This is a genomic window from Clostridium sp. Marseille-Q7071, assembly GCF_965112025.1.
Window position 1 is genome coordinate 2458287 of the sequence record NZ_CBCOPR010000001.1, and the last position, 115343, is coordinate 2573629.

Sequence of the window (115343 nt, forward strand, 5' to 3'; positions counted from 1 at the left end):
AATCTATTGAAATATCAAGGTTTATGTAGAGCTTTTTATTGATTTTTTAAAAATATAAAACGGTTGGTAAAATTTTAAGAAAACTCTTTAAATTCAATGGTTTTAATGATATTATAAGAATAAATAATGGCTTAAACTCAGTGGTTGAACCATAACATAGGATGTATTTAAATTTTGTATAGTCTTTGAGATTTAGACTTTCGGCACCGTTGAACCATAACATAGGATGTATTTAAATATTATTTTCTTCATTTCTTTTCTTAATATACTACTTGTTGAACCATAACATAGGATGTATTTAAATTATGGAGTTACAGCAAGCAATGGTACTAAGCAACCTGTTGAACCATAACATAGGATGTATTTAAATATTAATAGAAAACAATTATAAAAAGGAAGGAGAAAAGTTGAACCATAACATAGGATGTATTTAAATAATGATATAGCCTTAAAAATAGATATACATAATCAGTTGAACCATAACATAGGATGTATTTAAATTCTGATTTTTTTTCTATATATTGTTTAAGAGTTAGAGTTGAACCATAACATAGGATGTATTTAAATATTACCAGTAAAAAGTGATACATTAATTAAATTTAGGTTGAACCATAACATAGGATGTATTTAAATACATAATATTAATATACTTTTAAGGAGATATGTGGTAAGTTGAACCATAACATAGGATGTATTTAAATAAGCTAGATGTAGCAACAGTTTACAAAGATAGAATGTTGAACCATAACATAGGATGTATTTAAATACATTAAGCCAACTTTGACCTAGCAAGTCAATGTCGTTGAACCATAACATAGGATGTATTTAAATCATTTAATAGTTTTAATATCAAATGTTTTTTCTTTTGTTGAACCATAACATAGGATGTATTTAAATAATGCCCAGGGCAACAAAGATTTTCAAGAGGTAAAAGTTGAACCATAACATAGGATGTATTTAAATCTAACTCTAACAGATAACTTTCCTCGCAATATATCTGTTGAGCCTTAACATAGGATGTATTTAAATGAGATTTTATTAGGGAAGCAATATCTTCCTGTAGAATTGAACCTTAACATGGGATGTATTTAAATGTATATTGCCCCAGAGTTTCTCTATCTTGGCTTTTAAGTTGAACCTTAACATAGGATGTATTTAAATATTACTCTGTCATTTCTGACTTCTTTTTTCTTAGGTTTAACCTTAACATGAGATGTATTTAAATGTATCTCCTAATGGATAAGCTTCCTTTTCTAAATAAGTTGAACCATAACATAGAATATATTTTTATATCAATATTCATATCAGTAAAAAATCACATCTAAACCTAACGCTAAAGTTCCACTTTCAAGATTAATTTTTATCTTTCCATTGAAATCTAATAATCCACAATATGGGGCTCGTCTTTGTTAAGTGTTTTTTGAAAACTAACTATAACAAAGACCAGTCTATTTTTTTATGAATAGTTTAGTTTTAGAATATTAAAAAGATATATTGTAATAATTGTTACTTTTTTACTATTAAAAAAAGTTATAGTTGTAGAGAGTATTATTTGAAAAACAAAACTTCAAATTGTGTATAAAATATTAACAAAACTATATAAAATGCTATAATAAAACATGGAACGACACCAAAATAATGCAAAAAATTACATATAATCCTAGGAGGACTTTTTATGAAAAAAACTTTATGTAAGATTTTAGCTATACTAATCACAGGATCTGTAATGATCACCGGTTGTAGTAGCAAAAATCAAGACAGTGTAAGGAAGATCAAAAACAGGAGGTTAAAAAGGGAGGGGGAGTTGTTAAACAAGCTCTTTCAATAGCACCAGAAGGTGTATTTATGCCAGCGTTTTTTACCTTTAATTATGATGGGACTATTAATACTATGATTTACGAGGGATTACTTTCTTTAAATGAGAACTTAGATATTGAACCATCACTTGCTGAATCTTATAAACTATCAGAGGATAAAAAGACTATAACTTTTAAAATAAGAGAAGGAGTAAAATGGCATGATGGAACGAATTTTACAGCTGATGATGTAAAATTTACTTTTGATTTAGCTTGTAATCCTAAGTATAATGGTCTTATACAATGTATGTTGAGAATATAAAAGGCTATGATGACTTTAAATCAGGCAAAACTCAAGAGCTTGAAGGTGTTAAAAAAATAGATGATAAAACTGTAGAAATAACAACTGATGAAGTCTATGCTTCAGCTTTAATTAATTTTGGTTATATGATAAAAATAGTACCAAAACATATTTGGGATAAGGGAGACGTAGAATCTATACAAAAAGATACTAATTTAATAAGAAATCCAATAGGAACAGGAGCCTTTAAGCTAGAAAACTTTACACCAGACCAAAGTGTTGAGCTTGCTGCTAATGATGATTATTGGAATGGAAGACCGAATATAGATAAATATATATTTAAATTAGTTAGTGAAGAAACTGCTGATGCCCAATTAGCAAATAATGAAATCGATATCACCAGTGTAGGAAGTATTGATGAGGAAGAAGCAGAAAATTATAAAAAACAAGGGTTTACTTTAGAAGAGATAACAAATAATGCATATCAATATATTGGACTAAACTTAAGAAAGCCTGAGTTTAGTGATAAGAAAGTAAGACAAGCATTTACTTATGCTATAAATCGTGAATCTATTGTAAAAGACGTTTTAAATGGTCATGGAGAAGTTGCAAACAATCCGTTTCCATCAAACAACTGGGCTCATCCAAGTGGATTAAAAGAATATAAGTATGATTCTAAGAAGGCTATAGAGCTTTTAAAAGAGTGTGGGTGGGAGTATAAAGAAGAAGAAAAGAAAATGTATTATGATGGTAAACCATTTAAATTTACTTTAAAGTATACTTCTGGAGATGAATCAAAAAATAAGTATGCATTAATATTACAGCAAAACTTTAAAGACATTGGTATAGAATTAGAACTTAAGCCTATGGAGTTTGCAACAATGACTTCTGATGTTAAAAAAGGAGAGTTCGATGGATTCTTAATGGGAACAGCTAACTTCTATGATGGAGATTTATCAGCAAATTATCTTTCAACATCAACTCCACCAAATGGTTATAACTATGCAGGATTTAAAAGTGAAAAAGTTGATGAACTTATAAAGGAATCTTCAAAACATATGACTAAAGATGACAGAAAACCTATACTTAATGAAATAGCTTTAGAGTTAAATGAGGAGTTACCAGTTATATATGTTTATCATTGGAACAGTTTAATGGTTATAAATCCTAAGATTAAAAACTTTAAAAATGCACAACCAACATATTATCAATTTGTGAAGGATTGGTATATAGAGGATGAAGATACAAAATAGTATTTTAAAATAAAAACTAAGTTGCCTTGCTAAGAGAAACTTTTCTATTAGGAAGGCAATTGTGTTTTATGATGAGAGTAAATTAAGAATTCAGAGGTTGTTTAAAGATGAAAAAATACTTTTTAAAAAGGATTCTAACAATGGTTCCAGTATTTATTGGATTGTCTATAATTATATTTATTTTAATAAATACTGCACCTGGGGATCCTTATATGAATATAGTGGAGGGCAAATTAGTATTTCAGCTTCAGATACAGAAACTGCCCTAAATGCTATAGGATACTATGATCCTATACATTTAAAGTATGTAAAGTGGATGGGAAAAATATTACAAAGGGGACATGGGTACTTCTATAAGATATAATGAACCAGTTGTAGATATAATAAAAAGAAAGAATATCAAACACATTTTTATTGTCTATTGTCACATTAATCTTAACTACATTAATAGCTTTACCTTTGGGGATAGCATCTGCAATAAAACCATATTCATTTAAAGACAAAGTCCTTACTATACTTGCTCTTATAGGTATATCAATACCAGGATTTTTTATAGCTCTTCTAATAATAAAGATTTTTGCTATTAATTTAGGATGGTTTCCAATATCAGGGCTATCAACTGTTGGGAAAAGTTAACGGGATTTAACAAATTTATTGATGTGGTAAGGCATATGATTTTACCGGTTATATCAATGACTGTATTAGAGGTTGCATCCCTTATGAGATATACTAGATCATCTATGCTGGATGTTTTTAATCAAAATTATATTAGAACAGCCAGGGCAAAAGGACTTAATGAAAAAATTATTATATATAAACATGCATTTAGAAATGCGCTAATACCAATAGTTACTTTATTAAGTATGTCTCTTGGTTATATAGTAGCTGGAACAATATTAATTGAAACTATATTTGTTTGGTAAGGGATGGGAACTTTATTTTATCAAGCCATAGCTAATAGAGATTATCCCTTAGTAATGGGATGTGCGATGATACTATCATCTTGTATATTGTTAGCAAATTTAATTTCAGATATTGTTTATTGCATTGTAGATCCAAGAATAAGATTTAAATAAATATTAAATAAGGTTAATTTAAAAATGGTGAATTTTATGAACATAAATAATAAAAAAGCTAAATTAATATTAAAGAATAAGAGTGTAGTATTTGGAGTAATTTTCTTAGGGTTTATTACGGTAATTTCTATATTTGGTCCATTGGTAATGACAAAGGATAGAGATCAAATAAATACATCTATAGCAAATAAGCCTCCAAGTTTAGAGCATGTTCTTGGAACAGATGATTTAGGAAGAGATATTTTAGTAAGATTAGTTTATGGTGGAAGGGTTTCCTTAGCAGTTGGAATAGGAGCCACTTTTATATCTTTAACAATAGGAGTTTTTTTAGGAGCCATTGCTGGGTATTTTGGTGGTAAGATAGATCTTTTAATAATGATCCTTGTAGATGTTTTTATGTGCCTTCCTTTTTTTATAATAGCTATAATATTAGCATCTTTAATAGGTCCTAGTATGTGGAATTCAGTTATAATAATAGGTTTTTAGGATGGACAACTATTGCTAAAATAGTTAGAGGACAAGTCCTTGCAATAAAAGAGCAGCAGTTTATAGAAGCTGCAAGATGTCTTGGTATGGATTCTATGGAAATAATATTTAAACATATAATTCCTAATATTATCTCTTCTATAATTGTATATGCTACTTTAGGAATTGCTGGAGCAATATTGGCAGAAGCAGGGTTAAGTTATTTGGGAATGGGAGTAAAACAACCTGTTCCTAGCTGGGGAAACATGCTTTCTACTGCTAGAAATATGAAGTCTCTTATGAGATATTGGTGGCAATGGGCACCACCAGGAATAATGGTGTTTTTAACTATACTTTCAATTAATTTTATAGGAGATGGATTAAGAAATATTATGAACCCAAGGACAAAGGAGTAAAAAATTGTTATGGAAGATAATATATTAGAGGTAATAGATTTAACCACTAGTTTTAAATGTGATGAAGGAAAAATTAAAGCAGTAGACGGAGTTAGTTTTAATTTGAAAAGAGGAAAAAGTATTAGGTATCGTTGGAGAGTCAGGCTGTGGGAAAAGTATAACAGCTATGTCTATTATGAGACTTGTTGAAAAGCAAAATGGATTAATAGAAAAGGGAGTATTCTATTTGAAGGAAAAGACTTATTAGAATTGAAAGACTCAGACATGAATAGTATTAAGGGAAATGAAATCTCAATGATATTTCAAGAACCTATGATATCTTTAAATCCAGTACTTAGAATAGGAGATCAAATTGGTGAGATATTAAAAGTACATAGAAATGTAAAGGGAATGAGAATAAAAAAGAGTTATAGAGATGTTGAAACTTGTTGGAATTAAAAGAGCAGATGAGGTTATAAATGAATACCCTCATAAGCTTAGTGGTGGGATGTGCCAAAGGGTTATGATAGCTATGGCATTATGTTGTACTCCTAAGCTTTTAATAGCAGATGAGCCTACAACAGCATTGGATGTAACAGTACAAGCTCAAGTGTTAGACTTAATTAATGATCTTAAGGATAAGTTAAATATGTCAGTAATTTTTATAACTCATGATTTAAGTCATATGTGAAGTTGCAGATGATGTAATGGTAATGTATGCAGGAAATATAGTGGAAAAGGCATCTGTAGAGGAAATATTTGATAATCCTGTTCATCCATATACAATAGGCTTAATCAATTCAAGACCAGAGAATTTTAAAAAGGGAGAACCACTTAAATGTATTAGGGGCAAAGTACCAAAACTTTCAGATGTATTAGAAGGATGTCCATTCGCTGACAGGTGTGATTACGTTATGGATAAATGCATGAAATATAAACCCCACTTAAAAACCATAAAAGATGGTCATGAAGTTAGATGCTTCAGATATGATTTGAAAGAGAAAGGTAAACTTTAATGAATAAGATAGAATCTAATAAAGAAAAACTATTAGAAGTTAAAAATTTAAAATGTTATTTTAACTATGGTAGAAATCTATTTAATAGAGAGAATAAAATAATTAAAGCAGTAGATGGAATCTCATTTCATATTAATAAAGGTGAAGTATACGGACTTGTAGGAGAGTCAGGATGTGGTAAATCCACGACTAGTAGAGCAATACTAAACTTAATACCTAAAACAGGAGGAGTTTTAAAGTTTAATAGTGAGCTTATTTATGATGTAGAAAATAAATATAGCATAAGTAAGAAGGATATGCAGAACTTAAGAAAAGATATGCAAATGATATTTCAAGATCCATGTTCATCACTAGACCCAACCATGACTATAGAAAATATAATTAAACAAGGTATAGTAAAACATGGAATTGTAGATAAAAGAAAATCAAGAGATGAAATTAAAAGGATATTGGATTTATGTGGACTGAGAGAAGAAAGCATTAATAAGTATCCACATGAGTTTAGTGGAGGAGAAAGACAAAGAATTGTTATAGCAAGAGCATTATCTCTTAAGCCAAAATTTTTAATTTGTGATGAACCTACAGCTGCATTAGATGTTTCAATACAAGCACAAATTCTTATGCTTATGGATGAGTTAAAAAAAGAAATGGATTTAACTTATTTATTCATATCTCACAACTTAAGTTTAGTTAGATATTTTTGTGACAGAATAGGGGTTATGTATCTTGGAAATATTGTAGAAGAGGCACAAGGAGAAGAATTATTTTTAAATGCTAAACATCCTTATACTAAATGTTTAGTTTCATCAATACCGAAAAGTCATCCAAAGGAAAAAAAGACTAGGATAATAATGAAGGATGAAATACCAAATGGATATAATGAAATAAGAGGATGTAAATTTAACACAAGATGTCCGTATGCAACTGAAATTTGTGAGAATCAGGTACCAATATTTAAGGAAGTTTCAAAGAATCACTTTGTTGCATGTCACAATATTAATTAGAAGTTGCAGTGATTTTAAATTTTAATCTAATATAATTTCAAAATTTCTTACTTTTTAGTTATTCCAACAATAAATATATAATTATTAATAAATTTATATAAACTTTTCCAAACCTCATATAAAATAAAACTCCTCACAATCCATTGAGAATTCAAGGTTTGTGAGAAGCTTTTTATTAATTTTTAAAAACTCAAAATAGTTGGTAAAAATTTTAATAAATCCTTTATTTTCAATAGGTTAAAAGGTATAATAAAAATAGAGAATGGCTTGACTACAGTGATTGAACCTTAACATAGGATGTATTTAAATGTTATATATTCTTTTAGTGCTTGCATCCATTCAACTGTTGAACCTTAACATGGGATGTATTTAAATAATAGTAGCACATCATAAATCAGCAATAGGTGCAGCGTTGAACCTTAACATAAGATGTATTTAAATGCAGATATGGTCCATAACATAGTAGAACTTAAAGAATTGAACCTTAACATAAGATGTATCTAATTACATAAAAAACATTAATATATAACTTTAAAATAAGAACTTACTATATAAATAGTAGGTTCATTTATTATATAATCTACACTATTTAAGTATATAAGATAATAAAAATTCAATAGATAGGATTTGGGGTTAGTAGCTATGAAAATTTTTGTAACTAGTGATATACATGGAAGGTTAAGTGTTGTACATAAAATAACTGAATTTCTTAAGGATAAAGAAGATATAGATTACATAATTTTATGTGGCGATATAACAGGAGATTATTCTTGGGAATGTTTTAGTGATCTTGAAGAAAAACAGTATGAAAATTATAGAATCATTAGAGAAAGTTTTAAAGATATAAAGGTAAAGCTTTTATTTATACAAGGTAATCATGATATTTTCAATAGATAAAGATGATAACAATTATTTACCAAACAATAACTCAGAAGAATTAAAAAAATTTATTTCCATAGAATATTTAAACTTTTTTATGTATGGGACTAAAAGAGAAGGTAATGAGGAGGATATGAAATATAGATTATCTAAGCTTGATATTGAAAATGAATCTATCATTATATCCCATATTCCGCCTTTTAAGTGTTTAGATAAAGATAATAACGGAGTTCATTATGGCAGTAAGTCTATTAGAGAAATGATAAAGAATAAAAAACCAGCCTATTTTTTCTGTGGACATGTTCATGATGGATTTGGATTCAAAATTATATAATACAAAAGTTTTTAATGTGGCATGCAATGAGAGTAATACTAGAGGGTGGATTGTAGATTTAGAAACTGAAAAATATAACAAAGTTATTTTATAAGAAATTTTACTTTGAAAAGGAAGAGAAATATGTATTCAAATGATAGAGAAGAATTAAATAATATACTAATTGGTAATGACGGAGGGGATATTTTAAATTATGGTGATAGAATTTTGCAGTTAATTCCTGAACTTATTATATGTAATCACTGTGACCATGAACATAGAGCTCATAAGCATAATGTATATTATCATATATTACATGTTGTTAGAGGCGTAAATAAAGATTTGGTAGTTAAACTTGCAGCTTTATTTCATGATATAGGTAAGCCTTATGTAAAAAGAAAGTTAAAGATAAAGTTACTTTTGTAGGACACCAAAAGTAAGTGAAGAACTAGGGAGCCTTGTATTACAAAGGTTAGGATATGATGAAGAAACCATAAGGAATGTATCTTTATTAATAAGATTACATGATACTAAAGTAAAAGGAACCATTGAAGCAATTAATGAATGTATAAATATTATGGGACAGGAAAACTTTGAAAGGCTTTTAATATTACAAACAAGTGATATAGAGGCACATTCAGAGAAATATGCCGAGCTGACTATGTCAAGGTTAAATAGAACTAAGGAGGTATATAATCTGTATAGAAACTTCCAATATAAAAGGCTAATGATACAAGATAAAATTATATAGATAAATTTACAAGATAATAGTTATATTAGTTAACAGAGTTTACTGTGTTTTTATATAAAATATAGTCATGAGGTGATATAAATGTCAAGGTTTATAGATTTGAGTCATTACTTTGAAGATGGAATGCCAGGTTTTAAAATGAAAGATGAATTTGGACAGTTAATACAATACACAGCTAAAATAAAGCCCTTTTTAACTCATGAACAATCAGCCCCTACTTTTGATGGAAAGGCATGTTTTGAAATAACGGAGATAACCTTTCAAACTTCAATAGGTACTTATTTAGATTCTCCATATCATCGTTATCATGAGGGCAGAGACATTAGTGAAATTGAAATTGATGAAGTTGTACTTGAAGGTATAGTTATAGATGCGAGAGGTAAGGGGGATTTTGAGCCTATAGGAGTTGACATTATTCCAAATGGGCTTGACTTAAGTGGCAAAGCAGTTCTATTTAATTTTGGATGGGACAAATATTGGAGAGAAGAAAAATACTATTCTTATCCTTATATATCTGAAGAACTTATAAATTTTCTTATAAGTTCACAAGTAAAGCTGGTAGGCGTAGACACTATAAATATAGATAACTCCCGAAATTCAGAAAGACCTGCTCACACACTATTTTAAAAAATGACATTCTTATAGCTGAAAACTTAACATCTCTAGAAAAATTATATGACCATAATTTTAGATTTTTTGCAGTTCCTTTAAAAGCTAAGAAAACAGCAGCTATGTCAATAAGAGCATTTGCAGAGATTAAATAAAAATATATATAAATTAGTTTATATATATATAAATTTACCAACCTCAAAGGAAATAAAACTCTTTCTAATCCATTGAAATATCAAAGATTATGAGGAGTTTTTATTAATTCTTTTAAAAGCGCAAAATGATTGGTAAAATTTTAAGAAGAGTCTTTAAATTCAATGGCTTTAATGATATGATAAAAATACAGAATGGCTTAAACACAGTAGCTGAACCATAACATGAGATGTATTTAAACATTTTATTTCTTGCCACTATAAGTTTTAGTGAATAGGCTGAACCATAACATGAGATGTATTTAAACGCAAATAAAAAAGCAGCATCTTGTATTAACCCTTCGCTGAACCATAACATGAGATGTATTTAAACAAGATAAATAAAGATGAAGATATGGACTTTGTTATGCTGAACCATAACATGAGATGTATTTAAACGATAAGAGCGATAAGAGAGTATGTTTAGCTGCTAATGCTGAACCATAACATGAGATGTATTTAAACTGTTCATGAGCAAGAGCATGAACAAAATCAAGAGAAGCTGAACCATAACATGAGATGTATTTAAACAATACATTCTTATAGTTAGTTATTGTTTTTGTATCGCTGAACCATAACATGAGATGTATTTAAACCACTAGGTAATGACTCTTTTAAATTCTCCAATAAGCTGAACCATAACATGAGAGGTGCAGGCATAGGAACCATATCAATTGTTGCTGAACCATAACATGAGATGTATTTAAACGAAAATAAAATACGTGGACTTGATGCAAGGAAGGTGCTGAACCATAACATGAGATGTATTTAAACGCTATAATTGTGGTACAGCTTCTATTTCTATCGTGCTGAACCATAACATGAGATGTATTTAAACAAGTACATTCAAGCCAATGAAGAGATTAAGAATAGCTGAACCATAACATGAGATGTATTTAAACGGAGCATATGTCGCAAAAGCTCTTGACTTCATATCGTTGAACCATAACATAGGATGTATTTAAATGGGTAAAGCAAGTAATTCGTGCCATAGTTCTAAAACATTGAACCTTAACATAAGATGTATTTAAATGATATGCTTCTGGAGCTTGTATGGGGTATTAACATTAATTGAACCTTAACATAAGATGTATTTAAATTGTGGATGTGAAGGAAAAGTAAATATAATAGGACCTATTAAACCTTGACATAAGATGTATTTAACACTCCTGCGGGAAGTATTTCCTCTGGGGTGCAGTAAATTTATCAACGTAACGCCTAAATTTTCTACTTTCAGTTTATCTTAATAGCAAATTTTATATAAAGTTTTACCAACCTGAAAGAAACTAAAATACCTCATGGTCTATTGAAAATTCAAGGTTTATGAGGAGTTTTTTATCAGTTTTTTAAAAATATAAAATGGTTGGGAAAGTTTTAATAAACCCTTTATTTTCAATGGATTAAGGGATATAATGAAAATAAAGAATGGCTTAATTACAGTGATTGAACCTTAACATAGGATGTATTTAAATGCAGTTCCATCTGCATCCCTTCCATATGCTTTTACACATTGAACCTTAACATAGGATGTATTTAAATAATCTTTTTGCATCAATTAAATTTTTTAATAAGTTATTGAACCTTAACATAGGATGTATTTAAATGTTTTAAACCAGCAAGTTTTATTTTTAATATAATATTGAACCTTAACATAGGATGTATTTAAATATAATAAATGTTCTTTTTCTTCAAATTCATTACCATATTGAACCTTAACATAGGATGTATTTAAATTTATCATTGCTTTCAAGTAACATTTCTAATTCATTAATTGAACCTTAACATAGGATGTATTTAAATATTATTTTTAGAACATCTCTTGCATACCGTGTGCTATTGAACCTTAACATAGGATGTATTTAAATATGTTGAATTAGATCCAGCCTTTGAACTTACTTCAAATTGAACCTTAACATAGGATGTATTTAAATAAGTGTGTATCTGTAAAATTTAATATGGCTAAATTTAGAAATAGAATAGTGCATATGTATTTCAATGTAGATGATGAGATGATATATGATATAGCTCAAAATAATCTTGAAGATTTAGAAAGATTTATTAAAAATATAATAAAAATAATTGAATAAAATTAAAACTAATATATGATTTGCAGATGTATTTAAATAAAAATTCTTAAGAGTTTACTTTAAATTTTTAAGAGTTTTTATTTTTATTTAAAGGAAAATATGATTTGTAAAATATTTACTTAATACGAAAGTTGTATAAAACACATAAATTTTGTAGAAAAATATATAGTTTTAGGGAAAGTATTGATTATTTACAACAATATGTATTATTATATAAAATATAACATAATGATGTATTTAAAGATAATTAATATTAAAATTTATGTATGTGAACCATAACATTTGATGTTGATAAATAAATACATCATATAATTTTATCAATAATTAATATTAAAATATATAAAATGGAGGTGAAATAATGAAAGTTTATGAAGTAACACTAAAAATATTTCTTCTTAAAGATCTACCCATGGATAATACCTATGAAGAATTGTCAGAATTAATTGATAAATCATTGTGTAAAGATGAAGAATTATTAGCTTTGCATAATGAAAACAAGTATAAATATTATACTTTTTCATTACCTTATAAATTAGAGCAAGATAAAATATATAAAGCTTGCAATTTGTATTCAGTAAAAATAAGAACTATTGATGAAAAGATCTTAAAAAATTTTAAAACCCAATTAGTAAATATGTATACACCAGTTATTAAAGCGTTAACTATAGAGGTTAAAGTAATCCCTAAAAAACATATTTCAACTATTTATTCTATAACACCAGTAGTTATAAAAACAGATAATGGATACTGGAAAGGCAATTTATCATTAGATCAATATGAAAAAAGAGTAAAAACTAACATTATAAAGAAGTGGAATCAATTTTTTAATGAAAAAGTTAGTGAAAACTTTCCATTATATGACTTTATAAAATTTGATAACAAAAAGCCAATCGGTATAAAATATAAAAATATCACCTTATTAGGGGACAAGCTGACATTAAATATATCTGATGATGAATTATCGCAGAACATACTCTATTTAGCATTAGGTGCAGGCATTGGAGAAATTTGCTCAAGAGGTATGGGGTTTGTTAACTATAAATGGATATAAGGAGGTGAGTAAATGCTTCAAGATGCAATTAATACCTTTAAAGATATATATGATAAAAAAGGAGAAGATTTTATAACGGATTCTTATGTTCCAGCTGATGGAGATTATATAATAATAGTCCCAGAAGATGATACATTTACAGAATTAGCTTCAATAACAATAAAACAAGATAAAAAAACAAAAGAAGTAGACAGAAGCAGTGAGTATTTTAAGTTTATCTGCAATGCTGACTATTTAAGCAAGCTTATAGATATGAATAAGCCTATAGATAGTAATAAGATAATACACAGTAATAATTATTTAAGTTTTTTTGTAAAAAAGGATAATGTGAATAATGGTAAGCTTAACGAAAAAATAATAGATTCTTATTATGAAATCTTAAAAAATCCTGAAATAAAATATTCTAAAGATAAAGAAAAACTTAGGCTATATAAAGAAGTAGAAAATAAATATGGAAAATCTAATGAAACACTTATAGAAAATATAAAAATATGGATTAAAGAAAATATTAAAAATTATGTTGATGAAAATAGTAATGATAAATCCTATATAAAATTCTTTTTTAAATATGATTTAGAAAAGTACAAAGAGGAAAATGAAAAATACGTAATACCTAATATATTTAACAGTGTAGATTTTAATGTAAAAATAGAGGAAAAAACTTATGGGCTACCTAATGATAATATGGGATTAAATTCTAAAAAACCATATTTAGAAAATAAATCAAGAAAGACTAAAGTTCCTCACTTAATATCATTAGAAGAAGCATTAATGCAAAAAAAATTCTTTGATTATCTTTTAAATCAAGCTTCTATTGGAAAGACAAATATTTATATAGATAATGAAAAGATATATCCTAAAAATGATAAAGAATCAATGGATAGTGATTTTAGTGGAATATATTTGAGAATAAAAAAGGGTAAAGAATTAGAAATACATGATTTTGACACAGTAAATGATTATAAAGTAAATATAAAACCTATAAAGCTAAAAAATGTAATAGATGTAGAGTTAAATAAGAGTAATCTTATTTACAATACAAATATAACAAATTTTAATACTATCAAAGATCTAATAAATCAAGTATTCTTTAGTAAATTTTTAACTTCTAATTATTTTACAGATTCCAAAGATATGAGTATAAATGATAATAATTTAAAAAGAAATATATTATTGTCTAGAAGATCACTATTTAATTGGTTTTATAAAGGAAATGATTGCACTGTATGGAAGGTACTTAAAGAAAGCAGTTTAAGTTTAATAAAAGGATCTATAGAAAATGGATATATATTTAAAGCAGGAGAACAGTTTAATTTAAGATGTGCTTTAAAAGGATATTTTGAGAGAGGGGAAAAATGTATGGCTGATATATTATTAGATGTTAAAGCATCATTAAGAAATAAAATATCTCAGAAAGACACACCATCAATAGATAATGACAGAGAATATTATTTTGCAGTAGGACAGCTTACAAATTATTTAATATCATTAAGTAAAGCTGCTAAAAAAACTCATTCTTTAGCTAATCCAATCATTAATGCTAAAAGCGACGACAGAATTAAAACAGAATTGAAAAAATTATTTAAAAAATATAATTATACAATGGATAAAAAAATGAGTAAGAGATTTGATAATCTTATGACTATGGTTTCTTCATATATGCCAGACGGTAATGTTAATGACGATTTAATAATAGCAGGATATCTTCATAGTAGTTTAATATATGAAAAATCAGGCAAGGAGGAAAGTGAAAATGAATAGTAGAGTTTATGGTGTTTTAGGTATAGTTTCAAGGATGAGCAATTGGAATGCAGATTTTACTGGATATCCAAAAACAACTTCTTCAGGTGAAATTTTTGGCAGTGATAAAGCTTTTAAATATCCAATAAAAAAAATGTGGGATGAACAGGGTGAGAAAGTTATATATATAAAATCTATGAAACTACAGGAAGGAAAAAAAGGAGAAGTGGAGTTAATTCCAAGATCTTTAAAGGAAAGATATGAATATTTATTTCAAGGAGAAGATTTAAAAGCTACTAAAGATAGTAAAAAGGTTTTAGAAAATTTATTTTCAGCAATGGATGTAAAAAATTTTGGAGCTACCTTTGCAGAAGAAGGAAATAATATATCAATAACAGGGGCAGTTCAAATTGGACAAGGATTCAACAAGTATTTAGATTCAAATGCAGAGGAACAACAAATATTATCTCCTTTTAGAGATGGAAAAAAGAAAAAAGAAGAAGATGATGATGCTAAATCTTCAACTTTAGGAACAAAAATAGTTAGTAATGAAGCGCATTATTTTTATCCATTTACAATAAATCCTCAAGCATATGATGGGTTTAAAGAGCTAGATGTTACTGAAGGATATACTAAGGAAGATTATAAAAAATTTAAAGAAGCTTCTATGATTGCGGCTACATCTTTTTCAACAAATGCAAAGATAGGTTGTGAAAATGAATTTGCTATGTTTGTAGAAACAGATAGAAATTTATATTTACCAGACTTATCTCAATATGTTCTGTTTGAAAAATGTGAGGATAAAGGAAAAATAAAAGTAGAATGCAATAAGCTATTTAAAGATTTAGAAAATAGAATAAAGTCAATAGAAATCTATTATAATCCATACACAACAATTATAGAAAAGGGTATAGAAAATGCAAAATACTTCAACATATTTACAAAAGAAGAGGTATAGAAAATGGATGTTTTAAAATTCACGTTAAAAGGAAAGACTGCATTTTTTAAAAAGCCTGATGTTAACACATATTTTTATTTTACTTATGGAAATATTCATAAAGTAGCACTATTAGGAGCTTTAGGAGCTATATTGGGATTAAAGGGATATAATAATCAAGAGAAAAATAACGAATATCCAGAATTTTATGAAAAACTTAAAGATATAAATATTGGAATAGTGCCATTAAATGATAAGGGCTATATTTCTAAGAAAATTCAAATATTTAATAATTCAGTTGGCTATGCTTCAAAAGAACAAGGTGGAAATTTAATTGTTAAAGAACAGTGGCTTGAAGATCCTAAATGGGAGATTTACATTCTTTTAAAAGGAGAAATAGAAAATCAAATAAAAGATAATATATTAAATTACAATTTTACATTCGTTCCTTACTTAGGAAAGAATGATCATATGTCCACCATAGAAAATATAGAGGTTGTAAAAGGTATAAATAATATAAATAATCCTAAAAGAATTGATAGCTTATATATTAAAGACTATTTTACTTTTAGAAATACTGAGTATAATTTTGATGAAGAAGATGAATTTGAGGATACTTGGAAATATGAAGAAATGCTTCCAGTGCTATTAGAAGAAAATACTAATAGGTATGTTCTAAAATCTTTTGTTCATACTAATTCATTGATTGAGAATTCATCTTATGAATTAATATATGAATGTAATAATAAAAATATATTTTTCTTTTAGAGGGGAAATCCCTCTATTTTTATCCAGTAATTAATAATTAGAAAATTATTTTATAGAATCAATTAAAAATGCAGGAGGTTCAGCACATGTATTTTGATAATATAGAAAAATTCCCAATAGATAAATTTATAAAAGATGATTTAAATATATATGCCCATAAAAGTAAAGACAACAGTAGATTTGAGACTTTAAAAGAGCATTTGGAACTCTCAGAAAAATATTTATATAAAATAACTAAAGCTAAAAATTTAGATAATGTACTATTGAATTTTCAAAATTATTTATTCAATGAAGAATGTGAAGAAGGAATTAATATTTTTAAAGAAATGATGTTTGATGTAATCTATATGCATGATATAGGTAAGATCAATTGTTGTTTTCAATACAAAAAGATGGGCAATGAGTTTTTTAAAAATTATGATGGAATAAATTTTAATTACTCAAACCATTCAATGTTATCTTCGCTTATTTATATTAATTATTATTTTAAAAGAATAAAAGAATTAAAGAATGTGACATCTGATATAAAGAATAAATTAAGATTTTTTATGATTACAAATTCATATACAATATCAAAACACCATGGTTCTTTAGATTCATTTGGTGATTATAAAAATAAATTTTTAGAAGAGGATGGGGAAGGAGCAAGACTATATTTAGAACAATTAAGCATATTCACATCTTCCTATAATGAAGATATAATATTTGAAAAAAATCCTAAGCTTATGAAAAAACTTTTTGAGTTAACAGATAATTATCTAAATCATGAATCAATTAGTAGTAAGGAAAAGATTTATCTGTACATATATGAAAGATTTTTAGCATCACTATTACTTAGTTGTGATTATTATTCAACATCACAATTTATGAATAATGTAGAAATTAACGATTTTGGGCAGATATCAGATATAAATAAATTTTATGATGTTCTAAAAGATACGGAAATATATAAAGGAATAAGAGAATATGAAAAAGAGAGTTATCTTAAGAAGAAAGACTTTAAAGGAATAAAAGATATTGATATTCTTAGAAATGAAATGTTTTTAGATGCGGAAAAAGAACTAGTGAAAAATATAAATAACAATATATATTATTTAGAAGCGCCAACTGGAAGTGGAAAGAGTAATGTGTCATTAAATTTGAGTTTTAAATTAATAGAAAGAGATAAGTTTTTAAATAAAATATTTAACGTTTATCCTTTTAACACATTAGTTGAGCAAAATATAGCTAGTTTAGATAAGATATTTGGCTATGATAAGGAACTATTTAATGAGATAGCTGTAATAAATTCATTAGTTCCAATAAAAGAAGTAATTAAAAATCAAGCTAAAGATGAGAAAAATGAAGAAGTAAATTATGATGAATCATTACTTAATAGGCAATTTCTAAATTATCCTATAGTTTTAACAACACATGTAAGTATATTTAACTATTTATTTGGAACAGCTAAGGAAGACTTGTTTCCACTTATACAAATTGCCAACAGTGTAGTTATTTTAGATGAAATACAAAGTTATAAAAATAATATATGGAAAGAGATAATTATGTTTTTAAATTGTTATGCAGAACTTTTAAATATAAAGATTATAATTATGTCTGCAACATTACCGGAATTAAACAAACTTATAGATTACAGTAATACTAATACAACAAATTTAATTATAAATAGAGATAAATATTTCAAAAATCCTACATTTAAAGATAGAGTATTAATAGATTTTTCTCTTTTAGAAAAAAATGATAATTCTTATGAAGCATTAAAAAATCACGTTTTAAATACTGCAAAAAATACTAAAGATAATATACTTATTGAATTTATAAACAAAAAACGTGCTTTAGAATTTTTTAATGATTTAATTTATAGTTTAGATGCTGAAAAGAAGATTATGCTTATTACTGGAGATGACAATAGCATAGAGAGAAATGAAATGATAGATAAGGTTAAAAAAGAAAAAAATATTGTATTAGTAGCTACTCAAGTAATTGAAGCTGGTGTAGATATAGATATGGATATAGGGTACAAGGATATATCTATGGTAGATAGCGATGAACAGTTTTTAGGAAGAGTAAATAGGTCATGCAAAAAGCCTAAGTGTACTGTATACTTTTTGATTTAGATTCAGCTTCTAGTATTTATAAAGGAGACTATAGAAAAGAAAAAAGTTTAACTCTTAAATCAAGCAGTATAAGAGAGCTAATTTTAGAGAAGGATTTTCAAAAATATTATGATTTGGTTCTTAAAAGAATTAATGAGGAAAGCTCAAAATTCAATGAAAACAATATAGAAGATTTTATAAATGATAAAATAGGTAAATTAAGTTTTTCAGAAGTAGAGAAAAAGATGCGACTTATAGATGATGATAAAAATGAAGTAACAGTATTTTTATGTAGAGATATAATGCTGGGAAATGGAGAAGTATTAAAAGGTAAAAAGGTATGGAATAATTATAAAAAGCTACTTAAAAATAGTGAGCTAGATTATTCTGAGAAAAAGGTAAAGCTTTCAAAAATAACAAGTGATCTAAATTATTTTATATATAAAGTTAAAAGTAGAGATTTTCCTTACAATGATAGATTAGGTGAAATTTACTGTATAGATGAGGGGGAAAATTATTTTACTAATGGTAAATTTGATCGAGAAAATTTTAATATAGGTATCATTTAATTTTATATACAGCATATTAAAAAAAGCTCATAAATAGAATTTTTAATACTTACTATGAGTTTTGTTAAGATAATTGATAAATTATATAATTTCATGCATTTACATAAGAAAAAAGTATTTATAAGTAAGTTCTTTATATTTTAAAACTCATAAAAAGGAGTATGTCATGAAAGTTAACGGTACATTAATAAATTACTATTTTCATTGTAAAAGACAGTGCTGGCTTCATGGAAATAGAATAAATTTAGAAGATAATAGTGAAGATGTGAAGATTGGAAAAGCAATACATGAAGTTAAAAGTGAAAGTTCTACTAATTCAGAGATAACAATAGAAAATATAAAAATAGATAAACTAACTAAAGATTATTTAATAGAAGTAAAAAAATCTGATGCTGATGTTGAAGCAGCTAAATGGCAATTACTTTTGTACTTAAAGATACTAAAAGAAAAGGGAATAGAGAGAACTGGGAAATTAGAATTTGTAGAGAAAAACAAAAGCAAAAATAAAACATTAATTGTAAGTTTAACAGAAGAAAATTCTAGAGAACTTGATATTATAATATCAAAAATAGAACTTCTTTTAACAGAAGAAGCAGCACCAGAGGTAATAAATGAGCCTAAATGCAAAAGATGTGCATATTATGAATATTGTTATATTTAGGAGGAGAGTATGGGGAGCACAAGATATATAACTTCTATGGGAGAATTAACTAGAAAGGATAATTCCTTATGTTTTAGAAAAGATGGAAAGAATGTATATATTCCAATTGAAAATACTAAGGAAATTTATTGCTTATCAGAAGTAAGTATAAATACTAAACTGTTAGATTTTCTATCTCAAAATAATATAATTGTACATTTCTTTAATTACCATGGTGGATATAGCGGAACGTTTTATCCAAGAGAAAGATATAATAGTGGAAGACTTTTAGTTTCACAAGTAGATGCTTATAGAAATAATAGATTAGAAATAGCTAAAGGTATAGTAAATGGAATAGGACAGAATATATCAGAAGTATTATATCATTACTATAAACATGATAAAAAAGAAGTTAAAGAAACTATAGATTGGATAAATGATGAATTTATAACTAATTTAGATAAGGCTAAAGACATAAAACAACTTATGCAGGTTGAGGGTGAAGTTTGGCAAAGATTTTATGGGGAATTCAAATATATATTACCAGAAGATTTTATACTGAATAAAAGAGTTAAAAGACCTCCAGACAATCCTATAAATGCACTAATATCTTTTGGTAATACATTATTATATGGAAAGACAATTGCAGCAATATATAATACACACTTAGATCAAAGAATCAGTTTTCTACATGAGCCATCTGAAGGAAGATTCTCACTTAGTTTAGATATAAGTGAAGTGTTTAAACCTGTTATAGTATATAAAACAATTTTTGAACTGGTAAATAGGAAAAAGCTACAGGTGTCTAAGCATTTTGATAAAAAGGTAAATTATTGTTTATTAAATGAAGAAGGAAGAAAAATATTTATTACAGCATTTGAGGAAAGAATGGAAACTGTATTTATGCATCCAAAATTAAAAAGGAAAATTTCATATAGAACAGCTATAAAATTAGATTGTTATAAGCTTATAAAATTTATATTAGAAGGAAAAGAGTTCAAGCCTTTTAATCTAAAGGAGAACATGTAATATGGGAGAAAAAATAAAATATAACTATGCATTTTTATTTTACGATGTTAATGAAAAAAGGGTGGGAAGAGTATTTAGAGTATGTAAAAAATATTTATCCCATTTCCAAAAATCAGTTTTCAGAGGAGAAATAACTCCATCAAATCTAATACTTTTAAAGAAAGACTTAAATAAAGTAATAGATAAAGAAGAAGATTTTATATGTATTATTAAGCTATTAAACGAAAAAGTATATGGTGAAGAAATACTAGGAGTTCAACAAAATAACACAGGGGAAGATCTCATAATATAATTTTACCAACCTCAAAGTAAACAGAATTCCTCATAATCCATTGAAATATCAAGGCTTATGAGGAGCTTTGTTGTTGTTTTAAAAAAAACACAAAACGGTTGGTAAAATTTTAAATAAACCCTTTATTTTCAATAGTTTAAAGGGTATAATGAAAATAGAGAATGGCTTAAGTGCAGTGTTTGAACCATAACATAGGATGTATTTAAATCCTTATATTTTTTCTCGTATGCCCCTTCTACTTCTTTTTGAACCATAACATAGGATGTATTTAAATAATGTTTAAGGTAAACAAGTTGCAAACATACGGAGGTTTGAACCATAACATAGGATGTATTTAAATACACACACACACACACACACACTTTGAACCATAACATAGGATGTATTTAAATACCAATTGCAATAGAAGAAGCATTAGAAAAACAATTTGAACCATAACATAGGATGTATTTAAATAGGAAGTTAGATATCTTCTCTAGTGGCGTTGTAATATTTTGAACCATAACATAGGATGTATTTAAATATGAAAAGAATGCAGATATTGTAAAGTGGCTTTATTTGAACCATAACATAGGATGTATTTAAATGCACTTTGAAGACCCAAAAACACCACAGGAAATTTTTGAACCATAACATAGGATGTATTTAAATAGTATTGCGGCTTCTATATTTTTGACCGCATCATGTTGAACCATAACATAGGATGTATTTAAATATTAAAAAATAATATGAATAAACATAAGTATGGCCGTTGAACCATAACATAGGATGTATTTAAATCTAAAAGAAGATTTGCTAGAATAATATATGTAAGATTTGAAGAAAGTTTGTAAATATGAAAAAACTATGATAGTATATAGGCATATAAGGGATTCCTTATATATTTTTTTGCAATTTTTAAGTTGTATTACTATTCTTATAAAATTGTAAAAAGGAAACTAAAAATAATTCTTATTTAATGATTAAGCTGTAAAAGACTAATACATATAATAAATATAAAATTTCTCTTCTATGATTTAAATAAATAAAGCTTTACATCATATCAATTTAGTTAAGTAAGTGAGTATATCAAATTAGAAAATTGGTATGACTACGTAAATAAATTAGATTTAAAAACTCTAATAATTTTCCAAGTTAAGATTCTCTAAGGCTTAAATTTGATGTTATTACAAGTTTATGAGGGTCCTATCTATCCAAAAGAAAAAATTCCAAAATATTATAGAGAAATTTCGTAATTTTAGTAGATAAGTAGTTTTTGTGAGCTAATCATAAAATAGAATTTATAATAACAAATGGGAGAAATGAAATTATGCTAGATTTACCAAATTGTCCAAAATGTAATTCAGAGTACACTTATGAGGATAGAGGTCTTTTTGTTTGCCCAGAATGTGCACATGAGTGGACTTTAGAGCCAGAAAAGGAAAATACTGAAGATAAAAAAGTTATTAAAGATACCAATGGAAATGTATTAAATGATGGTGATTCTGTAACAGTAATCAAAGATCTTAAAGTAAAAGGAAGCTCATCAGTTATAAAAATAGGTACAAAGGTAAAAAACATACGTTTAGTTGATGGAGATCACGATATTGACTGTAAAATTGATGGCTTTGGAGCTATGAAATTAAAATCTGAATTTGTTAAAAAGATATAAATTGAATTTTACATAAGTTCTGGTATAGACACTGTAAAAAATGAAAAAAGAGCAGATAGATTTATTTTTATATAAATCTATCTGCTCTTTTTTATTGGGTTCTGTTTTAAGGTTATATTAATAAATTTACATTATGGAGGATATCATGGCATGGTCAACATTAACAACAATTTAGAATATGTCCTAAACTATATAAAATTTTCCCAACCACATCCAAAATAAAACTCCTCACAATCCATTGAAATATCAGGGATTGTGAGGAGTTTTGTTGTTGTTTTTCAAAAAACACAAAACGGTTGGTAAAATTTTCAATAAACCCTTTATTTTCAATGGATTAATGGGTATAATGAAAATAGAGAATGGCTTAATTGCAGTGAATGAACCTTAACATGAGATGTATTTAAATCCTTTCTTTTTAAGTGTTACTATCTTCTGCATAAAATGAACCTTAACATGAGATGTATTTAAATTCTTTTGCTATCTTTGATATTAGTTTTTGATATTTAATGAACCTTAACATGAGATGTATTTAAATAATTGTTCTTCATTTTCAATTAAGTACTTTTTTTTAAATGAACCTTAACATGAGATGTATTTAAATACGTTAGTGTTACTATTTGTAATAGTTGCTGCCAAATGAACCTTAACATGAGATGTATTTAAATACCATGAGTAAACTTTGTGGAGTTGATAGCTCTAAATGAACCTTAACATGAGATGTATTTAAATAGAAATAGAGATAGCTAAAAGGCAGTGGAAGAACGAATGAACCTTAACATGAGATGTATTTAAATAATTCTGGAGCCATGCTCATTAATAACTCATTTGAAAATGAACCTTAACATGAGATGTATTTAAATAAAATATAATGCAATTTTACAAAGTGAAATCACAATAATGAACCTTAACATGAGATGTATTTAAATTTTGAATATGCATGGTTCCTTCTAAAAGCGTTATAAATGAACCTTAACATGAGATGTATTTAAATATTAGATCTGTAGCTAAGAATTCCCTTGCTCTTTGTAATGAACCTTAACATGAGATGTATTTAAATAATATATTGTGCAGTAATAAAGGAGGGAAAAAAATAAATGAACCTTAACATGAGATGTATTTAAATATCTAGAATAAAAACATTCTCTATGTTGCAATGTTCCAATGAACCTTAACATGAGATGTATTTAAATGATAAAAGAAATAATGCAGACATAATAGGAAAAGAAATGAACCTTAACATGAGATGTATTTAAATAGCTAGTTACTAATCTTATGTATTTTGCAAGCCTAATGAACCTTAACATGAGATGTATTTAAATACAGTTTGTGTATCGTCCTTTAATATAACTGCATACAATGAACCTTAACATGAGATGTATTTAAATAATTTTAAAATAAAGCTGAAGCTTGAAGAAGGAGAAATGAACCTTAACATGAGATGTATTTAAATCTAAAGAGTGCAACTACAGAATGAGAAAATTTATTAATGAACCTTAACATGAGATGTATTTAAATATTTATTACATGGAGTTTTTAAAAATGAAACTCAATAATGAACCTTAACATGAGATGTATTTAAATGAACTAGATGATCTAATAATAAAGAAAAGACACCCTAATGAACCTTAACATGAGATGTATTTAAATAAGCAGGTCAAAGCTGCAATGAAAAAGAGTGGTTTTAATGAACCTTAACATGAGATGTATTTAAATACAAGATATGTCGTCTAGTGATACGACTATAAGTTAAATGAACCTTAACATGAGATGTATTTAAATCCATTTTGGAAAGATGTAAGTAGTTCTAGGATAGATAAATGAACCTTAACATGAGATGTATTTAAATAATCTTTAATTAAGTGGACATCGGGATTATATTCTACAATGAACCTTAACATGAGATGTATTTAAATTAGTTTGAAACTCTATATTCATTACAAGAGTAACATTAATGAACCTTAACATGAGATGTATTTAAATCAGTCTCTTTACTTCACATCATTTTTAATGCTTAAATAATGAACCTTAACATGAGATGTATTTAAATGAAACAGTTTTAAGAGGGACTAATACAAATCTAGTAAATGAACCTTAACATGAGATGTATTTAAATCTTTATTTGTATTCTGTATTAAGCTAATTCTTTAATAATGAACCTTAACATGAGATGTATTTAAATAGGTAATTACCTAGCAATCCTTTTGCCTTATATTGTAATGAACCTTAACATGAGATGTATTTAAATGAATATGGATATTACTCAGCTGTTGGCATGAGGTTGATTGAACCTTAACATAGGATGTATTTAAATGTAAAATGAACTATCTTTTTAACTTGCTTTGTTGATTGAACCTTAACATAGGATGTATTTAAATCCCCCTATTCTACAAATACAGGCTTAAATTCATCTTTATTGAACCATAACATAAGATGTATTTAAATTCATCAAGGGAAATTACACCTTCTTCAACTGCTTTGTTGAACCTTAACATAAGATGTATTTAAATTGTATTAAGGCGTGGCTCATATTGTCGCTCACTCTCATTGAATCTTAACATAGGATATGTTTAATATTTTTAGGAAAATTTTTACTTGAGCTTGATGGTTTTATCAATTTAAATATGAATTAGTTGTCTTTAAAACAAATCGATTTAAAATTTCTCTTATAAGAGAGAAATATCAATAATTGTCCATTGTCAATAGTCAATTCTCAATTGGTGAAGTTGAACCTTAACATGAGATGTATTTAAATATGCTTATAGCTCTTAAAATGGAACATTGGAAAAGTTGAACCATAACATAAGATGTATTTAAATTAATATCTAAATCGTTGCATTAACGATTGAATGGTAGTTGAACCTTAACATGAGATGTATTTAAATCAAGATAATTTATTTTGATCTATTTGGTCTATATAATTGAACCTTAACATAGGATGTATTTAAATATTGTTGCAGAGTTTAAACTTTGCCTTTTACCACTCGTTGAACCTTAACACAAGAAATATTTAAAATTACTATAAAAATAATTTCAACCTATCTAAGCAAAAAGTTACTTAGATAGGTTATTTTTTATGAAGAATATTTTTATGAAATTTAATGAGCTATGGAGAAAAATGGAGTAATAGAGGGATAAGATTAGATAAGGTATGATTTGTTTATCCATTCTTGGGGAAAGACCTTTTATCATTGAAGAATCTATAAAGAAGAAGATGTAAGGATTTGTAAAGAATATATAGGTAGGCTAGAATTAAAGTAGTTATATACATTATTTTAATAACTAGTATAGAAAAAGGAGTTGATTTTATGAATAGGGCTATTTTAAGTGTTGATTGGGACTATTTTGTAAAAATTATACCTCAGTGGTGTGGCTCCTATATTGAAAACCAAAGAGGACTTCTTTCCGCTTGGTATAGAAGATATATAGAAGAAGGTATAAAAGGAGTTAATTTAGAGGAAGAAATAAAGGTAAGTAAAGATGCTTTGAGTTTTTGGGATGAGATAAGAAATAAGTTTAATTTTTCAGAGGATATAAAGGTTTTTGTTTCTGACTCTCATAAGTATTCTTATGACATATCAAAATATTATGATTGTGATGAAGTTTTTTTATTTGATGCTCATAGTGATTTGGGGTATGGTGGTTTAGCTTCTTTACGTTTTGAACTTAACTGTGCTAATTGGCTAGGAAAATTATTTAAAAATAATATTATTAAAAAAGCCAGTATATTTTATAGTCCCTACACTTTAGAAAAACCAGAAGATTTTGAGGAATTAAATAATAATTATGAGATAGATTACTTAGATTTTTCTAAGTTTAATGAGAAAAATAATATCGATGTAATTCACGTATGTCGTTCAGGGGGATGGACACCACCATGGCTAGATAATGACTTTTATAGATTTATTAAAGCATTAAATTTACCTTATAAAGAACTAGAAAGTTTAAAGAGAATTTGGAGACCTAAAGAGTTAACATTTTCAGAAGAAATCAATTATTTAATAAGTTAACATAAGAATCCACCGTTAAAAATGGTGGATTTTTTTATAAAATAAAATTAGACTTCCATGAAAAGGGAGAATATTGTAATTTTTAAGTGTCCATTATATAAATATATAGACTAAGCTATTCAATAAGAGATACATACTTTATATAAAAATTAATATAGATTGCTTGTTGACTAAAATTTTTATAAAATGTTAAAATTAGTCCATAGATTATAACTCAAATATAAAATATTGTATTAATACAAAAGATTAAGTCAACAACCCATCACTGAAGTGACGGGCTTGTAAAGTCATTGTTGACTAGACTAAGTATTAATTTGCTACGTTATTATAATTATTATACCTTAGAATATTTATCCTAGTTCTAAGCTCTATATAGGCTCTGTAAACATCTCTGATGGGTAGGAGAAGTCAACCTAGTTTGGAGATTTAATCTCAAAGTTATAATAACCTTGTCTAAGGATAACAACTCTGAAAGGAGGTATACTTCATGTTAGTATACGTATTAAATAATCAAGAAAAGCCATTAATGCCATGCAACCCTAGTAAGGCTAGAAGATTATTAAAGCAAGGTAAAGCAAAAGTAATTAAAAGAGAACCATTTACTATACAATTATTATATGGTTCAAGTGGATATAAACAAGAAATTAATTTAGGTGTTGATTGTGGAAGTAAAATGATAGGGTTATCAGCAACTACTAAAACACAGGAATTATTTTCAGCACAATTAGAATTAAGAAATGATATAGTAAATTTATTATCAACTAGAAGACAAAATAGAAGAACTAGAAGAAATAGACTAAGATACAGAAAAGCTAGATTTCAAAATAGACTAAGAAGTAAAAATAAAGGATGGTTAGCTCCATCTATAGAAAATAAAGTAAATACTCATTTTAATATAATAAATAAGTTATATAAAATGTTTCCAATATCAAAGATAATTGTTGAAACTGCCCAGTTTGATATTCAAAAGATTAAAAATCCAGATATACAATGGAAAGAATATCAGCAGGGTGAACAATTAGGTTTCTGGAATGTTAGAGAGTATGTATTATTTAGAGATGGACATCAATGCCAATATTGTAAAGGAAAATCAAAAGATAATATATTAAATGTACATCATATAGAGTCTAGGAAGACAGGAGGAGATAGCCCAGATAATCTCATATGTTTATGTGAAACTTGTCATAAAAAATACCATCAAGGTAAATTAGAACTTAATTTAAAAAGAGGGAAAAGTTATAAAGATGCTACATTTATGGGCATTATGAGATGGACTTTTTATAATAGATTAAAAGAAATATATCCTAATGTAAAAATAACTTATGGATATATAACTAAAAATACAAGGATAAAGAATAACCTACCTAAAGAACATAGAGTTGATGCCAGATGTATAAGTGAGAATCCTTTAGCTAAGCCTTTAGATTATTGCTATTATATAAAACAGGTAAGAAAACATAATAGACAAATTCATAAAGCCAACATACTTAAAGGTGGTAAAAAGAAATTAAATCAAGCTCCATATGAAGTAAAAGGATTTAGATTATTTGATAAAGTTAAATATGAGGAAAAAGAATGTTTTATTTTTGGAAGAAGAAGCAGTGGATATTTTGATTTAAGAAAGTTGGATGGAGAAATAATTCATAGAAATGCAAGTTATAAGAAGATAGAATTACTGGATATAAGAAAGAGTTTATTATGGGAAAGGAAGGTGAACTTGGAGTAAATTTCTCTCATGACTAAAGTCACGAGTATCCTTTACCCCAAACCCCATGAATAAGTAGTTACATTCTTACATAAGTTAAATTTATAGATTTTAAGAAGCATAAACTAATTTTAGAAGGGATGCTTAGTTTTAATGAAAGAACCTATAACAATTGAACTATTAAAGGAAAAGTTAGATTTTTTTAAAACTATATATGACAGTATAAGAATTATTGATCCTGTAAAGAAAAATGTAATGGATTATAAAGAAAGTAGTATTAAAGAAACTAACGAAGTTTGCTATAAATATTGGAGTAGTCAGAAGATTTGTGATAATTGTATTGCAATGAGAGCTTATATAGAAAATGATACCTTTATGAAACTAGAAAATACAGCTGAAAAGCTTTTTATGGTTACAGCTATACCCACAGAAATTCAGCAGCATAAAATTGTTTTGGAGTTATTTAAAGATGTTACAAACACTATGATGGTAGGCAGTGGAGAATATGAAAGTGGACGTAGCTTAAAAAACTCTTTAGTTGATATGAATAATATGGTTGTTAAAGATGACTTAACTAATATCTTTAACAGAAGATATATCAGTGAAAGATTACCAGCGGATATTATAAAAAGTGTTATTGAGGGAAAACCTTTGTCAGTATTGATAGCAGATATTGATAAGTTTAAGGAAATTAACGATACTTTTGGACATATTGTTGGTGATTTTGTAATAAAAGAAATTGCTAATATTTTATTAGGTTGTATTAGAGGCGATATAGACTGGATTGCAAGATACGGTGGAGATGAATTTTTAATATGCCTTAATAATACAAGTAATAATTCTGCCTATAGTATTGCAGAAAGAATGAGAGTGAAAATTGAGGAAAAGATAATTCAAATTGAAGATAAGAAAATAGAAATCTTTGCATCCTTTGGTATATTCACTATGTTTAAAGAGCAATTGACTAGTGAAGAAATAATTACTTTAGCAGATCGTAATTTGTATGAAGCTAAAAAAAGAGGCAGAAATAATGTGGCTAAATAAAATTTAATCATATTTTAAAGTACATATTTAAAGTATAGGCATTCAATATGAAAACTTAAAATATACTATGGAAAATAAATTTTCTATAAAAATAGTATAAACCCTTAAAATTAAGAATAGTGGATTTTTATTATGTAAATTAAAGATATTTCTTAGACAGATAAGGAGTATCTTTAATTTTATATATAAGATAATATATCATGTTTACAATTAAAAATGATAAAATAAACATATGTTTAAAAAGACAATTAAAATTATTAAGATTTTAATTTAATGTGGAGGAAATATGAATTTATTTGTTATAGGAGATGTTCATGGATGTTATTTAGAGCTTAAAAAACTTATTGAAGAATATTGGAATAGTAAGGATGAGTTACTTATTCAAGTTGGAGATTTAATTGATAGGGGAAGTTTTTCACCTAGAACTGTGGAATATTGTAGAGAATTAAAAAAACAGTTTCCTAGTAATGTGGTATTTTTAAAAGGGAATCATGAATTTGAAATTATATATCATTTCTTAAATGAACCTAATGAAAATTGGCTAAGGCAGTGCGGATATGAAACTTTAGAGCAATATAAAAGTGAGAATAAAAATCCAATTGAAGATGTAAATTGGTTTTTAACTTTACCTTTATATTGGGAAAATGAGAATATATTTATAAGTCATGCAGGATTATCTGAAATTGCTTTAAATTGTTTTGAGGAAACAGACTCACATGGGGTTCTATGGAACAGAGGGAAAGTAAAAAATATAAACAAGCTACAAATAATTGGACATACTCCCTGCGAAAATAGCGAACCTATTTATAATGAGGAAGAGAATTCTTTGAATATTGATACAGGAGCGGGGTATAAAGATGGAGTTTTAACCGGCGTTAAATTAAACGAAAAGGGAGAAATATTAAAAATTATAAAGATTAATACTTAATATTATTTAAAGAATTTTATTTTTTATTTTAGTGTATTTAAATAGCTTCAGTGAATGAATAAAAGGATTTTAGAAGAAACTATGGAACTTATTTATAACAGGAATTTAAAATATTTAATAATAGAAGGAGAATGATTATGTATTTTGAAAAAGCAGGAAGAGAGAATACTATAAAAACAATTGAGCTTGCAGTTAAAACTGCAAAGGAAAGAGGAATTAAAAATATAGTTGTAGCTTCCAATGCAGGAGACACTGCTTTACTTTTAAAAGATAGTGGATTAAATGTAGTAGTTGTTACTCATGTTAATGGTTTTAGAGAAGCTGGTATTCAAGAAATAAGTGAGGAAAGAATGGAAGAATTAAAGAGCTGTGGATTTAAGGTATATACAAGTACTCACGTATTATCTGGTGCTGAAAGAGCTCTTTCAACAAAATTTGGAGGAATTTCTCCTGTAGAGGTTATGGCTTATAGTTTACGTATGTTTGGACAAGGTGTCAAAGTGGCAGTAGAAGTAGCTATAATGGCACTAGATGGAGGTACTATACTATATGGAGAGGATATAATTTCTATAGGTGGCTCAGGAAAAGGTGCAGATACGGCAATAATATTAACTCCAGCACATGGTTCAGCTATACTAGATACAAAAATTAAAGAAATAATTTGTAAGCCATATAATTTTTAATAAATTCCTTTATTTAATAACATTTACAAAGTGTAATAAATGTTACAGAAATATTTGCCTAAAAGTAATAGAATTATGTTAAAATAAGAATTTTACTTTGGGGGTACTTTTATGGCTAATATTAATAATTTAACTAGACAACATATTGAAATCTTAGAGATGATTTATAATATAAAGGAGCTTATAAATAAAGATTTAGAAGTGGAATGCAGTGAAATTGCAAAAAATATAAATTTATTATCAGGAAAGCTAAGAATTCACTTAGAGAGTGAAGATAAATTTCTATATCCAAACTTATTAAAAAATGAAAATGAAAAAATTAAAAATATAGCTAAGTGTTATATTGATGAGATGGGAGATATACTTAACGTATTTAATAATTATAAAAATCAGTTCAATACTAGGAGTAAGATAATTAATAATAAAGATAAATTTATTATTAATACAAAAGAGGTTTTTGATAAAATAGAAAAAAGAATGGAAAGTGAAGATAGAGAGTTATATAAATTACTCTAAGATGTATAATACAGATTTAATTTATAAAAGCTAGATTTTATAAACTAAATAAATAAGTTGAATATACAGAAACAAGATGTTAATATTAAACTATAAAGAAAATATTTACACAGGGGAGCTAGTAAAACTGGCTGAGAGTAAAAGTGTGTACTTTTAGACCCTTAACCTGAACTGGATAATACCAGCGTAGGAAGTGTGTTTGGGATACTTAAATTTATCCTATATTTATGCTGTAAACATAAGCACAAATCCAAAACTGGATTTGTGCTTTTTTATTTTAAAATATTCAGTAAATTTGAGAATTATCTTAAATTACATCATTAGCTATGCACAATAAATTTAAAAGGGGGAATCTTTATGAAAACTAAAAAAATAGTATTATCTGCTATGTTTATTGCTATAGGCGTATTAGGGTCATCTATTTATATTCCTATGGGCGTTGCAAAGTGTTTTCCTGTACAACATGCTATAAATGTTGTATCTGCAATAGCGCTAGGACCTGTAAATGGAGTAGCTATAGCCTTTTGTATATCATTACTTAGGAATATTTTGGGCACAGGGACCTTACTTGCTTTTTCAGGCAGTATGGTAGGGGCAGCTTTAGCAGGTTATTTTTATAAGAAAACAAAGAAAAATTTCATGGCAGTAATAGGAGAAGTAATAGGAACAGGGATACTAGGATCATTGATGTCCTTTCCTATAGCTAAATTAATTATGGGGAAATCAGTAGGCGCCTTTGCCTTTATAATACCTTTTGGTGTAAGTACAGTAGTAGGAAGTGTAATTGCTTATCTTTTAGTTATGGTATTTGAAAAAACTAAAGTTATGAAAACTATTTAATTTTATATAAGGTTAAGTATCTATAATTGTAGGGTAAGTTTAGAGTTTAAGGATATCAATTAATAATTAAAGATTTATAATTGTTAATTTCAAATAATTGTTTAGAATAAGGGGGAATAAAGCTTGAGCGAGTATAAACATATAGAAGATGTACTTGAAAAGGGAGGTACTATTTTAGGGCTTATAAAAGATAAAAAGCCATTAATACATCAGATAACTAACTATGTAAGTTGCAATGATTGCGCAAATATAACTTTAGCCTTAGGAGCTTCTCCAATAATGAGTGAAGATGCAGAAGAAGTAGAAGAAATAGTATCTCAATCTTCAGCACTTCTTATAAATATAGGTATGTTAACAAAAGATACACTAAAATCTATGATATTGGCAGGGAAAAAGGCTAATAGTTTAAATATACCTGTAGTATTAGATCCTGTAGGGGTAGCTGCATCTAATTTTAGAAAGAGTTCTATTGAAAAACTATTAAAGGAAATCAACTTTTCTGTAATTAAAGGAAATCTTTCAGAAATCAAAACCTTATGTGGACTTAAAACCAATTCTAAAGGGGTAGATAGTGAGGAAAATGAAGAGGGCATTGATTATATAAAAGAAGGAAAAGCTTTGGCTGAAGCTTTAAGCTATAAATTAAATTCAGTAATATGCATAACTGGAAAGATAGATATTATATGCTATAAAGATATATGTTATATAGTAGAAAATGGACATAGCATTATGAGTAAAGTTACTGCCATGGGATGTATGATGGGAGCTGTAATTGCAACATTAGTTTCTGTAACTAAAGAGCATTTAATATCAACCCTAATAGCAGTAACATTACTAGGAGTTTGTGGTGAATTAGCTGAAAGAGAGGTAAAAGAAGGAATTGAAGGTAGTGGAACTTTTAAAGTAAAATTTTTAGACCAAGTATATAATTTTTCAGAGGAGAAATTATATACAAATCAAAGAGTTTATAAAGTGTAATTAACATATTTTATTAAAAAAGATACTTTAATTTATAGACTTTTGATTTTGAACATCTAATTATAATAATTAGATAAATATTATAAAAAAGAAATTAGAATTAAATTTAACATATAATTCTGTCTTATAAGTTGTATTTGCATTCAATAATATATATTATAAAGATAGATATAATTTAGTTTATACAGTAGTGTAAACTAGTAAAATTAGAAATTATTTTTATAATGGAGGATTTACTATGAACTTAAAAGAGACAGCATTAAAGTTTCATAAAGATTTTCAAGGCAAAATTGCACTTCACTGTAAGGTACCGGTAAATAATAAAGAAGATATGACACTAGCGTATACACCAGGAGTAGCAGAGCCTTGTATGGAAATAAACAAAGATTATGATAAGGTTTATGATTATACATCAAAAGGAAATTGGGTAGCTGTAGTAACTAATGGTACTGCGGTATTAGGTCTTGGAGATATAGGGGCAGCAGCAGGACTACCAGTTATGGAAGGAAAATCAGTATTATTCAAAGCTTTTGCAGGAGTAGATGCTTTTCCTATATGTCTTGACACAAAGGATAGCAAAAAGATAATAGAAACTGTTAAATTAATGGAAAGCTCATTTGGAGGAGTTAACCTAGAAGACATAAAAGCTCCAGAATGCTTTGAAATAGAAGAAGAGCTTAAAAAAATATGCAATATTCCAATATTCCATGATGATCAACATGGTACGGCAGTAGTTTCATTAGCTTGTTTATTTAATGCAGTAAAATTAGCTAATAAGAAAATGGAAGATATAAAAGTAGTTATTAATGGTGCAGGTGCAGCAGGAATAGCCATAGCAAAATTACTTATAAGATTAAATGTAAAAGATGTAATACTTTGCGATACTCAAGGAGCTATATACGAAGGCCGCACGGTAAAAATGAATAAATATAAAGAAGAGATGGCTAAAATATCTAATAAGGATAAAGAGCAAGGAACTTTAGAAGAAGTTTTAAAAGGTAAAGATGTATTTCTAGGGGTATCTGTAGCTAATTGTGTTACTAGTGAAATGGTTAAATCTATGAATAAAGATGCTATAGTTATGGCAATGGCAAATCCTAATCCAGAGATATTACCTAACATTGCAAAAGAAGCAGGAGCTAAGGTTGTTTGTACTGGTAGATCAGACTTTCCAAACCAAGTTAACAATGTACTAGCTTTCCCAGGAATATTTAGAGGAGCTTTAGATGTTAGAGCTTCAGAAATAAATGACGAAATGAAAATAGCTGCAGCTAGAGCTATAGCTGAAATTATTACTGATGAAGAGTTAAATGAAGATTATGTTATTCCAGAACCATTTGATCTAAGAATAGCACCTAAGGTGGCTGAATATGTGGCAAGAGCAGCTATAGAAACTAAAGTAAATAGAATAGATGTAAAACCAGAAGAAATTTATGAAAAAACTAAAAGAATAATAGAAAAATAAGAAAAGGGCTTCTATGAAGCCTTTTTCAAACTTTCTAGATATATAGCATATAAGCAACTTAAGTAAAATTATTTTATATTAATATGAAACAAAACAGTAAACTCTAAAACATAAATTTTATAGAATTATGAAGAATTAGTATTCAATCAAAACTTCCTTTAATAAATCTGGACAGTTTGTAATAATTCCATCTATTTTCATATCTATGAGTTTTCTCATATAGTTGACATCATTTACTGTATAAATATTAATTGCTAAGTTATTTTTATGAGCTTTTTCAATTAACTCTTTCCTTAAGCCTTTATATGGCAGATGGAGAGCATTAGGCTTAATTGGATATAAATATTCATCTACATCTTTAATTTTTTTCTCAAATAATAATCCAGTGTGAATATTGCTATTAAGTTTTTTACATTTATTCATTGAATCATGATTAAAACTAGATAGAATTACCTTATCCTCTATATTCTCTTTCATTATATGGAAAATGAGCTTTTCTTCTATATTCTTATAGAATATTATGGAGTTTTTAATTTCAAAGTTAATTTTAATGTTTTTATTTTTTGTACATTCTATAAGCTCTTCTATAGAAGGAATTTTACATTTAGAAAATGCTCTATCCTTAAAACTTCCAGCATCAAGTTTTCTAAGTTCATTATAGGTATAATTTTTTACAAGCCCTATACCATTAGTAGTTCTATCTAAATATTCATCATGTATAAGTACAAGTACACCATCTTTTGTCATCTGAACATCTGTTTCTATTCCAGTACAGCCCATTTCTATAGCTTTTTCAAAGGCAACCATTGTATTTTCAGGATAATACATACTGGCTCCTCTATGAGCAAAATTAACAATCATAATATCGACCTCTTAATAAATTATATTTTTTATAAAAAATATTTGTTTTGGATAATTTAAATATATCTTAAAGTAAAATATATTAACATAATTAGTTATAAAAATACTTATTTTAATATTTCTTTAAAATAGAGACAATATATTAAATATATTATACTTTTATGGGATATAATATAGTATATGGATATTGACATTTTTAGAACAAAGTAATAAAATCAGAATTGTTAAAAGTAAATAAATTTTGCACAATGGCGTGTAAATATAAAAAAGAGTAATGGTGCTCCTTAAGATTTTCTTAAGGAGCCTTTTTTGGTTATATATGTGCTAGGAGTATTAAAAATAACTGCTCATGGATGAATTTAGTTATTTTATTTCAAAGTCCTATATCATATATGAATAATCTAGTTAACAACTAATTGACAATTGACAAAAGATAGTTTACAGATAAGGAAAAATTTAAAGTTTCCTTAACGATTAAAACAAATTTTAAAGTTTATTTGAAGATATAGAAAACGATATATTTTTTAATAAATAAAAATCCTAGTGTCAATTATCAATTCAAAAATAAAAAGTAGGAAGTGATAAAATGAGCAATTTTAATATGGGTCCTAAGGTTCATTTTGGAGTTGGTGAATTAAAAGAACTAAGGAATATCAATTGTAAGAGAGCTTTTATAGTAACAGATCCTTTTATGGTTACTTCAGGATTTATTAACAGAGTTACTGAACATTTAGAAGCAGCTTCAATTGCATATGAAATTTTTTCTGAAATAGTCCCAGATCCACCACTTGAGGTAGTATCAAAGGGAATAAAAGCTATGGATAAATTTAATCCAGATGCTCTAATTGCTATGGGGGGAGGTTCTGCTATTGATGCTTCTAAAGCGATAAGTTACTTTAGAGCATTAGTTAAGAAAGGAATAAGCCCTGAATTAGAAGTTAAAAAACCATTATTTATAGCTATACCTACTACAAGTGGAACAGGATCAGAAGTTACTGCATTTTCAGTAATTACAGACAAAAAGTTTAATGTAAAATATCCTTTAGTAGATGAGGATATGGTACCAGATATGGCGATATTAGATGCTGAACTAGTAAAATCTGTTCCGCAAGCAATAACAGCAGATACAGGTATAGATGTTTTAACTCATGCTATTGAGGCTTATGTATCAACAAAAAATTCAGATTTTACTGATGCACTAGCAGAAAAAGCAATAAAATTAGTATTTAAATATTTACCAAAAGCTTATAAAGATGGATCAGATTTAGAAGCAAGAGAAAAGATGCATAATGCTTCTTGTATAGCAGGAATAGCCTTTACTAACTCTTCATTAGGAGTTAATCATAGTATGGCACATATACTTGGTGGTAGATTCCATATACCACATGGTAAGGCTAATGCATTAGTATTACCTTATGTAATAGAGTATAATGCAGATATTAAATCTATAGGTAGAAATGAATATACAAAAGCAGCAGAAAGATATGCTGAAATAGCAAGATTCTTAGGTCTTACAAGCTCTAATAGTGTACGTGAAGGGGTTAAGGCATTAATCAATGCAGTAAAAAATCTAATTAAGTCTTTAGGAATACCTAACAAAATTAAAGATTTAAACATTTCAAGTAGCGAATTTGATAAAAACTTAACTGATATGGCCGAGATAGCTTTAAAGGATGGATGTACACCTACTAACCCGAGAGAACCTAAGGTTGAAGAACTTAAAGAACTATTTAAAAAAGTATATAATGGAATGTAAGATATATCAATATTAATAAGTTTATTATATTTTTTACAAATTAATTGACAATTAAATTCACAACATATATAATTAAAACATAAAGATTTTGAGTTAAAGTTGTTCAATGGCGTGCAACAAATTAATTAAAGCAATGAAGCTTCTTAAAAGTACAAATAGTGTATTTTTAGGGGGCTTTTTATGCTTTTGAGATTGGAGTGAGATCTTTGGAAGAAAAACAAAGAGTCATACAAGAATATGTACCAGGAAAACAGATTACACTAGCTCACCTAATCGCTCATCCTAATAAAACGGTTTATAAAAAATTAGGACTTAGTGATGAATATAACGAAGCAATTGGAATTTTAACAATAACTCCAAGTGAAGCAGCTATAATTGCAGCAGATGTGGCTACTAAATCCGCAGGAGTTGAAATCGGTTTTGTTGATAGATTTAGTGGCTCATTAGTAATAACAGGAGATGTTTCTAGCGTAGAAGCTTCATTGAATGAAGTTTGTAATATGCTAAGTAGTGTACTTTCATTCTCCATAGCAAAAATCACAAAATCTTAGGAGGTAAGTTTTGTGAAAAAAATAATGTTTATAGGTACAACAGGATCTGGAAAGACTACTTTAACACAAGCGTTAAACAACGAAAAAATAGAATATAAAAAAACTCAGGCGGTAGATTTTAATAATTATATTATTGATACACCTGGAGAATATATAGATAGTAGAGTTTATTATAATGCACTGATTGTAACCTCATCGGATGCAGATGTAATAGCATTGATACAAGATTGTAGCAGAGAACTTAGTATCTTCCCCCCGGCTTTTGGAAATATCTTTTCTAAACCTGTTATAGGAATTTGTACGAAAACTGATTTATGCAAAAATAAAGAAGATTTAAACCGTGCAGAAGAGTTCTTAAAACAAGCAGGAGCAGAAGGAATATTCATGGTAAGCTCAATAAATAATGATGGATTAGAAAAATTAAAAAAATATTTGGAATGGAAATAGGATTTTTGTGTTAAAATAAGATTTATACAAAACTTATTAAAAATTCCAAAAGAGGTGTAGAATATGACTAAAAGAATTGTAATAGCCGATGATGAACCTATTACAAGAATGGATATTAGGGAAATGTTAGAAGAAGCAGGTTACAGTGTTGTAGCTGAAGCTTCAGATGGTTTTGATGCCATCGAAATGTGTAGAAAACATTTACCGGATCTAATAATTATGGACATAAAAATGCCTTTATTAGATGGATTAAATGCATCTAAGATAATCAATCAAGAAGGCTTAGCCAGTGGAATAGTGCTTTTAAGTGCTTATAGTGACAAAACATTTATTGAAAAGGCAAAAGAGGTAGGGGTAATAGGTTACTTAGTTAAACCTTTAGATAACAAATCTTTAATTCCTAATATAGAGGTTTGTTTATCAAAATCAAGAGAATTTAAAAAAATTAAAGATGACATAAAAAGCGTTGAGAAAAAACTACAAGCTAGAAAAATTATAGAAAAAGCCAAAGGCATATTAATGAGGCAAAATGGCATAACAGAAGATGAAGCTTATAGTAATATAAGAAATTTAAGTATGAAAAAGAGAGTAACTATGGAAGAAATTTCACAGATAATTGTAATGAGTGAAGAATAATTAGTAAGTAGGAATGAATATGAGTGAAATAAGAAGATTATGTTTAAAATATACTTGCTTAAGTGAAAGTGACATATTAATTATAGAAAATATAGCTACCACTCTTCAGCTAATTGCTGATTCAGCAAATGCAGACGTCTTCATAGATTGTCCAACAAAACATAGTGGAGAAGCAATAGTTGTAGCGGAGGCAAAACCAAGTACTAAAAGCTCATTATATAAAGAAAAGGTAGTTGGGAAATTTGCAGTAAGAGAAAATGAGCCGGCATCACTTAGAACATTAGAAATAGGAATGCCATCAAGAGATTTAAAGGCAATAACTCAAGAATACATAAAAGTTAAGCAAAGTGTAGAACCTATTAGAAATAAAGAAAATAAAACTATTGGTGTTTTAATTGTGGAAAAGGATGTAACGGAGACTTTAAATAGCAATAGAAAGCTAGAAATATTAGCAAGAACCAATGAAGAACTTACATCTCAAATAACTAATAGGACTTACAAAGAGAGTGATATAACATATCACATAAATGATGCTATACTTATTTTTGATGAAAATGGAGTACTAAGATTTAAGAACCCTGTAGCAGAACAGCTTTATAAAAAACTAGGATATAAAGAAGAATTAATAGGTATGGATTTTTCCAACTTATCTTTGTATAATTGTTCTTTTGAAGAAATTATGAATAATGACTGTATAGATGTTAAAGACATAGATATAGGGGATGTTTCACTTCAAGTCAAATATATTGTGCAAAGTAGTAAGGTATTGAATCTAGTAATGCTTATTAGTGATGTTACAGATATGAGGCAAAAGGAAAAAGAACTCATATTGAAATCTGTAGTAATAAAAGAAATTCATCATAGAGTTAAAAACAATCTTCAAACCATTGCTAGCCTTTTAAGACTTCAATCAAGAAGAATTAAAGGAGAAGAGTTTACGAATGCTATAAATGAAAGTATAAACAGAATACTAAGTATAGCAGCAACTCATGAAATATTAGCAAAACAAGGTATTGATGAAGTAAATATAAAAGAAGTTATAAATAAAATAAAAGCAAGCATAATAAGTTTTGAAAAGAGAGATAATGTAGATTTACAAGTAAGCTTAGAAGGCGATGATTTTTCAATTAACTCTGATAAGTCTACATCTATAGCTTTAGTTGTAAACGAGTTACTTCAAAATTCATTAAAACATGCTTTTAAGGATAGAGCTACTGGAAAGATAACAATAAAAATTCAGCAAGGTAATATCTATTCAACTATTTCTGTCATAGATGATGGGGTAGGGTTTGATGTTAACTCTGTAAAAGAAAGTAGCCTAGGACTTATGATAGTAAGAAGTTTAGTTAATGATAAACTAAATGGTAATTTAAATATATATTCAAATTCTCAAGGAACTAAAGCTGTTTTTGACTTTAAAAACTAAATATTAAGCACAATGTAGTGCTTATGTAGCGGCAATGAAGCCCAGAGTATTTATTATTTAATAGTTATATTATAACTATTAAATAATAAAAATTCTGGGCTTTAATATTTAGTAAATAATTTACAGTTAACATATATAAAATTCTATATTTTTAATTGTAAGCTAAAAAAGTGAGGTGAGAAAAAGTGAGAGAAGTAATTTTAAGCGTTGGTATAGATATTGGAACATCTACTACTCAGCTTGTATTTAGTAATATAACTATTGAAAACACAGCAAGTAACTTTTCTGTACCAAGAATTAAAATTGTTGATAAAAACATTATATATAGAAGTGAAATTTATTTTACTCCACTTATTACTCAAACAAAAATAGATAAAGATAAAGTAAGAGAAATAATAGAAGGCGAATATAAAAATGCCGGAGTTAAGCCAAGTGATGTAGAAACTGGTGCTGTAATAATTACTGGAGAAACTGCTAGAAAAGAAAACGCAAACGAAGTTCTTCAGAGTTTAAGTGGATTTGCCGGTGATTTTGTAGTAGCTACAGCTGGACCAGATTTAGAGTCAATTATCGCCGGAAGAGGAGCAGGTGCAGATAAGATATCCGATGAAGAAAATGCTTATGTTGTAAATATCGATATAGGTGGAGGAACATCTAATCTAGCTTTATTTAAAAATGGTGAATTAGTTGATACTGGTTGTTTAGATATAGGTGGAAGACTTATAAAAATAGATAAGGATACTAAAAAAATCTATTATATATATCCCAAAATTAAGAAGTTAGCACAATCTATTGGTGTAAATATAGAAGTTGGAGATATTGCAGAAATCGATAAAATTAGAAAAATTGCAAGAGCAATGGCTGAAATTTTAGAAGAAGCAGTTTGCATTAAGCAAAGATCATCAATGTATGATGAGATTCAAACTAACAAAGGATTAAAAGATGGCTACAACATTGAGTATATAACCTTCTCAGGAGGGGTAGCTGATTATATATATAATGAAGATTATTCAGATCCTTTTAGATTTGGTGATATGGGAGTTGTGCTAGGTGAAGAAATTAAAAAATCTAATCTAGCTAGGAAGCTTAAGGTAAGGACGGCTATTGAGACCATAAGAGCTACTGTTGTAGGTGCTGGTTCTCATACTACTGATATCAGTGGAAGTACTATAACCTATACTTCTGATGTCTTTCCAATCAAAAACCTACCAATTTTAAAATTATCTAAAGAAGATGAAGATGGTGGTTTTGAATCTATTGAAAGGGCAATAAATGAAAAACTTAAATGGTTTAATTTAGAGAATGAAAGTCAAAGGGTAGCGGTAGCGCTAAAAGGAATTAAGAATCCTTCTTTTGATGAAGTTCAAAAATTATCAAAATCGCTTATCAATGGAATGACTGAGCTTTTAGAAAAGGAATATCCAATATTTGTAATTGTCGAAAATGATATAGCTAAGGTGTTAGGTCAAACTATGTACATTCAACTAGGAAAGAAGAAAAATGTTGTTTGTATAGATAGCATTAAAGTTGAAAATGGAGACTATATAGATATTGGAAAACCATTAATAAATGGTAAGGTTGTTCCAGTAGTAATAAAAACATTAGTATTCAATTCATAATTTTTATAGAGGGGTGAAGAAAGTGATACTAAAAACAAAATTATTTGGTAAAGTGTATCAATTCAAAGACGTTAAAGAAGTTTTAGCAAAAGCTAATGAAGAAAAGTCAGGTGATAAATTAGCTGGAGTAGCTGCTGAAACTGCTCAAGAAAGAGTAGCGGCAAAGGTTGTACTTAGCAATTTAACAGTATCAGATGTAAGAAATAATCCAGTAGTTCCATATGAAATGGATGAGATTACAAGAATCATTCAAGATTCTATTAATGAAAAAATATATGGTGAAATTAAAAATTGGACTATTGCAGAATTAAGAGAATGGATCTTAAATGAGAAAACAACAGGATCTGATATTAGAAGAATAAGCAGAGGATTAACAAGTGAAGTTATCGCTGCTGTTGCAAAATTAATGTCTAACTTAGACTTAGTTTATGGTGCAAATAAGATTAAAGTTACTGCTCATTGTAATACAACAATTGGTGAAGCAGGAACTTTATCAGCAAGATTACAACCTAACCATCCAACAGATGATCCAGATGGTATATTAGCTTCAGTATTAGAAGGTTTAACTTATGGTATAGGTGATGCCTTAATAGGATTAAACCCAGTTGATGATACTGTAGGAAGTGTAACTAAAATATTAAAAAGATTTGAAGAAACAAAACAAAAATATCAAATACCAACTCAAAACTGCGTACTTGCACACGTAACTACTCAAATGGATGCAATAAAGCAAGGGGCACCAACAGACTTAATATTTCAAAGTATAGCGGGTTCTCAAAAAGGGAATGAAGCTTTCGGAATAAATGCAGCTTTAATAGGAGAAGCAAGAGATTTAGCATTAAGAGAAGGAACAGCAGCTGGTCCAAACGTAATGTATTTTGAAACTGGTCAAGGTTCAGAGTTATCAGCAGATGCTAACTTTGGCGCAGACCAAGTAACAATGGAAGCTAGATGTTATGGATTTGCTAGAAAGTATGAACCATTCCTAGTTAATACAGTTGTTGGATTTATAGGACCAGAGTATTTATATGATAATAAACAAGTTATAAGAGCAGGTCTTGAAGACCATTTCATGGGTAAATTATCAGGTATTCCAATGGGATGTGACGCTTGTTATACAAACCACATGAAAGCAGACCAAAATGATATAGAGAACTTATCAATATTACTATCTACTGCAGGATGCACATACTTTATGGGAATTCCACATGGTGATGACGTAATGCTTAACTATCAAACTACAGGATACCATGAAACAGCAGCTTTAAGAGAATTACTAGGTAAGAGACCAATAGCTGAGTTTGAAGCATGGCTTGAAAAGTGGAACTTTATAGAAAATGGAAAATTAACAGGAAAAGCAGGAGACGCTTCTGTATTTCTTAAGAAGTAGAAGGGGGTAACCAAATGTTTTCAGAAAATGATTTAAAAAAATTAGTAGAGCAAGTTTTAGTTGAAATGACAACAAAGCAAGGAGGAAACATTGTTAGTGCACCTAACAAAACTGAAGAAAATAGTACTGTTGATGCAAACGGAATGATTCCAGATATAACAGAAGTTGATTTAAAAACTAGACTTTTAGTTGATAACCCAGTGGATGCTGAAGGTTATTTAAAAATGAAACAACATACTCCTGCAAGACTAGGTATAGGAAGAACAGGAGCAAGATATAAAACTGAGACAATGTTAAGATTTAGAGCGGACCACGCATCAGCTCAAGACTCAGTTTTTACAGATGTTAATGAAGACTTATTAAAAGAGATGAATTTACCAATAATAAATACAATGTGTTCATCAAAAGATGAATATATAACAAGACCAGATTTAGGAAGAGCTATTTCAAAAGAAGAGTTATCAAAATTAAGTTCCTTTAAAAGAAACCCACAAGTTCAAATATATGTATCAGATGGGTTAAGTTCAAAAGCTGTAGAAGCCAACGTAAAAGATATATTACCAGCATTAACACAAGGATTAGAAAGCTATGGTATATCAGTAGGAACTCCATTCTTTGTTAAATTAGGAAGAGTAGGAGCAATGGATGCTATTTCTGAAGAAATCGGAGCAGATGTAACTTGTTTACTTATTGGTGAGAGACCAGGTCTTGTAACTGCTGAAAGTATGAGTGCATATATAGCATACAAAGGAACAGTTGGAATGCCAGAATCAAGAAGAACAGTTGTATCTAATATACACAAAGGTGGTACTCCATCAGTTGAAGCTGGTGCATATATAGCAGATATCATCAAGTTAATGTTAGAGAAAAAAGCAAGTGGATTAGATCTAAAATTATAATTCAGGAGGAATGTTATTATGAAAAATGATCAACTTCGTGCATCAGTATTAAGTGTTAAGCTAATAGCTAACGTTAATCCTGATATGGCAAAAGAGTTTGAGTTAAAGCCTGAACATAAAAGTATAGGAATAATTACTGCAGATAGTGATGATGTTACATACACTGCTTTAGATGAAGCAACAAAAGCTGCTGACGTTGAAGTTGTTTATGCAAGATCATTCTATGGTGGAGCTGCAAATGCAAATACTAAGCTTGCAGGTGAAGTAATAGGAATATTAGCAGGACCAAGTCCAGCAGAAGTAAGAAGTGGATTAAATGCTGCAGTAGACTTCATTGAAAGTGGAGTTGCAACATTCTACAGTGCTAATGAAGATGATAGCATTGTATACTATGCACAACCTATATCAAGAACAGGTTCATATCTTTCTAAAACAGCAGGAGTTAAAGAGGGTGAAGCAATAGCTTATTTAATAGCTCCACCAGTAGAAGCAATGTACGCATTAGATGCAGCTATGAAAGCAGCAGCAGTTGAATTAAAAGCATTCTTTGGACCACCATCTGAAACGAACTTTGGTGGAGGGCTGTTAACTGGAAGCCAATCTGCTGTAAAAGCAGCTTGTGATGCATTTGCCGAAGCAGTTAAGTTTGTAGCAGATAATCCTACAGATTATTAGAATTAGGTTATTGTTATGAAAGAATCAACATTAGGCCTTTTAGAGACATATGGATTTGTAGGGGCTGTTGAAGGATTAGATGTAGCTTTAAAATCTGCAAATGTTAAACTTGTAAGCTGTGAATTTGTTACAGGTGGTATTGTTACTATACTTATTACTGGAGATGTAGCTTCTGTAAAAGCTTCAATAGAAGCTGCTTGCTCAGCTGTAGATAGATTAGGTAGCTTAAGAAATGCTCATGTTATAGCTAGAGCAGAAGAGAATGTATGGAACATACTAGATGGTAAAAAGAAAGATAGTTCTAGAAAGACAGATGAAATATCAGTAAGCGATAAAATCTTACCTACTAAAGTGGAGAATGAAAATACTGATAATGATGTAAAAGATACAGTAGATAATATAGAAGAAGATACATTAGATACTGTAGATGAAATTCAAGAATCAGAAAATGATTCAATTGCAATAGAGGATAAGAAAGATATAAAACTTAGCTTTGAGAATCGTGAAGAGTTAGAAGCATTAAAAGTTCCTGAACTTAGAACTATTGCAAGAGAATTAAAGGAAAGACAAAAGCTTTCACTTACAAAAAAACAAATCAAATTTAGTAAGAAAGATCAGCTTATTGAAGCCATACTGAAGGAACAGTAGGAGGAAATAAAAATGGAAATGGTAGATAAAGACTTAATATCAATACAAGAAACTAGAAATCTTATCATTAACGCTAAAAAAGCTCAAGAAATATATAAAACTTTTTCTCAAGAAAAGGTTGATTCAATAGTGAAGGCTATAGCAGAAGCTGGAGAGCGTGAAGCTGTTAAATTAGCTAAAATGGCTTGGGAAGAAACTGGATTTGGAAAATGGCAAGATAAGGTTGTTAAGAATGTATTTGCTAGCAAATTAGTTTATGAAAACATGAAAGACTTAAAAACTATTGGAATTATAAATGAAGATAAGGTAAATAAAGTTTTTGATGTAGCTGTGCCAGTAGGAGTTATTGCTGGATTAATTCCATCAACAAACCCAACATCTTCAACAATATATAAAGTATTAATTGCATTAAAATCAGGAAATGCTATAGTAGTTTCACCACATCCAAATGCAAAGAACTGTATTATTGAAACTGCAAAAATATTGAATGAAGCGGCAATAAAGGCAGGAGCTCCAGAAGGATTAATTGGATGTATAACAGTTCCATCACTTGATGGTACGAATGCATTAATGACTCATAAGGATACATCATTAATACTTGCTACTGGTGGAGAGGCTATGGTTAAAGCAGCTTATAGCTCAGGAACACCAGCTATAGGAGTTGGACCAGGAAACGGACCAGCCTTTATAGATAAATCAGCAAATGTTTCCTTAGCAGTTAAGAGAATTATTGATAGTAAAACTTTCGATAATGGAGTAATTTGTGCTTCAGAGCAATCAATAGTAGTAGAGGAATCTATGAAAGAGATTGTTAAGGCAGAACTTATAAAACAAGGAATGTATTTCTTAAATGAAGAAGAATCTGCTAAACTTGGAAACTTCATATTAAGAGCTAATGGAACAATGAATCCACAAATTGTTGGTAAAAGTGTAGAAACATTAGCTGAAATGGCTAAATTAAATGTTCCTCATGGAACAAAGGTATTAATATCAGAACAAACTACAGTGGGCAAAAATAATCCTTATTCAAGAGAAAAGCTTACTACAATATTAGCATTTTACACAGTAAAAAATGTTGAAGAAGGAATAAAACTTTGCACAGAGATATTAATGAATGAAGGTAAAGGTCATACTTTAGTATTACATTGTGAAAATGATGAAATCATAAAAGAATTTGGATTAAGAATTCCAGTTTCTCGTTTATTAGTTAATACACCAGGTGCTTTAGGTGGAATCGGAGGATCAACAAATCTTACTCCAGCACTTACATTAGGCTGTGGTGCTGTAGGAGGAAGTTCAACTTCTGATAACATAGGACCAATGAACCTATTAAATATAAAGAGAGTAGCTTGTGGTGTTAGAGAACTAGAAGAACTTAGAGGAAATGGAGCTCAATGTGAAAACGCACCAACTACAATTTCTACAGAACAATTAGATTTAATTGTGAATAAAATCATGGAAAGATTAGCACAAATAAAGTAAGCAATAAAATATTAACATAAATTTAGTTAAAATTTTAAAAAATAATTTTTATGCAATTTAAGGAGGAATTTTAAAATGGCAAATATGAACGCATTAGGAATGATTGAAACTAAAGGATTAGTGGGAGCAATAGAAGCAGCAGACGCAATGGTTAAAGCTGCAAACGTAACTTTAATAGGAAAAGAGCAAATTGGTGCTGGATTAGTTACTGTTATGGTAAGAGGAGATGTTGGAGCTGTTAAAGCTGCTACAGATGCAGGAGCTGCTGCTGCTGAAAGAGTTGGAGAATTAATATCAGTTCATGTAATTCCAAGACCACATAGTGAAGTTGAAGTTATACTTCCAAAATACGAACAACAATAGTCTAAATTTAAATAATCCTAAAAATTATTAATATAACTAGGTATCTTTAAAGAAATAACTAACTAGCATTCTGGTGTATTTTATGTCATACACATGACAATAACCTATAGATAATAACACTATCTATGAAAATTTGCTCTTTGCTTGACACAAAATATCTTAGAGTCTTTGATAAATTATTTTATTTCAGATACCAAACCAAAGTCTAAAGATTGCTACAACTCATCACAAAAGCTCGTGTCAAATGGCATGAGCGTGATGAATGTAGAATGATGTAGATTATATAACTTGTAGTATTTCATGCTACAAGTATTGTGGTTTAACAAATTAATGTCCATCTTATATAAGGATGTGAGATGATGAGTGTTTTAACAGAAAGTGTTTTAAGAAGTAAACTGAGAAATGAAAATTTAACAGAATATGTTGTGGAAAAAGGAGCAATAGTAACTCCTTCAGCAAGACAATATTTACAAGACAAAAATATAAAATTAGTTTATAAAGAACAACAAACTGAAAAAAGTAATCAGAATATTCAAAGGGAAGAAAAAGTATTTAACCCTAAATATGTTCATATAAATGGTGGAGTTTTTGAAAATAAACCAGAACATATGACTCAACTAAATGGTAATAAATTAGTAGAAAAAGATCACAGAAGAATTATATTAAGAGGGAAATTAGATAGCCTTCAAGCTAAAATATTACAAACTCAAATTCAATGTAAAAACTTAAATGAAAAAAAGGTGCTAAATGATTTGGAAGAGGTTTTAGCTTATGTAAGAAAAATATTAGAAGTAGAAGTAACAGAAAAAGAATTACCAGAAGTTGCTTTGATTGGGTTAAATTCAGAAGAATTAAGAGCTACTTCTCATAACCCTAAAAAATATTTTAACATAGACCATATAATTTTCCCAAGCTATGAAATGGGAGATATAGTTGTAGCTTTAAATGCATTAAGAGCAGAAAGTAGAGAAGTTGAAATTGATGCATTAAAAGCATTTAAAAACCAAGATGGAGAACTATCTAGAAATGATATAGCACTAGCTTTGAATAGATTAAGTAGTTGTTTTTATATAATGATGTGTAAGTATGTTTCTGGAAAGTACAAATAAGAGGTGACAATTTTGAGTACAGTAGATTTAAATGTTAATTATATTATAGATGAAGTAGTTAAAAGACTACAAGGTGGAGAGGAAGATAATACAGTGCTTGTAGAAGCTTCTGGCCGTCACGTTCATCTTTCACAAAAAGATGTTGATATTCTTTTTGGAAAAGGTTATCAACTAACCAATAAAAGAGAACTATCTCAACCAGGTCAGTATTTATGTGAAGAAAAGGTTACTCTTATAGGACCTAAAGGAACATTACAAAATGTTTCTGTTTTAGGACCAGTAAGAGGGAACACTCAAGTAGAATTATCAAAAAGTGATGCTGTTTCTATAGGAATAAATGCCCCAGTTAGAATGTCAGGAGATATTAAAGGTACTCCTTCTATAATTCTTGCTACACCAAAATCAGTATTAAGAATAGAAGAAGGTGTTATTGCAGCTAAAAGACACATACACATAACACCAGAAGATGCTGCAAAGTTTGGGGTAAAAGATCAAGAGGAAATTAAAATTAAAGTTGGTGGAGAAAGAGGATTAATCTTTGAAAATGTTGCTGTTAGAGTAAGTAGTAAATTCCAAACAGCTATACATCTTGACTACGACGAAGCAAACGCTTGTGGTTTCACAAAAGGACTTCGTGCAACAATAGTTAAGTAGAAAGGATTAATTTATGGAAGGCTTAAACAAAGTAGATAATCTAATTAAAGCTGTTGAAAAGACCATTAAAAAACCAGTAAAAGTAAAAAAAGATGATGAACTTTATGTTGGTGTAGACTTAGGTACAGCTTACATTGTAATTGTTGTATTGGATAAAGAAAGAAATCCTGTTGCCTGTGAAATGGAATTTGCGCAGGTAGTTAGAGATGGTCTTGTGGTTGACTTTATTGGAGCTACTAATATAGTTAGAAAATTAAAGAAAAAAATAGAAGATAAGTTAGGAATTGAACTTACAAAAGCTGCTATAGCTGTTCCACCAGGGACTAGTGAAAGAGATATTAAAACTCATAGTTATGTAGTTGAAGGTGCTGGCATGGACGTTGTATCTGTGGAAGATGAGCCTACAGCAGCAAATGCAGTATTACAAATAGAAAATGGAGTTGTAGTTGATGTTGGTGGTGGAACAACTGGACTTTCCATATTTGAAAATGGAAAAGTTATATACACTGCTGATGAGCCTACAGGTGGAACTCAATTATCTTTAGTTATATCAGGAGCTTACAGAATCCCATTTGAGGAAGCTGAAAATAGAAAAAAGGACCCTGAAAATTATAGAGATATATTTCCAATGGTAACACCAGTAATTCAAAAGGTAGCTTCTATTGTTAGCTCTCATATAAGAGGATTTAATGTGGAGAAAATTTATTTAGTTGGTGGAACTTGCTGCTTAAAAGGATTTGAAAACATTATTCAAAAGGAAACAGGTATAGAAACAGTGAAACCAATTAATCCTTTCTTAGTTACTCCTTTGGGTATTGCAATTAACTGCGTTAAATAAGGGAGGTATGTTGATGTATAGTGAAGATTTAGTTGAACTTATAACAAAAGAAGTTATGAATAGACTAAAGATATTAATAGAAGAAAATAATAGATCAAAGAAGAAATTATTAATTCTTGAACATTCAAAAGACTTATGTCCTATATTATCTGGAGCTTTAAAGGATAATAACTTCATCATAGATTGTTTAGACAATATGGGTGATATTGAAAGTTATGAAGGAATAATATTACAAAATATCTCTAATAGTGAATTAGCTAATCTTTCTTTAACCATTCAAGGGTCAATGAAAGAAAAAGTAGCAATTGAAGCAGCTTTAAAAGGCTTAAACTTATATGCTATGGAAAAAGGGGTAGAATATAAAAAATATACTACCACTGCTAATAGAGTTTTATTCAATACATTTAAAAATCATGAAGAAAAACTTAAAAGCTATGGAGTTAATTTTGTAGGACTAAAAGAGCTTTTATCTACTTTGAAAAGTGAGAATGTCAATGTTGCTCCAAAAACTGAAAGAAATAATAAAACAGATAAAGTAGAAGTTTCAGTTCAAATTAAAGATGAAGCAAATAGATCAGTTAAGAAAAAGCTAATATCTGAAACAGATTTAAGAAATTTATATAAAGATGGAGTAAAGGAAGTAGTAATTCCTAAAAAATCTATAGTGACACCACTAGCCAAAGATTTTGCTAGAATAAATAAATTACTAATAAAATTTGAGAGTTAAGAAATTTATTAGGAGAGGAAAGGTATTTAATTATGATTATTGGAGAAGTAGTAGGAAATCTATGGGCTACGAGAAAAGATGAAAATCTTAGTGGATTTAAATTTTTAGTTGTAAGAAAATTAGACTGCAAAGGTGAAAAAACAGACAACACAATTGTGGCTGTAGATAGCGTTGGCGCAGGAATAGGTGATCAAGTGCTTATTGTTTCTGGTAGCTCTGCAAGATATGTAATTGGAGATAAGAGAGCACCAATAGATGCAACAATAGTAGGAATAGTAGATTCACTAGAATTAGTATAAACTAATTATATTAACATAAATACACATTACATGGAGTTGATTTTATGAGTAAATCTTTAGGACTAATGGAATTTAATAGTATTGCAAGAGGAATAGAAGTAGCAGATATTATGTTTAAGGCCTCTAATGTGGAGGTAGTAACATTAAGACATATATGTCCAGGAAAATTTATGATTATACTTTGTGGTGATGTAGAAGAAGTAAAAGAAGCTATTGAAACCTCAAAGGAAATAGTAAATAAAAATATCGTAGCAAGCTTTGTAATTGCTAACGCTCACGAAGAGTTAATAAATGGACTGAAGAAAAGACCCTCTATTGATAATTTTGATGCTGTAGGCGTTATGGAAACTGCTAATGTTACGTCTTCATTAATTTCCTTAGACCTTGCATTAAAATCAGCTTCCATTAAACTAGTAAAATTAGTTATTGGTAATGGTATTGGTGGAAAATCTTATTTTGTAGTTACAGGTTCGGTGAGCAGTGTGGAAGAAGCTATTAAGATAGCCGAATCTATGGTTGAACCTAAAAAAATAATTCATAAGACAATTATTCCGTCTCCTAGTAAAATTCTTTTAGAAAATCTATAAAAATTATATAAGGAAAGAGGATGGCTATATGGATATAAATGAAATCATTATGTATATTATGGTAATATTCATGGTTGTAGGAGCTGTGGACAAAATCCTAGGAAATAAATTTGGATTTGGAGAGCAGTTCGAAGAAGGACTTATGGCTATGGGAGCTTTAACTTTAGCAATGGTAGGAATTATATCATTAGCTCCAGTTTTAGCAAACGTATTAAAGCCGGTAGTTGTTCCAGTTTATAAAGCTCTTGGAGCAGATCCATCAATGTTTGCTACAACATTACTTGCTTGTGATATGGGTGGATATCAATTAGCACAGCAATTAGCAGAAGCAAAAGAAGTTGCACCTTTTGCAGGATTAATATTAGGTTCTATGATGGGACCAACAATAGTATTTACTATACCTGTTGCATTAGGAATTATAAAAAAAGAAGATCATAAATTTTTAGCTAGAGGTGTGCTTGCAGGTATAATAACAATTCCAATAGGATCTTTTGTTGGAGGATTATTAGCTGGATTATCTCCATTAGTAGTTCTTATGAACTTAACACCTATAATAATAGTTGCAATTCTTATCGCTGTAGGATTAAAATTAATGCCAGAAAAAATGATAAAAGGTTTTACATACTTCGGAAAGTTTGTAACAGCTGTTATTACTGTGGGATTAGCTGCTATAATAATTGAAACAATCACTGGTATAGTTGTAATTCCAGGAATGGCTCCACTTTCAGAAGGAATAAAAGTAGTTGGAGACATTGCAATAGTTCTTGCAGGAGCATATCCATTAGTACACTTTATAACTAAAGTGTTTAAAAAACCATTAATGAAATTAGGTTCATTATTAGGTATAGGAGAAGTAGCAGCTGCAGGTATGATAGCTTCATTAGCTAATAGTATTCCTATGTTTGGTATGATGAAAGATATGGATAATAGAGGAAAAATAATAAACGTTGCTTTTGCTGTAAGTGCTGCCTTTGTATTTGGGGATCATTTAGGCTTTGCAGCAGGTGTTAATAAAGATATGATTGCACCTATGATAGTTGCTAAATTAATAGGTGGTGCTTCAGCAGTAGCTTTAGCTTGTTTTATGACACCAAAAAATGAAGTAAGTAAATAAGATGTTTTAAAGGAGATGTTATTATGGAGAACATAAATGAACAAGCAATTGAGGAAATAGTAAGAAGAATAATAACAGAGAAACTAGGTCAAGTGGCACCTGAATTTGAGAAGCATGTAGATCCAAGTGGCATAATGTCAATAAAGACTAGTACTGTAAAGCCAGAAAAATTTGATACTGGTAAAGAAGGTGACAAGGTTTACTTAAAAGATGTAGTAACACTTGAAGAAAGTCCAAGATTAGGCTGTGGTGTTATGGAAATGGATCAAACTAGTTTTGCTTGGACATTAAAATATGATGAAGTAGATTATATAATTGATGGAACTTTAGAAATCGATATAGATGGAAGAAAAGTTGTAGGTAATAAAGGTGATTTAATCTTCATTCCTAGAAATTCTTCAATTCATTTCACAGTTCCAAATCATGCTAGGTTTGTATATGTAACTTATCCAGCAAACTGGGCAGAGCTTGAGTAAAATAAAACTTATTTTAAATAATATAAAAGTGCCTATGGACATAGTCTATAGGCATTTTTATATCTATAGGAAATTTTGAAAACTAGAATTAAAAGTAGTTAACATAAATAGAAAAAACCTGAAAATAATTTAAAACTTTTATCTTAATACTTATTCTTAACGATTATAATTTTGTTATAGTTTTTTATTAGTTGTTCTCTTATGGTTATTTTAATTAATATATTAAGATTATTTTAAGTTATCGTCGTTATCTTCTAATATTTCACTATGTTTACGAATAGGCTCACTTTGAGCTTCTGCTATATTATTTTCTAATTCTTTATTTTTAGAGATATTTTCTTCAAGTTCCTCATTATATTTTCTGCTTAAAATTTCTTCATTACAGCAACATGTAGAGTCATTGTTTGTTTTTATAGGATATTTTAAAATATTATTTTCATTATTAGGAAATTCATATTTTCTGATGTCAGGTATCATTATATGTTCTTTGGCCTTTTTAAAAACATTATTCTCAACATTAACTTTTGAATTATTACCAGAACTGCTAACATCCATCTGTTCTTGAATTTTATTATCACAGCATTGAAGAGTTTCTTCTTCGTCAAAAGATTTAATTATTATATTTTTACCATTATTAAATTTTTTATCAATGCAATCACAAAGCTTTTTATTATGCATTTCAGAAAGTTTATCTGAAACTACTTTTGCGACTGCTGCCACACCAATAACTGTAAGTGCGGCTTTTATAACCTTTCCAAATCTGTTATCCATTATTTTCGCTCCTTTAAAAGTTACTACACTATGCTATTAGTAGTTTGTATACTTTTCTATTTTTTATGTAATAAAATATTTTTATACAGCTACTTTATTTATAATTATCCTATAGACTATTATTGTTAATCTTATTTTCTTATACCTATCAATAGTATTACCAAAATATATAATCTTAATATTAAACAATTAATTTTCTATTATAGAAATAAAATATATTAAATTTTTTCTTTCTATATTATCTAAATACTCTAATGTGAGTTTTTTCCCTTTAAGAGTTCCAGCTACCATAAGATGACAAAGAGCTATACCACTATCGATTTTGTTAATATGATCAAGAGTTTTTGCCATTTTGCCTCGTTTAACTCTATACATATGAATGATATTATCCTTTTTAGAAAACCTCCAAGGTTGACTGTTAATAGCAGATGGTGCATGTCTTACTGCATTCATTATTTCTAGCCAATCTTCAGTTAAGTTGCAATCTATAATTTCATTTAGAGCTTTCCGTTTTGTACTAGAAACTAATTTTGAAGGTATGTCAGTTTCTCTATTAGGATTAAAGCCTATAGTATCAATTAAGTTATCTTCTAACTTTTTTGGTGTAACATCTTCGTAATGAAGAGGATAACCAAAGGAAATAACTATAACTGCCACATGATTATTGGGCATTTCAATTACATTAGTAAGAAGTTCTTTTTTTATAAATCCTCCAATCCAACAAGTACCTAAATTTAAAGTAGTTAATTTGAGCACTAGATGCTCCAAACTATAGCCTACGTTTTCCATATACCCTGGTTTTTCTTCAGAGGTAACAACTAAATAATGAGGAGCTTTAATCTTACCATAGCTTCCGATTATACCTTTTGATATGTTTTGAATTTTTTTGCCATCTTCTACAATATGAATTTTCATATCTATGTCTGATAGTTTGGGGACAATATGAGTATATTCTTCAACTTTTTTTAGTATAGAGGGTGGCAAAGGTTCCAGCTTATATTTTCTAATAGAGCATCTTTTATAAATTACATCAAACAAATTATTATCAATCACAGTACTACTCTCCTTTGATAAGCTTTAATTTTTTCATAATATCTTCTAAATGAAGAATATAGCTTTGAATACTGCTTATGTTATTGCTGTATTTAAAATTATTTTGAAGTATATCATTAAAGTATATAAGCTCTAGTTCATTTAGAGATTTTTTAAATTTAATCTTATTTTCTCCATCTAAAGAATTATATCTAATTAAAATTTCATCATTAAATTCACTGATATTATTATTTAATCTTTCAGCCTTTTTTATATAGTTTTTCCTTCCGAAGCAAAAGAATACTATACAAATCAAAATATAGAATATTGTTATATACATAAAAAGTTCCTTTCATTAGGTATTTATAAGAAGAAAATAAGAATTAATTATTACATAGCTCTTAATATCTTCCATTTAAATATATTTTTTATCATAATTGATTATGGTGCATATTAATAAATATACAATACTTAGAATAAATTTTATCATAATCTTTAAAAAGTATAAAGCTGTATTACTTACAAATATTACAAAGCAAATAAACATTTGTAAGTATTTTATAATGAATTTATAAAAATTAACATTAGAAAAGAAAAAGTATATTAAAATCTATTATCATAATCAAATCATTGGCTATTATATATGTAGGTATAATTGGATAAAGAAGAATAATAATTCTATAATAAAGCTTTTTAAGTAAAAGACTTTATAAATCTAGTAAAATAAGAAACCAATAATTAATAATTTATTAACAATATATTTAAAAAAAGGATATTATACTCATATATAGAAATATTTATATTAAGAGAGTACTTGGAGGTGTTTATATGAGTAAACTATATTATTGTGTTGATTGTAAGAGATTGGTTAAAAATCCAGAAAAATGTGATTATTGTAATGGCAGTTTTTTAAAAGCAATAACAAATGGAACACCAGTAAATGTAATAGGAACTAAACAAAAAGGAAAAGTATTAAAAATAGAAGATAGTACTGTAAAATTGATTGTTATAGATGAAGCTAAAAATAAACTTATAAAAGAGTATAAAGCAGAACAATTAAGAAAGGTACTATAATAAGATATTTTGCATATAATATAAAAAAGAAGTATTTGTAGCTTATATTTAACTTATGCATAGACTGTAACAGCTATGACAATTTGTTAAATTAAGAGCTATGAATACTTTTTTTATTGTGTCCTCAAGCATGGACTAATGTTTATAATTTTAAAATAAGAATTATTATAAAATTTGATAAATTGCTATTAAAGTATTAGAATGATTTAGGGGTTAGTGCAAAGGAGGGGCGATATGAAAAAAATTGATGGAATAATTTATGCCATGCTTTCTTCAGTAGGTTTTGGCCTTATGCCTATATTTACAAAGATTGCCTATAATAATGGGCTAAATCCTATAACAGTAGTTACACTTAGGTTCTTAGTAGCTAGCATTCTATTATTAGGGTATTTTATTATTTGTAAAGTGGACTTCAAGATTAATAAAAAGCAACTTATAATACTTATGATTATTGGTGTAACGGGGTATTCTACCACGGCCTTAACTTTATTTTTATCATATAATTATATCACAGTAGGTTTAGCTACTACTATGCATTTTATATATCCAGCTTTAGTCACCCTATTGTCCTTTATAATTTATAAGGAAAAGTTAAATAAACATAAAATAATATCCTTATTATTATCTTTAATAGGAATATATATTTTAGTGGGAATGGATATAGGTGGGATAAGCCTTAAAGGAAGTTTCTTAGCATTATTTTCAGGATTAAGCTATGCAGCTTGTGTTGTTAGTATGGCAAGCAAAGCTTTAGAAGACTTAGATAATAAAGTTATAACCTTCTATCTTGCGTTATTTTCAGCTATTGCAATGCTTTTATATGGAGGATTAAAGGGAGAACTTATAACAACTTTAAACATATATTCTACCTTAGCGGTATTAGGAGTAGCCGTAATCTCTACAATATTAGCTATTATATTGTTTCTTCATGGTGTTAAGATAATAGGGACTTCAAATGCAGCAATATTGAGTACTTTTGAACCTATTGTTGGAGTAATTATGGGAATTATAATATTTAAAGAAACTTTAACTATAGAACTTTTTGTTGGTGGAATATTTATAATAGCATCAGTTATAATACTTTCACGTTCAGTAAAGGATAATTCGATGAAAATAAAGGAAGAAAGCTTAGAAGAAGTGAGCATAGCAAAATCACATATTGAGAATTAGCTAAATAACTACTAATTTTTAAGTTAAAAAGAAATTAGGCATCTGAAAGAAAATAATAGACCAAAAATGTTAGTATATTTTTTATCAGACAAGGCATTAGGTTCTGCTCATAGTGGCGCTATGGCGGGTTCTTACAACGCAGTATGATGGAAAATAGGCTAATATACTAATCTATTATTTTTTTCAAGATGTCTTAAATAGATGTTTATAATAACCCAATATGAACATCTATTTTATTTTGTCATGAAATTGTCATAGTTTTTGTTTACAGTAAACTAAAGAGCATTTTTATTGCAACAGCTAAAGACATGGTTACAAATATAGGCTTTATTATTTTAGAACCTTTATTAATGGCAAGTTTTGTACCTACTTGTGCACCCAATATCATAAATATTGCTACTACTGCTCCAATCTTATAATCAATAGAATTACTTAGAGCGAAAGTAATTAGTGCAGAGATATTGCTTGCAAAGTTCAAACATTTGCTATTAGCAGAAGCATGTAAAAAATCAAATTTATAAATTTTTATTAATCCAAATACTAAAAAAGAACCTGTACCTGGACCGAAAAATCCATCATAAAAGCCAAGTAAAAATGCAAAGCATATACCAATTATTATATTTTTCTTTGTAAGGCCAGAAAAATTATCTTCACTACCTATATTTTTTGAAAACAATGTGTATATTCCTATGCCAAAAACTAAAGCTAATACTAAGGGATAAAGGAATTCTTGATCAATTAATAATACGGTTTTAACGCCTAATACAGAACCTATTAAAGTAAATGGTACAAGGAACTTTAATAGCTTAAAGTTAATAAAACCAGATTTTCCGAACTTATAAGCACTAGTAAAAGAACCGGTAGTAGAAGCAAATTTATTAGTTCCAAGGCTAAGATGTGGAGATACTCCTGCCATTAAGTAGGCTGGTAGACTTATAAGTCCTCCACCACCTGCTATAGCATCAATAAATGCAGCAGCAAAACAAGCAATAGATAAAAAAATTAATTTAGCTAACATATTAACACCCCTAACAATACATAGTCCATGTAATATTATAAAGGGTATCTATGATATTTAGAAGGGGATTTCTAAAATACTATCATATTAGCTAGTTATTTTCTTGCATATGCCTAAAATAAATATTTTTTTCATTAGTATTATACATAAAGAAGTTAAAATTATAATTAAATAAGGAGAGATAAAATGAGCAATAATAATGAACATATAATAAGCTTTAAGGAAATATTCAAAACTACAATAATAGATTTATTAGTTATGCTAGGAATTTCAGCTTTCAGTACCGTTATATTAGACTTTGTATTAAGATTATTTGGGTATTTTGTTGCAGAAAAAATTCAAACTATATTGGTATTATACTTAATTACATATATAATATATAATGTTGTAATGACATTAAAAAAGAATGGAATGACTTTTGGACAAAAAGCTTCAAAGTTAAAATTAGTAAAAAGTGAAGAAGAGAACAATAATTTACAACCAATCATTGATAATGAAGAGTAATCATTAATAAATTATAAGAGAATTTAAGAAGGTATCAACTTTAGCCAAACTAATTTTTAAATTGTCCATTGATAATTCCTAATTTCTTAAGTTGTGTATTAAAGAATAGGAGAAGATACTAGTGAGAAAAAGAAAAGAATATGAATTTTTAATAGAAACTACAGAATTTCCAGGTAAGGGTGTTGCCTTTTATGAAGGAGAAAAAGTAGCTATAAAAAATACATTACCAGGACAAAAGGTAAGAGCAAAAGTTACTAAGAGAAATTCTAATGGAGTAGAAGCTAAATTAATAGAAGTTTTAGAGGATGTAGATTATAAAATAACTCCTCATTGTGAAATATCTAATCAATGTGGTGGATGTAGCCATGCATTTTTATCTTATGAAAAACAACTAGAACTTAAAAGTGAACAGATATTAAAGCTTTTAGATAATGCAGACATAACTGGATATGAATTTTTAGGAATTGAAGGAAGTCCAAAGGAGTTAGAGTATAGAAATAAGATGGAGTTTACCTTTGGAGATATGGAAAAAGGTGGAGAACTTACTTTAGGAATGCACGTTAAAAATCGAAATTTTAGTATAATAACAGTAGATAAATGCAAAATTGTTGATGAAGATTTTAGAGCTATATTATATGCAACTCTAGAGCATTTTAGAAAAACAGATCTTCCATATTATAAAGTGTTAAAACATGAGGGATATCTAAGAAACCTAGTGATAAGAAAGGCAATAAATACAGGAGAAATTCTTGTAAATATAGTAACTACAACTCAGAGGGAATATGATTTTATATCTTACATAGAAGAGTTGAAATCTTTAAAACTCACAGGAAAAATTACAGGAATAATACATACATTAAATGATTCTCTATCTGATGTAGTTCAAGCAGATAAAGTAGAAGTACTTTATGGAAGAGAATATATAATAGAGAACTTATTAGGATTAAACTTTAAAATAAATCCTTTTGCTTTTTTCCAAACTAATACAAAAGGAGCAGAAAAACTCTATAGTATAGTAAGAGATTTCTTAGGAGATTCAGATTCAAAAGTAGTATTTGATTTATACTGTGGAACGGGCACCATAGGACAGATTGTAGCTCCAAATGCTAAAAAGGTAATAGGAATAGAGCTAATAGAAGAAGCAGTAGAAGCAGCAAAAGAAAATGCTAAATTAAATAATTTAAACAACTGTGAATTTATAGCTGGGGATGTAGCAAAGGTAATACAAAATATAACTGCAAAACCAGACATAATAATCTTAGATCCGCCAAGAGCAGGAGTACATCCAGTAGCACTAGACTATGTAATAAAGTTTAATGCAAAGGAAATAATATATGTATCCTGTAATCCAAAAACTTTAGCAACAGATTTACAAGTGTTAACAGCAAATGGCTATGTGGTAGAAAAAGTTAAGCTTAAAGATATGTTCCCACATACGCCGCATTGTGAGGCAGTTGTGAAGCTAAGCAAGTAATTATAACTAAATAATAAACCTCTGTTTTTATAAAAAAGATTTGATTTTAGAGCTCACAGGCTATGCCTGTGAGTTTTTTGCTTATTCAAAAAAGAATAGAAAAAGATTGAGAAAAGGAAGAAGAAAAGAGTTTGAATTCATTGATTATGAATGATTAAGCTTGAAAAAAGAAATAATTCTATTCAGAGGAGTTCATTGAAATGTTAAAACAAGAAATAAGTAAGGTATAAAGTCCTAATTGCTATATAAATAGTGATTAGGACTTTTTGACATACTAAATAATTTAGGCTTAACTGTTCAGCCATATTCTACGATATATTATATTGAATGGATTTTTTTATTAATATTAATTTACAATTTAATTTAATGAGCTGAAAATTTAAAATATAAAAAATACTTTGATTTTATTGGGAGTTGTGTTAAAATTTACAATAAAAAGAATTAATATAGGTTATATTGTATTTTTTACCTATCAATTAATTAATATAATTTACATGTTTTTTTATTAACTCAAGTATGAAATAGAAACAAATTAACTTTGATTATTAATTTTTTAATTAATATAAAATTTTTTATTAGCCGAATTAAGGGGGACATAGTTATGAAATCTAAGAAATTAAAATTATCGTTGTTATTGGGTGCTTATGCATTGTGTTCAATGTTATTAACAAGGCCTGTCAAGGCAGATGTTGGAGTTGTTAAGGGTGCTACACCTATTAATCAAGGTATGGCTATTCACGCAGACGATTTTACAATATACAATGATAAAATTGCTGCATCTTTTGCAGTAGGAACAAATAACTACTGGAACATGACAAATGGAAGTATCCTTGATGTTGCTATTATGAAAGATGGCAAATTTGGTGTTGATTTAGTAAATGATATTGAATTTCTAAACAATTACTGGACATCTACAGGAGCATTTAATGGTGAAAATCTACAGAAAAATCCAAAGGAAAATATTACATACAAAATAGAAGAGAATAAGGTTGTTGTTACTGCTAAAACAAGATATTGGACGGCAGGACATAAATTACCTTTAAATGTCACAATTGAGTATACATTAGAAGATGGTAAAAATTATATTGGTTTAAAAACAACTGTTGAAAATCCAAAAGGAAATGATGTTTATGAAAACATGTATGGAGGATATTCAATTAGTACTTTAGCTGCTAGCACTTTTGGGCCTTTTGGATATTATCCGGACAAAAAAATAACTGGTATCGGAATTGGTGCTGATAAAGATGTTAATGAAAGATTTGGAAATTACGTTGTAACTTATGATAAAAATTATGCTGTTTCCGTTCAATTAGATGGGGCAAATACATATAAAGGGTCAAGTGGATATAAGGATGTCTATGTAAATAATACAATTGAACCAGGAAAGAGCTGTATTTATACAGGTGAAATTTTAGTCTCAGATAAAGGTGAAACAACACCTATTATTGAACGTTTCATAGAAAAAGATCCAACAATTCAATCAGCGAATGTAAACGGTGTAGTTAAGGATTCGAAAGGAAATTCTGTAAAAGATGCATTTGTAGTAATTAGTAAAAAAGGTTCTTATAAGGAAACTGTAAAATCTCATGGTAAAGAACAACTTAAAAAAGATATTATGCAGCCATTTGCTTGGAAAATAACAGATGAAAATGGTCACTTTGAATTTGATTTACCAAAAGATGAATATGAGGTTCATGTTGAAGCTAAGGGATATACACCGTCAGATATTCAGAAGTTAAGCCTAACAGAAAATTCAACCTTAAATTTTATGGTTAAAGATGGAGCTCAAGCTTCTCTTAAAGCTGTTGATGAAAATGGAAATCCAGTTGATTTCAAGGTAACTGTATCAGGAATTACATCAACATTTAAAACACTTGGGGGAAATGTATTCTTTACAGATCCAAAAACACATGAAGCTAAATTTGAGGTATCAGCTCCTGAGAATCCTGTGACGTTTATAATTACACGTGCCAGTGATTATGAATCACTTCCAGCTACAATAACAAAAACAATAAAGCCGGGTGAAACGCTTAATGAAGAAGTTGTACTTCCTACATTAATAAAAACAAATTCAAGAAATTGGTATAGTATGGACAACCATCAACATGCAGACTTTGGTGATGGTGCAACACCAGTTAAAGAACTATATAAAGCTCAAGTTGCAGCAGGTTTAAATTATAACCTTGTTTCTGATCATGATGCAGTAGTAAATGATCCTCTTATGGCTGAATTAGCCAAAGAAGGTAACAGACCATTTATTCCAAGTATTGAAGTTTCTCCAGGTTGGGGTCATTGGGGTATTTTAGGTGCTGATTATACAAAGAATCCGATTTCTCCAGACTTAACTCCAGCAGAAATAATTAAAGCTGGACATGATATGGGTGCTCTTGTAGTTGTTAATCATCCATATACAGAATATGGTTTCTTCTATAATAGAGATAGCGTTAAAGGTGGATATGATGAAGGTACTGAAGATTTCGATTTACTTGAATTACAATCTACAATTGATTTAACTGATAGTACTAACATGGATAAAAGAGCATTAGATTCTGCAATGGGATATTGGAATAAAGGTATTAAAAAATACTTAAGTGCAGGTTCAGACCAACACGATGTAACTTCAGGATTATACCCAGGAATTATCAGATTATATGCTCATATTGAGGGGGAAAATACAACTGAAAAGTATCTTCAAACAATAAAAGATGGTCATAGTTATGTAACAATGGGACCTATATTTACACCAAAAGCAAACACAATGTTTGGTACAACACAAAAAGTCAAAGCAGGTAAAAAATACACACTAAATACAGAAATCCAAGCTGTTAATGGATTAAATCATATTGATGTTTACAGCGAAGGTAAGATTATTGCATCAAAAGACTTCGATAATACACAAGATGCTGTTAACTATAAACTAGATGTAAAACCAACAAAAAATACATGGTATAGTTTTGTTGCAACTGATGGAAAAGGTCACTATGCAGTTACAAATCCTATTTGGGTAGAGATTGCAGATGATACTAAAAAACCAGGGTCAAATGAAAGCCAGGATCAACAGGGAAATCAGAATCAACAGGGAAACCAGGGTCAGCAGAAAAACAGGGTCAAATAAAGGGACAAAAGTGACTACAGTTGGAAAAGGGGACTTCCCAATACTGCTACAAATACATACGGAATATTACTAGCAGGTTCTATATTATCATTACTAGGTGCAGGTGTATTTGTATTTAAAAAGCGTCATGAGTAAATTTAAGTTATCATTAGTAAAAGTCTTAAGTCTAGGAATTATAGTCCTAGGCTTAGGGTGTATTTTTTGGTCATTAATTAATATATGGTCACAGCCAAAAAATTCTTATGATGAAGGCACTGATAATATAGAGTATTCATTGCAAAAAACGACAAAAAAATTCTTTGAAGAGATGTATAATAAATTTTATAGGATAGTGTGAATAAATATGTAACATTTTAGTAGTTACTATAAATGCAAATGTATAATAAGAGATTTCATGAAAATTTATCTTGTATTTAAGGGACGGTTCATTTTAATTCTTATCCTTTTAGAAGAATTAAAATGGACCCTCTTTTAGGTATAATAAAAACGTAGATTTAAGAGTTAGTATAAGCGTTATATAATATAAAATAAAAATTATCTCTAGCAAAGATGCAGTAGGTATATATAATTTTTTATATATGACAATCAATATTTAACGTTTGTAAAAAGACTTATCGATGGTAGGTCTTATTTTTATACGTAAAATTAATCATAATGAAAATTATTTCATGAAATTAAAAAAGAAAAGGCTATTAATCAAGCTTTTTATCTTAGTTAGCGGCATTTTATTTAGTATTTATTTTTAACAATTATGTATTTCCTATTAATAAAGTGAATGTTAGATTTAGCAATCTTAAATTTATATAAAACCATAATAGTAAAAGAAAAAAATGCTTATTGTTATTTATGCCTAGAGGGGTTTGTAGATATGCCTATATCTATTATACAGAGAATAATGGCTTTGCTAGTTAATATATCTAAAAATTTGATATAAATATCAGTCGATAAAATGTAATTTGATTCTGCTTAATAACTAATATAAATAAAAACTCGATGAAAATTTTTATAAAAAAGTGTTGACAGATTTAGTTATTAGGAATATTATAAAAGTACACCCACACCCAGTGGGGGTATGGAGGTGAAAAGCGAACAAAGAAAAAAAGAAGCAGTAAAGGCTCTAAAAATATCTAGGGGTCAAATTGAAGCTATTATTAAAATGATAGAAGAAGAGCGATATTGTGTAGATGTGTCAAATCAAATAATCGCTTCGCAATCACTTTTAAAAAAAAGCTAATTTGATGATTTTAAGACAGCATATGGACCACTGTGTTATGGAAGCTTTTCAGCATTATAAGGCAGGTGAGAAAATAGCTGAAGTTATAGAGCTTTTATCAAAAGTACTTGGTAAATAAAATACTTTATTATTAAATTAAGGAGGGAAAATATATGGCAAATAAAGTATTAAAAATAGAAGGAATGACCTGTGCATCTTGTGCAAAGGCTGTAGAAAGGGCCACTAAAAAGCTAAAAGGTGTAACAGAATCAAATGTTAACTTTGCTACAGAAAAACTAAATATAAGCTTTGATGAAACAAAGATTTCTGTAGCAGATATTCAAGAAACTGTTAAGAAAGCGGGATATAAGGCCATTACTGATTCCACAAATAAAATTTTGAAAATAGAAGGAATGACCTGTGCATCCTGTGCAAAAGCAGTAGAACGGGCAACTAGAAAACTTAATGGAGTTACAGAAGCAAATGTTAATTATCCAACTGAGAAGTTAAGCATAAGCTATGAGCCTTCAAAGATAAAGGTTTCAGATATAAAGAAAGCAATAGAAAAAGCAGGTTATAAAGCAAGAGAAGAAGAAACAACAGTAGATACAGATAAAGAGAGAAAAGAAAAAGAAATGAAACTTTTATGGAGAAAGTTCATTATATCTACAATATTTGCAGTGCCATTACTATATGTATCTATGGGACATATGGTAGGACTTCCTCTTCCAGACTTCATTAATCCCAATATTAACCCAATAGCATTTGCTTTAACTCAATTATTACTTACATTGCCTGTAATAATTGCTGGAAATAGATTCTATACAGTTGGATTTAAGGCATTGTTTAAAAGAAGTCCTAATATGGATTCACTTATTGCAATAGGTACATCTGCAGCAGTTCTTTATGGTGTATTTGCTACAGTTAAAATTTTTGGTGGACACCATGAGTATGCTCATGACTTATACTTTGAGTCAGCAGCTGTAATTATTACTTTAATAACTCTTGGTAAATATTTAGAGGCAGTTTCCAAAGGAAAGACTTCAGAAGCTATAAAGAAGCTAATGGGACTTGCCCCTAAAACAGCTATAGTCATAAGAAGCGGAAAAGAAGTAGAAATTACTATTGAAGAAGTAGAAGTAGGCGATGTAATAGTAGTTAAACCAGGAGAAAAGATGCCAGTAGATGGAGAAGTTGTAGAGGGGACTACTTCTGTAGATGAGTCAATGCTGACAGGGGAAAGTATTCCAGTAGAAAAGAATGTTGGCGATAAGATTATTGGTGCAAGTATAAATAAAAATGGTACTATAAAATATAAGGCTACTAAAGTTGGTAAAGATACAGCTTTAGCGCAAATTATAAAGCTTGTAGAAGATGCTCAGGGTTCTAAAGCTCCAATTGCAAAACTTGCAGATGTTATTTCAGGATACTTTGTTCCAATAGTTATTACCTTAGCAGTTATTTCAGGTTTAGCATGGTATTTCATTGGTGGAGAATCAGAAATATTCTCACTTACAATATTTATCTCTGTACTAGTTATTGCGTGTCCTTGTGCTTTAGGTTTAGCAACACCAACAGCTATTATGGTTGGTACAGGTAAAGGTGCTGAACATGGTGTTTTAATAAAGAGTGGTGCTGCACTAGAAACTGCTCACAAAATAAAGACAATAGTATTTGATAAAACAGGTACTATTACAGAAGGTAAGCCAAAGGTTACAGATGTAGTTGTTACAAATGGTATAACAGAAAATGATTTATTACAATTAGCTGCATCAGCAGAAAAAGGATCAGAACATCCACTTGGTGAAGCAATTGTAAAAGGCGCTGAAGAAAAAGGATTAGAGTTTAAGAAGCTTGATTTCTTTAAAGCTATCCCAGGTCATGGAATTGAAGTTAAAATAGATGGCAAAGATATCTTACTTGGAAACAGAAAACTTATGGTGGAAAGCAAGATATCATTAGAAAATCTAGAAGCAACTTCTAATAAATTAGCAGGAGAAGGAAAAACCCCAATGTATATAGCTATAAACAATAAGATGGCTGGAATCATTGCTGTTGCTGATACTGTTAAGGAAAATAGTAAAAAAGCAATAGAAAAGCTTCATCAAATGGGAATTGAAGTAGCAATGATAACTGGTGATAATAAAAGAACTGCTGAAGCTATAGCTAAACAAGTTGGAATAGATAGAATTCTAGCAGAAGTTTTACCACAAGATAAGGCAAATGAAGTTAAAAAACTTCAAGCTGAAGGTAAAAAAGTTGCAATGGTTGGTGATGGTATAAACGATGCTCCAGCATTAGCACAAGCAGACATAGGTATAGCTATAGGTTCAGGAACAGACGTTGCTATGGAATCTGCAGATATAGTTCTTATGAGAAGTGATTTAATGGATGTTCCTACAGCTATACAGTTAAGCAAAAATACTATTAAAAATATTAAAGAAAATCTATTCTGGGCATTTGGATATAATACATTAGGAATACCAATAGCTATGGGAGTTCTTCATATCTTTGGAGGACCACTATTAAATCCTATGATAGCGGGAGCAGCAATGAGTCTTAGCTCTGTATCAGTATTAATGAATGCTTTAAGACTAAAAAGATTTAAGCCAGTTAAATAATAAGCTAAAAACGATTAACAAATAATTTATAAATATTATAATAGATTAAATAAAAAATCAAATTTGAAAGGGGAAAATAAGATGAAAAAGAAAATATTAGTTGAAGGTATGAAGTGTGAAAATTGTGCTAAACATGTAAAAGAAGCATTAACTAATGTAGAGGGCGTAACTAATGTAGATATAAATCTATCAGATAAATATGTTCTACTTGATACAGCAGCGGATGTAAGTGATGAAGCTATAAAAAATGCCATTAATACTGAAAAGTATAATGTAATTGGAATAGAAACATTATAAGCAAATAGAAGAGCTTTGATAATTAAATTTTAAAATATACCTTATAAAACGCTTAAAAAAGGTTATGTTGAATTAAGAAGATGATTTCTGTATTGTGCAGGGATCATCTTTTTTTATTATTCTATTGATATCTATAATTATTATAGCAATTCATATAAGCACTATTTCTTTAGAACATCAAAAGTTTCAGAGTGATTTATATAGATTTTATTTTTAATGGCATAGAAATAATTCCAAGAAGTTTATTGTAAGATACAATTTATTTTTTGTAAATAGATTAATAGTAATTTTATCTATTTCTGATGTCATTTTTTATTATACATAAAACGTCTTATGAATATAAACTATGTAAAAAAACAATATATTACAAAATATTACATAACATCTGTGTATAATAGTAATTATAAATAATAAAGACGTAGGTGAGAGAGTTTTATGAAAATTTATGTTGTAAAAATTTTAGATATTAGTGAGTCAGAATTAAATAACTTAACTAGATACATTGATGCAGAGAAAAAATATAAGATAAATAAGTTTATAAATAAAAAAGATAAAATCAGATCTTTAATTTCAGAGATTTTAATTAGGAATATAATTTTCGAAAACTTAAATATAAATAATAGAGATATAATATTTGAAAAAAATGAACAGGGGAAACCATATTTAAAAGGCTATTCTAACTTTAATTTCAACCTTTCTCATTCAGGTGACTTTGTAGTATGTGCAATTGATAATAAACCTATAGGGATTGATATTGAAAAAATAGAATCTATTGATCATAAGGGGATAGCTCAAAGTTTCTTTTCCAAAGACGAATGTGATTTTATATTAAAAGGAGATTTACAAGCTCAAATAGATAAATTTTATGAAATATGGACGTTGAAAGAAAGTTATATTAAAGCATATGGAAGAGGCTTAATAATACCCTTAAAATCATTTTCTATTAATATAGATGAATACGAAAATATTGAGTTGATTACAAAAAATGAACTAAAGAAATGTAATTTTAAAAAATTTAATATTGAATCAGAATATAAAATGGCAGTATGTTCATTAAACAAAGAAATTCCAAATAACATAATAACAATAAATCAAAATTATTTAATTGATAAGTATTTTAAAGATATTTAATAATTGTAAGGGACGGTTCATAATTTATTTTATAAATTATATTTTAATATCTTATAAAATTGAGATGAATCCTTCTCTAAAAAACATAAGTTAGCAGTAAATTTATTAAGGCTTTATCTAGCATTAGCAATTAACGAATAAGACATAATTATAATATTAAGTAATTTAGAATAGGCGTCTAGGATAAATCAATTATATTGATGATATGGTAATTGAAGAACTTAAAGATAATGAATATATTAGGAGTATAAATTTAAGAAAGATAATTTACACATTTAGACAAATATAAATTATTAAAGAATGTAAAGGGGATTATATTATGCTTAGTAACTCAATTTATAGCATGCTACCAAAATATAAATTTATTTATGAGGAAAGAAATGTTGAATTACCTAACTATTTGAATAGAGAAATTAAAAAAAATTGGAATGAATTGATTAATTCCGGAAAAAAATATACAAATGGAGAATTATATACTATATCAAGTATAAAATTTGAAAATGACAATTGTCTAATTTTTAGAATTTTAAAAACTGATTATGCACACTATTTATATACTGTAAAGCAAGATTTTCAAGGAGAATATATATGTAGATCCATTGCAACTAGTGCTCTTTTTATTACAAATGATAATTATTATGTTTTAGGAAAAATGTCAAGTGATACTTCTTTACCAGGTAACATTAAGTTTATTGGGGGAGCTATTAGTAAAGAGGATTTTATAGAAAATGAACTTCATCCTATAGAAGGTATAAAAAGAGAAGTTAAAGAAGAAATAGGATTAGATTTAGATGATAAATCTAAAGTTGAAAGCGTAAACTCAAGTTATTTCATAACAATAAAAAATTTATCTTTTATAAATATATGTTTCAAAATAAAACTAAATTTGTCTTCAAAAGAAATTATTAAATTATTTGATGAACATAATGAAAATTTGTACAATCAAAATATGGAGCAAGAATTGGATTCTATTGTTTTAGTAAAAAATGATAGAGAGAATCTAAATAATTTTTTTACTGATAACAAAGGCATAACTATGGATTATCTAGAAGAATTATTTTTAGTTGAGATGGGAATTAACGAAGCACGAAATTTTTCTGATGAAGATAATCTTCGATAATGTGATATGAAAGGGACGGTTCATGATTTATTTTATATTTTGAAATAATCTTTTATGTTAAAAATCACAGTATTTAAAAATACACACTAGAAATTTCTAAGAAACTAGTGTGTATTTTGATTTTTTATAATTTAGGCAATTTGCTCCCGATAATTTGTTTTACCTGAGTAGGTAGATTATCCAGTTCTTCTTTTGTTAGTTCTGCGGTTTCTATCATTGGATGAATAATTATTTTAACATCTGCCGGTTTAATTCTATTACCGTTTTGTTCCATTAGTTTATACGATCCTTGGATTGTAACTGGTACAATTGGTACCTTTGCTTTAGTAGCCAATTTAAAGCTCCCAGCTTTAAATTCTCCCATTATATCACTTTTACTTCTTGTGCCTTCTGGGAAAATAACAAGGGAATATCCTTCTTTTAATGTTTGTACACCTTCTATGATTGCTTGTGCTGACTTCCTCAAATTGCTTCTATCCATAAATACACAGTTCATGTATTTCATCCATGTACGAATCAGTGGAACTTTTTCCATCTCAACTTTGGCAATATATCCTTTAGGTTTATTAATATAACTCATAAATAGTGCAATATCAAAGTTACTTTGGTGATTACTCATAAAAACTACAGGTATATGCTTAGGTATGTTTTCTTGTCCAATTACTGTGACCTTTGCACCACTCATTTTCACATGAGACATTGCCCACTTAGATGTAACTTTGTGAACATAATCTATTTTATCATCTATTTTACCTTGCTTTTCTAAAGATTTCACCTTATACATTTGAGGAGTTTTCCCAAGTAAACTTGCTGCAAAATGCGTGTACCAAGCGATTGTTCTTAGCATAATAACCCTCCATATTTAATTTAATATATTTTTATTATAGTACAAAGTTATATATAGTGAAAGGGATCGGAATTTAGATAACAGCTTTTATATTAGGGACGGTTCATTTAAAATATCAATATTTTTAAGTTATCATATGAAAATAGTGTTTATGGTTTTTGACAATGGCAATAATTATAAAAAACTATGATAATTGGAGGGATTTTTATGGCCAGAGTAGCTAGAGTATTAAGTGAAAGTGGAATATATCATGTTATGACTAGAAGTTTTCCTGATAAACCTTTATTTTATGATGATAAAGATAAAGAAAAAATGCTTCAAATCTTAAGAAAATTGCAGATTGAAGAAAATTTTAAGGTTTATGCCTATTGCTTAATGGATACCCATACTCATTTTTTGATAGACATTAATGGCGGAGATTTAAGTAAAATGATGAAAAAATTTAACTTAAGATATGGAGGATATCTTAGAAAGTGTAAGAAGCATAACGGACCAGTATTTAGAGACAGATATAAAAGCAAGCCCATAAATAGCGATACATACTTAATAGAAGTTTCTAAATATATACATAGAAATCCAGTAGATATAAAAGAATACAAAGAAAAACCAGAAGATTATATGTATTCAAGTTTATCACTGTATTTAGGATTAGAAAAAAACAGATTTAATATTTGTAATGAAGAATATATAATGAGTTTCTTTGGGAGAAGAAAAAGAAGAGCAAGAGAGAACTACTATAAAGCTATGTTTGATATAGAGAAAGAAAAGCTTAAAGAAATGGAATTTGAAAATGATAAATCAGAATATAGAAGTGAAAAGGTTATTTTGCTTAGAAATTGTTCAGAAAAAGAAATAAGCAATTTTGTATGTGAAAAAACAGGAGTTGATGAGATAGAGTTAAAATTAAAACATAGAAGAAAAAGTAGACAGGCAAAGGCCATATATACAGTTTTTTTAACTCAGTTCAGTGGCAAAAGCCAAAAAGAAATATGCAAAACACTAAAGAACATAACACAATCTAATGTATCTATACTTTGCAAATATGGAGTAGAACTGATAATTAAAGATAAATTTTATAAAAATATGTTAGATGAATTAGTAGAAATTAATCTTAAAAGAACAGCATGCTAATATAAAAAATATCTTTATATATTAATATTATGCTTATAAAGAAAAAAGGGACAAGTTTAGAAATATTTATGATAAAAATTAAAATAACAATAGATCTACATATACTTGATTATAATAAACAATAATATTTAATCTTTATTCATTTATATTCATTTACATTTAATTTAAGGGACGGTTCATAATTATATTTAAAATGAATTATAGTATTGTATAAAAATATGAGAATAAAAATGAACCGTCCCTCAAATATAAATATGGAAAAAGCCTACTTACATTAAAAGTAAGTAGACTTTTGTATATAGATTTTGATATAAATTTTATTTTACTTTAAGATGATGAGCTAAATAAGTAGTTATTTCTTTATTGTTTGCAGAGCTAGCCGGTGTGAAAGCATAACCGATTACAGCCATTTTGTTATTCTGTGGCATGTGTATTTGAATTTGTTTATAATATACTTCATCTTTTAAAGCATCTATAGAACCAGTTTTATTAAGTATGTCTAACCATTCTTTATCAAGTTTATTGCTATCTACTAAAGCTTTAATTGTTTCAGATGAAAGCTTTATGTCTAATTCAAATAAAGCACCTTGTCCACTTGGAAGATTTATAACTTCAGAATTAGTTACATTAAAAATAAGTCCTTCTTGAGTATTTTCAAGCTCCTTCTTTAAAAGTTCAACGTATTTACTCATGTCTCCTAAGTCTTCTTTAGGCAAGTCTAATATGTTAACATTAGCATTAGAAGTAAAATTTTCAGTACTTTCGGAAACGTTTAAAAATGCTACCATAGGAGCCATTGTTGTTTCATCAACTTCCCAATTTGCAGGGATTGATGCAGTGAAATTCTTTCCATCGTAATCTTTAGTTTCAAAGCTAGCTTTCATAGGCTCTACAGGTTCTGTTTTTTCTTTAGAAGAACAACCTCCAAAAGCAAATACAGCTAAAACAGCCGTTAATAAAAGTAAATTTTTTAATTTTTTCATAAAAACAATCCTTCCTTTTTAATGTAAAATTATGTTGTAAAGCATAACAATATGTAATATTAGCATGAAATTGTAAAAATGTAAATGAGATTTTATGAAAATTATAGAAAAAAATGTATAATTAATTCAAATTAATGTATCGTATAAAATATTTATAATTATGAAATTCATTTTAAGTTGAATGTGCTAAACACTTAATTTAAGGATAAAAATTTTATATATTTATATATAGTAAAAATGATTAAATTTTTTTATATTTAAAGATATTAGCTATGAGAATATGCTTTGAAAAACTTTTAGTAATGTGAAAATGTAACAGATTCTTTTAAGAAAAGAGATAGTTTCATTAGCAAAATTATATCTAAGGGACGGTTCACAATTATATTTCAAATTACATTATATGTTTAATAAGAATGTAAGAATAAAAATGAACCGTCCCTTAAAGGAAAATGATATAATGGATATATGAGATTATAATGGAAGCAATTGATGAAAGTGATTTAATAGTAGTTATTAAAAGAAATGGAAGAATTTTTGTTATGGATGTGTTGATAATGATGATTGCAATTAGTATAATACATATTAGGTAATGTTATTTTAATAAAATAGTTTTTTTATTTATAATATAAAGCAGCTTTTAATAGCTGCATATTTTAAAAATATATAATGAAAATGATTATTATTATCATTATATTGTGTTTAATATCATATATAGTATAACAGAGATTTAAAAATATGATATATTTTTGCCGACTTTTACACTCATTAATATAAAGCAAAAGACTATGATAATAATAAAAGCATAATAACAAAAGGGAGTGAATTACTATGCTTAATAAAGGGATGAGGGAATATGACATAACAAATATAGTAGAGGGAAAATGTTCTGTTTGTAAAGATCTTACTAATATATATAATTTAGAAGCGAATGGCTATGAATTCGAGATTCCTAAAGAAATAGGGCATGGGTACTTGAAGCAAATTGTTTCTTATGAAAATATTCAAATTATAGATTTTAATATGACTTTTCATAAAAAGATGGAGGTGCAAGGTATTTCAAAGACCCCACATATAGATATGTTTTTTTGTGTAGGAGATGGAATAGAATGGGAATTTAAACGGAATAAAGATCAATTTGAACTTTCTAGCGGAGAGAGTTTTTTCGCTAAAGCTAAAAATAGAGAGAATATAAAAAGATGCACTTATTTACCTGACCGAAACTTTAACTTTATGGAGATTAAAATTCATCCTAAGAGATTTTATCAAATAACAGAGAATATTGAAAAAGAATGGAATACATTTTGTAATGGTAAAAAGGATGAAATATTCTATAGGGATAAGATTACACCATCTATACAGGTTGTTTTACAACAAATACTGAATTGTCCATATGAAAAAGGATTAAAAAATATTTATATGGAAGGTAAAATACTTGAGATTCTTGCAATATATCTCAATGAAAGAATTTATCAGCAAGAAAAGCGTAATTCAATAAAGCTTTCTAATGAGGATGTAGCAAGCCTTTATAAAGCTAAAGAGATTTTAGACAATAGTTTAGTAGATCCACCTACATTAACGCGTTTATCTAAAATGATATGTCTTAACGAATTTAAGCTGAAAAATGGATTTAAAGAGATATTTGGTGATACTGTATATGCATATGTTATCGATAAGAGATTAGAAACAGCTCGTTTATTGTTAGAAAAAAAGAATATGCAGGTTAGTGAAGTTGTAAGCCTAGTGGGATATGCAAATGCAAGCCATTTTGCTTCAGCTTTTCGTAAGAAGTTTGGAGTTAACCCAAAGGAATATTTACAAAATGTAGTTAAACAATGATATATAGAATATTAAAAAATTGCTGTGTAAAAAATGATAACAGCAATTTTTTATTTAATAATCCTTTTTTCGTCTTTTTAAATCCTTATATGAGTAGAGAGGAAGAATTAGTTCTTTTATAATAAATGATAGGGATAATCATTATCAATAATATTTTTGAAGAAAATTAAAATATCAATTTATAGAGGAGGTGTATTAAGCAAGTAAAGTATATTTACCTTCAATAATATTAAAGCAACTTCAAGAAAACAGCTAGTATATTAGCATCTTAAGCATCTTTAAATAGTTATTTTCTTTCAGATGCCTAAGATGATATGTATAAAGGAAAAGGAGAAGAATTAAATGTCAAAACTATCACTGGAAGAAGTAAAATATACAAAAAACAAATTGATGGAGAGAGGCTACAGATTAACTGTTCAAAGGAAAGCAATAGTCAATGTTATTATAGAAAATAAATTTGATCATTTATCTGTAAAAGATATCTATGATCTTGTAAAAATCACCATAGCTGATATAGGTATTGCAACGGTATATAGAACTGTACTTTTACTAAAAAAAATAGGTTTTTTGCATGAGATTGATTTAGGTGATGGTTTTACTAAATATGAGATTATTCCTATAGGTTCAAAAGGATATCATCCACATTTAATATGTTTAAATTGCAAAAAGATTATAGAGATTGAAGCTGAACTTTTAAACAAAGTAGAACGCACAATAGAAAATAATAATAAGTTTAAAATAAATAACTATAATATTATATTTTATGGTCTATGCAGTGTATGTAATGAAAATAGTAAGCTTCATACATAATAAAAAATTAAAAAAATTAAATGTACAATATTTTCAATATAAAGGAGGTAAAAATTTTGGAAAAGAAAAAAACAGGAATCCCTCGTTTATTAGAAATTGCTGGAGAAAAACGAGGGTTACTAATTATTTCAGGAATTTATCATCTATTAGTGCTATTTGTATGCTTGTACCTTATATATCTATTTATTTTATACTTGCAGAATTGTTAAAGAATGCTTTTAATCCGTCTTTAGCTGATGGAGCATTGATGATGCATTGGGGTACTATAGCATTAATAGGATTAATTGGTGGAATTATAACTATGTATTTTTCAGGGTTATGTTCCCATATGGCGGCTTATCGTATATTATATGGCTTACGTGTAAAACTTTCAACTCACATAGGAAAGCTTCCACTTGGATATTTTACTAAAAACTCTACAGGAGCAATTAAAAAAACTATGGAACAAAACGTAGAAAAAATTGAGAACTTTGTTGCTCATCAATTACCAGATTTAGTTAATGTATTAGCTACAACAGTAGTAATGATAATAGCAATGTTTTATCTGAGTTCACTGCTTGCAATTGCTTGCATTGTACCGCTATTTTTAGGTTTCTTTGTTCAATCTAGAATGAGAACTGGTGAAAAAGCTAAAGAAAACTTAAAGTTTTATCATGATTCATTAGAGAGAATTAATGGATCAACTGTACAATATGTAAGAGGTATGCCAGTTATAAAGATATTTGGACAAACTGTCCATTCTTTTAGAAAATTTTATGATGATATGATAAGTTACAGAGATTATTGTGTAAGATATACAGATCAGTTTCAAAATAGCTATGTTTTTTTCAAAGTAATGCTAGGATCCTCTTTAACCTTTATTTTACCTGTAGGTGTATATATTTTAAGTGGAAAACCTGAAAACATGGCATTTGCGTTAACGTTACTTTTCTTTCTAATTATGGCACCAGGAGTATCAGCTCCTATGTATAAGTTTGCTAATTTTGCTTCTACAATAGGAGATATTTCTGAAGGCGTTGAACGTATAGATAAAATTCTTAACGAAGAAGCTATGCCAGAAGTAAAGAATCCTAAAACACCAAAAAAATTTGATATTAAATTTCAAAATGTATCCTTTAGTTATGATTCAACTGGAAACTCAATACGTAAGGAAGCACTTTCAAATATAAATTTTAAAGCAGAGCAAGGAAAAGTAACTGCTCTTGTAGGGCCTTCTGGTTCAGGAAAATCTACAATTGCAAATTTAATTCCTAGATTTTGGGATGTAAAAAAGGGTTCCATCACTATAGGTGGAGTGGATATACGAGATATGAGTATAGAGAATTTAATGGATACAGTGTCCTTTGTTTTTCAAGATTCATTTTTATTTTATGATACTATTTATGAAAATATTTTAGTAGGAAGGCCTGATGCAACTAAAGAGGAAGTGTATGCGGCTGCAAAGGCTGCACAATGTCATGATTTTATTGAAAGATTTCCAAATGGATATGATACTCTTATAGGAGAAGGTGGAACTTATCTTTCTGGTGGCGAAGAACAGAGAGTATCTGTAGCAAGAGCTATACTTAAAAACTCCCCTATTTTAGTACTTGATGAAGCAACAGCTTTTGCCGACCCAGAAAATGAGTATCAAATGCAATTAGCACTTAAAGAACTGATGAGAAATAAAACTGTAATAGTTATTGCTCATAGACTTTCATCTATACAAGATTCAGAACAAATTATTGTTCTAAATGAAGGATGTATTGTAGAAAAAGGTACACATCAAAAATTAAAAGCCAATAATGGACTTTATAAAAAAATGTGGGATGCATATACTGATGCAGGAAAATGGAAGCTTGAAAAGGGAGGTAGTATAGCATGAAGATCCTTTATAATATAACTGCTGGAAATCCAGAAAAGTTAAAAAAACCAATTTTCTTTTCAGTTCTATCTAATGTTCTAAATATCTTACCTTTTACTTTAGCGATAACAGCAGCAAAGATAATATTTGAATCCTATTCAACTGGAACAGCTCTTGATATAGGTAAGCTGTGGTTAACCTGTGGTGCATTATTTGTATCCATGATAATAATGTTTTTAGGAGAAATACCGGCTTATAAGTCAGCGTATAGAGGAGCATTTATAGTTGCTGCCGAGGGAAGGGCAAAATTAGCTGAACATTTAAGACAATTACCACTTGGATATTTGACAAGTAGAGATCCTGGTGATCTTGGAAATATGATGATGGGTGACTTTGCTCTAATAGAACATTGTATATCTCACCTTATGCCTCAATTAGTGGGAGCATTAGTTATGCCGGTGATTGCTTTTATTGGATTGTTATTTCTGGATTGGCGTATGGCTATTGCCATGTTTGTGGCGCTACCTGTAGGAACTTTGATTATAAAAGCTACTTCTAAATTACAAAAAAGAGTAGGTAAGAGACATATGGAATCTAAAATATATGCTGCTAATAGATTACAGGAGTATTTAAACGGTATAGGAACTATTAAAGCGTATAATTTAACAGGAGAAAGATTTACTCGTCTTGAAAAGGCATTTAGACAGTTTATGATTGAAAGTATAAAAATAGAAGGATTTTTGCAACCAATAGTGTTGACGGCGTTAGCATGTATTAGAGCAGGACTTACAGTAATGGTATTTGTGGGTACACATTTACTTTTAGGTGGGAAATTGGATATTATAACCTTCGTTACATTTTTAATTGTAGGTACAAGGGTATTTGATCCTTTAACTACAGCACTTGGAGATTTCTCAGAAATTAATTATGATCAGCAGGCAGGAGAAAGAATTGTAAATTTATTAAATGAGCCTGTTTTATCAGGAGATAAAATGCCATCTGAAGGTCATGATATTGAATTTAAAAATGTTACATTCGGGTATGGAAGTAATAGTGTTCTTAAAGATATTTCTGTGAAAATGTCAGAGGGCTCATTAACTGCATTGGTGGGACCTTCCGGCAGTGGAAAGAGTACTATTTTAAAATTAATAGCTCGTTTTTATGATCCGCAGAAAGGTGAAGTTCTTATAGGGAATGAAAATATGAAAAAATTAGAGCCAGAAGCACTTCTTAAAAAAGTTTCTATGGTATTTCAAGATGTATATCTTTTTCAAGATACCATTGGAAATAACATAAGATTTGGTAAAGAGAACGCAACGCAAAGTGAAGTAGAAGAAGCGGCGAAAAGAGCATGCTGTCATGATTTTATTATGAAGCTTCCTCAAGGATACGATACGCCTGTAGGAGAAGGAGGTTCTACTCTTTCTGGTGGTGAAAAGCAACGTATTTCTATTGCTAGGGCAATACTAAAGGATGCACCAGTAGTACTATTAGATGAAGCAACTGCATCATTGGATCCAGAAAATGAAGTGGATATACAAAAAGCAATAAATGAACTTATTCAAGGAAGAACAGTTATTGTAGTTGCACATAGACTAAAAACTATTTGTGAAGCAGATAATATTATTGTTTTAGATAATGGAGAAGTTGTAGAGCAGGGCATCCACGATGAGTTAATTTCTCAAAAAGGATTATATTCTCGTCTTTGGAATTTACAACATCAATCTAGCAGATGGAGTATATCTTCATAATAATTATAAAGCAATCCTTGTAGAATAAATAAGTTCTACGGGGATTGCTTTATGGTTATGAATTTTTGATATTCAAATGCTCTAGGATAAAGATATTTGAGATAGTGTTATTTCTATGCTTTTATTATTTTATCATTACTATCCATTAATTTTAGATACTCTTCTTTAGTCATTTTAGGAGTAAAGTTATCCAATATTTCATTTGCATTCTTTGCATTATCACATAATAAATCTACTACAGTTAATGCCATTGCTTTCGCAGAAGTTATATATGCTAAATCTTCGTCTATTATTTCATATTCTCTAGAATGAAGGCTTCCCTTTATTCCACCTATCATTGGGTGAAGAGTAGGCATTAATTGTGATACATCTCCAAAATCAAAGGAGCCTGTAAAATCTCCTCCATCTATTATTTTATCTTCAGCTATTCCAATAGCAACTAAATTGTTTTTAAATAAATTATCTAATTCTCTATATCTTAATATTGGTAAATAGCCTGGAATTTCTGTAATCTCTATTTGAGCTCCTACAGCAAAAGCACCAGCCATTAGAGCACGATTAATTTTAGCATTTGCGTCTAATATTCCTTCTATAGTTCTAGCTCTAACATAAGATTCCATTCTAACATCTGCAGGAACTGAATTTACTATGTCTCCACCTTTAGTTATTATTGGATGAAATCGAACTCTTTCGCTTTCTTTAAAAGTTTCCCTTTGAGCATGTACATTATTTATAGCAAGCATAGCAGCATTTAAAGCATTGATGCCTTCATGAGGTGCTGAACCAGCATGTGCTTCTTTTCCTATAAAATTAATTTTTTTTGCTATAAATCCATTACTTTCAGTACCTACTAAGGCTTTATTTTCGTCCATATCTAAAGAGTGAAACATTATAGAAATATCTACATCATCAAAGTAACCACGATAAATAAGTTCCTGTTTTCCACCAAAGAATTTTATTTTTTTATCTTTTCTTAAATTATCTCTATATTCTAATTCAATTAATTCTTCAGCAGGAGTTGCCATAAGTTCTATTTTGCCATCTAACTTATCAGCAACACCAGATTTAACAAGCCCCACAGCGGCTCCTAGCATTCCAGCTATTTGTATATTATGACCGCATGCATGAATAGCACCTATTTCATTAGCATCTTTATGGTCTTTGCATGATATGGAATCTAACTCACCTAATAGGGCTATCTTAGGGCCAGTTTTATTAGAGTTTATTTGAGCTCTACATCCTGTAACTGCAATATTTTCTTCAACATCTAAATTTAACTCATTTTTCATAAAATCTACTACTGTATTTGTAGTTTTGAATTCTTTATATCCAAATTCGGGAGTAGAGTATATTTTTTTACCTATTTCAATAATTTTATTTCTATTTTCATCAATAGTTTTAATTATTTGTTTTTTTAATTCATCTTTATTCATTTTTATTCCCCCTATATTTTATCTTAAAATTTTAGAACAAAATGGGATATACCTCGTAAGAAAAGAAGATATTTATAAATACTATTATATATTATTACAATTTTACAAGACATTTCTTTTATTGCCTACATAAATTCCTGTAAAAGCTAAGATAGTCGTAATAATACTTAGAAAATATATATTATTAGTTTAATCCATAAAAAATTAAGATATAGAATACTAGAAGGTAGAGTTAAAAGTAGACCTATAATATGGGAAAATATCTTTAACTATCATAGTAATCATAGTAGGTAATACTAAAATCATCATACCTAGGCTTTAATAACAGAAATGTCTAAGTTTATTCATTGACTAATTAAAGACATTGCTAAGAATTAAGTAACATTTCTTTTAATATCAATTTTACTAAAGTAAATATCTTCTGTTTTTTATTTTTTTAAAATTAGGTTCTAATATTTTATGATATTAATTAGCAAATTGTAGGAAAACAAAGACTAAAGAGGTTATCATTGTGATTACTGAAAGCATATTATTTGTAGCAACATAGGCTAGAATAATTTCTGTCATTTTAGGAGGAGCTGCAGCAGTTAATGAAGAGGTAGCAGTCATGAAAAGTGTTTTATATAAATATTTTTATGTTAAATCTTTATTATGTGTAATTTTTCATTTGTAATTTAAATTACCATGAATTACATATTTAAAAGGTACTGAATTTTTTAATTTCATAAGTTATAATATTAAATGCAAAATAATTAATTTTTATAAGAATGATTACGTGATAATATTTACATTATATTGAATATTTGTAATACAATATAAATATTTAAATATTATATTTATAGAATAGTAGAATGGAGGTTAAAATGCTTGAAACTCAAACTAAAGTAAAGAATAAAACAAATTTATTTCATAAAAAAATTTATATTAAAGTACCTTATAAGTTTTTATTAAGTCATATAATTGCATTTAGTTGGATGATATTTTCTATATATGTATCTTTACCATGGATCAATGATCTAGGAATGATAGTTACAAAGCCAGTAGCAATATTAATTATTGCTGGTATAGGGTATATACCAGGTTATATTAATGCATTTATTGTTACTAGTCTTCTAATGGATAGGCAGCCAGTTTTTTTAGATACAAGCCCTAATGACGAAGTTACAATTATCATTGCATGTAAAAATGAAGAAAAAAATATTGCTAATACTTTAAGATATATAGCAAATCAAGATTACGATGGAAATATTAATGTAATTGTTGTTGATAATGGTTCTACAGATAGCACATTTCATTCTGCACAGGTAGCAGGAGAAGAATTGAGCTTAAATTTGCAAGTTCTTTATGAAGAAAAGCCAGGAAAATATAATGCTTTAAATAGTGCTTTAAATTACATAACAACAGAGTATACAGTTACTTTAGATGCAGACACTTTATTGCATAAATCTGCAATAAGGTACATTGTATCAAGAATTAAATCTGCACCAAAAGAGGTTTGCGCTGTGGCAGGAACTGTTTTGGTAAGAAATAGTAGAGAAAATTTTATTGCAAAGCTTCAGGAATGGGATTATTTTTTAGGAATTGCTAGTATTAAGAGAATGCAAGGCTTATATCAAGGAACATTGGTAGCTCAAGGAGCATATTCTTTATATAAGACAGAGGCTTTAAGATTAATGGAAGGATGGCCTGATGCCATTGGTGAAGATATTGTTTTAACTTGGAATTTTTTAAAGCATGATCTTAAAGTATATTTTGAACCATTAGCTGTAGCTTTTACAGATGTACCTAAAACATTAAAGCATTTGTCAAGGCAGAGAAGCCGATGGGCAAGAGGAATGCTTGAGGCTTTAAAAATAGTTAAACCTTGGCAGCATCCAATATTCTATGTTCGTTATCTTACAGGTATAAATCTTGTTATGCCATATCTTGATTTTGTATATACTTTTTGTTGGATGCCAGGATTAATACTAGCACTATTTGGAAAGTTTTGGGTAGTAGGGCCTTTTACATTATTTGTTATGCCTTTAGCACTATTTCAGAATTTTATACTTTATAGATATCAAAGGCATGTATTTAAAAGATTAGGATTAAGAGTAAGAAGAAATATATTAGGTTTTGTTGTATATGTACTTATGTACCAAATGATTATGAGTCCTATGTCCATAATAGGATATTCTCAAGAGATATTAAATCTTAGACGTAAGTGGAAATAATAAATAAAAGATATCTCAGAAAAATGGATGATAATTATAATAATAAAATTTAAATTGATTTATTAGATTTATATTACAGTGAACTAGTTTAAATAATAAGAAGTACTTTTTCATAGAAGAGTGCTTCTTATTGTTTAAATCTTATTTATATTAGAAGTCGGATTAAAATTTTTACCATGCCAAGTAGTAAATATAAAGTTAATGATTTTAACCACTAATGGAATATAAGAGAAATGTTGAAAGTTTAATTTATAATTTATCTAAATGAAGTTATAAAAGAGTTAAATAATGTTCTAATATCATATTGATTTGGATTAATAGAAGTAACATCCTTATTTAATTTTAAAAGAGAATAAACAGTAGTTTGTGCTGAACGAACTAAGTATTCTACTGTGAAAACAACATCATTAGGTATGTCGCAATATTGTCCAAGGAATGCAAGATTTGTTGAGCCTTTTGGTACAACTTTAGGTCTGTCGCTTTTTGTCCTTGGCATAAATTGGCTTGTAATAAATGGCATCATACATGAAATACATTTGGATGCTTCAAGAATTAATGGCAAATGCTTATTAAATTTAAGATAAGAACATAACTCAGTTAATATGTCTTCATCATTACATTCTGATTGATTGATAAAATGTGGCTGATGAGCTAAAACAATAGACATAAGACAATTTGAATCTTTAAAAGTAACCAAAGCACCTGTACCTGCCTTATTGCCAGAAAATTTCTCCATTTAATTAATATTAATTAAGAAGGCTGTTCTTTTTAGAACAGCCATAATTTTTCTATTTATATGAGTAACTTATAAGAAAAATTTTAGTTAATATTATGAGAAAAGCCACTATGGAGTGCAACTTCCTGGAATTGGTGGATTGCAATTTCCTGGAATTGATGGATTGCAATTTGGAAGAGTAAAGAAACCAGAAACAGTTATACCTTTAATCACTCCAGGGAAATTAGGGCAAGCTAATGGTGTAAGAGGATTAATAGTTGCATCAACACAAGTACAGTTAGCTAGTTTTCCACGAATAATATCACATGCAGCATTAGCTTCAGCTTCACTACATCTAGTACATATAATATTATTTACACATACAGAATCATGACAACATAAAGAAGCATCTCTAGGGAAGCCATTTCTCACTCTTGTACATGCTGTACTAGTAATAAAGGCATTTATTAAGAATGGGATACATCCTACAATTTTCACATTAAACACAGTAAGAGTTATAGGGCAGCCACAAACTGTAGCAGTAGTAGTGCAAGGTTCTACAACACACTGTAAACAATCAAGGTTATAGGTAATTCTTGCAGCATCAAATGCAGTGATTCTTAGATTACTAGGAATATCTATGATACAACAAAAATTTACTGTACGATTAGGAACTGGAGGGCAAGGAGACCCACATGGTAATACGGCTTTAACTTCTGTAGTTTCAGTTGGTAAATCAGTTAATTCTTTTGTTTCTTCTTCTAATGTTGTATTTACCAATGCTTCTTTTGTCATTGATGTTTCTAATGTTAATTCAGGAATCATTTTTTCTTCTGTTGATGTAGTTGCTGTTTGATCATTCGAATTATCTATATTAATAACTTCTTTTATATTCTTCATAATTAAATCTCCTTTTACAAACTAATTGAAAGGATTACTTTCTAATAATTATAGTATGTAGTTTGAAAAATCAGGCTACAGCTTTTTGGGATTTTAGAGTATAACTTTTAAAATTTCTAGTATATACTATGAAAAATCTAACAAATAATTTTTATAATTACAATTATGTTTTAAAAATATGGTTTTTATGTAAATTTATTAATAATAGCTTTAAAGATTTCTTCCAAATAATGTGAATATTATTTAAAAGTGTTATAATTATATAAATAACGCATCCTTTAAAAAATAACTAGATAATATTGTGGGATTTATATTATATACATTGAATTTCGTAGAAAATGTCCTCAGAAGTTTTTACCAGTTATTTTTAAAAGATGTATAAATTTATTTTTGTAAAATTTTCCTACTAAATGTTTGGAGGGAATGTTTTGAAGAGTAAGGATAAAATATTACAGACTGTTTCAGTATTGCAAAAGAAAATACCAAAAGGAGTATCTGCTTTTGATGTAAGTAAAATATTAAATTTAGATAGGGCAAATGTTAGCAGACATCTTAATAAACTTTATTTAGAGAAAAAACTTCAGAAGATTCAAGGCCGTCCTGTTCTTTATAAAACTTTAGAAGAAAATATTGTTATTTCAGAGGAAAATAAGAATAGTTTGGATAGCATTATAGGGGCTAAAAATAGTTTACAAATAGCTATCCAGCAGGCTAAGGCAGCTATACTTTATCCACCAAAGGGGCTACATACTCTTATCCTTGGAGAAACAGGAGTTGGAAAGTCACTTTTTGCAGAGCTTATGTATAAATTCTCTGTGGAGGCAGGAATGCTTTCTTTTGATGCACCTTTTATACATTTTAATTGTGCAGACTACGCAGATAATCCTCAACTTTTAATAGCTTATATCTTTGGAGTAAAAAAGGGTGCTTATACTGGAGCAGATAAGGATAGAGAAGGATTACTAAAAAAAGCTGATGGTGGGGTTATATTTCTTGATGAAGTGCATAGACTGCCACCCCATGGACAGGAAATACTTTTTACATTTATAGATAAAGGACACTTTAGACCGTTAGGAGAAACGGAAAGAATAGAAAAGGCATCAGTACAGATAATAGCTGCTACTACGGAAAATCCTCAATCTCATCTTTTAAAGACATTTACTAGAAGAATTCCAATGATAATTACTTTACCATCATTAATGAGTAGAGGAATGAAGGAAAGGTATAGGCTTATTGAGTTATTCATAAAGGATGAATCAAAAAGATTGGGAAAGAGTATATATATTAATCGTAATTCTTTGGAGTCTTTCTTATTATATGATTGCCCCAATAATATAGGACAGTTAAAAAGTGACATACAATTAGCCTGTGCAAAGGCATTTTTAAATTATAAATCACAAAGAAAAAATTATATAATAATTACTCAAGAAGATCTACCTAGTTATGTAAAAAAAGGAATTTTAAAAATAAAAGATAATAGAGAAGAAATAGATAATATTTTAAAAAATACTGGAGATATACTTAAATTTTATTATAAAGAAGAGGAATTAAAAGAAATGGAGGAGAGTCATGAAGAAAAAGGAGATTTTTATGATGATATAGAAAGAAAATTAGAAAATTTAAAAGCAACTGGTATTCAAGATAGTGAGATTAATCAAATTCTTAATATTGATATAGAAAGTCATTTTAAAAAGCATATTGGATATATAACATCTAAGGTTAAGAGAGAGGAAATAATAAATATAGTTGGAGAAGAGATAGTTAATACAGTAGATTATATATTAACTTTTGCTCAAAATAAGCTTTATAAAGAATATGATGACAATTTATATTTTGCTCTTGCATTACATTTAAATGGTAGTATAAGAAGAATTAAAAATGGAAGGAAAATATATAATCCAAAATTGAATTTTATAAGAGCCAAATATGATGAAGAATTCTTAATTGCTATGGAAATAGCAAAGGTCATTGATAATACTTTTTATATCGAAACACCTCTTGACGAAATAGGCTATATTGCTATGTTTTTAGCATCAAATTCTTTCGAACTAGAAAATGAAGAAAAAGATAAAGTGGGGATACTTGTAATATTTCATGGAGACAGTACTGCTAGCAGTATGGTACAGGTTGCTAATGATCTAGTGGGAGTAAATCATGCAGCTGCTTTAGACATGCCTCTAGCTATGAATGCAGAAGAGGCATATCAGCTAGCGAAGAAGAAGGCACAAGATATAAATAAAAGTAAGGGAGTTCTGCTTTTAGTAGATATGGGGTCACTAGTAAACTTTGGAGACATGATATATGAAGAAACTGGAATAATTGTTAAAACTATTGATAGAGCTAGTACTCCTATGGTTATTGAAGCTTTAAGAAAAGCAGTTTTAGGCAGAGACTTAATAGAAGTATACCAAAGTTGTAAAGAAAATAATTCTTTTACAAGAGGACCAATTAGAAAAACTACTATAGAAAAGAAAAATATTATTATAACTGCTTGTTTTACTGGAGATGGGGCAGCTGAGAGATTAAAGAGAATTATTTGTGAAAAGCTACTAAATTTTGAGAAGATAGAGATAATTCCAATGAACATCATAAATAGAAGAGAATTTTTAAGTTCAGTAGATTATTATAGGGAAAATTACAAAATTTTAGCTATAGTTGGAACAGTAAAAATTCATATAGATGATATACCTTTTATATCTGCAAAAGATTTATTGATTGAAGGTGGGATAAATACCCTTAAAGAAATAGTTGAAGTAAATGATACTTATAATAAAATTAGCTCATCACTTAAAGAACACTTAAATTTTGATGGCTGTGAAAGAACTGTTGAAGATGTAAAACAAACGGTTGAAGAAATAAAAATACAGTTAGAAAAAACTCTTAGTGATGAAGTAGAAGTAGGAATAATAATTCACATATGTTTTTTAATAGATAAGCTAAAAAATGGTGGTAATGAATCAATATTTAAAGATTTGGAAGGCTTTATTGATGAATATAGTAGAGAAATTGCACAAATAAAACAGTGTTTGAAAAAACTTGAAGAACAATATAATGTAAAAATTACAAATAATGAAGTAGCTTATATTTGTCGTATGTTTATGTTCAATGAATTAGATTAAATATTTAAATATCTTTGAAGAATATTTAGGTATTATACTAAGTTGTTTTATACCATATTATGTAAATAAATTTTGTTATTAGATTTATTATTAACATAACTTATTTACTTATATAAGTTTACTACCCTTAAGTAGTCATGTTATTTTATATCTATTGCATTTTAATTATAGTGTAATCTGTGTAGTCTATAAAAATAGTGTGTATATCAGTGTACACACTATTTTTGCGTATAAATATATTTATTAAAATACAAGCATTTTTATTATTAGAATGATATTAATAATCATCAAACTATTGAGATAACAGAAGTTAAGGGCTTATAGTAAAATATAAATTTTGAAAAAATTTCTTGATCTATATAAATTTTTTAAAGTTAGTTCCTTTTTAATATTAACCGTAGATAGCACTGTGAAAAATTTTTGCTTATGGTATAAAGCCTTTAGTAGAGCCATTTATTATTAAAAAAGCAAAAAATATAGAATAATTATATATAAATGAGAATTTTGGCATAGCATTTGCTTTAATTATTAGTGTAAAGGAGGTAAGTTATGAAGAAATTAAATGTAACAGTAAAAAGTAAATCAGGACTTCATGCACGGCCAGCAGCTACATTGGTTAATCTAACACAACAATTTGAATCTAATATTACCATTGAAAAGGACGGAAGATCAGCAAATGCAAAAAGCATAATAGGAATTTTGAGTATTGGGGCAGCTATGGGAGATATAGTATCTGTTTTAATAGATGGGGAAGATGAAACAGAAGCATTTAATGAACTAGAAGAATTATTCAATAAAACTTTACCTAATGAATAACAATTAATGTCCCATTACAAGAAGGAGGATTATATGGGTTATTATATTGGAATTGATGGAGGCGGCACAAAAACTATTTGCCTTTTAGGAAACCGCAATAATGAAGTTATAGACAGTTTTAAAGCTGGTCCTACAAATTATCACAGTGTAGGCGCAAAACAAACAGAAGAAGTATTCAGTTCTATGTTTACTTATTTTTGTGATAAACACAATATTGCTAAAGAAAATATTAGTGCAATATGTTTAGGTGGAGCTGGAATTGATTGTGAGGATGATGAAAACCTTTTAAAGAATATTTTTAGGACATTAGGCTATAAAAATAAGTTATTAATATTTAATGATTCCATAACTACTTTGGTTGGGGCAAATGGTCACATGAGAGATGCCATTTTAATTAGTGGTACTGGATCCATATCCTATGGCGTTGATATTCATGGCAATGCCGTTAGAGTAGGAGGATGGGGGCATATAATTGATGATGAGGGAAGTGGATTTGCTATTGGAAGAGATGCACTTAAGAAGATAATGGAAAGCTATGATGGAAGAAGTGAAAAGACTATACTATGGGAAAAGGTAAGTAAAAATCTTGGAATTTCCAACTATGAAGAACTTATACCATTTATTTATAATTCAAAAAAACAACATATTGCTGACCTTGCACCTCTTGTATTAGAAAGCTATCATTCCGACAAAATTTCTAAAGACATTGTAGATAAAGCTGTAGAAGATTTATTTAAGATGGTCAAAACTCTTTCCCTTAAGATGAAAATTCAGAATTTTCAACTAAGTTTTGGAGGTAGCATACTTTTAAAATCATCTCTTATAAATAGTTTATTAAAGAAAAAAATAAATGATGAATTCCCCAAAGTAATAATTCATGCTCCTTATAAAGACTCAGCCCATGGTGCATTAAATCTAGCCTTAAAAAGTAATGGATATTAAAAAGGAGAGAAAGTTATGAAAAAAATAATGTTGGTTTGTTGTGCAGGAATGTCTACTAGTTTACTAGTAAAAAAGATGCAGGATGCTGCAGCTAAGGAAAATTTAGAAGCAGAAATATTTGCAATAGGAGAAGCAGATGTAAAAAATCACGAAGATGTAGATGTGGTTTTACTTGGTCCTCAAGTTAGATATCTACTTGGAAAGATGGAAAAATTAATGGCACCAAAGGGAATACCAGTAAGTGTAATTGACAGTATTTTATATGGAACAATGAATGGAGAGGCAGTATTAAAACAAGCTATTAACATGATTAAGTAAAGAGAATCTCTTTTATAAATATTAGGGGGGGAAAAAATGAAAAGATTTATTAATTTTATGGAAAAACATTTTGTACCTGTAGCAGGACGAATAGGTGCTCAAAGACATCTTGTAGCAATAAGAGATGGATTTGTAACTTTAATGCCATTGATTATAGCAGGTTCATTAGGTACATTAATCAATGCATTACCAATAGAAGCATATCAAAATTTTATGACTAATGTGTTTGGCGAGTCATGGAAAAACTTTGGAGGAAACATTTGGTCAGGATCTTTTGCTATAATGTCATTTCTTGTAGTGTTTACTATAGCTTATAATCTTGCAAAGTCCTATGAAGCTGATGGACTTACAGCAGGTGTTGTAGCTTTTGCAGCACTATTATCTATAACAAAACCTACAGCAGATGGTTCAGGAATACCTTATAGTGCATCTGGAGGATTAGGATTATTCTTAGCAATAATTGTAGCACTTATATCTACAGAGATATTTGTAAGGCTAAGAAGAAATAAGTCACTTATAATTAAAATGCCAGATAATGTACCGCCAGCGGTTTCTAAATCCTTTGCAGCATTATTGCCAGTTATGATAACAATAGCTATATTTTCAGTAATTAGGATCTTATTTGCTGTAATTGGAGTAGATGATATTCATAAACTAATTTATGATGCACTACAAGCACCTTTAGGATCAGTGGCAAATACGCTTTGGTCAGCAATATTAATTGTACTTTTAAATCATTTATTCTGGTTCTTTGGATTACATGGTTCCAATATATTGGAACCGGTTATGCAAGCAGTTTATCTTCCAGCACTTGAGAAAAATGCGGCAGCTGCTGCAGCTAGTGCATCTATACCAAATATAGTTACAAAACCATTCTTCGATGCTTTTGTATATATGGGAGGTTCAGGTGCAACAATTTGTTTAATAATTGCTATTTATATAGCTTCAAAACGTAAACACCATAGAAATATGGCTAACCTTTCATTAGGACCAGGATTATTTAATATAAATGAATCTATGATATATGGTATGCCTATCGTATTAAATCCAGCATTTATAATACCATTTATTTTAACACCAGTAGTATTAACGATAATAAGCTATGTTGCTACTGCTACAGGGTTAGTTCCTCGTACTATTGCTATGATACCATGGACAACACCACCTATAATTAGTGGATGGATTGCAACTGGAGGATCAATTGCGGGATCCATAGTACAAATAGTAAATCTTGCTATCGGTGTGTTTATGTATATTCCTTTTATTGTTTTAGCAGAAAGAATTGAGGATAAAAAATCTAAAAACATTGTGAAAGAAATAGATAATAGCATAAAAAGTTAAGGTTTAAAATTATGCATGGAATCTGCAATATTTATTGTGAATTCCATGCATAATTCAACAAAAGAGATTTTCCTATTTAAATGAAAAATATTACATAATTTTACGATTGGAGGGAAAAGCATGGAAGGCATTAAAGTTGCTGTAATTGGTGGAGGAAGTAGTTATACTCCGGAACTTATTCATGGAATAATACAAAGAATTGAGGAATTTCCTGTAAGAGAAATAGCATTAGTAGATGTAGAAGAGGGACAATGGAAACTTGACATAATTAGCAAACTTTCTTTAAGGATGTTAAATAAACATAATATCAAAACAAAAATAACTTCAACTTTGAATAGAAAAGAAGCTATAAAAGATGCAGATTTTGTTGTTACTCAATTTAGAGTAGGAGGGCTAAAAGCAAGGCTAAAAGATGAGACAATACCATTAAAGTATAATCTCATTGGTCAAGAAACTACTGGAGTAGGAGGATTTATTAAAGCACTTAGAACAATACCAGTAATACTTGATATATGTAAGGATATTAGTGAATTAGCTCCAGAAGCATTTTTAATTAATTTCACAAATCCAGCAGGAATTATTACTGAAACTGTTTTAAATTATACAAAAGTTAAAGCTATTGGAGTATGCAATGTTCCAATAACAATGAGAAATAATATTGGAAAATTACTTGAGGTAGAGTCAAATAGAATAAGAGTAGATTTTATAGGGCTTAACCATATGGTATATGGGCAATCTGTTTATCTTGATGGTGAAGATATAATAAGTGAGATAATTGAGAGACTTTCTAAGGGTGCTTCTATAAATATGAATAATATTCCTGATCTAAAATGGGATAAAGAGTTTCTAAAATCTTTAAATATGATTCCTTGTCCTTATCATAGGTATTTTTATATGAAAGATGAAATTTTAAAAGAAGAATTAGAAAATATAAAAAGAGGAGAAGGAACTAGAGCAAAACAAGTAATGGAGATAGAAAATAAATTATTTAAAATATACGATGATGAAAACCTTGATGAAAAACCATCAGAGCTAGATAAAAGAGGAGGGGCATATTATTCAGAAGCTGCAGTTTCTCTTATGAGTGCTGTATATAATGATAAAAATGAAATTCATACTGTAAATATAAAAAATAATGGAGCTATATTAGAGTTATCTAATAATTCTGTTATAGAAACAAATGCAATTGTAAATAAAAGTGGAGCAACACCTATATCAGTAGGAAATTTACCAAATTCTATAAGAGGGCTTATACAACAGGTTAAAGCTTATGAAACTCTTACAATAGAAGCAGCAATAAATGGAGATTATAATCAAGCTTTTTTAGCGTTAATCAATAATCCATTAGGTGGTTCAATAAACATTACTAAAAAATTATTGAAAGATATACTTGATGAAAACAAAAAATATTTACCTCAATTTAAGTAGGGAGGAATTTATAATGGAAAATATAATATTTAAATTAATATCTTATAGCGGAGAAGCTAAAAGTTTTTCTATGGAGTCTATAGCTCACGCAAAAACAGGAAATTTTGAAGAGGCTGAAAAATGTCTTCAATTAGCAGATAAAAGTCTTGAAGAGGCCCACAAAGAACAAACAAAACTTATTCAATCAGAAGCAAGAAATGAAAAAATTGAAATTACATTGCTTATGGTTCATGCTCAAGATCATTTAATGAACGCCATAACCGTAAGGGATTTAGCTATAGAATTTGTAGATATGTATAAAAAAGTGTCAAGTAATAATTAAATTTTAAAGTGAAAATGGAGGTAGTTAAATGTGGAAATTAGGAATATCAATATATCCTCCACAAGGGGACATAGAAAAATATAAAGATTATTTAAAAATGGCTGCAAAATATGGATTTACAAGGATATTTACTTGTCTTATATCTTTGGGAAAAAATATAGAAAATAATTTAAATCAGTTTAAAGAAATAACAAATACTGCAAAAGAGTTAGGGATGGAAGTTATTGCAGATGTAGATCCCTCTATTTTTAAAAAATTAAACTTAAGTTATAAAGATCTTCAATTCTTTTCTCAAATAAATTTAAGCGGAATAAGATTAGACTTAGGATTTTCAGGAATGGAAGAAAGCATAATGAGTTTTAATCCATATGGGCTTAAAATTGAAATAAATATGAGCAATGGAACTAAATATCTTGATAACATTTTAAGTTATTGTCCTAATAAAGATAATATAATAGGGTGTCATAACTTTTATCCTCATAGATACACGGGTATATCAAGAAAACACTTCTTAAACACATCGAGAGAGTTTAAAGAAAAAGGTATAAGGACGGCTGCTTTTATTAGTTCACCTAATGGAACTTTTGGTCCATGGCCAACTTCTCATGGACTTTGTACTTTAGAAGAACATAGATTTTTACCAATTGATGTTCAAGCAAAAGATTTATTTAATACAGAATTAATTGATGATGTTATAATAGCAAATTGTTTTGCATCAGAAGAAGAATTTTATAAACTAAGCAAATTAAATAAGAATATTCTTGAACTTAAGGTCAAACTTTTAGAGGAGTTACCAGAGACAGAGAAAAAGATAGTTTTAGAAGAAAGCCATTTTAATAGAGGAGATATATCTGAATATATGATTAGATCAACGGAAAGTCGTGTAAAATATAAAAATCATAAATTTGAATTATTTAATGCAAAGCCTATAAAAAGAGGGGATGTATTAATTGAAAGTTCTCTTTATGAAAGATATAGTGGAGAGCTTCAAATTGCACTAAAGGATATGGAGAACAGTGGAAAAACTAATGTAGTAGGAAAAATTGATGAAGATGAAATTTATTTATTAGATTATATTAAGCCATGGCAAAAATTTAAGTTTGAATTATAAATTTTAAAATAAACTTAAAAAATAATATTTTTATGAAAATGTACAAGTTATTTCTAATCATTAATCTATTATTGATAATAGATAGCAGAGAATTTTAAGTTTGAATTTTTCATGTATGATCTCTAAAAATGAGATTTTATGAAAAATATAAAGGTAGGTAAATATATGGCTGTAAAATGCATTAAAAATGGTAAAGTAATCCTAAAAGATAGAATTTTACAGGGTAAATCAATTATATATGATGAAAAAATAATTCAAATTGTAGAAAATAATGTTCTTAGTAAAGATATAGAAACTATTGACGTAGAAGGCAGCTATATATCACCTGGATTTATAGACATCCATGTTCATGGATCAAAAGGTTTTGATGTTATGGATGGCAGGATTGAAGGTATAGAAGCTATTAGTAAGAGTCTTTGTAATCATGGGGTTACAGGTTTCTTACCAACAACTATGACAATGTCAATAGAGGATATTCATAAAGCTTTAGATGTGATAAAGATTTCTATGGATATGAAGTTTAATGGTTCAAAAATTCTTGGTGTTCATTTGGAAGGTCCTTTTATTAGTCCAAAGTATAAAGGAGCACAAAATGAAAAGTATATTTTAACACCAACAATAGAAATTATAAAACCTTATCTTGATATAATTAAGATAATTACAATTGCTCCTGAAATGGATGAAAATCACATTTTTATTAAATCTATGAATGTGAATAAAAATATGATATTATCAATAGGACATACAAATTCTACTTATGAAGAAGCTATGAGTGCTATAGAAGATGGTATAAAAAGTGCAACTCATTGTTTTAATGCTATGACTCCACTTCATCATAGAAATCCTGGGGTAATTGGAGCAATTTTAAATAGTGATATTTATTGTGAGCTTATTGCGGATACAATTCATGTACATCCTGCATTATTTAATATTTTAGAAAAAGCTAAAGGTGAAGATAAGATAATTTTAATAAGTGATGCTATGAGAGCAGCTTGTATGAAATTAGGAAATTACGATTTAGGTGGACAAAAAGTACTTGTATCCAATGGAAGAGCAACACTTGAAGATGGTACATTAGCTGGAAGTCTCCTCACTTTAGATAAAGCAGTAAAAAACATGAGAGACCATACTAAATTAAAACTTGAAAAAATAATTAAGATGGTTACAATAAATCCTGCCAGTGCTATTGGGATAGATAGTATGAAAGGAAGCATAGAAGTAGGAAAATATGCTGATTTTACAGTATTTAATGAAAATATGGATATTTTATATACCATAGTAGAAGGAAACTTGTATTTTAGGAAGGAATTTTAGGTTATGCAAATTATTAAGGTAAAAGATTATAAGGAACTAAGCAGAAAGGCAGCAAGTATATTGGCGAGTCAACTTATATTAAAGCCTAAAAGTATTATAGGTCTTGCAACAGGATCTACACCTATAGGTACTTATGAAGAGTTGATTCGTTTATACAATGAAGGATTTATAAGCTTTTCAGACGTAATTACTTTTAATTTAGATGAATATTGTGGATTAGAATCTAATGATATAAATAGTTATTATAACTTCATGAAAACTAAATTATTTAATCATATAGATATAAAAAAAGAAAACATTAATATTCCTGATGGATTAGCAGGAGACATTCAAAGAGAGTGTGAGTGTTATGAGAAAAAAATTGAAAAATCTGGCGGTATAGATGTACAACTACTTGGTATAGGGAGAAATGGTCATATTGGTTTTAATGAACCAAGTTTTAAATTTGAATCAAAAACATTTCTAGTGAATTTAGATGAAGATACAATTAAGGCCAATTCAAGATTTTTTAACAATATAGAAGATGTACCTAGACAAGCAGTAAGTATGGGAATAAAAACTATTATGAGTTCAAAAAAAATTCTTTTGCTTGCTAATGGTGAGGAAAAAGCAGAAATATTATATAAAGCGATTTATGGTGATATAATTCCAGAAGTACCTGCATCAATACTTCAATTACATCCAGATGTTACTATAATTGTAGATGAAAAAGCAGGTAGCTATTTAAAATAAGTATAAAATAACTAGTCAGAGATTGGAAAATATGGAGGTATACTGACTAGTTATTCTCTAAATGCTAGTAACTAAAAACTATGAAGAGGTACTTAGGAGGTCGTTATATGAAAGGTATAGGTGCATCTACAGGTATTGCTATTGGGAATATATTAGTTAAGCATAATAAAATTGAAGTGAAAAAATATAGTATTGAAGATTATGATGAAGAGGTAAAAAGGCTTAAAAAAGCCTTAGATACATCTATTGATCAAATAAAAGAACTTATTATATTTACAGAAGATACATTGGGGAAAGAAGAAGCGAAGGTCTTTGAAGCTCATATTCATATGCTAAAAGACGAGGAATTTATTACTCTTATTGAAAATAAAATTAAAGAGTTTAAGTTTAATGTTGAATGGGCGGTTAAGGAAGCCACTGATTTCTATGTAGATATGTTTAATTCTTTAGATAATAGTTATATGCGTGAAAGAAGTAGTGATCTTATAGATGTTTCAAATAGGATAATAAATAACTTACTAAATTTAAATACTATAGATTATAACAGTTTAACTGAATCCTTTATATTAGTAGCTCATGATTTAACGCCATCTGAGACGGCTAAGCTTCCTAAAAATAAAATACTTGGTTTTATAACAGAAATAGGAGGCCCTACATCTCATGTTGCTATTATGGCTAAAAATCTTGGCATTCCAGCAATTGTAGGTGCTGGAAAAATATTAGATTTATTTAATGAAAAATCTTCATTAGCTATGGATGGAGGTACAGGTGAGTTTTTTATTGAGCCAGATTGCTTGATAATAAATCAGTTCAATGAGAAGAGAGTCTATTTAGAAAGTGAAAAAGAGCTTAATAAATCTTTATTAGGTATGAAATCTCTTTCAAAGGATGGTAAAGATTTCGAAATAGTATGCAACATCGGTTCACCGGAAGAATTACATCAGGTATTAGATAATGATGGTGAAGGGATTGGACTTTTTAGAAGTGAATTTATATATATGGGAAGAAATGAGGCACCTAATGAAGATGAACAATTAAGCTGTTATAAAGAAGTGATTCAAGGAATGGACGGAAAACCCGTAACAATCAGAACTTTAGATGTAGGAGGAGATAAGGAGCTTACTTATTTAAATATTAAGAAGGAGCAAAATCCTTTTCTTGGTTTTAGAGCAACAAGATATTGTTTGGAAGAAAGAGAATTATTTAAGGTTCAGCTAAGAGCTATTTTAAGGGCAAGTGTCTTTGGTAATGTGAAAATAATGTTTCCTATGATATCTAGTGTTCAAGAAGTTAGAGAGGCAAAGGAAGTTCTTGAAGAATGTAAAAGGGAATTAAAATCTAGTGAAATACCTTATGATGAGCATATAAAAATCGGTATAATGATTGAAATACCTTCAGCAGCAATTATTTCTGATATTCTTGCAAAAGAAGTAGATTTTTTTAGCATAGGCACTAACGACCTTATCCAGTATACTATTGCTGTAGATAGATTAAATGAAAAAGTATCAAATTTATATACTCCATATCATCCATCAATACTTAGGCTTATTGATACTATAATTAAAAATGGGCATAAGGAAGGTATACCAGTAGGAATCTGCGGAGAAGCAGCTAGTGATATAAAGCTTCTTCCTATATTTATGGGGATGGAACTTGATGAGTTTAGTGTAAGTTCAGCTTTAGTTTTAAAATTAAGAAGATATATGAAGGAATTTACAATTAAAGAGGCAAAAGAACTTAGTGATAAAGTCCTCAAGCTAGAAGATTCAGAAAGCATTGAAAAGTTTTTAGAAGATATCGATAGTCATTATCAGAAAATTAAGAATTAAAGAGAAAAATTTAAAAAGGAGGTGCATCAGAATAATTTTTTTAATAATTCTAATGCACCTCCTTTTTAATTACTACTATTATAAGAAATTAGTTAGTGATAAAATAAATTATAGCTATTTGTTTACAAACTAATAGCTTAGAAAAATATAGGTATTATAATATAACAATTATAAAAATTAGGTTATAATAAATTATAAATATAAGTTATACAATTAGGAGTGTCTGGATAACTTAGGAGAAAAGAGTTTAAATTATTTATTGAGATTATATTATAAATTTATAGTTAGGAGAGATTTTATTGAAAAAAACTTTAATTATAATTTTAATGGCAATATTAATCTTTACTGGTTGTAACATTAAAACTTCAGAAGAGAAAGTTTCAGATAGTGGAATTAAAGAAAATACTACAAAAGAAGCAGTTAAATTAGAGGAATCTGTAGATGAGAAGATAGAGAAAAAAATTTCTTCAATGAGTATTGAAGAAAAGGTAGGACAATTACTTATGCCTTCTATAGATACTGTAAATACTAATGGAGAAAAGATTGACTTTACAATGGTTACTCCAGAAGTAGAAGAAGTATTTAATAAATATAAATTAGGAGGAATTATCTTATTTAAAAATAATATGATAGATAAAGAGCAAACTAAAAAGCTTACAGAAGATATACAAAAGACTTCAAGAGATATTGGAGTATTTATAGGGACAGATGAGGAGGGAGGAACTGTAACAAGAATACCTAGAGATGTTGAAGCGCCTAGTGCTAGAACAATAGGAGATAGTAAAGATCCTAATTTATCTTTTGAAACTGCAAAAAGTATAGGGAAAGATATGAAAAATTTAGGACTAAATTTAGATTTTGCTCCTGTAATGGATGTAGATACTAATCCTGAAAATCCCGTTATAGGTATTAGAGCATTTAGTAATAAACCAGAGATAGTTGCAGAATTTGGAGTCAAATTTATGGAAGGATTAAAAAGCGAAGGTATAATTAGTTCTGTTAAACACTTTCCAGGACATGGAGATACTATAGGAGATTCTCATAAAGATTTAGTAAGTATAAACCATTCTAAAGATAGAATAAATGCTATAGAATTATATCCTTTTAAAAAAGCTATAGAAAATAATGTGGATATGGTGATGGTAGGTCATATTCAAGCAAAAGCTTTAGATGATAGCAAAATTTATTCTTCTAAGAAAGATACTGAAGTTTTAGTACCAGCCACTTTTTCTAGTAAGATAATAGGAAAAGTTTTAAGAGAAGAACTAGGATTTAAAGGTGTGGTTATCACTGATGCTCTAAATATGGGAGCTATAGAAAATTATTTTACACTAAAGGAAGCTTCAGTTAATGCATTAAAAGCAGGAGCTAATATACTACTAATGCCAGCACCTCTAGAACCAGGCGGAAATAATGAGCAGTTCGATGAAGTTTTTTATGGAATAATTGAAGAGGTTAAAACGGGAAATCTAAGTGAGAATATAATAAATGAGAGCTTAAAAAGAATATTAAAATTAAAATATAATTATGGGCTTTTAAAATTGGAATAACATTATATTGAGCTTTTTTAATATAGGTTATAAAGAGTAATAATTAAGATTTGCTTTATGAATAATTAAGAATATTATATGGTAACACTACCATATAGAAAATATAAGGGAGGAGTTAATATGAATATTACATTTCAAGGTAATCCTATAACTTTAATTGATAAGGAACTTAAAGTAGGTGATAAAGCACCAAATTTTACATTGGCTAATAGTGATTTGCAGCCTGTAACATTGGATAACACAAGTGGTGTAAGAATTTTTGTAGTGGTGCCTTCTATTGACACAGGAGTATGCGATTTAGAAGTTCAAACATTTAACCAAAAAGCAGGAGAAGTTCCAGGTGTTCATATTTATACAATTTCAATGGATTTACCTTTTGCACAATTAAGATGGTGTGGAGCAAAAGCGGTAAAAGCTTTAACTATGTTGTCTGATTATAAGGATCATAGTTTTGGACATAATTATGGTAGCTATATAAAAGAATTAGGGTTATTAACTCGTGCAGTATTTGTGATAGATAGTAGTAATACAATAACTTATGTAGAGTATGTACCTGAAGTTACAGAACAGCCTAATTTTGAAGAAGTTATAAAAGCTGCAAAAGAAGCAAAATAGATATTTACACTAAAAAAGCCTTATAAAGCGAGACTATCCGAAATGGAAAGTCTCGCTATTATTTTGTAAATTTATTCTATATACTTACAAAGATGTAAGTTTTAAATAAAAGTTGTAAGCCTAATCTATGGTGTGAGAATTTATAGAATGATAAAATTTTACATAAATAATGATTTGATATTTGTAAGGAGAGAGTAGTGTGAAATTTAATTTACTAAATATTAGCTTAAACAATGTAAAGCATAATAAGAAGAATTATTTTACATACATTGTTTCTATAATAATTAATATAAGTATATTTAATGTGTATTTAAATATAGCAAATTCAGAAAAATTAAGAGCACTTATGGGAAAAGATGCTTTAGGAGTTGCTAATCTTTTATTTAATTTATGTTCTTATGTAATCATTCTTTTTTCAGTAATATTCATGTGGAACTCCACTTCGTTTTTTATAAAAAAAAGAAAAAAAGAAATAGGCATATATGCTTTATTAGGAATGAAAAATAAAGATATAGCAAAGATGATGTTTATGGAAACTTTAATAATAGGGATATTTTCATTAAGTATTTCTATAGTAATAGGAACATTATTGTCACAAATATTTGCTAGGGTATTTATGAGTTTTATAAAGGCTACAGGAGATATAGGAATAGTATTCAGTTTTAAGGCACTAAAAAATACGTTAGTTAATTTTAGTATAGTATTTATTATCATTTCTATAAGAGCTTATAGAATAATATATAAGTTTAAACTTATTGAGTTATTTAAAGGGGAAGAAATTAATGAAAAAGAGCCTAAAAATAAAACTTTAAAAGGCATATTATCAATAGTATTGCTTATCTTAGGATACTTCTTCGGAAGTTTAACAGGAATAAAAATTTTAGGTGCAGCATCACTTTTTTTAGCTTTAATATCAGTAATAGCAGGAACATATTTATTTTTTAATAGCTTCTTTACTCTCTATGTAAGTTTGATGAGACAAAGGAAGGGTAGCTATAAAAATGTAGAAAAACTACTTGCACTATCTAGTATTAGGAGCAGAATAGGCAGCAATGCTAAATCTTTAGCAGTCATATCCATATTAAATGCATCTATAATAGTTGCTGCTAGTACTACAATGATTGTAACTGGATTATTAGAAAAAGATATTTCTAATCATAGGTTTTCTTATGTTTATCATTCTAATAAAGAAGCAGATGAAATTGTAGATAAGATTTTAGAACAACATAAAGATAATAAGATAAAAAATGATATTTTCATTCATTCTTTAAAATTTAATGAAAATGAAATTTTAAAGGATGGTAAAGAAGGTAAAAATATTTATGTTATTAAGGAAGAAGATTATAACAAGCTTTGTGCCGTAGCAAATATAGAAGAAAAATTAAAACTTAAAAATAAAAATAATATAGCAATACTAGATGAAAATGAGATTTCTAGTGAAAGAGTATGGAAAATAGGTGCAAGTAAAATAAAAAGTGTAAAAGTAAATGAAAACATAAATATGCTCTTTGGAGACAATGAAGAATCTATGAATTTACTTGAGTATAGAGAAGAAATTATAAATCCAGAGATAGGGGGAAAAACTGTAGTTGTAACATCAGAATCTTTTGAAAGATTTAAAACTTTTGGGAAGCCTCTTAGCCTTAGATTTATCAATGTAGAAGATCAAAATAAAAGTAAAGAACTAACAGAAGACATAAATAATAGTTTACATGAGAAAACAAAAATATCCAGCTATTATCAGTCTTATGAATCAGTAAGTAATATCAGTGGTACTTTTAAATTTATAGCACTTTTTACATCACTTATATTCATAATATCTAGCTTAAGTGTAATTTACTTTAAAATTGTGATGGAATGTGATGAAGAAATTAAGAGATATTCTATAATGAAAAAGATTGGTTTCTCATATAAAGATATTAAAAAAAGTATGGGAAAGGAACTCGCTATAATATTTATGCTTCCATTAATTTTATCAATACTTCATGCTCTAGCTGCATTAAGTACAATAATTTTTCTTCAAATTGAGGGAGCTATAATATCAATACTTATATTTATAATAATATATTTAATCTTTTATAGAGTAAGTAATAAATCACATTTTAAGTTTATAATAGAGATGATATAGAAAAAAAGGCACTTTGGTTATTGAAGTGCCTTTTGTAATAAATCAATAAAAATATGAAGTGAAATACTCAATATAAGTTAAAATATATTTAACTTTAGACAAGTTTATTTTCATGATTATAATCAAACTCTTTAGGATCTTGATTATAAACTCCTTCTTTGAAATTATCGAGTCCTAATCTTTCTATGAAATCACTGATTTTTTCACCAAAATTTGCTGTCTTTTGATAGAAGGTTAAAATCTTCTCTACTAATTCATATGCTTCATTCTCAGTAATATCAATAGCTATTATGTCTGCAATTCTAGGATTAAACCCAGAGGATCCTCCAGCAGTTACTCTAAAGCCTGTAATGTCTGCAATTACACCTACATCTTTTGAATAAACTCCTCCACAGGCATTTCTACATCCAGCAACTCCCATTTTAGTTCTATTTGGCATAGAGGCGCCATGAAATTTATTTAAAATTTTCATGCCAATATTCATAGTATTAGCTTTAGATCTTTTACAAAAACCAGCAGGGCAAATCTCTACATTTTTTACTGAATAAATATTTTTAACAGCAGGTTCCATTTCAAGTTCAGCCCATATATTTTCAAGATCCTCTTCCTTTAAATTTGTTATCATAATTCTTTGGCCAGAGGTCATCTTCAAAACTCCATTGTATTTTTTAGATACTTCACCTATCTTTATAAGTTTATCAGCACTTATAAATCCACCAGGAATATGAGGTGTTATAGCAAAAGTTCTCTTGCCATCTCTAACCTTTTGTAAATTACCGTAATGTGCCATAAATAAACACTCCCTATCTATGTAAATTTTATATTTTCTTATTAATAAATATATTTTAATATTTAATAGAGCTTTTGTCAGTAACAAAGGTTACAGATAAATTAGTTAGAGAATAAGTTATTAACCATTAAAATTGGATATTTTTATATAAATAGTTAAAAATACTTGTCCAATTTATATTTTAGTATCTTAAAAAATAATAAGCCGGTAAATTAATCTACCGGTTTATTATTTTTCAAGATGCCTTAAATTAAATTTTCCGCTGTAAAATTCTTAGCTATTTTCTGTAATAATATATAATCTATTATAAGTATAATGGTTCCAATTATGATTAGTACCATATTAGTTAAAAGCAATATACCAGTTATTTGGCCAATTACTAAGAGGATTATAGGTAGAACAATAAGGCCAGCTAACTGTTGAGCTTCTTGAAAAGTTTTAGACTTTGCCGATATTAGAATAGTAAAAGTTAATCCAAGAATTGCTACAGCAGGAGTAAGATATAATATAAGAAGTATCCATTTTATATTAGGAAAAATAAGCTTATGAAAATATAATAGTCCGCCTATATTTATAATTATCCCAAATATTATGCTGCACATTAAAGTTATTACATAAGTAGGAATGAAAACTCCCAAAAGCTTAGCTTTAAATAGTTCTTCTATTGAAATTGGCGTATATAACAATGTTTCCATAGTTTTATGCTCTTTTTCTCCTATAAAGCTACTAGCGCCAAGTAAAGTTGAACACATTATAGGTATTAACAGAAAAAAAGAAGGAAATAAATAATTAGTAAGTATAGTTAATACCATTTGCTCAGTGGTAAGAGCTTTATAAGTTTGTGGCAATCTGCTTATTAAAGAATCAAAATCCTTTAGAGTTTTTACTGAGTCAGGGGAAAAATGAAGAAGCAACAATACTATTGTTGGAAGTATAATCACAAAAATCAATGGAACTATAATCATAGGTATTAATACTTGTTTTGAAGACGTTATATCTTTTACATCTTTATAAATTAATGCTTTGGTTATTTTATTCAAATTTATCACCTCTTACATAACTGAAATATAAATCTTCTAAAGAAGGTTTTTCTCTTCTAACTTCATATATTTTTCCATTGTTAGTAAAGATATTGTGCAAAACTTTAGCTACTTCCTCATCGCTAGATATATGCTTTCTATAGATATTTCTATCAATTTTATTTAGTCCAACATTATTAGGAATATTTTCTCCTCTGATTATAATAGAGTCATTAAAATTTCTATCGTTGCATAATTCTTCAAAGCTACCAAAGCCAAGCAAAGTCCCTTTGTTTATAAGAGCATAAAGTGAACATATATCTTGCGCATACTTCAATTGATGGGTACACATAAATACGGTACTTTTATTTTCAAATGCCATATTTTTGATGAGTTTAGTAACATTTTCAGCACTTTCAGGATCAAGACCAGAAGTAGGCTCATCAAGAAATAATATTTTAGGATTATGAATAAGAGCTATAGCAAGAGACATTCTTTTTTTCATTCCAGTACTATAAGCTTTTACCTTTCTATGCCTTACGCCTTCTAATTCTAATCTATTTAATAGTTCGCTACTTCTATTTTTAATTTCATTATTGTTAAGACCATGCATTTTACCAAAGAAAATAAGATTTTCTTCACCACTTAGATTTTCATAGCTACATGCTGTTTCTGTCATCACTCCTGATAAACTATGAATTTTTATTTGATCTTTAGTGATATCACGTTCAAATATTTTTACTTCGCCTTCTGAAGGGGTTAGTATTCCATTTAATATCCTTACTGTAGTTGTCTTACCTGAACCATTAGGACCAAGAAATCCTACAATAGAGCCTTCAGGTACTATAAAATTTATATTATCTAATGCTTTATTAATACCATCATAAGATTTAGTTAAGTTTCTTACTTCAATAGCATTCATTATTATCACCTCTTATATATTAAACTTTAAAAGGAGAGAAAAAGTTCACATAAATTAAGAAAAATTTATAAAATAATATCTAAATAAAAATAGTGAGTGACAAATAATTTGTATGTTTATTATAATCAATATGTAAATTCATAATACTTTGTCATAAGTATAGATTTCTAACTTTAAATAGGGGAAAAGAAGACTACTTTATAATGAAATTATAGAATATGGTTATAAATTTAAAATACTATTTTAAGATTAAAAGTATATTAAATTTTTAAGAAGTGATATATTAATTACCATAAGAAGATAAAAATACTGTAAAAGCTAATTATTTTTAATTAACTTCTACAGTATTTATTACTATAGCTTAGAAATTTAATCTATTTCATATATATTTTTTATAAAGAACATTAATGCAGCACTAATAGCTATTTCGTTATCTTTAAATATTCCACCCTTTATTATTTCTACTTTTGTTGAAATATCTTTATTTCTTTTAGACAATGCTTCTTTTACCATATCAAAAAAAACATTAATATTTCTTATAATAGGTCCATTTAAAATAATTATATCTGGATGAAGTAAATTTATATAATTATATATGCCAATAGCAAGAGCTGAGGAAGCTTCTTTTATTACAGAGAGACAAAGAGAATCCTCTCTATTAGCTTTGGTGCATATATCACTAAAGGGTATATTGCCAGAAGTGTTTATTTTAAAATCTAAATTATTTAGTTTACATAAATTCATGTATTTTTTAGTGATTGCAGGAATAGAGGCATATGTAGCTATACAGCCATAATTACCACATTCACATTTATCACCTTGGAAGTTAACTATTTGATGGGAAAAGGAATCAGCCCTATCAATTTTACCTCTTAGAATTATTCCATTACTTATGAAACCAGAAGCTAATTTAGTTCCACAATTAAAATAGGCAATATTTTTATCGCCCTTACCATTACCTAGAAGGTATTCACCTAAAACAGCGGTATTAACACCATTATCAATTAGTACTGGCAAATGAAACATATCTTCTAAAGTCTTTTTTAATGGAAAGCCACACCAGCTTTTATTATTGAAGTATTCTATGTTGCCATAGGTTCCATCTTCCATATTAATAGGGCCAATACTTCCAACACCTATGCCTATAAGATTTTCTTTTTTTATATTTAAATTAAATATGTGTTTATCTACTATCAATTTTATTCTATTTATTGCATCTTCAGGTAAACTATTAGGTTTTAATGGGAACTTTTCTTGAGCTAACATTTTCATTTTTAAGTTAGTAATTACTATATTAGTTCTAGTGCCAGATATATCAATACCTATAAGATAAAAGTTTTCATCATCTAGGCTATATATTCTTGGCTTTCGTCCACCTGTAGATTCAGCTTCACCTACAACTTTAACTATCTTTCGCTCCAATAAGGAATCCATCATTCTATTTAGAGTGGTTAATTTCACATCATATTTTTTAATGATATCATTTTTTGTCATAGTTTCATTTTCTACTAATAGCTTTAAAATTGTTTTTTCTCCATCACTAAATTTGCCTAAAAAACTGTTCATAACTAATGCTGTTCTCCTCTCAGCTTTGATATAAAATTTTAGATTTTCTATTAGTTTTTAAATAAAATAACTATTTAAAGATATAATAAATAGTTTGCTTTAGACAAGGTAACACAAACTGCTGAAATTAGAATATGTTGACACAGTATTATGCAAAACACATTATCATATCGGCTAGCTATTTTTTAAAGATGTCTTATAAAACATAAAATAGAAAAATTCCTAAAAAACCAGATACTAATATTATTGTAATAGGATTTAGATTTTTTTTAAAGATTAAATACATAGCTAAAATGGAGATTATTGCCGTAAAACAGTTTTCTATTGAAATTATTTGTCCATTTCCATAAGTTTCTTTTCCTATACAGTAGGCCGCTGAAATTATCATTGCAATTACAATAGGTTTAATGAAATATAATATGTGATCTATAAATTTATTAAATCTTTTATTTTTCATAAGTCTTGATAAAAGTATGGCAAATAAAAATGACGGAAGTATTACTCCTAATGTAGATACTAAACTTCCTAAAAGTCCAAGGACATTATAACCAACAAAAGTGGCTGAGTTTATTGAAAGTGATCCAGGAGTCATTTCAGCTATTCCTATCATACTAAAAAAATCTTTAGTAGTTATCCAATGATATTTCTCTATTACATTTTGTATTAGAGGAATCATAGAGTATCCTCCCCCAAAGCTGAGCAAGCCGATTTTAAGAAAATTAAATAAAAGTGTTAATAATCTTGCCAAGAAAATTCCCCCCTTTTTTCTATAGCATTTCTTTTAAGAAAGAAAATTTTAATGTTTTATAGCAAAGCTAAAAGAACCAATGATTATGCCTATAAAAATTATTATAATTGGATTGATGTGAAACAGTATCATCGAGATAAGAGAAATAATCAATATAATCCAATTTAATTTATCTTCAATGGACTCTTTTTTTAAAGATATTGCGGAAAAAAGAATTAATGAAATGATGGCACTTTGCACTCCATGAAGAAAGGCTTGTATACTTCCTAATTGGGCAATATTAGTGAAAAATAAGCTAATGATTAATATAATTATGAATGATGGTAAGACTACACCTAAAGTTGCTATAATAGATCCTTCCAATTGTAAAATTTTATATCCAATCAAGGTTGCTGAATTAATGGTAACTGAGCCTGGAAGCGTTTGACCTAAAGATAATAAATCACTAATTTCTTTTTTTGTTAGCCATTTATTTTTATTAACTACTTCTTTCTCAATTAAAGGAATCATTGAATAGCCACCACCAAAAGTGAAAATTCCTATTTTGAAAAAAGTAAAAAATATTTGTAATTTTTCTCTTAAACACAATTCTTTTTCTTTCATAAAATCACCACTTTCAACCGAAAATATATAAAGTTCTAGCTTTTAATTATATTATATTAAATATAGTATATGCTTGTGACTAATATTATATAATCTTTTAACCAAAATGGCAACAAGTTATAAGAATTTTTATACAATTAAGAAATATTATTAAAAAATAGTTATAATATACTATTAGTTAAAGACCTAAATTCTATATTGTAAAATTTAAGTTTAATTTTAATAAAATATGTAACATAATAGTTTAGAGTTAAAATTTAGAAAACCACCTGCTATGCGGGTGAATTCTGAAAGACTTTAGCGATGAGTATCACAAAAAAGACCTCCTTTTGTTAAAATAGAAATGGTTTCGTCAGCTAAGTCTAAAGACAAAAGAAGGTCATCCAAAATTCAGAAGGGAAGAAACATATGGGAAGAAGAAAGTAGAGATAGGGAAGATATTAAGAAAACTGTGTGAATAGAAAAGTGTTGAAATAATAGAAGTAAATGCATGTGTAAATCATAGACATATGTTGGTTTCAATTCCAATAAAAATGAATGTATCAAATTTTGTAGGATTTCTTAAAGGGAAAAGTAGTTTAATGGTATTTGAGAAATTTGCAAATTTAAAATATAAATATAGAAGTAGGCACTTCTGGTGTAGAGGATTTTATGTAGATACAGTAGGGAGTAATAAAACTGCAATAGAAGAATATATAAAAATCAGCCCAAAGAAGATATGATGTCATATCAAATAAGTATAAGAGAATATATGGACCCTTTTAATAGTAGCAAGTAACAAAAGACGTAGCTGGCGGAAAAAAAAGCGCCTTAAAGCACAATGCTAGTAAAATGTCCTTATAGGACGATAAAAATACCACCAGCTAAGCTGGTGGATTCTTATTAAAATATCTTTATAATACTTTTGATAGAAAATCTTTAGTTCGTAGATGCTTTGGGTTTTCAAAAACTTCCTTTGGAGTTCCTTTTTCAACAATATTCCCACCATCAATAAAGAAAATTCTGTCTCCAACTTCTTTTGCGAATCTCATTTCATGAGTAACTATTACCATAGTCATTCCTTCTTTTGCTAAGTCTTTCATAACATTTAGAACTTCTCCTACCATTTCTGGATCAAGAGCAGAGGTAGGTTCATCAAAGAGCATGACCTCAGGTTCCATGGCTAAAGCTCTAGCTATGGCAATTCTTTGCTTTTGTCCTCCAGATAATGAAGATGGGTAGGCTTTAGCCTTATCCTTTAAACCCACTTTTTCTAGTAAAGCCATTGCTTTCTTTTCGGCTTCTTCCTTGCTTAAGCCCTGTACATTAATTGGTGATAGAGTTATGTTATCCAATACGGTTTTGTGAGGAAAGAGATTAAATTGTTGAAACACCATACCCATTTTTTCTCTTATTTTATCTATATTAATTTTTTTATCCGTTATTTCTGTGGATTTAAATGTTATTGTTCCAGCAGTAGGCGCTTCAAGTAGATTTAAGCATCTTAAAAATGTGCTTTTTCCTGAGCCGCTAGGTCCTATAACCACAACTACTTCACCTTTTTCTATAGTCTCATCTATACCTTTAAGAACTTCATGTTGTCCAAAGTGTTTTTCTAATCCTTTAATGGTTATCACTTATCTTCATCCTCCTCTCAATTACTCCTAGTAATTTTGATAAAGTAAATGTTAATACAAAATAAATAATTGCAACAACAATTAATGGTTCGAAAGGTTGAGCGGTGTTTCCTCTTACTGTATCTGCTTTATACATAAGCTCACCGATTCCTATAACAGATACTATTGAAGATTCCTTTATTATTGTTATAAATTCGTTACCTAGTGCAGGTAATATATTCTTTAAAGCTTGAGGCATTATTATTAGTCTCATGGTTAAAGAATTTGACATACCTAAACTCCTTGCAGCTTCTTTTTGACCCTTATCTACAGCATCTATACCAGCTCGTACAATTTCTGCAACATAGGCAGCGCTATTTAAAGATAAGGTTATTATCGCTGCTACCATATCAGGAAAATGAATACCTAATGAAGGTAATCCATAATAGACTATGTATAACTGAACTAATATTGGAGTTCCCCTTACTATTTCTATATAAGAAGATGAGATAAATTTTAAAAAATTATTTTTACTAAGTTTCATAAGACTTAATATAGAGCCTAAAATTGTACCAAACACAACAGTAAAAAATGCCAATATTATCGTAAACTTTGTTCCTTCTATAAAGAAAGGATAATATTTGCTTAAAAATCCAAAATCCAAAATGTCTTCCTCCTTTCAAAAGTTCTATAGTAGCAATTATTCGACCATTTTATTTGCTTCAACAATAAACTCAGATATTTTTCCTTCTTTTATAAGTCTATTTAAAGTTTTATTTATTTCTTCTATAAAATCTGCTTCACCTTTTTTTACTGCAATAGCTGCGCCTAAGTCTTCCTCTGTTTTAAATTCACAAGTTGTCATTGCTAAATCAGGATTTCTTTCAGCATAAAATTCACCAACTGGTAATTCTATGGCAACTGCATCTACTTTATTGTTTTTAAGTTCCATTATTAAATCAGTGATTTTACTTAAACCTTTAAGATCTGCATCTTTTATTTGAGATGTAGCAAATTGTTGTTGTATGGAACCTTTTTGTACACCTATCTTTTTACCAGCTAAACTATCTAAATCTGGGTATTTATCTTTATCTTCTTTTCTAACTATTATTCCATGCTGTGCTTTATAATAGATATCTGAAAAATCAACGCTCTCTTTTCTTTCCTCTGAAGGATTCATACTAGCAAGAGCCATATCTATTTTACCAGTTTTAAGAGCAGGCAATAATCCATCAAAGCTCATATCACTAATTTTTAATTCAACGCCTAAATCTTTTGCAAGTTCTTTTGCTATTGTTATGTCAAAGCCTACAATTTCATCCTTACCGTTTATTTCTTTATGAAATTCATAAGGTGGGTAATCGGCACTCGTACCAATAACCAGTTTTTTAGATTCCTTAACTTTCTCTAAAATGGATACTGTTTCTGTATCAGAGTCTTTTTTAGTGCATCCTATTAGAGTAAATGTCATTGCACCTACCATAGTTGCTACTATAAATTTTTTAAATAAATTTTTATTCATTTTTAATCCCCCTAAATCAATTTTTACGTTGAGTATAATTATACATATATTTATTATAAATATGCAATACTTTTTTAAAAAAACTTTTTAAAATTGATTTTTGGCACAAAAAAGGGCTATTTTATACGGTTTTTAAGAATAAGTTCAGAAAATAATTTATATTTTAATAATATTTATACATATTATTCATAATTCTATACATTTATTATATTAGATAATTTAATTATAATTTTTATTTTAATCATATTTATATTGAAAATTTATATCTTATTTTTAGTATCTTTTAGGAATTTCTCAAATAATTAAATTTATAGGTAGCTTAAATGGAATTTCATTTATGATGTAATATTTGACAATGATTATATTTACTTATAATATGAGGTTGTAAAATTCAATAATTGTTTATTTATAAAATAGTAAAAAATATTATTTGGGAGATAAGATATGAATAACGAAAGTCTAGAAGAATTATTACATTCAATTAAAGATAATAAATTATCTTTAATTTTAGCATCAACAAAAGATTGTGGAGTTTGTAATTCTATAGAGCCAAGAGTAGAATATTTAGCCAATAAATATCCTAATATAAATTTTAGACATATATTTATTGACTCAATGATAAAAGCAAGCGGAGAGTTTACCATATTTACAGTGCCAACTATAATTATGTTTGCACAAGGTAAGGAAGTTCATAGAGAAAGTAGATTTATTGACTTTGAGAACTTAGAGTTTGAAATTTCAAGATGGTATGATCATTTATTTAATTAATATTTTTATAATCCTGATTAAGTTTAATTAAGATAGCAATGGTATATATACTATCTTAAAAATTAAGGTATAACTGTACCTTTAAATATTTCAATTCGCAACTTTAATCAATGGAGAATTGAAAATGAAAAATTCACAATTGTGGTGGGAAGTGATTTTAATCAAACTAATCTTTTTAACTGATTTTTTGCTAGCAATACAATTACTAATTTTTTTACTTCTGGGGAACAGTAGTGAAGCCCTGGAAGGGTTCTCTTGAGGTGCAGTATATTTTGGAGCAAGAATCAGTAAATTTAACTAATACTATGGAGAGACTATAGAAATTAAGTATTAAGTATGAAGAATTTAAGTGGAATTTAATTCTTTAATTGTGAATTTCCCATTGTAAATTGAAAAAGTTGTGTTTTAAAATAGTTTATAGTAGAATATCATATAAATATAAGCAATTAAGTAAAAAATTACTAGCATTAATATGTAAATACTGGCTTAAGGAGGAGGATATTTTGATAAAACCTAGAAAATTAAAAGAGGGGTCTCGTATAGCAATTATATCACCATCCAATGGTTTACCATTTTTGTTTCCAGATATTTATGAGCTTGGCTTGAAGAATTTAAGAGATATATTAGGGTTTGAAGTAGTTGAAATGAAAACTGCTAGAATGTCACCGGAAGATCTTTATAACAATCCAAGGCTAAGAGCAGAAGATATAAACAATGCTTTTAAAGATGACTGTATTGATGGAATCATAACATCTATAGGTGGATATGAATCTGTCAGAATTTTAAAATATTTAGATAAAGATTTAATAATAAATAATCCTAAATTTATTATGGGATTTTCAGATGCCACTACCTTTTTAACTTATTTAAATCAGTTAGGTATAATTACTTTTTATGGACCTTCAGTTATGGCAGGATTTGCCCAATTAGAAAACCTTCCAAAATCTTATATAAATCATATTAAAGCAATATTGTTTGAGGGAATAATACCTTATTCATATAGACCTTATGAAAAATGGGTGGATGGTTATAAAGATTGGAGAAACAAAGGTACAATAGGGCAATGTACAGAATTTAATGATAATAAAGAGGGATGGAGATTTTTACAAGGAAAAGAAGTTACGGAAGGTAGATTATGGGGAGGGTGTATTGAGGTTTTAGAGTTTTTAAAATCAACAGACTATTGGCCAAGTAAAGAGTTTTGGCATGATAAAATCTTATTTTTTGAAACTTCAGAGGAGAAGCCTTCTCCAAGCCAAGTTGGATTCATGTTAAGAAATTATGGTATTCAAGGAATATTTGATAAAGCAAAAGCTATAATTTTTGGTAGAGCTAAAGATTATTCACAAGAAGAAAAAGAAGAACTTAATAATATTATATTAAGAGTTATTAGAGATGAGTTTAACAATAGTTACATGCCAATAGTTGTAGATGTAGATTTTGGACATACTGATCCTAAAATAATTTTACCTATAGGGACTAGTATTAGATTAAATCCTAATACTAGTGAAATTAATTTAATAGAAAGTCCATTTCAATCATAAAGATAGATTAAGGTATTTAAAAGTTTTAAACTTTTTAAGAAGTTAATTAAGGTATATAGAAAAATAAACATTCAATATGTTCGTATATTTAACTAGTTATTTTCTGTATATGCTTAAATAAAAATGTTGATTTCAAAGTATATAAATATATTTAAATAGGAGGGAATTATGAATAAAGAATTTTTTATCAGAAATAGAAAGAACCTTAGTGAAAAATTAGAAGATAATTCAGTTTTAGTACTTTTTGCAGGAGATGCTCCATATAAATCTGCAGATGACAAATATCCATTTGTACAAAATAGGAACTTTTACTATATAGTTGGTTTTCCAAGAGAAAAAGCCATATTTATTTTAGTGAAACAAGATGGACAAGTATCAGAAAGCCTTTTTATAGAAAGGCAGGATCCTGTTATGGCTAGGTGGATTGGAGAAAAGCTATCTGTAGAAGAATCTAAAGAGTTAACTGGTATAGAGAATATTAAGTATTTAGATCAATTCCATGAATCTTTCGGCAGAATTGGTGGAGATATGCTTATTGAAAACTTATATTTAGATTTTGAAAGACAAGAATATAATATGAGCAGAAGTGAAGGGGGAAATTTTGCAAATGAAGTTGTAGAAAGATATCCATTCTTTAAAGTTAAAAATGTGTTCAATCATATTGCTAGCTTAAGAGTTATAAAATCCGAAGAAGAAATTGAACTCATTAAAAAAGCTATAGATTTAACTAAAGAAGGTATATATAATATGATGTCTAATTCTAGAGTAGGAATGATGGAGTATGAACTTGAAGCATGTTTTGATTATACTTTAAGAAAAAATGGAGTTAGGGTTACAGCTTTTAATACTATAATTGGTTCAGGAAAAAATGGCACAGTGCTTCATTACGAAGAAAATAATTGTGAAGTTAAAGATGAAAGTTTAGTTTTACTTGATTTAGGTGCACAATATGAACTTTATAATGGGGATATTTCTCGCACTTTTCCTATAAATGGTAAATTTACTGAAAGGCAAAAAGCTGTTTATGATGTAGTGCTAAGAGCTCAAAAAGCTATTGAAGCAGCTGTAAAACCAGGAGTTATGTGGAAGGATATAAATGAGTTATCTAAAAAAGAACTTGCAAAAGGATGCAAAGAACTTGGATTGATAAAAGAAGATAACGAATTATCGAATTATTATTTCCACTCCTTTGGACATTTTTTAGGATTAGACACTCATGACGTTGGACATTATAATATTCCACTACAACCAGGTATGATTTTAACCAATGAGCCCGGTCTTTATATTTCAGAAGAAGGCATTGGAATTAGAATAGAAGATGACTTACTTGTGACAGAAGATGGCTGCATAAATCTATCTAAAGACATTATAAAAGAAATAGATGAAATAGAAGAATTTATGACAAGAAATAAAAGATAACAAGGGATAAATATAAAGTATATAGATAAACTATCTTTAAAATTAATGTATAGCCCAATATCGCTACACCTTTGGGTATTTCAATTCACAATGCAAAATTCACAATTATGGTGAAAATTAATTCTTTATAAATTAATTTCTTAAACTAATTTTTACTAGCAATGTATTGCTAGTTCTTTATAAGAAGTGATTGTATCACTTAAAAAATATCAATTATTTTCACATATATATTAATTTAGAGCTAGTATAAGTATAAAATCGGCTTACTTACGGTAGGCCGATTTTATATTTACATATTAAGCTATATTTTTATTTTTAACATAATAATATACAGGTAATCCTAATAAGGTTATTATACTTCCATAAATTGCAAAAGAAGTGTTAGTTATCAATGTACTTATTATTATATAACTACTTCCAACTATTCCTACAAGAGGGATTATAGGATAAAGAGGTACGCGATAAGGTCTCTCTATATCCTTAAATTTACTTCTTAAAATAAATATTCCTGCAACGCCCATAGTAAAGAATATCCATAGTACAAACATTACTAAATCAGTAAGCATATTAAAAGAACCTGATAAAACATAAAGACAAGATAAAAATCCTTGGAATATAAAGGCATTTGTTGGAGTTCCAAACTTAGTA

General features: G+C 28.3%; 103 protein-coding genes, 7 pseudogenes, 5 CRISPR repeat arrays and 1 riboswitch (1 of these 116 only partly in view). Of the genes and pseudogenes, 90 read left to right on the forward strand and 20 right to left on the reverse strand.

The window, feature by feature from the left end; all coding sequences use genetic code 11:
* Positions 1-143: 143 nt before the first annotated feature.
* Positions 144-1291: a CRISPR direct-repeat array (repeat unit 30 nt; unit sequence GTTGAACCATAACATAGGATGTATTTAAAT).
* 384 nt (positions 1292-1675) lie between these two features.
* The 35 genes and pseudogenes from ACWPW7_RS11520 (at position 1676) to ACWPW7_RS11690 (ending at position 35075) form a co-directional block, all read left to right on the forward strand.
* The gene (locus ACWPW7_RS11520; RefSeq protein WP_454053613.1) at positions 1676-1828 is read left to right on the forward strand and encodes a hypothetical protein; all 153 of its coding nucleotides are present in this window, start codon (positions 1676-1678) and stop codon (positions 1826-1828) included.
* Between the two features lie 17 nt (positions 1829-1845).
* Positions 1846-2118, forward strand: coding sequence for an ABC transporter substrate-binding protein (locus ACWPW7_RS11525; protein ID WP_454053614.1), 273 nt, complete (start codon positions 1846-1848; stop codon positions 2116-2118).
* Positions 2100-3350 carry an ABC transporter substrate-binding protein gene (locus tag ACWPW7_RS11530; RefSeq protein ID WP_454053615.1) on the forward strand — a complete coding sequence of 417 codons (1251 nt, stop codon included), beginning with the start codon at positions 2100-2102 and terminating at the stop codon, positions 3348-3350. Before ACWPW7_RS11525 ends, ACWPW7_RS11530 begins: the two co-directional genes overlap by 19 nt.
* 61 nt (positions 3351-3411) lie before the next feature.
* On the forward strand, positions 3412-3714 hold the full coding sequence (locus ACWPW7_RS11535; protein WP_454053616.1) for a hypothetical protein: 303 nt from the start codon (positions 3412-3414) through the stop codon (positions 3712-3714).
* Positions 3715-3764: 50 nt separating this feature from the next.
* Positions 3765-3986, forward strand: coding sequence for a hypothetical protein (locus tag ACWPW7_RS11540; protein WP_454053617.1), 222 nt, complete (start codon positions 3765-3767; stop codon positions 3984-3986).
* Positions 3944-4426, forward strand: a pseudogene (locus ACWPW7_RS11545) (ABC transporter permease). Before ACWPW7_RS11540 ends, ACWPW7_RS11545 begins: the two are co-directional and overlap by 43 nt.
* A gap of 36 nt (positions 4427-4462) precedes the next feature.
* A complete protein-coding gene (locus ACWPW7_RS11550) occupies positions 4463-4912 on the forward strand; it encodes an ABC transporter permease (protein WP_454053618.1) in 450 nt (149 codons plus the stop codon).
* Positions 4882-5307, forward strand: coding sequence for an ABC transporter permease (locus ACWPW7_RS11555; protein ID WP_454053619.1), 426 nt, complete (start codon positions 4882-4884; stop codon positions 5305-5307). Before ACWPW7_RS11550 ends, ACWPW7_RS11555 begins: the two co-directional genes overlap by 31 nt.
* Before the next feature lie 9 nt (positions 5308-5316).
* Positions 5317-6302: pseudogene (locus tag ACWPW7_RS11560) on the forward strand (ABC transporter ATP-binding protein).
* Complete coding sequence (locus ACWPW7_RS11565; protein ID WP_454053620.1) at positions 6302-7306, forward strand: ABC transporter ATP-binding protein; 1005 nt, start codon at positions 6302-6304, stop codon at positions 7304-7306. The pseudogene ACWPW7_RS11560 and the gene ACWPW7_RS11565 overlap by 1 nt, the downstream one beginning before the upstream one ends.
* 642 nt (positions 7307-7948) lie before the next feature.
* Positions 7949-8203, forward strand: coding sequence for a metallophosphoesterase family protein (locus ACWPW7_RS11570; protein ID WP_454053621.1), 255 nt, complete (start codon positions 7949-7951; stop codon positions 8201-8203).
* Positions 8184-8519: a metallophosphoesterase family protein gene (locus ACWPW7_RS11575; RefSeq protein ID WP_454053622.1), complete on the forward strand. Its 336-nt coding sequence runs from the start codon at positions 8184-8186 to the stop codon at positions 8517-8519. The genes ACWPW7_RS11570 and ACWPW7_RS11575 overlap by 20 nt, the downstream gene beginning before the upstream one ends.
* Positions 8520-8642: 123 nt before the next feature.
* Positions 8643-8924, forward strand: a complete 282-nt coding sequence (locus tag ACWPW7_RS11580) for a hypothetical protein (RefSeq protein WP_454053623.1) — start codon at positions 8643-8645, stop codon at positions 8922-8924.
* 151 nt (positions 8925-9075) lie between these two features.
* Positions 9076-9249: a hypothetical protein gene (locus ACWPW7_RS11585; RefSeq protein WP_454053624.1), complete on the forward strand. Its 174-nt coding sequence runs from the start codon at positions 9076-9078 to the stop codon at positions 9247-9249.
* Between the two features lie 81 nt (positions 9250-9330).
* A complete protein-coding gene (locus ACWPW7_RS11590) occupies positions 9331-9876 on the forward strand; it encodes a cyclase family protein (RefSeq protein WP_454053625.1) in 546 nt (181 codons plus the stop codon).
* Positions 9877-10222: 346 nt separating this feature from the next.
* A CRISPR array of direct repeats spans positions 10223-10646; the repeat unit is 30 nt; unit sequence GCTGAACCATAACATGAGATGTATTTAAAC.
* A gap of 845 nt (positions 10647-11491) precedes the next feature.
* Positions 11492-11980: a CRISPR direct-repeat array (repeat unit 30 nt).
* A 24-nt stretch (positions 11981-12004) separates the two neighbouring features.
* On the forward strand, positions 12005-12136 hold the full coding sequence (locus tag ACWPW7_RS11595; protein WP_454053626.1) for a HepT-like ribonuclease domain-containing protein: 132 nt from the start codon (positions 12005-12007) through the stop codon (positions 12134-12136).
* 358 nt (positions 12137-12494) lie between these two features.
* Entirely contained in the window at positions 12495-13187 is a 693-nt protein-coding gene (gene cas6, locus ACWPW7_RS11600; protein ID WP_454053627.1) for a CRISPR-associated endoribonuclease Cas6, read from the forward strand.
* Between the two features lie 12 nt (positions 13188-13199).
* On the forward strand, positions 13200-14948 hold the full coding sequence (gene cas8b / locus ACWPW7_RS11605; RefSeq protein ID WP_454053628.1) for a type I-B CRISPR-associated protein Cas8b/Csh1: 1749 nt from the start codon (positions 13200-13202) through the stop codon (positions 14946-14948).
* Positions 14941-15885: a type I CRISPR-associated protein Cas7 gene (locus tag ACWPW7_RS11610; RefSeq protein ID WP_454053629.1), complete on the forward strand. Its 945-nt coding sequence runs from the start codon at positions 14941-14943 to the stop codon at positions 15883-15885. Before cas8b ends, ACWPW7_RS11610 begins: the two co-directional genes overlap by 8 nt.
* Positions 15886-15888: 3 nt before the next feature.
* Positions 15889-16632, forward strand: coding sequence for a type I-B CRISPR-associated protein Cas5b (gene cas5b / locus ACWPW7_RS11615; RefSeq protein ID WP_454053630.1), 744 nt, complete (start codon positions 15889-15891; stop codon positions 16630-16632).
* Positions 16633-16718: 86 nt separating this feature from the next.
* Positions 16719-18749 carry a CRISPR-associated helicase Cas3' gene (gene cas3, locus ACWPW7_RS11620; RefSeq protein WP_454053631.1) on the forward strand — a complete coding sequence of 677 codons (2031 nt, stop codon included), beginning with the start codon at positions 16719-16721 and terminating at the stop codon, positions 18747-18749.
* Positions 18725-19297 (forward strand): hypothetical protein, encoded by a 573-nt coding sequence (locus tag ACWPW7_RS11625; RefSeq protein WP_454053632.1) that lies wholly within the window; start codon positions 18725-18727, stop codon positions 19295-19297. The genes cas3 and ACWPW7_RS11625 overlap by 25 nt, the downstream gene beginning before the upstream one ends.
* A 166-nt stretch (positions 19298-19463) precedes the next feature.
* On the forward strand, positions 19464-19958 hold the full coding sequence (cas4, locus tag ACWPW7_RS11630) for a CRISPR-associated protein Cas4 (RefSeq protein ID WP_454053633.1): 495 nt from the start codon (positions 19464-19466) through the stop codon (positions 19956-19958).
* 9 nt (positions 19959-19967) lie between these two features.
* Positions 19968-20966, forward strand: coding sequence for a type I-B CRISPR-associated endonuclease Cas1b (cas1b, locus tag ACWPW7_RS11635; protein ID WP_454053634.1), 999 nt, complete (start codon positions 19968-19970; stop codon positions 20964-20966).
* A gap of 1 nt (position 20967) precedes the next feature.
* The gene (gene cas2, locus ACWPW7_RS11640; protein ID WP_454053635.1) at positions 20968-21258 is read left to right on the forward strand and encodes a CRISPR-associated endonuclease Cas2; all 291 of its coding nucleotides are present in this window, start codon (positions 20968-20970) and stop codon (positions 21256-21258) included.
* 178 nt (positions 21259-21436) lie between these two features.
* Positions 21437-22039: direct repeats of the CRISPR family, unit length 30 nt.
* A gap of 528 nt (positions 22040-22567) precedes the next feature.
* On the forward strand, positions 22568-22909 hold the full coding sequence (locus tag ACWPW7_RS11645) for a zinc ribbon domain-containing protein YjdM (RefSeq protein ID WP_454053636.1): 342 nt from the start codon (positions 22568-22570) through the stop codon (positions 22907-22909).
* A gap of 376 nt (positions 22910-23285) precedes the next feature.
* Positions 23286-25416: direct repeats of the CRISPR family, unit length 30 nt; unit sequence AATGAACCTTAACATGAGATGTATTTAAAT.
* A gap of 798 nt (positions 25417-26214) precedes the next feature.
* Positions 26215-26916, forward strand: coding sequence for an arginase (locus ACWPW7_RS11650; protein WP_454053637.1), 702 nt, complete (start codon positions 26215-26217; stop codon positions 26914-26916).
* Between the two features lie 487 nt (positions 26917-27403).
* On the forward strand, positions 27404-28642 hold the full coding sequence (gene iscB, locus ACWPW7_RS11655; protein WP_454053638.1) for an RNA-guided endonuclease IscB: 1239 nt from the start codon (positions 27404-27406) through the stop codon (positions 28640-28642).
* Positions 28643-28774: 132 nt separating this feature from the next.
* Positions 28775-29665, forward strand: a complete 891-nt coding sequence (locus ACWPW7_RS11660) for a GGDEF domain-containing protein (RefSeq protein ID WP_454053639.1) — start codon at positions 28775-28777, stop codon at positions 29663-29665.
* 286 nt (positions 29666-29951) lie between these two features.
* Positions 29952-30593: a metallophosphoesterase family protein gene (locus tag ACWPW7_RS11665; protein WP_454053640.1), complete on the forward strand. Its 642-nt coding sequence runs from the start codon at positions 29952-29954 to the stop codon at positions 30591-30593.
* 137 nt (positions 30594-30730) lie between these two features.
* Positions 30731-31276 (forward strand): pyruvate kinase alpha/beta domain-containing protein, encoded by a 546-nt coding sequence (locus tag ACWPW7_RS11670; RefSeq protein WP_454053641.1) that lies wholly within the window; start codon positions 30731-30733, stop codon positions 31274-31276.
* A 111-nt stretch (positions 31277-31387) separates the two neighbouring features.
* Positions 31388-31792: a hemerythrin domain-containing protein gene (locus ACWPW7_RS11675; RefSeq protein WP_454053642.1), complete on the forward strand. Its 405-nt coding sequence runs from the start codon at positions 31388-31390 to the stop codon at positions 31790-31792.
* Between the two features lie 101 nt (positions 31793-31893).
* A riboswitch (TPP riboswitch) is annotated at positions 31894-32002 on the forward strand.
* A gap of 147 nt (positions 32003-32149) precedes the next feature.
* Positions 32150-32632 carry an energy coupling factor transporter S component ThiW gene (gene thiW, locus ACWPW7_RS11680; RefSeq protein ID WP_454053643.1) on the forward strand — a complete coding sequence of 161 codons (483 nt, stop codon included), beginning with the start codon at positions 32150-32152 and terminating at the stop codon, positions 32630-32632.
* A gap of 123 nt (positions 32633-32755) precedes the next feature.
* Positions 32756-33610 carry a hydroxyethylthiazole kinase gene (gene thiM, locus ACWPW7_RS11685; protein ID WP_454053644.1) on the forward strand — a complete coding sequence of 285 codons (855 nt, stop codon included), beginning with the start codon at positions 32756-32758 and terminating at the stop codon, positions 33608-33610.
* 238 nt (positions 33611-33848) lie between these two features.
* Entirely contained in the window at positions 33849-35075 is a 1227-nt protein-coding gene (locus ACWPW7_RS11690; protein ID WP_454053645.1) for an NAD(P)-dependent malic enzyme, read from the forward strand.
* A gap of 135 nt (positions 35076-35210) precedes the next feature.
* Here ACWPW7_RS11690 and ACWPW7_RS11695 read toward each other — a convergent pair whose 3' ends face one another.
* Entirely contained in the window at positions 35211-35936 is a 726-nt protein-coding gene (locus ACWPW7_RS11695) for a glycerophosphodiester phosphodiesterase (RefSeq protein ID WP_454053646.1), read from the reverse strand.
* Between the two features lie 586 nt (positions 35937-36522).
* On the opposite strand from ACWPW7_RS11695, the gene ACWPW7_RS11700 reads away from it, so the two are divergent.
* The 20 genes from ACWPW7_RS11700 (at position 36523) to ACWPW7_RS11795 (ending at position 53632) form a co-directional block, all read left to right on the forward strand.
* Positions 36523-37692 carry a 1-propanol dehydrogenase PduQ gene (locus ACWPW7_RS11700; RefSeq protein ID WP_454053647.1) on the forward strand — a complete coding sequence of 390 codons (1170 nt, stop codon included), beginning with the start codon at positions 36523-36525 and terminating at the stop codon, positions 37690-37692.
* A 197-nt stretch (positions 37693-37889) separates the two neighbouring features.
* On the forward strand, positions 37890-38243 hold the full coding sequence (eutS, locus tag ACWPW7_RS11705) for an ethanolamine utilization microcompartment protein EutS (protein WP_202812755.1): 354 nt from the start codon (positions 37890-37892) through the stop codon (positions 38241-38243).
* A 12-nt stretch (positions 38244-38255) separates the two neighbouring features.
* Positions 38256-38690 (forward strand): EutP/PduV family microcompartment system protein, encoded by a 435-nt coding sequence (locus tag ACWPW7_RS11710; protein ID WP_039632232.1) that lies wholly within the window; start codon positions 38256-38258, stop codon positions 38688-38690.
* A 63-nt stretch (positions 38691-38753) separates the two neighbouring features.
* Positions 38754-39326, forward strand: coding sequence for an ANTAR domain-containing response regulator (locus ACWPW7_RS11715; RefSeq protein WP_039632234.1), 573 nt, complete (start codon positions 38754-38756; stop codon positions 39324-39326).
* Between the two features lie 19 nt (positions 39327-39345).
* A complete protein-coding gene (locus tag ACWPW7_RS11720; protein WP_454053648.1) occupies positions 39346-40752 on the forward strand; it encodes a histidine kinase N-terminal domain-containing protein in 1407 nt (468 codons plus the stop codon).
* A gap of 185 nt (positions 40753-40937) precedes the next feature.
* On the forward strand, positions 40938-42371 hold the full coding sequence (gene eutA, locus ACWPW7_RS11725; protein WP_291567685.1) for an ethanolamine ammonia-lyase reactivating factor EutA: 1434 nt from the start codon (positions 40938-40940) through the stop codon (positions 42369-42371).
* Positions 42372-42393: 22 nt separating this feature from the next.
* The gene (locus tag ACWPW7_RS11730; protein ID WP_454053649.1) at positions 42394-43761 is read left to right on the forward strand and encodes an ethanolamine ammonia-lyase subunit EutB; all 1368 of its coding nucleotides are present in this window, start codon (positions 42394-42396) and stop codon (positions 43759-43761) included.
* Positions 43762-43775: 14 nt separating this feature from the next.
* Positions 43776-44660 carry an ethanolamine ammonia-lyase subunit EutC gene (eutC, locus tag ACWPW7_RS11735; RefSeq protein ID WP_312577392.1) on the forward strand — a complete coding sequence of 295 codons (885 nt, stop codon included), beginning with the start codon at positions 43776-43778 and terminating at the stop codon, positions 44658-44660.
* A gap of 18 nt (positions 44661-44678) precedes the next feature.
* On the forward strand, positions 44679-45335 hold the full coding sequence (gene eutL, locus ACWPW7_RS11740; protein ID WP_291566308.1) for an ethanolamine utilization microcompartment protein EutL: 657 nt from the start codon (positions 44679-44681) through the stop codon (positions 45333-45335).
* Between the two features lie 15 nt (positions 45336-45350).
* Complete coding sequence (locus ACWPW7_RS11745) at positions 45351-45983, forward strand: BMC domain-containing protein (protein WP_454053650.1); 633 nt, start codon at positions 45351-45353, stop codon at positions 45981-45983.
* Positions 45984-45995: 12 nt separating this feature from the next.
* Positions 45996-47465: an acetaldehyde dehydrogenase (acetylating) gene (locus ACWPW7_RS11750; protein WP_454053651.1), complete on the forward strand. Its 1470-nt coding sequence runs from the start codon at positions 45996-45998 to the stop codon at positions 47463-47465.
* A gap of 75 nt (positions 47466-47540) precedes the next feature.
* On the forward strand, positions 47541-47828 hold the full coding sequence (eutM, locus tag ACWPW7_RS11755; RefSeq protein ID WP_291566314.1) for an ethanolamine utilization microcompartment protein EutM: 288 nt from the start codon (positions 47541-47543) through the stop codon (positions 47826-47828).
* A 359-nt stretch (positions 47829-48187) separates the two neighbouring features.
* Positions 48188-48937, forward strand: a complete 750-nt coding sequence (locus ACWPW7_RS11760) for a cobalamin adenosyltransferase (protein WP_454053652.1) — start codon at positions 48188-48190, stop codon at positions 48935-48937.
* A 12-nt stretch (positions 48938-48949) separates the two neighbouring features.
* Positions 48950-49591 (forward strand): ethanolamine utilization phosphate acetyltransferase EutD, encoded by a 642-nt coding sequence (gene eutD / locus ACWPW7_RS11765; RefSeq protein ID WP_454053653.1) that lies wholly within the window; start codon positions 48950-48952, stop codon positions 49589-49591.
* A 13-nt stretch (positions 49592-49604) separates the two neighbouring features.
* Complete coding sequence (gene eutJ, locus ACWPW7_RS11770; RefSeq protein ID WP_454053654.1) at positions 49605-50429, forward strand: ethanolamine utilization protein EutJ; 825 nt, start codon at positions 49605-49607, stop codon at positions 50427-50429.
* 13 nt (positions 50430-50442) lie between these two features.
* Positions 50443-51156 (forward strand): hypothetical protein, encoded by a 714-nt coding sequence (locus ACWPW7_RS11775; RefSeq protein WP_454053655.1) that lies wholly within the window; start codon positions 50443-50445, stop codon positions 51154-51156.
* 32 nt (positions 51157-51188) lie between these two features.
* Positions 51189-51455, forward strand: a complete 267-nt coding sequence (locus ACWPW7_RS11780; protein ID WP_291566323.1) for a EutN/CcmL family microcompartment protein — start codon at positions 51189-51191, stop codon at positions 51453-51455.
* Between the two features lie 44 nt (positions 51456-51499).
* Positions 51500-52042: a BMC domain-containing protein gene (locus tag ACWPW7_RS11785; protein WP_454053656.1), complete on the forward strand. Its 543-nt coding sequence runs from the start codon at positions 51500-51502 to the stop codon at positions 52040-52042.
* A 28-nt stretch (positions 52043-52070) separates the two neighbouring features.
* Positions 52071-53156, forward strand: coding sequence for an ethanolamine utilization protein EutH (gene eutH, locus ACWPW7_RS11790; protein WP_291566328.1), 1086 nt, complete (start codon positions 52071-52073; stop codon positions 53154-53156).
* Positions 53157-53179: 23 nt separating this feature from the next.
* Positions 53180-53632, forward strand: a complete 453-nt coding sequence (locus tag ACWPW7_RS11795) for a cupin domain-containing protein (protein WP_291566330.1) — start codon at positions 53180-53182, stop codon at positions 53630-53632.
* Positions 53633-53860: 228 nt separating this feature from the next.
* Here the strand turns inward: ACWPW7_RS11795 and ACWPW7_RS11800 are convergent, their stop codons facing one another.
* The 3 genes from ACWPW7_RS11800 to ACWPW7_RS11810 all read right to left on the reverse strand — a co-directional run bounded on the left by ACWPW7_RS11800 (position 53861) and on the right by ACWPW7_RS11810 (position 55775).
* Positions 53861-54403, reverse strand: coding sequence for a hypothetical protein (locus tag ACWPW7_RS11800; RefSeq protein WP_454053657.1), 543 nt, complete (start codon positions 54401-54403; stop codon positions 53861-53863).
* Between the two features lie 189 nt (positions 54404-54592).
* Positions 54593-55456 (reverse strand): nitroreductase family protein, encoded by an 864-nt coding sequence (locus ACWPW7_RS11805; RefSeq protein ID WP_454053658.1) that lies wholly within the window; start codon positions 55454-55456, stop codon positions 54593-54595.
* A gap of 4 nt (positions 55457-55460) precedes the next feature.
* The gene (locus ACWPW7_RS11810) at positions 55461-55775 is read right to left on the reverse strand and encodes a DUF6705 family protein (RefSeq protein ID WP_454053659.1); all 315 of its coding nucleotides are present in this window, start codon (positions 55773-55775) and stop codon (positions 55461-55463) included.
* A 488-nt stretch (positions 55776-56263) separates the two neighbouring features.
* Between ACWPW7_RS11810 and ACWPW7_RS11815 the strand changes: the two genes are divergently transcribed.
* A complete protein-coding gene (locus tag ACWPW7_RS11815) occupies positions 56264-56509 on the forward strand; it encodes a hypothetical protein (RefSeq protein ID WP_454053660.1) in 246 nt (81 codons plus the stop codon).
* A gap of 234 nt (positions 56510-56743) precedes the next feature.
* Positions 56744-57679, forward strand: coding sequence for a DMT family transporter (locus ACWPW7_RS11820; protein WP_454053661.1), 936 nt, complete (start codon positions 56744-56746; stop codon positions 57677-57679).
* 265 nt (positions 57680-57944) lie between these two features.
* On the opposite strand, the gene ACWPW7_RS11825 is transcribed toward ACWPW7_RS11820, so the two are convergent.
* Positions 57945-58697: a sulfite exporter TauE/SafE family protein gene (locus tag ACWPW7_RS11825; RefSeq protein WP_454053662.1), complete on the reverse strand. Its 753-nt coding sequence runs from the start codon at positions 58695-58697 to the stop codon at positions 57945-57947.
* Positions 58698-58883: 186 nt separating this feature from the next.
* Here ACWPW7_RS11825 and ACWPW7_RS11830 point away from each other — a divergent pair, with 186 nt between their 5' ends.
* The 9 genes and pseudogenes from ACWPW7_RS11830 to ACWPW7_RS11870 all read left to right on the forward strand — a co-directional run bounded on the left by ACWPW7_RS11830 (position 58884) and on the right by ACWPW7_RS11870 (position 70172).
* Positions 58884-59201 carry an RDD family protein gene (locus ACWPW7_RS11830; protein WP_454053663.1) on the forward strand — a complete coding sequence of 106 codons (318 nt, stop codon included), beginning with the start codon at positions 58884-58886 and terminating at the stop codon, positions 59199-59201.
* A 121-nt stretch (positions 59202-59322) separates the two neighbouring features.
* Positions 59323-60675, forward strand: coding sequence for a 23S rRNA (uracil(1939)-C(5))-methyltransferase RlmD (rlmD, locus tag ACWPW7_RS11835; RefSeq protein ID WP_454053664.1), 1353 nt, complete (start codon positions 59323-59325; stop codon positions 60673-60675).
* A 601-nt stretch (positions 60676-61276) separates the two neighbouring features.
* A pseudogene (locus ACWPW7_RS11840) lies at positions 61277-63925 on the forward strand (CehA/McbA family metallohydrolase).
* Positions 63900-64061 (forward strand): annotated as a pseudogene (locus ACWPW7_RS11845) (class D sortase); the annotation flags it as partial. The pseudogenes ACWPW7_RS11840 and ACWPW7_RS11845, both read left to right, overlap by 26 nt.
* Positions 64062-64862: 801 nt before the next feature.
* Positions 64863-65142: pseudogene (locus ACWPW7_RS11850) on the forward strand (metal-sensing transcriptional repressor).
* Positions 65143-65176: 34 nt separating this feature from the next.
* A complete protein-coding gene (locus tag ACWPW7_RS11855) occupies positions 65177-67624 on the forward strand; it encodes a heavy metal translocating P-type ATPase (protein ID WP_454053665.1) in 2448 nt (815 codons plus the stop codon).
* 81 nt (positions 67625-67705) lie between these two features.
* The gene (locus tag ACWPW7_RS11860; protein ID WP_291566354.1) at positions 67706-67921 is read left to right on the forward strand and encodes a heavy-metal-associated domain-containing protein; all 216 of its coding nucleotides are present in this window, start codon (positions 67706-67708) and stop codon (positions 67919-67921) included.
* A 435-nt stretch (positions 67922-68356) separates the two neighbouring features.
* Positions 68357-69052 carry a 4'-phosphopantetheinyl transferase family protein gene (locus tag ACWPW7_RS11865; RefSeq protein ID WP_454053666.1) on the forward strand — a complete coding sequence of 232 codons (696 nt, stop codon included), beginning with the start codon at positions 68357-68359 and terminating at the stop codon, positions 69050-69052.
* Positions 69053-69371: 319 nt separating this feature from the next.
* The gene (locus ACWPW7_RS11870; protein WP_454053667.1) at positions 69372-70172 is read left to right on the forward strand and encodes a hypothetical protein; all 801 of its coding nucleotides are present in this window, start codon (positions 69372-69374) and stop codon (positions 70170-70172) included.
* 124 nt (positions 70173-70296) lie between these two features.
* On the opposite strand, the gene ACWPW7_RS11875 is transcribed toward ACWPW7_RS11870, so the two are convergent.
* A complete protein-coding gene (locus tag ACWPW7_RS11875) occupies positions 70297-71019 on the reverse strand; it encodes a lysophospholipid acyltransferase family protein (protein ID WP_454053668.1) in 723 nt (240 codons plus the stop codon).
* A 207-nt stretch (positions 71020-71226) separates the two neighbouring features.
* Between ACWPW7_RS11875 and ACWPW7_RS11880 the strand changes: the two genes are divergently transcribed.
* Positions 71227-72150, forward strand: coding sequence for a transposase (locus ACWPW7_RS11880; protein ID WP_454053669.1), 924 nt, complete (start codon positions 71227-71229; stop codon positions 72148-72150).
* Between the two features lie 317 nt (positions 72151-72467).
* On the opposite strand, the gene ACWPW7_RS11885 is transcribed toward ACWPW7_RS11880, so the two are convergent.
* Positions 72468-73133 (reverse strand): hypothetical protein, encoded by a 666-nt coding sequence (locus tag ACWPW7_RS11885; RefSeq protein ID WP_291566367.1) that lies wholly within the window; start codon positions 73131-73133, stop codon positions 72468-72470.
* Positions 73134-73961: 828 nt separating this feature from the next.
* Between ACWPW7_RS11885 and ACWPW7_RS11890 the strand changes: the two genes are divergently transcribed.
* The 4 genes and pseudogenes from ACWPW7_RS11890 to ACWPW7_RS11905 all read left to right on the forward strand — a co-directional run bounded on the left by ACWPW7_RS11890 (position 73962) and on the right by ACWPW7_RS11905 (position 79373).
* Complete coding sequence (locus ACWPW7_RS11890; RefSeq protein ID WP_454053670.1) at positions 73962-74969, forward strand: helix-turn-helix transcriptional regulator; 1008 nt, start codon at positions 73962-73964, stop codon at positions 74967-74969.
* Positions 74970-75311: 342 nt separating this feature from the next.
* Positions 75312-75779, forward strand: a complete 468-nt coding sequence (locus ACWPW7_RS11895) for a Fur family transcriptional regulator (RefSeq protein ID WP_454053671.1) — start codon at positions 75312-75314, stop codon at positions 75777-75779.
* 56 nt (positions 75780-75835) lie between these two features.
* Positions 75836-77643, forward strand: a pseudogene (locus ACWPW7_RS11900) (ABC transporter ATP-binding protein).
* Complete coding sequence (locus tag ACWPW7_RS11905; RefSeq protein WP_454053672.1) at positions 77640-79373, forward strand: ABC transporter ATP-binding protein; 1734 nt, start codon at positions 77640-77642, stop codon at positions 79371-79373. Before ACWPW7_RS11900 ends, ACWPW7_RS11905 begins: the two are co-directional and overlap by 4 nt.
* A gap of 113 nt (positions 79374-79486) precedes the next feature.
* Here ACWPW7_RS11905 and ACWPW7_RS11910 read toward each other — a convergent pair whose 3' ends face one another.
* On the reverse strand, positions 79487-80806 hold the full coding sequence (locus ACWPW7_RS11910) for an amidohydrolase (protein ID WP_454053673.1): 1320 nt from the start codon (positions 80804-80806) through the stop codon (positions 79487-79489).
* Positions 80807-81669: 863 nt separating this feature from the next.
* On the opposite strand from ACWPW7_RS11910, the gene ACWPW7_RS11915 reads away from it, so the two are divergent.
* Positions 81670-83019: a glycosyltransferase family 2 protein gene (locus ACWPW7_RS11915; protein ID WP_454053674.1), complete on the forward strand. Its 1350-nt coding sequence runs from the start codon at positions 81670-81672 to the stop codon at positions 83017-83019.
* A gap of 256 nt (positions 83020-83275) precedes the next feature.
* Here the strand turns inward: ACWPW7_RS11915 and ACWPW7_RS11920 are convergent, their stop codons facing one another.
* Together ACWPW7_RS11920 and ACWPW7_RS11925 are read right to left on the reverse strand one after the other, a co-directional pair.
* The gene (locus tag ACWPW7_RS11920; protein ID WP_454053675.1) at positions 83276-83755 is read right to left on the reverse strand and encodes an oleate hydratase; all 480 of its coding nucleotides are present in this window, start codon (positions 83753-83755) and stop codon (positions 83276-83278) included.
* A gap of 108 nt (positions 83756-83863) precedes the next feature.
* Positions 83864-84634, reverse strand: a complete 771-nt coding sequence (locus tag ACWPW7_RS11925) for a hypothetical protein (RefSeq protein WP_312573435.1) — start codon at positions 84632-84634, stop codon at positions 83864-83866.
* A 428-nt stretch (positions 84635-85062) separates the two neighbouring features.
* Here ACWPW7_RS11925 and ACWPW7_RS11930 point away from each other — a divergent pair, with 428 nt between their 5' ends.
* The 14 genes from ACWPW7_RS11930 (at position 85063) to ACWPW7_RS11995 (ending at position 102199) form a co-directional block, all read left to right on the forward strand.
* Entirely contained in the window at positions 85063-87753 is a 2691-nt protein-coding gene (locus tag ACWPW7_RS11930; RefSeq protein WP_454053676.1) for a sigma 54-interacting transcriptional regulator, read from the forward strand.
* Between the two features lie 549 nt (positions 87754-88302).
* Complete coding sequence (locus ACWPW7_RS11935; protein ID WP_454053677.1) at positions 88303-88569, forward strand: HPr family phosphocarrier protein; 267 nt, start codon at positions 88303-88305, stop codon at positions 88567-88569.
* 33 nt (positions 88570-88602) lie between these two features.
* Positions 88603-89511, forward strand: coding sequence for a BadF/BadG/BcrA/BcrD ATPase family protein (locus ACWPW7_RS11940; RefSeq protein WP_454053678.1), 909 nt, complete (start codon positions 88603-88605; stop codon positions 89509-89511).
* A gap of 15 nt (positions 89512-89526) precedes the next feature.
* Positions 89527-89829, forward strand: coding sequence for a PTS sugar transporter subunit IIB (locus ACWPW7_RS11945; protein WP_454053679.1), 303 nt, complete (start codon positions 89527-89529; stop codon positions 89827-89829).
* Between the two features lie 36 nt (positions 89830-89865).
* Entirely contained in the window at positions 89866-91170 is a 1305-nt protein-coding gene (gene celB, locus ACWPW7_RS11950) for a PTS cellobiose transporter subunit IIC (protein WP_454053680.1), read from the forward strand.
* A 120-nt stretch (positions 91171-91290) separates the two neighbouring features.
* Complete coding sequence (locus tag ACWPW7_RS11955) at positions 91291-92598, forward strand: 6-phospho-beta-glucosidase (RefSeq protein ID WP_454053681.1); 1308 nt, start codon at positions 91291-91293, stop codon at positions 92596-92598.
* 13 nt (positions 92599-92611) lie between these two features.
* Positions 92612-92920, forward strand: coding sequence for a PTS lactose/cellobiose transporter subunit IIA (locus tag ACWPW7_RS11960; protein WP_039632320.1), 309 nt, complete (start codon positions 92612-92614; stop codon positions 92918-92920).
* 28 nt (positions 92921-92948) lie between these two features.
* Positions 92949-94031, forward strand: a complete 1083-nt coding sequence (locus ACWPW7_RS11965; RefSeq protein WP_454053682.1) for a DUF871 domain-containing protein — start codon at positions 92949-92951, stop codon at positions 94029-94031.
* 138 nt (positions 94032-94169) lie between these two features.
* Complete coding sequence (nagA, locus tag ACWPW7_RS11970) at positions 94170-95345, forward strand: N-acetylglucosamine-6-phosphate deacetylase (protein WP_454053683.1); 1176 nt, start codon at positions 94170-94172, stop codon at positions 95343-95345.
* A gap of 3 nt (positions 95346-95348) precedes the next feature.
* Positions 95349-96077, forward strand: a complete 729-nt coding sequence (gene nagB / locus ACWPW7_RS11975) for a glucosamine-6-phosphate deaminase (RefSeq protein ID WP_291566402.1) — start codon at positions 95349-95351, stop codon at positions 96075-96077.
* Between the two features lie 107 nt (positions 96078-96184).
* Positions 96185-97906 carry a phosphoenolpyruvate--protein phosphotransferase gene (gene ptsP / locus ACWPW7_RS11980; protein ID WP_454053684.1) on the forward strand — a complete coding sequence of 574 codons (1722 nt, stop codon included), beginning with the start codon at positions 96185-96187 and terminating at the stop codon, positions 97904-97906.
* Positions 97907-98205: 299 nt separating this feature from the next.
* Complete coding sequence (locus ACWPW7_RS11985; RefSeq protein ID WP_454053685.1) at positions 98206-99456, forward strand: glycoside hydrolase family 3 protein; 1251 nt, start codon at positions 98206-98208, stop codon at positions 99454-99456.
* A 120-nt stretch (positions 99457-99576) separates the two neighbouring features.
* A complete protein-coding gene (gene tpx / locus ACWPW7_RS11990) occupies positions 99577-100071 on the forward strand; it encodes a thiol peroxidase (protein WP_291566410.1) in 495 nt (164 codons plus the stop codon).
* Positions 100072-100270: 199 nt separating this feature from the next.
* Positions 100271-102199 (forward strand): FtsX-like permease family protein, encoded by a 1929-nt coding sequence (locus tag ACWPW7_RS11995; protein WP_454053686.1) that lies wholly within the window; start codon positions 100271-100273, stop codon positions 102197-102199.
* Between the two features lie 94 nt (positions 102200-102293).
* On the opposite strand, the gene ACWPW7_RS12000 is transcribed toward ACWPW7_RS11995, so the two are convergent.
* From ACWPW7_RS12000 to ACWPW7_RS12025, 6 genes are all read right to left on the reverse strand, one after another.
* Positions 102294-102989, reverse strand: coding sequence for an NAD(P)/FAD-dependent oxidoreductase (locus ACWPW7_RS12000; protein ID WP_454053687.1), 696 nt, complete (start codon positions 102987-102989; stop codon positions 102294-102296).
* A gap of 245 nt (positions 102990-103234) precedes the next feature.
* Positions 103235-104029 carry an ABC transporter permease subunit gene (locus tag ACWPW7_RS12005; protein ID WP_454053688.1) on the reverse strand — a complete coding sequence of 265 codons (795 nt, stop codon included), beginning with the start codon at positions 104027-104029 and terminating at the stop codon, positions 103235-103237.
* Entirely contained in the window at positions 104022-104930 is a 909-nt protein-coding gene (locus ACWPW7_RS12010; protein WP_454053689.1) for an ABC transporter ATP-binding protein, read from the reverse strand. The genes ACWPW7_RS12005 and ACWPW7_RS12010 overlap by 8 nt, the downstream gene beginning before the upstream one ends.
* 369 nt (positions 104931-105299) lie before the next feature.
* The gene (locus tag ACWPW7_RS12015) at positions 105300-106496 is read right to left on the reverse strand and encodes an ROK family protein (RefSeq protein WP_454053690.1); all 1197 of its coding nucleotides are present in this window, start codon (positions 106494-106496) and stop codon (positions 105300-105302) included.
* 196 nt (positions 106497-106692) lie between these two features.
* Positions 106693-107244 carry a chromate transporter gene (locus tag ACWPW7_RS12020; RefSeq protein WP_454053691.1) on the reverse strand — a complete coding sequence of 184 codons (552 nt, stop codon included), beginning with the start codon at positions 107242-107244 and terminating at the stop codon, positions 106693-106695.
* A 48-nt stretch (positions 107245-107292) separates the two neighbouring features.
* Positions 107293-107847 (reverse strand): chromate transporter, encoded by a 555-nt coding sequence (locus ACWPW7_RS12025; protein ID WP_454053692.1) that lies wholly within the window; start codon positions 107845-107847, stop codon positions 107293-107295.
* 383 nt (positions 107848-108230) lie between these two features.
* On the opposite strand from ACWPW7_RS12025, the pseudogene tnpA reads away from it, so the two are divergent.
* Positions 108231-108625, forward strand: a pseudogene (gene tnpA / locus ACWPW7_RS12030) (IS200/IS605 family transposase); the annotation flags it as partial.
* Positions 108626-108740: 115 nt separating this feature from the next.
* On the opposite strand, the gene ACWPW7_RS12035 reads toward tnpA, so the two are convergent.
* Genes ACWPW7_RS12035 through ACWPW7_RS12045 form a run of 3 tightly spaced genes read right to left on the reverse strand, consistent with a single transcriptional unit; the run spans position 108741 to position 110964 of the window.
* The gene (locus ACWPW7_RS12035) at positions 108741-109463 is read right to left on the reverse strand and encodes an amino acid ABC transporter ATP-binding protein (RefSeq protein ID WP_454053693.1); all 723 of its coding nucleotides are present in this window, start codon (positions 109461-109463) and stop codon (positions 108741-108743) included.
* Complete coding sequence (locus ACWPW7_RS12040; RefSeq protein ID WP_454053694.1) at positions 109450-110106, reverse strand: amino acid ABC transporter permease; 657 nt, start codon at positions 110104-110106, stop codon at positions 109450-109452. Before ACWPW7_RS12040 ends, ACWPW7_RS12035 begins: the two co-directional genes overlap by 14 nt.
* A gap of 36 nt (positions 110107-110142) precedes the next feature.
* Positions 110143-110964: an ABC transporter substrate-binding protein gene (locus ACWPW7_RS12045; protein ID WP_454053695.1), complete on the reverse strand. Its 822-nt coding sequence runs from the start codon at positions 110962-110964 to the stop codon at positions 110143-110145.
* Between the two features lie 444 nt (positions 110965-111408).
* On the opposite strand from ACWPW7_RS12045, the gene ACWPW7_RS12050 reads away from it, so the two are divergent.
* The 3 genes from ACWPW7_RS12050 (at position 111409) to ACWPW7_RS12060 (ending at position 114695) form a co-directional block, all read left to right on the forward strand.
* The gene (locus tag ACWPW7_RS12050; RefSeq protein ID WP_454053696.1) at positions 111409-111732 is read left to right on the forward strand and encodes a thioredoxin family protein; all 324 of its coding nucleotides are present in this window, start codon (positions 111409-111411) and stop codon (positions 111730-111732) included.
* Positions 111733-112235: 503 nt separating this feature from the next.
* Positions 112236-113276 carry a S66 family peptidase gene (locus tag ACWPW7_RS12055; protein WP_454053697.1) on the forward strand — a complete coding sequence of 347 codons (1041 nt, stop codon included), beginning with the start codon at positions 112236-112238 and terminating at the stop codon, positions 113274-113276.
* Between the two features lie 168 nt (positions 113277-113444).
* Positions 113445-114695: an aminopeptidase P family protein gene (locus tag ACWPW7_RS12060; protein WP_454053698.1), complete on the forward strand. Its 1251-nt coding sequence runs from the start codon at positions 113445-113447 to the stop codon at positions 114693-114695.
* A 296-nt stretch (positions 114696-114991) separates the two neighbouring features.
* Here the strand turns inward: ACWPW7_RS12060 and ACWPW7_RS12065 are convergent, their stop codons facing one another.
* On the reverse strand, positions 114992-115343 hold the end of the coding sequence (locus ACWPW7_RS12065; protein ID WP_454053699.1) for an APC family permease. It continues 968 nt past the right edge of the window; 352 of the gene's 1320 nt are visible here — the last part of the coding sequence; its start codon lies off the right edge, out of view — the gene reads right to left on this strand; its stop codon occupies positions 114992-114994.

Bases quoted from the DNA above. Each gene is read 5' to 3' on its own strand.
- ACWPW7_RS11590 (WP_454053625.1), top strand. From the start codon at position 9,331: ATGTCAAGGTTTATAGATTTGAGTCATTACTTTGAAGATGGAATGCCA.
- ACWPW7_RS11780 (WP_291566323.1), top strand. From the start codon at position 51,189: ATGATTATTGGAGAAGTAGTAGGAAATCTATGGGCTACGAGAAAAGAT.
- ACWPW7_RS11575 (WP_454053622.1), top strand. From the start codon at position 8,184: ATGATATTTTCAATAGATAAAGATGATAACAATTATTTACCAAACAAT.
- ACWPW7_RS11895 (WP_454053671.1), top strand. From the start codon at position 75,312: ATGTCAAAACTATCACTGGAAGAAGTAAAATATACAAAAAACAAATTG.
- eutH (WP_291566328.1), top strand. From the start codon at position 52,071: ATGGATATAAATGAAATCATTATGTATATTATGGTAATATTCATGGTT.
- cas5b (WP_454053630.1), top strand. From the start codon at position 15,889: ATGGATGTTTTAAAATTCACGTTAAAAGGAAAGACTGCATTTTTTAAA.
- ACWPW7_RS11565 (WP_454053620.1), top strand. From the start codon at position 6,302: ATGAATAAGATAGAATCTAATAAAGAAAAACTATTAGAAGTTAAAAAT.
- cas6 (WP_454053627.1), top strand. From the start codon at position 12,495: ATGAAAGTTTATGAAGTAACACTAAAAATATTTCTTCTTAAAGATCTA.
- eutJ (WP_454053654.1), top strand. From the start codon at position 49,605: ATGGAAGGCTTAAACAAAGTAGATAATCTAATTAAAGCTGTTGAAAAG.
- ACWPW7_RS11925 (WP_312573435.1), bottom strand. From the start codon at position 84,634: ATGAAGAATATAAAAGAAGTTATTAATATAGATAATTCGAATGATCAA.
- ACWPW7_RS11595 (WP_454053626.1), top strand. From the start codon at position 12,005: ATGGCTAAATTTAGAAATAGAATAGTGCATATGTATTTCAATGTAGAT.
- ACWPW7_RS11695 (WP_454053646.1), bottom strand. From the start codon at position 35,936: ATGATTGTTAATTTTGCTCATAGAGGAGCCAGTATGTATTATCCTGAA.
- ACWPW7_RS12050 (WP_454053696.1), top strand. From the start codon at position 111,409: ATGAATAACGAAAGTCTAGAAGAATTATTACATTCAATTAAAGATAAT.
- ACWPW7_RS12025 (WP_454053692.1), bottom strand. From the start codon at position 107,847: ATGAAAGAAAAAGAATTGTGTTTAAGAGAAAAATTACAAATATTTTTT.
- ACWPW7_RS11910 (WP_454053673.1), bottom strand. From the start codon at position 80,806: ATGAATAAAGATGAATTAAAAAAACAAATAATTAAAACTATTGATGAA.
- ACWPW7_RS11880 (WP_454053669.1), top strand. From the start codon at position 71,227: ATGGCCAGAGTAGCTAGAGTATTAAGTGAAAGTGGAATATATCATGTT.
- ACWPW7_RS11745 (WP_454053650.1), top strand. From the start codon at position 45,351: ATGAAAGAATCAACATTAGGCCTTTTAGAGACATATGGATTTGTAGGG.
- tpx (WP_291566410.1), top strand. From the start codon at position 99,577: ATGAATATTACATTTCAAGGTAATCCTATAACTTTAATTGATAAGGAA.
- ACWPW7_RS11830 (WP_454053663.1), top strand. From the start codon at position 58,884: ATGAGCAATAATAATGAACATATAATAAGCTTTAAGGAAATATTCAAA.
- ACWPW7_RS12015 (WP_454053690.1), bottom strand. From the start codon at position 106,496: ATGAACAGTTTTTTAGGCAAATTTAGTGATGGAGAAAAAACAATTTTA.
- ACWPW7_RS11775 (WP_454053655.1), top strand. From the start codon at position 50,443: ATGTATAGTGAAGATTTAGTTGAACTTATAACAAAAGAAGTTATGAAT.
- cas1b (WP_454053634.1), top strand. From the start codon at position 19,968: ATGGGGAGCACAAGATATATAACTTCTATGGGAGAATTAACTAGAAAG.
- ACWPW7_RS11795 (WP_291566330.1), top strand. From the start codon at position 53,180: ATGGAGAACATAAATGAACAAGCAATTGAGGAAATAGTAAGAAGAATA.
- ACWPW7_RS11585 (WP_454053624.1), top strand. From the start codon at position 9,076: ATGGGACAGGAAAACTTTGAAAGGCTTTTAATATTACAAACAAGTGAT.
- eutL (WP_291566308.1), top strand. From the start codon at position 44,679: ATGAAAAATGATCAACTTCGTGCATCAGTATTAAGTGTTAAGCTAATA.
- cas2 (WP_454053635.1), top strand. From the start codon at position 20,968: ATGGGAGAAAAAATAAAATATAACTATGCATTTTTATTTTACGATGTT.
- eutC (WP_312577392.1), top strand. From the start codon at position 43,776: ATGTTTTCAGAAAATGATTTAAAAAAATTAGTAGAGCAAGTTTTAGTT.
- thiW (WP_454053643.1), top strand. From the start codon at position 32,150: ATGAAAACTAAAAAAATAGTATTATCTGCTATGTTTATTGCTATAGGC.
- ACWPW7_RS11580 (WP_454053623.1), top strand. From the start codon at position 8,643: ATGTATTCAAATGATAGAGAAGAATTAAATAATATACTAATTGGTAAT.
- ACWPW7_RS11825 (WP_454053662.1), bottom strand. From the start codon at position 58,697: ATGTTAGCTAAATTAATTTTTTTATCTATTGCTTGTTTTGCTGCTGCA.
- ACWPW7_RS11920 (WP_454053675.1), bottom strand. From the start codon at position 83,755: ATGGAGAAATTTTCTGGCAATAAGGCAGGTACAGGTGCTTTGGTTACT.
- ACWPW7_RS11865 (WP_454053666.1), top strand. From the start codon at position 68,357: ATGAAAATTTATGTTGTAAAAATTTTAGATATTAGTGAGTCAGAATTA.
- cas8b (WP_454053628.1), top strand. From the start codon at position 13,200: ATGCTTCAAGATGCAATTAATACCTTTAAAGATATATATGATAAAAAA.
- ACWPW7_RS11965 (WP_454053682.1), top strand. From the start codon at position 92,949: ATGTGGAAATTAGGAATATCAATATATCCTCCACAAGGGGACATAGAA.
- eutM (WP_291566314.1), top strand. From the start codon at position 47,541: ATGGCAAATATGAACGCATTAGGAATGATTGAAACTAAAGGATTAGTG.
- ACWPW7_RS11905 (WP_454053672.1), top strand. From the start codon at position 77,640: ATGAAGATCCTTTATAATATAACTGCTGGAAATCCAGAAAAGTTAAAA.
- ACWPW7_RS11645 (WP_454053636.1), top strand. From the start codon at position 22,568: ATGCTAGATTTACCAAATTGTCCAAAATGTAATTCAGAGTACACTTAT.
- ptsP (WP_454053684.1), top strand. From the start codon at position 96,185: ATGAAAGGTATAGGTGCATCTACAGGTATTGCTATTGGGAATATATTA.
- ACWPW7_RS11760 (WP_454053652.1), top strand. From the start codon at position 48,188: ATGAGTGTTTTAACAGAAAGTGTTTTAAGAAGTAAACTGAGAAATGAA.
- ACWPW7_RS11960 (WP_039632320.1), top strand. From the start codon at position 92,612: ATGGAAAATATAATATTTAAATTAATATCTTATAGCGGAGAAGCTAAA.
- ACWPW7_RS12010 (WP_454053689.1), bottom strand. From the start codon at position 104,930: ATGAATGCTATTGAAGTAAGAAACTTAACTAAATCTTATGATGGTATT.
- ACWPW7_RS11945 (WP_454053679.1), top strand. From the start codon at position 89,527: ATGAAAAAAATAATGTTGGTTTGTTGTGCAGGAATGTCTACTAGTTTA.
- ACWPW7_RS11890 (WP_454053670.1), top strand. From the start codon at position 73,962: ATGCTTAATAAAGGGATGAGGGAATATGACATAACAAATATAGTAGAG.
- ACWPW7_RS11935 (WP_454053677.1), top strand. From the start codon at position 88,303: ATGAAGAAATTAAATGTAACAGTAAAAAGTAAATCAGGACTTCATGCA.
- ACWPW7_RS11875 (WP_454053668.1), bottom strand. From the start codon at position 71,019: ATGCTAAGAACAATCGCTTGGTACACGCATTTTGCAGCAAGTTTACTT.
- ACWPW7_RS11650 (WP_454053637.1), top strand. From the start codon at position 26,215: ATGAATAGGGCTATTTTAAGTGTTGATTGGGACTATTTTGTAAAAATT.
- cas3 (WP_454053631.1), top strand. From the start codon at position 16,719: ATGTATTTTGATAATATAGAAAAATTCCCAATAGATAAATTTATAAAA.
- ACWPW7_RS11715 (WP_039632234.1), top strand. From the start codon at position 38,754: ATGACTAAAAGAATTGTAATAGCCGATGATGAACCTATTACAAGAATG.
- ACWPW7_RS11855 (WP_454053665.1), top strand. From the start codon at position 65,177: ATGGCAAATAAAGTATTAAAAATAGAAGGAATGACCTGTGCATCTTGT.
- nagB (WP_291566402.1), top strand. From the start codon at position 95,349: ATGCAAATTATTAAGGTAAAAGATTATAAGGAACTAAGCAGAAAGGCA.
- celB (WP_454053680.1), top strand. From the start codon at position 89,866: ATGAAAAGATTTATTAATTTTATGGAAAAACATTTTGTACCTGTAGCA.
- ACWPW7_RS11690 (WP_454053645.1), top strand. From the start codon at position 33,849: ATGAACTTAAAAGAGACAGCATTAAAGTTTCATAAAGATTTTCAAGGC.
- ACWPW7_RS11885 (WP_291566367.1), bottom strand. From the start codon at position 73,133: ATGAAAAAATTAAAAAATTTACTTTTATTAACGGCTGTTTTAGCTGTA.
- ACWPW7_RS11785 (WP_454053656.1), top strand. From the start codon at position 51,500: ATGAGTAAATCTTTAGGACTAATGGAATTTAATAGTATTGCAAGAGGA.
- ACWPW7_RS11700 (WP_454053647.1), top strand. From the start codon at position 36,523: ATGAGCAATTTTAATATGGGTCCTAAGGTTCATTTTGGAGTTGGTGAA.
- ACWPW7_RS11820 (WP_454053661.1), top strand. From the start codon at position 56,744: ATGAAAAAAATTGATGGAATAATTTATGCCATGCTTTCTTCAGTAGGT.
- ACWPW7_RS11915 (WP_454053674.1), top strand. From the start codon at position 81,670: ATGCTTGAAACTCAAACTAAAGTAAAGAATAAAACAAATTTATTTCAT.
- iscB (WP_454053638.1), top strand. From the start codon at position 27,404: ATGTTAGTATACGTATTAAATAATCAAGAAAAGCCATTAATGCCATGC.
- ACWPW7_RS11860 (WP_291566354.1), top strand. From the start codon at position 67,706: ATGAAAAAGAAAATATTAGTTGAAGGTATGAAGTGTGAAAATTGTGCT.
- nagA (WP_454053683.1), top strand. From the start codon at position 94,170: ATGAAAAATATAAAGGTAGGTAAATATATGGCTGTAAAATGCATTAAA.
- ACWPW7_RS11675 (WP_454053642.1), top strand. From the start codon at position 31,388: ATGGCTAATATTAATAATTTAACTAGACAACATATTGAAATCTTAGAG.
- ACWPW7_RS11570 (WP_454053621.1), top strand. From the start codon at position 7,949: ATGAAAATTTTTGTAACTAGTGATATACATGGAAGGTTAAGTGTTGTA.
- ACWPW7_RS11550 (WP_454053618.1), top strand. From the start codon at position 4,463: ATGAACATAAATAATAAAAAAGCTAAATTAATATTAAAGAATAAGAGT.
- ACWPW7_RS11940 (WP_454053678.1), top strand. From the start codon at position 88,603: ATGGGTTATTATATTGGAATTGATGGAGGCGGCACAAAAACTATTTGC.
- ACWPW7_RS12045 (WP_454053695.1), bottom strand. From the start codon at position 110,964: ATGAATAAAAATTTATTTAAAAAATTTATAGTAGCAACTATGGTAGGT.
- ACWPW7_RS11720 (WP_454053648.1), top strand. From the start codon at position 39,346: ATGAGTGAAATAAGAAGATTATGTTTAAAATATACTTGCTTAAGTGAA.
- ACWPW7_RS11800 (WP_454053657.1), bottom strand. From the start codon at position 54,403: ATGGATAACAGATTTGGAAAGGTTATAAAAGCCGCACTTACAGTTATT.
- ACWPW7_RS11610 (WP_454053629.1), top strand. From the start codon at position 14,941: ATGAATAGTAGAGTTTATGGTGTTTTAGGTATAGTTTCAAGGATGAGC.
- ACWPW7_RS11955 (WP_454053681.1), top strand. From the start codon at position 91,291: ATGGAAGGCATTAAAGTTGCTGTAATTGGTGGAGGAAGTAGTTATACT.
- ACWPW7_RS11870 (WP_454053667.1), top strand. From the start codon at position 69,372: ATGCTTAGTAACTCAATTTATAGCATGCTACCAAAATATAAATTTATT.
- ACWPW7_RS11815 (WP_454053660.1), top strand. From the start codon at position 56,264: ATGAGTAAACTATATTATTGTGTTGATTGTAAGAGATTGGTTAAAAAT.
- ACWPW7_RS11670 (WP_454053641.1), top strand. From the start codon at position 30,731: ATGTATTTTGAAAAAGCAGGAAGAGAGAATACTATAAAAACAATTGAG.
- ACWPW7_RS12000 (WP_454053687.1), bottom strand. From the start codon at position 102,989: ATGGCACATTACGGTAATTTACAAAAGGTTAGAGATGGCAAGAGAACT.
- ACWPW7_RS11520 (WP_454053613.1), top strand. From the start codon at position 1,676: ATGAAAAAAACTTTATGTAAGATTTTAGCTATACTAATCACAGGATCT.
- ACWPW7_RS11530 (WP_454053615.1), top strand. From the start codon at position 2,100: ATGTATGTTGAGAATATAAAAGGCTATGATGACTTTAAATCAGGCAAA.
- ACWPW7_RS11750 (WP_454053651.1), top strand. From the start codon at position 45,996: ATGGAAATGGTAGATAAAGACTTAATATCAATACAAGAAACTAGAAAT.
- ACWPW7_RS11665 (WP_454053640.1), top strand. From the start codon at position 29,952: ATGAATTTATTTGTTATAGGAGATGTTCATGGATGTTATTTAGAGCTT.
- ACWPW7_RS11525 (WP_454053614.1), top strand. From the start codon at position 1,846: ATGCCAGCGTTTTTTACCTTTAATTATGATGGGACTATTAATACTATG.
- ACWPW7_RS11660 (WP_454053639.1), top strand. From the start codon at position 28,775: ATGAAAGAACCTATAACAATTGAACTATTAAAGGAAAAGTTAGATTTT.
- ACWPW7_RS12060 (WP_454053698.1), top strand. From the start codon at position 113,445: ATGAATAAAGAATTTTTTATCAGAAATAGAAAGAACCTTAGTGAAAAA.
- cas4 (WP_454053633.1), top strand. From the start codon at position 19,464: ATGAAAGTTAACGGTACATTAATAAATTACTATTTTCATTGTAAAAGA.
- ACWPW7_RS11810 (WP_454053659.1), bottom strand. From the start codon at position 55,775: ATGTATATAACAATATTCTATATTTTGATTTGTATAGTATTCTTTTGC.